Source organism: Mesorhizobium amorphae CCNWGS0123 (assembly GCF_001686985.1).
Classification (GTDB): domain Bacteria; phylum Pseudomonadota; class Alphaproteobacteria; order Rhizobiales; family Rhizobiaceae; genus Mesorhizobium; species Mesorhizobium amorphae.
Map to the genome: position 1 here is coordinate 749,729 of NZ_CP015322.1, position 115,343 is coordinate 865,071.

83 protein-coding genes and 23 pseudogenes (2 of these 106 running past the window's edge) are annotated in these 115,343 nt (G+C 58.7%); 50 read left to right on the plus strand and 56 right to left on the minus strand.

The window, feature by feature from the left end:
* From dndC to A6B35_RS33250, 4 genes and pseudogenes are all read right to left on the minus strand, one after another.
* Nucleotides 1-697: the 5' portion of a DNA phosphorothioation system sulfurtransferase DndC gene (gene dndC / locus A6B35_RS33235; RefSeq protein WP_202799462.1), read on the minus strand. The gene continues 371 nt to the left of window position 1, outside the view; only the first 697 of its 1,068 coding nucleotides appear in the window; the start codon lies at nucleotides 695-697; its stop codon lies off the left edge, out of view.
* Between the two features lie 65 nt (nucleotides 698-762).
* Nucleotides 763-1,911, minus strand: a complete 1,149-nt coding sequence (locus tag A6B35_RS33240) for a cysteine desulfurase family protein (protein WP_006204723.1) — start codon at nucleotides 1,909-1,911, stop codon at nucleotides 763-765.
* A 307-nt stretch (nucleotides 1,912-2,218) separates the two neighbouring features.
* Nucleotides 2,219-2,935: an SMC-Scp complex subunit ScpB gene (gene scpB / locus A6B35_RS33245; RefSeq protein WP_040583543.1), complete on the minus strand. Its 717-nt coding sequence runs from the start codon at nucleotides 2,933-2,935 to the stop codon at nucleotides 2,219-2,221.
* A 5-nt stretch (nucleotides 2,936-2,940) separates the two neighbouring features.
* A pseudogene (locus A6B35_RS33250) lies at nucleotides 2,941-3,961 on the minus strand (DUF1403 family protein).
* Between the two features lie 169 nt (nucleotides 3,962-4,130).
* Here A6B35_RS33250 and A6B35_RS33255 point away from each other — a divergent pair.
* The 7 genes and pseudogenes from A6B35_RS33255 to repC all read left to right on the plus strand — a co-directional run bounded on the left by A6B35_RS33255 (nucleotide 4,131) and on the right by repC (nucleotide 11,713).
* The gene (locus tag A6B35_RS33255) at nucleotides 4,131-4,388 is read left to right on the plus strand and encodes a type II toxin-antitoxin system VapB family antitoxin (protein ID WP_040583545.1); all 258 of its coding nucleotides are present in this window, start codon (nucleotides 4,131-4,133) and stop codon (nucleotides 4,386-4,388) included.
* Complete coding sequence (locus A6B35_RS33260; protein WP_006204729.1) at nucleotides 4,388-4,774, plus strand: type II toxin-antitoxin system VapC family toxin; 387 nt, start codon at nucleotides 4,388-4,390, stop codon at nucleotides 4,772-4,774. The genes A6B35_RS33255 and A6B35_RS33260 overlap by 1 nt, the downstream gene beginning before the upstream one ends.
* Entirely contained in the window at nucleotides 4,771-5,916 is a 1,146-nt protein-coding gene (locus tag A6B35_RS33265; protein WP_050900819.1) for a site-specific integrase, read from the plus strand. Before A6B35_RS33260 ends, A6B35_RS33265 begins: the two co-directional genes overlap by 4 nt.
* Before the next feature lie 141 nt (nucleotides 5,917-6,057).
* Nucleotides 6,058-7,139: pseudogene (locus A6B35_RS33270) on the plus strand (Fic family protein); the annotation flags it as partial.
* Nucleotides 7,140-8,108: 969 nt separating this feature from the next.
* Nucleotides 8,109-9,311 carry a plasmid partitioning protein RepA gene (repA, locus tag A6B35_RS33280; RefSeq protein ID WP_006204733.1) on the plus strand — a complete coding sequence of 401 codons (1,203 nt, stop codon included), beginning with the start codon at nucleotides 8,109-8,111 and terminating at the stop codon, nucleotides 9,309-9,311.
* A 76-nt stretch (nucleotides 9,312-9,387) separates the two neighbouring features.
* Nucleotides 9,388-10,353 (plus strand): plasmid partitioning protein RepB, encoded by a 966-nt coding sequence (gene repB / locus A6B35_RS33285; RefSeq protein WP_006204734.1) that lies wholly within the window; start codon nucleotides 9,388-9,390, stop codon nucleotides 10,351-10,353.
* Nucleotides 10,354-10,507: 154 nt separating this feature from the next.
* Nucleotides 10,508-11,713, plus strand: a complete 1,206-nt coding sequence (repC, locus tag A6B35_RS33290; RefSeq protein ID WP_006204735.1) for a plasmid replication protein RepC — start codon at nucleotides 10,508-10,510, stop codon at nucleotides 11,711-11,713.
* Between the two features lie 345 nt (nucleotides 11,714-12,058).
* Here the strand turns inward: repC and A6B35_RS33295 are convergent, their stop codons facing one another.
* On the minus strand, nucleotides 12,059-13,207 hold the full coding sequence (locus A6B35_RS33295) for a site-specific integrase (protein ID WP_006204736.1): 1,149 nt from the start codon (nucleotides 13,205-13,207) through the stop codon (nucleotides 12,059-12,061).
* 127 nt (nucleotides 13,208-13,334) lie between these two features.
* Here A6B35_RS33295 and A6B35_RS33300 point away from each other — a divergent pair, with 127 nt between their 5' ends.
* Together A6B35_RS33300 and scpB (A6B35_RS33305) are read left to right on the plus strand one after the other, a co-directional pair.
* Nucleotides 13,335-14,339: a DUF1403 family protein gene (locus tag A6B35_RS33300; RefSeq protein ID WP_040583546.1), complete on the plus strand. Its 1,005-nt coding sequence runs from the start codon at nucleotides 13,335-13,337 to the stop codon at nucleotides 14,337-14,339.
* A 5-nt stretch (nucleotides 14,340-14,344) separates the two neighbouring features.
* Nucleotides 14,345-15,058 (plus strand): SMC-Scp complex subunit ScpB, encoded by a 714-nt coding sequence (gene scpB / locus A6B35_RS33305; RefSeq protein ID WP_006204738.1) that lies wholly within the window; start codon nucleotides 14,345-14,347, stop codon nucleotides 15,056-15,058.
* 242 nt (nucleotides 15,059-15,300) lie between these two features.
* Here scpB (A6B35_RS33305) and A6B35_RS33310 read toward each other — a convergent pair.
* Nucleotides 15,301-15,441: pseudogene (locus A6B35_RS33310) on the minus strand (IS110 family transposase); the annotation flags it as partial.
* Nucleotides 15,434-15,595 (minus strand): annotated as a pseudogene (locus A6B35_RS37695) (IS1380 family transposase); the annotation flags it as partial. The pseudogenes A6B35_RS33310 and A6B35_RS37695, both read right to left, overlap by 8 nt.
* 108 nt (nucleotides 15,596-15,703) lie before the next feature.
* On the opposite strand from A6B35_RS37695, the pseudogene A6B35_RS37700 reads away from it, so the two are divergent.
* Together A6B35_RS37700 and A6B35_RS33315 are read left to right on the plus strand one after the other, a co-directional pair.
* Nucleotides 15,704-15,824 (plus strand): annotated as a pseudogene (locus A6B35_RS37700) (IS110 family transposase); the annotation flags it as partial.
* Nucleotides 15,825-16,471: 647 nt separating this feature from the next.
* Nucleotides 16,472-17,083, plus strand: a complete 612-nt coding sequence (locus tag A6B35_RS33315) for a 4'-phosphopantetheinyl transferase family protein (protein ID WP_006204740.1) — start codon at nucleotides 16,472-16,474, stop codon at nucleotides 17,081-17,083.
* Here A6B35_RS33315 and A6B35_RS33320 read toward each other — a convergent pair.
* Nucleotides 17,084-17,581, minus strand: a pseudogene (locus A6B35_RS33320) (IS630 family transposase); the annotation flags it as partial.
* A 150-nt stretch (nucleotides 17,582-17,731) separates the two neighbouring features.
* On the opposite strand from A6B35_RS33320, the pseudogene A6B35_RS35255 reads away from it, so the two are divergent.
* Nucleotides 17,732-18,068 (plus strand): annotated as a pseudogene (locus tag A6B35_RS35255) (IS630 transposase-related protein); the annotation flags it as partial.
* Between the two features lie 20 nt (nucleotides 18,069-18,088).
* Here A6B35_RS35255 and A6B35_RS37705 read toward each other — a convergent pair.
* From A6B35_RS37705 to A6B35_RS36060, 4 genes and pseudogenes are all read right to left on the minus strand, one after another.
* Nucleotides 18,089-18,331, minus strand: a pseudogene (locus A6B35_RS37705) (hypothetical protein); the annotation flags it as partial.
* A gap of 46 nt (nucleotides 18,332-18,377) precedes the next feature.
* Nucleotides 18,378-18,675: pseudogene (locus A6B35_RS37710) on the minus strand (DDE-type integrase/transposase/recombinase); the annotation flags it as partial.
* 167 nt (nucleotides 18,676-18,842) lie between these two features.
* The gene (locus tag A6B35_RS33330; RefSeq protein WP_065518406.1) at nucleotides 18,843-19,193 is read right to left on the minus strand and encodes a transposase; all 351 of its coding nucleotides are present in this window, start codon (nucleotides 19,191-19,193) and stop codon (nucleotides 18,843-18,845) included.
* Between the two features lie 139 nt (nucleotides 19,194-19,332).
* A complete protein-coding gene (locus A6B35_RS36060; RefSeq protein WP_156788647.1) occupies nucleotides 19,333-19,494 on the minus strand; it encodes a hypothetical protein in 162 nt (53 codons plus the stop codon).
* Nucleotides 19,495-20,152: 658 nt separating this feature from the next.
* On the opposite strand from A6B35_RS36060, the gene A6B35_RS33335 reads away from it, so the two are divergent.
* The 3 genes from A6B35_RS33335 to A6B35_RS33350 all read left to right on the plus strand — a co-directional run bounded on the left by A6B35_RS33335 (nucleotide 20,153) and on the right by A6B35_RS33350 (nucleotide 31,699).
* Complete coding sequence (locus A6B35_RS33335) at nucleotides 20,153-27,427, plus strand: type I polyketide synthase (RefSeq protein WP_065518407.1); 7,275 nt, start codon at nucleotides 20,153-20,155, stop codon at nucleotides 27,425-27,427.
* A gap of 317 nt (nucleotides 27,428-27,744) precedes the next feature.
* On the plus strand, nucleotides 27,745-28,521 hold the full coding sequence (locus tag A6B35_RS33340) for an enoyl-CoA hydratase-related protein (protein ID WP_006199827.1): 777 nt from the start codon (nucleotides 27,745-27,747) through the stop codon (nucleotides 28,519-28,521).
* A 979-nt stretch (nucleotides 28,522-29,500) separates the two neighbouring features.
* Complete coding sequence (locus A6B35_RS33350; RefSeq protein WP_083209871.1) at nucleotides 29,501-31,699, plus strand: acetate--CoA ligase family protein; 2,199 nt, start codon at nucleotides 29,501-29,503, stop codon at nucleotides 31,697-31,699.
* 706 nt (nucleotides 31,700-32,405) lie between these two features.
* Here A6B35_RS33350 and A6B35_RS33355 read toward each other — a convergent pair.
* Nucleotides 32,406-32,639: pseudogene (locus A6B35_RS33355) on the minus strand (transposase domain-containing protein); the annotation flags it as partial.
* 306 nt (nucleotides 32,640-32,945) lie between these two features.
* On the opposite strand from A6B35_RS33355, the gene A6B35_RS33360 reads away from it, so the two are divergent.
* The gene (locus A6B35_RS33360) at nucleotides 32,946-33,125 is read left to right on the plus strand and encodes a hypothetical protein (protein WP_040581951.1); all 180 of its coding nucleotides are present in this window, start codon (nucleotides 32,946-32,948) and stop codon (nucleotides 33,123-33,125) included.
* Nucleotides 33,112-35,184 carry a recombinase family protein gene (locus tag A6B35_RS33365; protein ID WP_006199992.1) on the plus strand — a complete coding sequence of 691 codons (2,073 nt, stop codon included), beginning with the start codon at nucleotides 33,112-33,114 and terminating at the stop codon, nucleotides 35,182-35,184. The genes A6B35_RS33360 and A6B35_RS33365 overlap by 14 nt, the downstream gene beginning before the upstream one ends.
* Here the strand turns inward: A6B35_RS33365 and tnpC (A6B35_RS35265) are convergent.
* The 13 genes and pseudogenes from tnpC (A6B35_RS35265) to A6B35_RS33425 form a co-directional block, all read right to left on the minus strand.
* Nucleotides 35,164-36,361: pseudogene (gene tnpC, locus A6B35_RS35265) on the minus strand (IS66 family transposase); the annotation flags it as partial. The gene A6B35_RS33365 and the pseudogene tnpC (A6B35_RS35265) overlap by 21 nt on opposite strands.
* Before the next feature lie 53 nt (nucleotides 36,362-36,414).
* The gene (gene istB / locus A6B35_RS33375) at nucleotides 36,415-37,215 is read right to left on the minus strand and encodes an IS21-like element helper ATPase IstB (RefSeq protein WP_006199991.1); all 801 of its coding nucleotides are present in this window, start codon (nucleotides 37,213-37,215) and stop codon (nucleotides 36,415-36,417) included.
* A pseudogene (istA, locus tag A6B35_RS33380) lies at nucleotides 37,215-38,499 on the minus strand (IS21 family transposase). The gene istB (A6B35_RS33375) and the pseudogene istA (A6B35_RS33380) overlap by 1 nt, the downstream one beginning before the upstream one ends.
* 73 nt (nucleotides 38,500-38,572) lie before the next feature.
* A pseudogene (locus tag A6B35_RS33385) lies at nucleotides 38,573-38,740 on the minus strand (transposase domain-containing protein); the annotation flags it as partial.
* Nucleotides 38,741-38,809: 69 nt separating this feature from the next.
* Nucleotides 38,810-39,007, minus strand: a complete 198-nt coding sequence (gene tnpB / locus A6B35_RS37715) for an IS66 family insertion sequence element accessory protein TnpB (RefSeq protein ID WP_081482050.1) — start codon at nucleotides 39,005-39,007, stop codon at nucleotides 38,810-38,812.
* A gap of 160 nt (nucleotides 39,008-39,167) precedes the next feature.
* Entirely contained in the window at nucleotides 39,168-40,256 is a 1,089-nt protein-coding gene (locus tag A6B35_RS33390; RefSeq protein WP_006199989.1) for a tyrosine-type recombinase/integrase, read from the minus strand.
* Nucleotides 40,253-41,185: a tyrosine-type recombinase/integrase gene (locus A6B35_RS33395; protein WP_006199987.1), complete on the minus strand. Its 933-nt coding sequence runs from the start codon at nucleotides 41,183-41,185 to the stop codon at nucleotides 40,253-40,255. Before A6B35_RS33395 ends, A6B35_RS33390 begins: the two co-directional genes overlap by 4 nt.
* A complete protein-coding gene (locus tag A6B35_RS35275; protein WP_081482049.1) occupies nucleotides 41,182-42,420 on the minus strand; it encodes a site-specific integrase in 1,239 nt (412 codons plus the stop codon). The genes A6B35_RS33395 and A6B35_RS35275 overlap by 4 nt, the downstream gene beginning before the upstream one ends.
* Nucleotides 42,421-42,525: 105 nt before the next feature.
* On the minus strand, nucleotides 42,526-42,681 hold the full coding sequence (tnpB, locus tag A6B35_RS36065) for an IS66 family insertion sequence element accessory protein TnpB (RefSeq protein WP_006199983.1): 156 nt from the start codon (nucleotides 42,679-42,681) through the stop codon (nucleotides 42,526-42,528).
* Nucleotides 42,678-43,124, minus strand: a complete 447-nt coding sequence (tnpA, locus tag A6B35_RS37720) for an IS66-like element accessory protein TnpA (RefSeq protein ID WP_006199982.1) — start codon at nucleotides 43,122-43,124, stop codon at nucleotides 42,678-42,680. Before tnpA (A6B35_RS37720) ends, tnpB (A6B35_RS36065) begins: the two co-directional genes overlap by 4 nt.
* A gap of 87 nt (nucleotides 43,125-43,211) precedes the next feature.
* Entirely contained in the window at nucleotides 43,212-43,412 is a 201-nt protein-coding gene (locus A6B35_RS37025) for a transposase (protein WP_081482041.1), read from the minus strand.
* Between the two features lie 21 nt (nucleotides 43,413-43,433).
* Nucleotides 43,434-44,195 carry an IS5 family transposase gene (locus A6B35_RS36400; protein WP_244897173.1) on the minus strand — a complete coding sequence of 254 codons (762 nt, stop codon included), beginning with the start codon at nucleotides 44,193-44,195 and terminating at the stop codon, nucleotides 43,434-43,436.
* Between the two features lie 226 nt (nucleotides 44,196-44,421).
* On the minus strand, nucleotides 44,422-45,174 hold the full coding sequence (locus tag A6B35_RS33425) for a GntR family transcriptional regulator (protein ID WP_244425856.1): 753 nt from the start codon (nucleotides 45,172-45,174) through the stop codon (nucleotides 44,422-44,424).
* A 1,300-nt stretch (nucleotides 45,175-46,474) separates the two neighbouring features.
* On the opposite strand from A6B35_RS33425, the gene betB reads away from it, so the two are divergent.
* Nucleotides 46,475-47,929 carry a betaine-aldehyde dehydrogenase gene (gene betB, locus A6B35_RS33430; protein WP_006199974.1) on the plus strand — a complete coding sequence of 485 codons (1,455 nt, stop codon included), beginning with the start codon at nucleotides 46,475-46,477 and terminating at the stop codon, nucleotides 47,927-47,929.
* Between the two features lie 180 nt (nucleotides 47,930-48,109).
* On the opposite strand, the pseudogene A6B35_RS33435 reads toward betB, so the two are convergent.
* Nucleotides 48,110-48,571, minus strand: a pseudogene (locus tag A6B35_RS33435) (IS5 family transposase); the annotation flags it as partial.
* A gap of 74 nt (nucleotides 48,572-48,645) precedes the next feature.
* Here A6B35_RS33435 and A6B35_RS33440 point away from each other — a divergent pair.
* Nucleotides 48,646-49,761 (plus strand): annotated as a pseudogene (locus A6B35_RS33440) (IS5 family transposase).
* 36 nt (nucleotides 49,762-49,797) lie between these two features.
* Here A6B35_RS33440 and istB (A6B35_RS33445) read toward each other — a convergent pair.
* The 7 genes and pseudogenes from istB (A6B35_RS33445) to tnpB (A6B35_RS33475) form a co-directional block, all read right to left on the minus strand.
* Nucleotides 49,798-50,538: an IS21-like element helper ATPase IstB gene (gene istB / locus A6B35_RS33445; RefSeq protein WP_065518410.1), complete on the minus strand. Its 741-nt coding sequence runs from the start codon at nucleotides 50,536-50,538 to the stop codon at nucleotides 49,798-49,800.
* Between the two features lie 10 nt (nucleotides 50,539-50,548).
* A pseudogene (gene istA / locus A6B35_RS33450) lies at nucleotides 50,549-52,005 on the minus strand (IS21 family transposase).
* Between the two features lie 539 nt (nucleotides 52,006-52,544).
* Complete coding sequence (locus A6B35_RS33455) at nucleotides 52,545-53,732, minus strand: IS91 family transposase (protein WP_040581808.1); 1,188 nt, start codon at nucleotides 53,730-53,732, stop codon at nucleotides 52,545-52,547.
* A gap of 4 nt (nucleotides 53,733-53,736) precedes the next feature.
* Nucleotides 53,737-54,600: a tyrosine-type recombinase/integrase gene (locus tag A6B35_RS33460; RefSeq protein WP_006199609.1), complete on the minus strand. Its 864-nt coding sequence runs from the start codon at nucleotides 54,598-54,600 to the stop codon at nucleotides 53,737-53,739.
* A 265-nt stretch (nucleotides 54,601-54,865) separates the two neighbouring features.
* A pseudogene (locus A6B35_RS33465) lies at nucleotides 54,866-55,284 on the minus strand (transposase); the annotation flags it as partial.
* A gap of 53 nt (nucleotides 55,285-55,337) precedes the next feature.
* Nucleotides 55,338-56,932: pseudogene (gene tnpC, locus A6B35_RS33470) on the minus strand (IS66 family transposase).
* 54 nt (nucleotides 56,933-56,986) lie between these two features.
* Complete coding sequence (gene tnpB, locus A6B35_RS33475; protein ID WP_006199997.1) at nucleotides 56,987-57,340, minus strand: IS66 family insertion sequence element accessory protein TnpB; 354 nt, start codon at nucleotides 57,338-57,340, stop codon at nucleotides 56,987-56,989.
* A 165-nt stretch (nucleotides 57,341-57,505) separates the two neighbouring features.
* On the opposite strand from tnpB (A6B35_RS33475), the gene A6B35_RS33480 reads away from it, so the two are divergent.
* Nucleotides 57,506-59,020, plus strand: coding sequence for an ISNCY family transposase (locus tag A6B35_RS33480; protein ID WP_040581944.1), 1,515 nt, complete (start codon nucleotides 57,506-57,508; stop codon nucleotides 59,018-59,020).
* 99 nt (nucleotides 59,021-59,119) lie between these two features.
* Here the strand turns inward: A6B35_RS33480 and tnpA (A6B35_RS35285) are convergent, their stop codons facing one another.
* Nucleotides 59,120-59,485: an IS66-like element accessory protein TnpA gene (gene tnpA, locus A6B35_RS35285; protein ID WP_244897175.1), complete on the minus strand. Its 366-nt coding sequence runs from the start codon at nucleotides 59,483-59,485 to the stop codon at nucleotides 59,120-59,122.
* 80 nt (nucleotides 59,486-59,565) lie between these two features.
* On the opposite strand from tnpA (A6B35_RS35285), the gene A6B35_RS36405 reads away from it, so the two are divergent.
* Together A6B35_RS36405 and A6B35_RS37030 are read left to right on the plus strand one after the other, a co-directional pair.
* Nucleotides 59,566-60,327 carry an IS5 family transposase gene (locus tag A6B35_RS36405; RefSeq protein WP_244897173.1) on the plus strand — a complete coding sequence of 254 codons (762 nt, stop codon included), beginning with the start codon at nucleotides 59,566-59,568 and terminating at the stop codon, nucleotides 60,325-60,327.
* Between the two features lie 81 nt (nucleotides 60,328-60,408).
* Nucleotides 60,409-60,549: a transposase gene (locus A6B35_RS37030; protein WP_244425847.1), complete on the plus strand. Its 141-nt coding sequence runs from the start codon at nucleotides 60,409-60,411 to the stop codon at nucleotides 60,547-60,549.
* A 520-nt stretch (nucleotides 60,550-61,069) separates the two neighbouring features.
* Here A6B35_RS37030 and scpA read toward each other — a convergent pair.
* From scpA to A6B35_RS33500, 3 genes are read right to left on the minus strand one after another with little or no spacing between them, the layout of a single operon-like run.
* Entirely contained in the window at nucleotides 61,070-63,205 is a 2,136-nt protein-coding gene (scpA, locus tag A6B35_RS33490) for a methylmalonyl-CoA mutase (RefSeq protein ID WP_006205393.1), read from the minus strand.
* A complete protein-coding gene (locus A6B35_RS33495) occupies nucleotides 63,202-65,205 on the minus strand; it encodes an acetyl-CoA carboxylase biotin carboxylase subunit (protein WP_065518411.1) in 2,004 nt (667 codons plus the stop codon). Before A6B35_RS33495 ends, scpA begins: the two co-directional genes overlap by 4 nt.
* Nucleotides 65,206-65,216: 11 nt before the next feature.
* Entirely contained in the window at nucleotides 65,217-66,749 is a 1,533-nt protein-coding gene (locus tag A6B35_RS33500) for an acyl-CoA carboxylase subunit beta (RefSeq protein WP_040584148.1), read from the minus strand.
* 218 nt (nucleotides 66,750-66,967) lie between these two features.
* Between A6B35_RS33500 and A6B35_RS33505 the strand changes: the two genes are divergently transcribed.
* Nucleotides 66,968-68,380: a helix-turn-helix domain-containing protein gene (locus A6B35_RS33505; RefSeq protein WP_006206207.1), complete on the plus strand. Its 1,413-nt coding sequence runs from the start codon at nucleotides 66,968-66,970 to the stop codon at nucleotides 68,378-68,380.
* Nucleotides 68,381-68,454: 74 nt separating this feature from the next.
* On the opposite strand, the pseudogene A6B35_RS36070 reads toward A6B35_RS33505, so the two are convergent.
* A pseudogene (locus A6B35_RS36070) lies at nucleotides 68,455-68,605 on the minus strand (IS1595 family transposase); the annotation flags it as partial.
* A 581-nt stretch (nucleotides 68,606-69,186) separates the two neighbouring features.
* Here A6B35_RS36070 and A6B35_RS33515 point away from each other — a divergent pair.
* From A6B35_RS33515 to A6B35_RS33525, 3 genes are all read left to right on the plus strand, one after another.
* Nucleotides 69,187-70,338: a M24 family metallopeptidase gene (locus A6B35_RS33515; protein ID WP_006206206.1), complete on the plus strand. Its 1,152-nt coding sequence runs from the start codon at nucleotides 69,187-69,189 to the stop codon at nucleotides 70,336-70,338.
* Between the two features lie 122 nt (nucleotides 70,339-70,460).
* Nucleotides 70,461-71,243, plus strand: coding sequence for an NAD(P)-binding domain-containing protein (locus A6B35_RS33520; protein WP_006206205.1), 783 nt, complete (start codon nucleotides 70,461-70,463; stop codon nucleotides 71,241-71,243).
* A 37-nt stretch (nucleotides 71,244-71,280) separates the two neighbouring features.
* Nucleotides 71,281-72,000: a GntR family transcriptional regulator gene (locus A6B35_RS33525; protein ID WP_157999234.1), complete on the plus strand. Its 720-nt coding sequence runs from the start codon at nucleotides 71,281-71,283 to the stop codon at nucleotides 71,998-72,000.
* Between the two features lie 108 nt (nucleotides 72,001-72,108).
* On the opposite strand, the gene A6B35_RS33530 is transcribed toward A6B35_RS33525, so the two are convergent.
* From A6B35_RS33530 to ehuB, 6 genes are all read right to left on the minus strand, one after another.
* Nucleotides 72,109-72,867, minus strand: coding sequence for a GntR family transcriptional regulator (locus A6B35_RS33530; RefSeq protein WP_006206203.1), 759 nt, complete (start codon nucleotides 72,865-72,867; stop codon nucleotides 72,109-72,111).
* Between the two features lie 35 nt (nucleotides 72,868-72,902).
* Nucleotides 72,903-73,724 (minus strand): aspartate dehydrogenase, encoded by an 822-nt coding sequence (locus A6B35_RS33535; RefSeq protein ID WP_081482307.1) that lies wholly within the window; start codon nucleotides 73,722-73,724, stop codon nucleotides 72,903-72,905.
* Nucleotides 73,721-74,536, minus strand: coding sequence for an ectoine/hydroxyectoine ABC transporter ATP-binding protein EhuA (ehuA, locus tag A6B35_RS33540; RefSeq protein WP_006206201.1), 816 nt, complete (start codon nucleotides 74,534-74,536; stop codon nucleotides 73,721-73,723). Before ehuA ends, A6B35_RS33535 begins: the two co-directional genes overlap by 4 nt.
* Nucleotides 74,536-75,201, minus strand: coding sequence for an ectoine/hydroxyectoine ABC transporter permease subunit EhuD (gene ehuD / locus A6B35_RS33545; protein ID WP_006206200.1), 666 nt, complete (start codon nucleotides 75,199-75,201; stop codon nucleotides 74,536-74,538). The genes ehuA and ehuD overlap by 1 nt, the downstream gene beginning before the upstream one ends.
* Before the next feature lie 3 nt (nucleotides 75,202-75,204).
* Nucleotides 75,205-75,870, minus strand: coding sequence for an ectoine/hydroxyectoine ABC transporter permease subunit EhuC (gene ehuC, locus A6B35_RS33550; protein WP_006206199.1), 666 nt, complete (start codon nucleotides 75,868-75,870; stop codon nucleotides 75,205-75,207).
* Nucleotides 75,871-75,932: 62 nt separating this feature from the next.
* Entirely contained in the window at nucleotides 75,933-76,844 is a 912-nt protein-coding gene (gene ehuB, locus A6B35_RS33555; RefSeq protein ID WP_244426122.1) for an ectoine/hydroxyectoine ABC transporter substrate-binding protein EhuB, read from the minus strand.
* A gap of 152 nt (nucleotides 76,845-76,996) precedes the next feature.
* On the opposite strand from ehuB, the gene A6B35_RS33560 reads away from it, so the two are divergent.
* The 10 genes from A6B35_RS33560 to purU all read left to right on the plus strand — a co-directional run bounded on the left by A6B35_RS33560 (nucleotide 76,997) and on the right by purU (nucleotide 88,190).
* Nucleotides 76,997-78,154: a M24 family metallopeptidase gene (locus tag A6B35_RS33560; RefSeq protein ID WP_006206197.1), complete on the plus strand. Its 1,158-nt coding sequence runs from the start codon at nucleotides 76,997-76,999 to the stop codon at nucleotides 78,152-78,154.
* 69 nt (nucleotides 78,155-78,223) lie between these two features.
* On the plus strand, nucleotides 78,224-78,439 hold the full coding sequence (locus tag A6B35_RS33565; protein WP_006206196.1) for a hypothetical protein: 216 nt from the start codon (nucleotides 78,224-78,226) through the stop codon (nucleotides 78,437-78,439).
* Entirely contained in the window at nucleotides 78,432-79,838 is a 1,407-nt protein-coding gene (locus A6B35_RS33570) for an amidase (protein ID WP_006206195.1), read from the plus strand. Before A6B35_RS33565 ends, A6B35_RS33570 begins: the two co-directional genes overlap by 8 nt.
* A 184-nt stretch (nucleotides 79,839-80,022) precedes the next feature.
* Nucleotides 80,023-81,261 (plus strand): FAD-dependent oxidoreductase, encoded by a 1,239-nt coding sequence (locus tag A6B35_RS33575; RefSeq protein WP_006206194.1) that lies wholly within the window; start codon nucleotides 80,023-80,025, stop codon nucleotides 81,259-81,261.
* Between the two features lie 10 nt (nucleotides 81,262-81,271).
* Nucleotides 81,272-81,547, plus strand: a complete 276-nt coding sequence (locus A6B35_RS35295) for a sarcosine oxidase subunit delta (RefSeq protein ID WP_006206193.1) — start codon at nucleotides 81,272-81,274, stop codon at nucleotides 81,545-81,547.
* Nucleotides 81,544-84,429, plus strand: a complete 2,886-nt coding sequence (locus A6B35_RS37300) for a 2Fe-2S iron-sulfur cluster-binding protein (protein WP_006206192.1) — start codon at nucleotides 81,544-81,546, stop codon at nucleotides 84,427-84,429. Before A6B35_RS35295 ends, A6B35_RS37300 begins: the two co-directional genes overlap by 4 nt.
* Before the next feature lies 1 nt (nucleotide 84,430).
* Entirely contained in the window at nucleotides 84,431-85,060 is a 630-nt protein-coding gene (locus tag A6B35_RS33585) for an aminomethyltransferase family protein (protein WP_006206191.1), read from the plus strand.
* Nucleotides 85,061-85,110: 50 nt separating this feature from the next.
* On the plus strand, nucleotides 85,111-86,112 hold the full coding sequence (locus A6B35_RS33590; RefSeq protein WP_006206190.1) for a threonine aldolase family protein: 1,002 nt from the start codon (nucleotides 85,111-85,113) through the stop codon (nucleotides 86,110-86,112).
* Between the two features lie 33 nt (nucleotides 86,113-86,145).
* Nucleotides 86,146-87,165 carry a threonine/serine dehydratase family protein gene (locus tag A6B35_RS33595; RefSeq protein WP_244426123.1) on the plus strand — a complete coding sequence of 340 codons (1,020 nt, stop codon included), beginning with the start codon at nucleotides 86,146-86,148 and terminating at the stop codon, nucleotides 87,163-87,165.
* Nucleotides 87,166-87,305: 140 nt separating this feature from the next.
* Entirely contained in the window at nucleotides 87,306-88,190 is an 885-nt protein-coding gene (gene purU / locus A6B35_RS33600) for a formyltetrahydrofolate deformylase (protein WP_006206188.1), read from the plus strand.
* Between the two features lie 177 nt (nucleotides 88,191-88,367).
* On the opposite strand, the gene A6B35_RS33605 is transcribed toward purU, so the two are convergent.
* On the minus strand, nucleotides 88,368-89,279 hold the full coding sequence (locus A6B35_RS33605; protein WP_006206187.1) for a LysR substrate-binding domain-containing protein: 912 nt from the start codon (nucleotides 89,277-89,279) through the stop codon (nucleotides 88,368-88,370).
* Between the two features lie 612 nt (nucleotides 89,280-89,891).
* On the opposite strand from A6B35_RS33605, the gene A6B35_RS33610 reads away from it, so the two are divergent.
* A complete protein-coding gene (locus tag A6B35_RS33610; RefSeq protein WP_156788648.1) occupies nucleotides 89,892-92,012 on the plus strand; it encodes an acetate--CoA ligase family protein in 2,121 nt (706 codons plus the stop codon).
* A gap of 69 nt (nucleotides 92,013-92,081) precedes the next feature.
* Here the strand turns inward: A6B35_RS33610 and A6B35_RS33615 are convergent.
* The 5 genes and pseudogenes from A6B35_RS33615 to A6B35_RS33645 form a co-directional block, all read right to left on the minus strand.
* Nucleotides 92,082-93,273 (minus strand): annotated as a pseudogene (locus tag A6B35_RS33615) (IS3 family transposase).
* Nucleotides 93,274-93,773: 500 nt separating this feature from the next.
* Nucleotides 93,774-94,168: pseudogene (locus tag A6B35_RS33630) on the minus strand (transposase); the annotation flags it as partial.
* A 945-nt stretch (nucleotides 94,169-95,113) separates the two neighbouring features.
* Nucleotides 95,114-95,914, minus strand: coding sequence for an IS21-like element ISSme2 family helper ATPase IstB (gene istB / locus A6B35_RS33635; RefSeq protein WP_006200186.1), 801 nt, complete (start codon nucleotides 95,912-95,914; stop codon nucleotides 95,114-95,116).
* Complete coding sequence (istA, locus tag A6B35_RS33640; RefSeq protein WP_040582019.1) at nucleotides 95,914-97,200, minus strand: IS21 family transposase; 1,287 nt, start codon at nucleotides 97,198-97,200, stop codon at nucleotides 95,914-95,916. Before istA (A6B35_RS33640) ends, istB (A6B35_RS33635) begins: the two co-directional genes overlap by 1 nt.
* A 197-nt stretch (nucleotides 97,201-97,397) precedes the next feature.
* Nucleotides 97,398-98,072 carry a GntR family transcriptional regulator gene (locus A6B35_RS33645; RefSeq protein ID WP_006200184.1) on the minus strand — a complete coding sequence of 225 codons (675 nt, stop codon included), beginning with the start codon at nucleotides 98,070-98,072 and terminating at the stop codon, nucleotides 97,398-97,400.
* Nucleotides 98,073-98,482: 410 nt separating this feature from the next.
* On the opposite strand from A6B35_RS33645, the gene A6B35_RS33650 reads away from it, so the two are divergent.
* From A6B35_RS33650 to tnpC (A6B35_RS33685), 8 genes and pseudogenes are all read left to right on the plus strand, one after another.
* Nucleotides 98,483-99,268, plus strand: a complete 786-nt coding sequence (locus tag A6B35_RS33650; RefSeq protein WP_006200183.1) for an amino acid ABC transporter ATP-binding protein — start codon at nucleotides 98,483-98,485, stop codon at nucleotides 99,266-99,268.
* Between the two features lie 78 nt (nucleotides 99,269-99,346).
* Nucleotides 99,347-100,132 carry a transporter substrate-binding domain-containing protein gene (locus A6B35_RS33655; RefSeq protein WP_006200182.1) on the plus strand — a complete coding sequence of 262 codons (786 nt, stop codon included), beginning with the start codon at nucleotides 99,347-99,349 and terminating at the stop codon, nucleotides 100,130-100,132.
* Between the two features lie 78 nt (nucleotides 100,133-100,210).
* Nucleotides 100,211-100,894 (plus strand): amino acid ABC transporter permease, encoded by a 684-nt coding sequence (locus A6B35_RS33660; protein ID WP_006200181.1) that lies wholly within the window; start codon nucleotides 100,211-100,213, stop codon nucleotides 100,892-100,894.
* A 5-nt stretch (nucleotides 100,895-100,899) separates the two neighbouring features.
* Nucleotides 100,900-101,634 carry an amino acid ABC transporter permease gene (locus A6B35_RS33665; RefSeq protein WP_065518416.1) on the plus strand — a complete coding sequence of 245 codons (735 nt, stop codon included), beginning with the start codon at nucleotides 100,900-100,902 and terminating at the stop codon, nucleotides 101,632-101,634.
* Nucleotides 101,635-101,935: 301 nt separating this feature from the next.
* Entirely contained in the window at nucleotides 101,936-103,987 is a 2,052-nt protein-coding gene (locus A6B35_RS33670) for an acetate--CoA ligase family protein (protein WP_157999227.1), read from the plus strand.
* A 453-nt stretch (nucleotides 103,988-104,440) separates the two neighbouring features.
* On the plus strand, nucleotides 104,441-104,827 hold the full coding sequence (gene tnpA / locus A6B35_RS37725; protein WP_006204820.1) for an IS66-like element accessory protein TnpA: 387 nt from the start codon (nucleotides 104,441-104,443) through the stop codon (nucleotides 104,825-104,827).
* Nucleotides 104,824-105,171, plus strand: coding sequence for an IS66 family insertion sequence element accessory protein TnpB (gene tnpB / locus A6B35_RS33680; protein ID WP_006204819.1), 348 nt, complete (start codon nucleotides 104,824-104,826; stop codon nucleotides 105,169-105,171). Before tnpA (A6B35_RS37725) ends, tnpB (A6B35_RS33680) begins: the two co-directional genes overlap by 4 nt.
* A gap of 72 nt (nucleotides 105,172-105,243) precedes the next feature.
* A pseudogene (gene tnpC / locus A6B35_RS33685) lies at nucleotides 105,244-106,195 on the plus strand (IS66 family transposase); the annotation flags it as partial.
* Nucleotides 106,196-106,281: 86 nt separating this feature from the next.
* On the opposite strand, the gene A6B35_RS33690 reads toward tnpC (A6B35_RS33685), so the two are convergent.
* Genes A6B35_RS33690 through A6B35_RS33700 form a run of 3 tightly spaced genes read right to left on the minus strand, consistent with a single transcriptional unit; the run spans nucleotide 106,282 to nucleotide 109,239 of the window.
* A complete protein-coding gene (locus tag A6B35_RS33690) occupies nucleotides 106,282-107,277 on the minus strand; it encodes a tyrosine-type recombinase/integrase (RefSeq protein ID WP_006205292.1) in 996 nt (331 codons plus the stop codon).
* Nucleotides 107,267-108,211: a tyrosine-type recombinase/integrase gene (locus tag A6B35_RS33695; protein WP_006205291.1), complete on the minus strand. Its 945-nt coding sequence runs from the start codon at nucleotides 108,209-108,211 to the stop codon at nucleotides 107,267-107,269. The genes A6B35_RS33690 and A6B35_RS33695 overlap by 11 nt, the downstream gene beginning before the upstream one ends.
* The gene (locus A6B35_RS33700) at nucleotides 108,208-109,239 is read right to left on the minus strand and encodes a tyrosine-type recombinase/integrase (protein ID WP_244426054.1); all 1,032 of its coding nucleotides are present in this window, start codon (nucleotides 109,237-109,239) and stop codon (nucleotides 108,208-108,210) included. The genes A6B35_RS33695 and A6B35_RS33700 overlap by 4 nt, the downstream gene beginning before the upstream one ends.
* A 351-nt stretch (nucleotides 109,240-109,590) precedes the next feature.
* On the opposite strand from A6B35_RS33700, the pseudogene tnpC (A6B35_RS33705) reads away from it, so the two are divergent.
* The 5 genes and pseudogenes from tnpC (A6B35_RS33705) to A6B35_RS33725 all read left to right on the plus strand — a co-directional run.
* Nucleotides 109,591-110,199: pseudogene (gene tnpC / locus A6B35_RS33705) on the plus strand (IS66 family transposase); the annotation flags it as partial.
* Nucleotides 110,199-110,504, plus strand: coding sequence for a hypothetical protein (locus A6B35_RS37050; protein ID WP_065518417.1), 306 nt, complete (start codon nucleotides 110,199-110,201; stop codon nucleotides 110,502-110,504). The pseudogene tnpC (A6B35_RS33705) and the gene A6B35_RS37050, both read left to right, overlap by 1 nt.
* Before the next feature lie 191 nt (nucleotides 110,505-110,695).
* Entirely contained in the window at nucleotides 110,696-111,670 is a 975-nt protein-coding gene (locus A6B35_RS33715; protein WP_040581921.1) for an enoyl-CoA hydratase/isomerase family protein, read from the plus strand.
* Nucleotides 111,671-111,905: 235 nt separating this feature from the next.
* Nucleotides 111,906-113,021, plus strand: a complete 1,116-nt coding sequence (locus A6B35_RS33720; protein ID WP_006199861.1) for a CaiB/BaiF CoA transferase family protein — start codon at nucleotides 111,906-111,908, stop codon at nucleotides 113,019-113,021.
* A 100-nt stretch (nucleotides 113,022-113,121) separates the two neighbouring features.
* Nucleotides 113,122-113,892 (plus strand): crotonase/enoyl-CoA hydratase family protein, encoded by a 771-nt coding sequence (locus A6B35_RS33725; RefSeq protein WP_006199859.1) that lies wholly within the window; start codon nucleotides 113,122-113,124, stop codon nucleotides 113,890-113,892.
* 673 nt (nucleotides 113,893-114,565) lie between these two features.
* Here the strand turns inward: A6B35_RS33725 and A6B35_RS36075 are convergent.
* Together A6B35_RS36075 and A6B35_RS33730 are read right to left on the minus strand one after the other, a co-directional pair.
* Nucleotides 114,566-114,982, minus strand: coding sequence for a hypothetical protein (locus A6B35_RS36075; protein WP_139032171.1), 417 nt, complete (start codon nucleotides 114,980-114,982; stop codon nucleotides 114,566-114,568).
* 194 nt (nucleotides 114,983-115,176) lie between these two features.
* A protein-coding gene (locus tag A6B35_RS33730; protein WP_040581920.1) for an MFS transporter crosses the window boundary here: on the minus strand, nucleotides 115,177-115,343 show its 3' end. Its footprint extends 1,477 nt past the window's final position; the window shows 167 of its 1,644 coding nt (coding positions 1,478-1,644); its start codon lies beyond the right edge, outside the window — the gene reads right to left on this strand; its stop codon occupies nucleotides 115,177-115,179.

The following is a 115,343-nucleotide window of genomic DNA, read 5'->3' on the forward strand; positions in this document are numbered from 1 at the left end:
CGCAGGACGGTGCCTCAGATTTGTCGGTCACCAAGGGGCATTCTCCACCCCCGGCATTGCGATACATCGTAACGAGCTCACGATGCGTCCCGCCCCAAGGAGGACTGGACTGCAGGAGAGTTTGCCAGACCTCGTCGGTAGTCAACTCAACGATGGGTTTGAAGACGAAGCAGTTCTGCAGGCTGTTGTGCGGATTGAGGCGTTCGCCATTGTCGTAGCGTTCCACGCTGCGGGCGCGCTGGGTCGATTCCGTACGTCGAACGCCGAGGAGGAGAATGGCCTCACCGGACTCTGCGACCTGCGATTTGATGTAGGTGGTGGTCGGGGCGATCTTCATTCGGTCCGTGCACCACCTGAAAACGCGACTGGGGGACGGATATCCACGTCCTATCAGATTTACCCAGAACGTCTGATCCACTTCGGGGACGGTCTTGGCGACCACGACCGGCAGCCGAAGAGGCATAATTGCTTTGCGGATTCTCTCCAAGACTTGGTCGAGATGCCTAGCGATTACGGGACTCTCGACCAAAGTGTCGTTGGCAACGACATGGACTGTTCGGTTACGACGACGCGGGGGCAGGCTCAACAGCATCTCCAGCACCAACTGGGCAAGGAGTGTGCTGTCCTTGCCGCCGGAGAAGCCGATGATCCAGGGGGTGCTGTGCTCATGCAGGTACTCGTCTTTGAGCTGGGACATGATCCCGCCGAGCTTCGCCCCGAGGGACATGTCTACGTTGGAAGCTATTGGACCTGAGGAAGCAATCATGAGCGGTTCCTTGCGGATCTGAGGCTAGCGACGGCAGAAGCAATGAAAGCAGCAGCCTCGTCGACCTGCTGTAGCGTAGTGAAGCGGCCCAAGCCAATGCGAATTGCCGTTTCTGCCCGGGCTTTGTCGAGACCGATCGCGAGCAGGACGGGCGACGGCTCGAGCGAATGCGCGGAGCATGCAGAACCGGTCGAAATGGAAAGATGCTCCCGCAGCGACATAACCAGCGCTTCGCCATCGACACCATCGATGCACAGATTCAGATTGCCGGGCAGACGACGATCCAGCCGGCCATTTACGCCGATGCTGGGGATGCTGGAAAGTTGGGCCAAGAGACGGTCCCGCAGGGCGGCCACGCGTACGGCCTCATTTGCGAGTTCGTCAGAAGCGAGTTCGCAGGCCGTGCCGAAGGCAACCGCCATCGGCGCGGAAACTGTGCCGGACCGCAACCCACTCTCCTGGCCGCCTCCGACCAGATGGGGTTTCATCTTGGCTCGCAGGCGACGCGCCACAAACAGCGCGCCTGCGCCAATCGGGCCATGCATCTTGTGGGCGGATATGCTAGCGAGATCCAAGGCGCCTACGTCAACGGGTACCTTGCCCGCGGCTTGGGCCAGATCCGAATGCATCAGCGCGCCATGTGCCCTTGCCAACGCAGAGATCCCCGATATGTCCTGGATGGTTCCAATCTCGTGGTTGGCCCAACCTACGGACACCAAACCAGTTTGCGCGGTGATCCTAGCGGCGATGGCTTCCATCCCTATGGCCCCATCTGATGCTGGGGCAACGACGACGACCTCAAACCCGCGCTTGGTCAAGGCGCCCGCGGCCTCCAGAACGGACGGGTGCTCAAGGCCCGAAACTATCAGATGCATCCGACCCAATTCCTCCAAGCGATCGGCGACCCCGATAAGCGCAAGGTTGTTGGCCTCGGTTGCCCCAGATGTGAGCACGATCTCCGAAGGTCTGGCCCCCAATAGTCGAGCGATCTGCGCCCGCGCCATCTCGACACTAGCGTGGGCTCGCGTACCATGGACATGCGTAGAATGAGGATTGGCGTCGACCTCATCGAACGCACGAATCATGGCGTCCCTAACCCGTGGATCGATTGGTGCATGGGCGTGGTAGTCGAAGTAGTGCGGCATCTCTGGGGTTCATTCCTATTTGGCCGGGCTATCCGGGACTCCAACAACATCGGATCAATCGTCTTCGAACAATGATGCGCGATTCAGTGCCCGGCGGACAAGTGCTGCTTCGGCAGTGAGTGCCGATGATCATCGCGCAGAATTTGTTCCCCGAAGCCGGCATCGGGAGCGTCGAGAACCTCTCTTAACTGCGTCGCCCGCGCAGGATGTCATGATGACCGGCATCCATCACTGCTGTACACGTAATCGGGATTTCGGTTTTCGCTAATGATGAGATTCCGGAGACAGCCACTCAAGGCATTTCATCTCAACGATCTGCCTTTTGCTCCTCCTCCTCATTAGCCAGGCCGATCGTAATTGCATCCGCCAACAGCTTCTCTTTGCTCAGCAGCCCGGCATCCTCGAGTGCCTCGAAATTCGGCAGGTCGCGCAGCGTGTCGAGGCCGAACTCCAGCAGGAATTCCTTGGTCGTGACATAGGTGTAGGGCGCGCCCGGAGTCGGGCTGCGGGGACAGGACCCAATCAGCTTCGCGCCGCGCAGATGACCGATGAGATCGCGGCTGATTTCCTTGCCGAAAAAGGAAGAAAGCTCGGCCCGGGTGATCGGCTGGAAGTAGCTGATGCACATCAGCACGAGCACCTCTGACTGCGTGAGGTCTGCCGCGCGTTCGTTACCGCCGACTGCGGCGCGGATGGCGTCGGCATAGGCCGGCCGGGTCAGGTGCCGAAAACCGCCGGCGACGGCGACCAGGTCGTAGGGTCGGCCGCGCAGCTCGTCGCGAATGTCGTCGATGAGGAGATCGATGCTGCAGCTCTTGCCGACAACGCGCGCCAGCGTCTCGCGGCTGACCGGCTCGCTGGCCGCGAAAATGGTAGCCTCGACGCGGTGCATCCATTCGCGCCAGCGCGCTTCCGGCGGCAGGTGGTCCAGCTCGCGATCAAACAGCTGGTCAACTGATCGTCGTTCGCCCGATCGACGGTCATCTGACCGGCTCCCCCCTCGCCTGCGCGCTGCGTCCGCCATGATCGTCACAGCCCGTAGATGCGGAAGGTTGGGCGGCCGGACAGCTCGCGCACGGCGCCGAGCTCGACCAGACGGTCGAACAAGCGGCGTAGGCCGCGGTCGCTCATGCCGGCGATTTTTTCGGATGCAACGATCGCATCGTCGGACAGTAGCCCTTTCGACGACGGTTTCCGCTGCCTTGGCCCTGAGTTTCGGCGCAACGGCAAGCAGCCGGTCGGCGCGGCGCTCGAGCTCGGCGGACAGATCGATGGCGCGCAACGCAGCCCGCGACTGGGCGGCGAGCAGACCCTTCGCACGGTCGGCTTCATCCTCGGTGCTCGCCACCGCAATGGCAGTTGATGAACGACGGGAGCGGCCGGGACTTGAGCCCAAAGCCACCTCCGCTCCCAGCAACGGCATCGCATATGCCCAGCCCAACCGCGGCGCCAGCAGAGCGTCGGCGAGCCAGGCTCCGCCCATGCGCCCGTAGCCATGGCGCTTAGCGGCCATGAATGCGCCGGTTACCAGGCCGACCATTCCGATGCTAGCGGAAAACTGTCGAAGCTCGTCCGCCAAGTCGCTGACCGCCTCGTCGTCGCGGGCGTGACCGAGATCTTCCAGCACTGCGGCGAGGTTTCTCTCCGTCAGAAGATCCTCGGCGGGCCGGGCTGCCAGCCGACGCCAGGCCAACAGCATTCGGCCGGCGGGGCCGACCTCGTCTCCCGACCGCGTGAGCAGAAGGACATCGCGAAGTGCCGCTTCATCCTCCACGCGGCCAGCCTGCTTTGCCGTTACCGCGGCCGCTGAAAGCGCCAGCCGCTGCCGCCAGGCGCCGGCCCACCGCTCCTGCCGGCGGACCACCGCATCGAGCGCGCCGATGGTGGCGCCTGCGGCGAGTGCGACGTCCTCAACATCTTTTCCCGTAAGGCTTTGCGCTTCCGGGATGGCCCGGCGCAGCCAGGCCGGCACCGCTGCCATCGGCGCGGTCAAAGGGGCGCCGGCAAGGGTGGCGTGGTGGCGCGGATAGGGTGTGGGTCGCAGAATCATCGCAAGCACGATGAATCATGACGGCGCTTTTAGCAATCTATTTGCGCAGAAAGCGCTGCGCCTGTCGGCAACATCAAACGAATGATAATGTTGTATTATCGTTCGTTTATTGACAAATCTCAGAACGATGGGTAGAAAATGCCAGAAAGGTAGATTTTTGGAGCCTGTGGTGTCCCTCAACATCAAAAATCCGGCAACCGTCGCCCTCGCCGAGGAGCTCGCACGCCGCCAGGGTATCAGCAAGACTGCGGCCATTCATCAGGCCCTGAGCGAGCGCCTGCATCGAATGGGTTTCGGTGACGCTGCGCAGGAGCGTCTGCTCGCGGAACTGCGCGCGATCCGGGAGAGACTGGCGCGGTTGCCTGACCGGGATAATCGCACCGACGAGGAGATCATCGGGTACGACGAACACGGAATTCCGAACTGATGGTGATCGACACCTCAGCCATTGTGGCGATCCTGCGTAGTGAACCCGAGGCGGCAAGGCTTGAAAGAGCACTTATCTCCGATCCAATCCGTCTGGTTCCGGCGACCTGTGTACTCGAAGCACGTATGGTGATGGTCAGCAGGCGCGGCGAACACGCATTGGCCGAGATCGATCTTTGGCTTCATAAGATCGCTGTCAACATCATTCCCGTTGACTCCGAATTGGTTGATCTGGCCACCCAAGCTTGGCTCTCCTACGGCAAGGGCCATCATCCGGCCGCCCTGAACTTTGCCGATTGCTTCTCCTACGCATTGGCAAAACGTTCGGACGAGCCGCTGCTGTTCATCGGTAATGACTTTTCCAAGACAGATGTGGTGGCAGCATGACGATGGCTGATGACGCTCAGGACTCATCAGCGGGTTCCGGAAAGGACGATCTCCCCGACATCATCGACCTAGTGATGGAAATGGGACGTCCTGCAGAGCAGAAGAAGGCCCCCTCCCCTCCCCTGGCGGGCACGGCAAACGGGATGGAACGGCTTCCCGTTCATCTCGACGCGCTCGCTGACCGCGCCCGTGACTATGTCGAAGCGGCGAACTCAGCCAATACCCGCCGCGCCTACGCATCTGACTGGAAGCATTTTGCCGCGTGGTGCAGGCGCCAGCATCTTAATGCTCTGCCCCCGGAACCGCAGGTGGTCGGCCTCTACATCACCGCCTGCGCGTCGGGGGCCGTAACGGGGGACAAAAAGCCGAACTCTGTATCGACGATCGAGCGCCGCCTCTCGTCGCTCGCCTGGAACTTTGCCCAGCGTGGCCAGCCGCTCGACCGCAAAGACCGCCACATCGCCACCGTGCTTGCCGGCATTCGCAACACCCACGCAAAACCGCCGGTGCAGAAGGAGGCCATCCTGCCCGAGGATCTTCTGATCATGCTGGAAACGCTCGATCGCGGTAGCTTACGGGGCCTACGCGACCGGGCCATGTTGCTGCTTGGCTTCGCTGGCGGCCTGCGCCGCTCCGAAATCGTTGGTCTCGATGTTGGCCGCGATCAGACCAACGATTCTTCGGGCTGGATCGAGATTTTTGACAAAGGCATGCTGGTGACATTGCGGGGAAAAACTGGCTGGCGCGAGGTCGAGATCGGTCGCGGCGCTTCCGATGCCACCTGCCCGGTCGTCTCCATGCAGACGTGGCTGAAACTGGCACGGATTGGGCACGGCCCGCTATTTCGACGCGTCACCGGCCAAGGCAAGGCTGTCGGCGCCGAGCGATTGAAGGACCAGGAGGTGGCGCGCCTGGTCAAGCGCGCGGTGCTCGCTGCTGGGGTGCGCGGTGACCTGTCGGAAGGCGAACGCGGCCAAAAGTTTTCCGGCCATTCGCTTCGCGCTGGCCTCGCCTCCTCAGCCGAGGTCGATGAGCGCTACGTGCAGAAGCAGCTCGGCCACGCCTCAGCAGAGATGACGCGGAGATATCAGCGCCGCCGCGATCGTTTTCTCGTCAATCTCACCAAGGCAAGCGGGCTGTAAGCGCGCTGACAAGGGAGCCCAGCCTTGCCAAGGGCCAATAGCTTCCGTTTGCGATCGCCTTGCTGCAATCACAATATGTCGACAGATTACGATTTTATCGACACGATTTGGCGATATGTCGATGCCAACGACATATCAACCCTGACATGTCGATCGAACCAGGAACCATCGACATGGACGTTTCAGGCTGACAGGCCTTACAATGACATCCCTCTCCTGCCCCCAAAGGAGGATGTTGAAACGAAGGTGGTGCCCAAGGCCTGCATAGCGGCGCGCGCGGCCTTGGCAGAGCTTAGAGTATCGGGTCAGCTTATCCCGAACCAAGCAGTCCTCTACTCGAAGCCCAGGCAAGTTCCGAAATAACGACGGACCGATTGTTTCGCTTCGCCAATGAAGCCGGAAATCTCGCTGATGCTGCCACGAAGGAGGCGCTGCGCTACCGCACTGCGCTTAATCAGGGCTTAGGAACTATGCAAAAGCGCCTGTGACGACGTCAACGGCGGTCGCGGTGTGCCGCACGATCAAGGGCGTCGAACTCGACATTCGATCGACGCCCGGCACGGCCCTGGTCAACCAGGCGATGGGTGCGGTCGTTTACACCCCACCCGAGGGGGAGAACCTCCTGCGCGACAAGCTGGCGAACTGGGAGCGCTGCATCCATGAGGCCGAGGACATCGATCCGTTGATCCGTGTCGCCGTGATGCACTACCAATTCGAGGCCATCCATCCAATCGTCGACCGCAATGGCAGGACCGGCCGCGTGCTGAACCTGCTCTATCTGGTCGACAAGGGCCTCCTGGACATCCCGGTGCTCTATCTAAGCCGCTATCATCCGAAACAAAGGAGCCTACTACGATCGCCTTCTCGCCGTAACGACGGAGGGCGCGTGGGAAAGTTGGATCCTCTACATGCTCGCCGCGGTAAAGGAGACTGCTGGCTGGTCAACTGACCGTATACACGCGATCCGCGACCTGCTCGACCAGACCGCCGAGTGCTTGCGCCGAGACCTCCCGAAAATCTACTCCGAGAGCTTTCCGAGATGATCTTCGTTAATCCGTCGGATCGGCGACTTGGTTTCATCCGACATAGCGAAACGACAGGCGGCATCGGTCTATCAAAAGACCCTCGTCGACAATGGCCTGTTACATGAAGTCAAGGCTGGTCGGGAGAACCTCTATATCAATCCGGCCTTGATGGCGCTTCTCACCGAGCGCGAGCGCAAATCGGCCGGTGAAGCCCTCTTCTTCCTACCGGGCACTAAACCGACCGTCCGTGCATCTCGCCTCACCCGAGAAGGACCGTTTGATTGCCTGGTTTCCGGCATATCTTTTCGGCCAGCAACTGAGTTTCTTGAAGGACCGCGATCGGCGGCGGATGATGCCCGTTGTCTCCAACTTATCGTCTCACCGGGAGCGGCACGACATTCTCGTGGTTTGGCAGATCGAAAACCATTGCCAATTGGCGTGTCGTGGCCATTTCGATGACCAACTCTTCATGGTCTGATCGGGTAGACCGGTCTTGACCCTGGCGAACCAGCCCGGCGAACTTATGCACTGGAGCCGGAACCATGTAAGGATGCTCATCGAGCAACTTACTGATCTCGATCACAACGTCAGCATCGATGTTCTCGGGCAATTCGCGCATAGGCGGGCCCTCAATAACATGAAGATGCGAGCATCTGAAAATGATCTTGCGCCCGCCCCGACCGTGCCTGCCGCAACCGCGCCGCCATCGCCCTACACCAAGAATGCGTCAGTCAGGCCGGCGAGTCCAGAAATGGTGTCAGCTCGAGCCGGCATCCACCCGATACCAGTGTTCTCGCGAGCCAGCGCCCCACCTCCACGGTGACCTCAACTCCGCGCGGCCGGCCTCTACTGAGACCTAGGCGGCCGTGTTCCGCGTGCAGCCGCTTGCATCCCTCCCCGGCAAGCATCATATTTACTGCCGTAAAAAAGGGCCTTTGTGACAGAGAAAACATGGGTTTAGCTCAGAGCGCGGGGCAATTTATATGGGCTTCCACACATGAGCATTGGCTTCATGACCTCAGCTGCAGCCGGCAGTAAAAAGCCTCTCGGCCCCCGGTAACGTTCTGTTAACCTAAAACTTCTTGCCGCGGTTGGCCGAATCGGAGCTTAATGGCACTTGTTAAGTGGATTGCTTACAAAAAGCGCCAATTCAGGTTTCGACAAGAAATGAACATTGCCATGCGGCTTCCACGCTTCGAGTTCGATAACACGATCATCGAGCAGGGCGAAGAGATATCGCGGCGACTGAACCAGCTTCGTATGGACAAGTTCCCGCCCAATGCGACCAAGACCCTTCGGTCTTTTTCGATGGCGGAGGTAGCCCACTATCTGGGAGTATCGCAAAACAATCTGAAGCGCCTCCATCTGGAACGCAAGGGCCCCCTGCCCGAGCAGATACCGTCGGGACGCCGATCCTATACCGCGGAGCAGATGCTTGAGCTGCGCCATTTCCTGGACCGACACGGCAGGACCGAGGTCAAGAAATACGTCCCGCACCGCAAGCCTGGCGACAAGCTCCAGGTTGTTGCTGTCGTCAACTTCAAGGGCGGCAGCGGCAAGACAACCACCGCCGCCCACCTCGCCCAGCATCTAGCTCTGACGGGCCATCGCGTCCTTACCATCGATCTCGACCCGCAAGCCTCACTGTCCGCCTTGCATGGCTTCCAGCCGGAACTTGATCGGAACCTCTCTTTGTATGAGGCGATCCGTTATGACGACGAGCGCAAACCGATCTCTGACGTGATCGTCCCGACGAATTTTCCCGGTCTGGATATCATTCCAGCCAGTCTTGAACTGCAGGAGTATGAGTACGACACGCCGCTCGCCATGCAGGACAGAACGTCCAACGTAGGTCGCCAGTTCTTCACCAGGCTTGCAAAGGCGTTGTCGGAGGTGGACGACCGCTATGACGTAGTGATTGTCGATTGCCCTCCGCAACTAGGCTATCTGACTTTGACGGCGATGTCGGCGGCGACATCTGTCCTCATCACGGTTCATCCTCAAATGCTCGACCTGATGTCGATGAGCCAGTTCCTGCTGATGCTCGGCGGCATCTTGAAGACCATCAAGGCAGCCGGTGCAGCAATCGAGTTGGATTGGTTTCGCTACCTGATCACGCGCTACGAACCGACAGACATCCCGCAAGCGCAGATGGTTGGCTTCATGCAGTCGATGCTGGCCGGCCAGATACTCGAAAATCCGATGCTCAAGTCGACGGCCATTTCGGATGCGGGGTTGACGAAACAGACACTCTACGAGGTCGAGAAGTCGTCCTTTACCCGCTCTACCTACGACCGCGCACTGGAATCACTGGATGCGGTGAACTCCGAGATCGCGACGCTCATCCATCGCGCATGGGGGCGGTCATGACGGCGGGTTTTACGGCAGTAAATAATGGGAATTTTGACCGTGAAATCAGTCGACTAACCGAGAATCGGGGCGATTGATGGCACGCAAGGACATATTTGGCAGCGTCATGGGCCCCGCGGCCTCGGTTGCGAACGTCAAGGACATCTCAGCCTATGCCGTTCGCGGCGCTTCCCGCTCGATTATGCAGTCATTCGAGGAACTCTCGAAGAGTTCGGTCGTCGATCTCGATCCGGCATTAGTCGACACGTCATTCGTTTCAGACCGCATGGACGATGACGATGAGGCTTTCCAGGAATTGCTGGCAGCTATTCGTGAGAGAGGGCAGGATTCGCCGGTTCTTGTCAGGCCTCACCCCGAGGTTTCGGGCCGCTTCCAAACCGTCTTTGGCCACAGGCGTGTCAGGGTCGCGCGCCAGTTGGACCGACCGGTCCGCGCCGTCGTCAAGAAGATGGACGATGAGGACCATGTTATCGCCCAAGGGCAGGAAAATGCTGCCAGAGCCAATTTGTCCTTCATCGAAAGGACCCTGTTTGCCGACCGAATTCTCAAGCGGGGCCATTCCCCGGATACGGTGAAGTCGGCGCTTGCGCTCGATGACACGACGTTCTCGAAGATGCGTTCGGTTACCAGCAACATTCCCGAGCGGGTCATTTTGGCGATAGGCGCCGCCAAGAGCGTTGGTCGGGACCGCTGGTGGCAGCTTGCCAAACTCATGGAGCCGCCCGGGGCAGGGGTGAGGGCGGCAGAGTATGTGGCAGGCGCCGATTTCGCCCAACCAGGCAGCGAGGCCCGGTTTACCCGCCTCTTCGACTTCATGAGTGTGCCAGCGAAACGCCCGCATGCGTCTACGAAGTCCAAGGAAACGGCTTGGACACCCGATGATAGATCGGTTCGAGCCAAAATCACCGACACCGGAAAGGTGTTTACGCTCGCCTTGAAGTCCAAGGAAGCATCGCCCTTCGGCGCATTCATCGCCGGCAAGCTCGACGAGCTTTTCGAGGCTTTTCGGGAGTCGGAAATGGCGAAGAAAACAGGAGACTAAAACCGCAAAAGAAAAAGGCCCCCGAACGTCGCCGTCGCGGAAGCCCTTCTCGGTCTGTAGCAAGCTGAGAATCGCACTTCCCCGAATCACTGTCAAGAGTCGTGGCGCCGTTTCGGCGAGCCAATTTCTTTTGCCTGATTGAAAGGTGAGGGAAATGGAGAGGGGATACGCGACGACGCCCTTTGGGCGGCGGCCGATGTCGCTCGCCTTGGTGCAAGCGAATGCGGCATCACGAGAGATTCCGGACGGGGCTCTTGTCGAGAAATGGCAGGTCTATCGTTGGTTGTGCGAAGGCAAGACTGTCGTAGGTGTGGGAGATCGCGCTCTGGCCGTGCTGAGCGGGCTCTTGTCTTTCTATCCGGACGATCAGATCAGCGAGGAAAACGGCCTGATGGTCTTTCCTTCGAATGCGCAGCTGTCGCTTCGCACGCACGGCATGCCCAGTTCCACATTGCGGCGACACTTGGCCGAGCTGGTGAGTTGCGGCCTGGTCATCCGTCGGGACAGCCCAAACGGCAAAAGGTTTGCCCGGAAGGGAAAGGGTGGCGCTATTGCGGAAGCGTTCGGATTTTCGCTAGCGCCGCTGCTGACGCGGGCTGCTGAGTTTCAGCATGCTGCCGAACAGGTGCGCGCCGACGCCCTGGCTCTCAGGTTGATGAGGGAGCGGATTACGCTCCATCGTCGCGACATCCACAAACTTGTCGAGGCTGCGATCGAGGAGGACGTTCCTGGCGACTGGGGAGGCGTCTGGAGACGGTTTAGAGCCATTGTGGATGCAATCCCGCGGCGGGCAGGGCTGTCAGAACTGGAGGCAATTGTAGCCGATCTGACCATACTTCATGACGAAGTGGATATGATGCTGGAAAGCTTCATGAATTCCACGAATCCTGGCGCCAATGAGTCCCAAAATGAGCGGCAGCAATCTGATTCAAAAACAGACTCCAATTTTGTATTTGAACCAGCTTTCGAGAAAAGCAGGGCGGCGGTCGAGCCAAGGCAGGGAACGGATGAGAAGCTGAAAAGCTATCCAATAGGGCTGGTGCTGAAAGCGTGCCCCGAAATCTCAGACTACGCCGTGCACGGGATCGGAAACTGGCGCGATTTGATGATCACCGCGGCCCAGGTGCGAGGCTACCTTGGTATTTCGCCCTCAGCATACGAGGAGGCTTGCCATGAGATGGGCCAGGAGGTCGCCGCCATCGTAATTGCCTGCATCTTGCAGCGGGCCCAGCACATCAACTCGGCCGGCGGTTATCTGCGGGTTTTGACCGAAAAGGCGAGGGCAGGGCAGTTTTCCGTCGGACCTATGCTGATGGCCGCCCTGAAGGCGAATGGCGTGACGGCGAGGATGGCCGGATGAGAATTGCGAGCGCCGCTGGACGACCGGGCTAGGTAGCATTTTGCGATGCTGACGGTGATAGGTTCGCACAGGGCGTGCCGCACAGCGACCGACAACTCTGACGCTCCGGCTGTGGGCTTTTCTGTCGGAAGAGAGGAGGGGATTGGCACGATGGCATCCTCTCATAGGTCGCTGATCCACGGATTCGCCTCCACCGCTATCGATAAGAGGTGATTATCGATAGCGAGAAAGCCGCCGAAGATACTGTGTCGCTTTCACGTCCCGAGTTCAATTGAAGCGATAAGGCGGAAAATCCTGCCCTCCCGCAGCACCGTGAGGCGGGCCCGGCCGGGGGAGGGGCCCTTTTCAAAGCCCGGACGCCTTGGTGAGGTTGGTGCGGAACCGATCGCGACGGCGCTGATATTTGCGGGTCATCTCGGGCGAGGCGTGGCCAAGTTGCTTCTGCACGTAACGTTCCCCGATGTCGGCCGACGAGGCGAGGCCGGCGCGCAGCGAGTGCCCTGAGAACAGCAGCGCACGTTCCCCTTCCGGAAGATCGGAGCGGATGCCGGCGGCGAGCGCGGTCTGTTTGACCAGGCGGGCGACGTGCTTGTCGCTGAGCCGCTCGACGTCGACGGTCTTGTTGTCCTTGAAGATGCGGCGGAAGAGGGGCCCCTTCGCGATGCGGCCGAAGCGGATCCAACTCTCAAGGGCGGCGACGGGGCAGGTCTGATCGGAAGCGCCGCGGCCGACCTCAACCTCGCGCCAGCCCGTCTTGCCGCGCAGCGTCACCAGGACGCCCTGGTCAGGAAAAATCTCGATCCAGCCGGCGCCGTCGCTGTGATCATCGCGGACGACGTCGAGGCCGACGATTTCGGAACGGCGTAGGCCGCCGGCGAAGCCCAGGAGCAAAATAGCGCGGTCGCGCAGGCCGCGCAGATCATGGCTGAGCGTGGCGACCATCGCCTTGATATCGTCGCCGAGCACAGCCTCCTTTTGCCGCGGCGGTTTTGCGTGCTTACGGCGAATGCCGGCAAGCACGGTGGCAATATGGCGATCGGCGCGATCCATGGGCACGCCGCGCTGGGTAAAGTTCCAGGCAAGGCCGGAGAGGCGCCGCTCGATCGTCGCGACCGAGAGGGCAGGGGCGCCGCGTTTCGGATCACCGGCAGCGGTGTCAATGACACTGCCTGAGGCGCAGGCGCCAATATAGAGGCCGATGACCTGGCTGGAGGGCGGCAGCGGATTGAACCCTTCCCGACGGCACCAGGAGGTGAAATGCCGCCAGTCCTTGGCGTAGGCATTTTGCGTGTTATCGGAACTGGCGGCCTTCGCGTAGCTTGTCGCGGTCGCGACGAGGGCTTCCAGGCGCGCCGGGACACGGGGTGTCGGTCCCGAGGCGGGGGGTAAGGCGCCCATCTCCATGACTAGATCGACGATGTCGGGCAGATCGCCCTCTGGATGGTCGGAGGCGCTATCGTCGATTTTGGGGGTGTTCTCCGGAGACTCTGCCATGATTTGGCAGGCTAGCCGCATACGTCCGATAAGGCAAGCTTACCGGACATGATTGTGTGGCGACAAGTGCGGCGGATTGCTGCCATTTGTGTTGTAATAAGCGCCGCAATGAATCATCATGTCGACGATGATTCTGCGCCCGAAATCGCCCCTGCGCCGTCACGTCACGCAGCCCGGCGCCGCTCCGACTGTCGCCGTGCCGAGCTGGCTGCGCAAGGCGGTCGGGGCGGCGCAAACCGTTGAGGATGCTGCCCTGGCCACCGGCGCGGCCATCGCCATGCTGGATACGGTTGTGCGCCGCGACGAAAAATGGGCCGGCGCCTGGCGGCAGCGCCTGGCGCTCGCGGCGGCTGCGGCGACGGCGCGGCAGATGGGGCGCGTCGAGGATGAAGCGGCACTGCGCGATTCTTTTCTCCTCACCCGCCCCGGCGACGACGTTGGGCCGGGCGGCCTTTTGCTCCTCGGCTGGCGCCGGCTGGCAGCGCGGCCCGCAGGGGAGCTTCTGACGAAGAAAAATCTCGCCGCGGTGTTGGAGGAATTCGGTTTTTTCGCCCGCGACGGCGCGGCGGTCAGCGATCTGGCGGACGCGCTGCGGCGGCTCGCCACGACCGAAGGCGCGGTCGGGATGCTGACCGGCGCCTACGCGGCCGTCGAGGGCCACGGCCTGCCACGCGCCATGGGACCTTGGCTTGCCGACGCCTTGCTGGCGCAGCGGCTCGGCTGGAGCCATGCAATCCCTTTGCTGGGCGGCGAGGCGGCCTTAGCTTTGGGCACGGCCCGGCCGCGTCGACCAGCGACTGGCGCTCTGGCTGCGGGTGCCGGAACGGAAGCCGATCGAGCCAAAAGCCTGCTTGCCGCGGAGGCGCACGCGGCGCTGCGCGCCATCGATCTCTCGGCGGGGCTCGAACGCCGCGCCGATCGGTTGCTCGCCGTCGCCCCAAAACTCAGGGCCAAGGGGGCGAACACCGTCGTCGACCGATTGCTGAACGACGACGCGCTCGGTGCATCGCGCGGCGACAAACGCACCGGGATGAGCGACCGCGGCCTGCGCCGCCTGTTCGACCGCCTGGTCGAGCTCGGCGCTGTCCGCGAACTCTCTGGTCGAGCGACCTTCCGCATCTACGGGCTGTGAGAGCGATGGCCGAGGCGACGCACGCGAGACGAGCGAAAGGCCGGCCAGACGACGGTCGGTCAGGCGACCGTCTGTTTGATCGCGAGCTGGATCACCTGCCGGCGGAGGTTCGCTGGCGCGAATGGATGCACCGCGTCGAAGCAACGATCTTTGCCGCCAGCGAACCGGTCAGCCGCGAGACGCTGGCTCGCATCGTCGGCAAAAGTTGCAGCATCGATCTCCTCATCGACGACATCCGCGAGGAACTGCGCGGCCGACCCTACGACCTGATCGCCGTCGCCGGCGGCTGGAAGCATCTGACCCGGCCGGCCTATGCCGACGCCATCCGTGCCGCCGTTGGCGGCAATGAACGCGCGGGTGATCTTACGCAGTCGGAGGTGCTGGTGCTGATGTGCATCGCCTACTTCCAGCCGATCACGCGTGGAGAACTGTCCTCCTTCTTTGGCAAGGAGATCAGCCGCGACCTGATCGGTCATTTGCGCGGCTTCGGTCTGATCGCCTCAGGCCCACGCAGCCCGACCCCAGGTGCGCCATACACGTATGTCACGACCAAGGCGTTCCTGCTGCAGTTCGGCTTCGACACACTGCGCGACTTGCCCGATTTCGAAGCGCTCGAGGATGCAGGCCTGCTGTCGAAGGAGAAGCTGCTCGCGGGTGACATCATGCCGGACTTTTCCGGCGGAGAGGGAGAGGATGCGGCAATCGCTGGTGATGAATAGCATGCTGCTCCCAATCTCGTCACGAGTTCGCCATCCGGTCGGTGACCGGCCGGGGCGTCGCGGTCGTTGACCGCTGGCCACGATGAGATCCGCGATGCCGATTGCCTAATCACTTTCATGCGCTCGGATGGCGCATTGCGTCAGACGGTGTAATCGGTCTCGAGGTGGCGTCCCTCGGGGTCATCACACTTTGGCACCCTGCCGCTCTATCCCGGCATCAGCATGCCGGAATCCCTTTTGTTCTATGCTCGCGTCATGATCGACGGCGCCTGATAGGTACCGCCTTTGGCGAGAAGCGCCCATATCGTCCGTGCCATCTTGTTGGCCAGCGCCACGGCCGCGACCTTGTAGGGCCGACGTGCCATCAAAGAAACGATCCAGGCGGGCAGCTTCACGCCACGACGTGCCGGCTTCAAGCACCTCGGCCAGAGCCAGAACACCACTGTTCGAGGACAGCATGCCGCCGTCGAAACGGGCGACGACGGACTTGCCGCCGACTGATGACAAACCGCTCAGCGGCAGCGTGAGATCGTTCATGGCGGGTGTGGTCTCCGGGAAATGGTTAGGATCGGCTTAAGCAACCAAATCCTACGTCATTTCAATGGCTTGCGCCACATCCGCCAACCCCATGAATTTTTCAGGATCGGCGCCACCTCACTTCTTAGACGGGTGCGGGAGGGGCGCGGCAAGAATACTTCACCTTGGCTCCTTGAGTTGCTCAAAGCGCAAGCCGCCGAAACTGGCCGCAGAAATACTGTGTCGGCGGCGTTGGCTTGTGCAGCATAAGGAATCAGTCAGTCAAGGTGAGCCGTTCATGAAGCTACCGCGCTGATCTGATGCGTGAACTTGTAAGAAAAGAGCAGATGGCGTGATCGATCGATCCAGGACGCGTAATACTCCGTTCCCGGCAGTGGCCTTCGTAGGTCGCGTCCCTGTTTGGAACACGCGCCGCGGAGCCCATCTTGGCCAGCGTTCATATGGGAGCGCGACAACAGGCCGGACATATGCACGCAAGCGATACGATCAAAATAACGCTCGACATCTTGCAAGGAGGGAGCCGTCCACATATGCCGGGACGACGGCGTCGGTGACCTCGTAGATGGGGCGGCAGCCCTGTTAAGGTACCGCAATACATTGAGGCACCCACGTCCTGAACGCTGGCATGCGGCGACCTTGTGTTAACCGCGAAGAGAACCACAGAGCCGGCAGGAACACCAATACGTCGACAAGGAGCTTGCAATTAGCCCCGCGATCGGAGAACCCCATCTAAACACTTAGGTCGTGTGGACTCTTGCGATTGAACGAAGCCGGTGACGCGGCACTTGGCGGGAGGTTTGCGGTGACCCTTCTGTCAATTGAAGCAGCGCTGGCTGTTGATTTACGTCAAAAGCTCAAAGCTCAAAGGATCAATACGTGGAGATTATCCCCTCTGATCACCCGAACATCCTCATCGGCATTCGTCGGATAGAATACGGCGACCAAACCGCCTTGTTCTCTTCAGAAGTTGCCACGCTAGGACGCGCCGTCGCCAAAGTCCGTCGCCAAAGCGGTGCTGCTAGAATAATTGCGCGAACACTCCTTGGCCAAATGGGATTTCCACCGACGCCTATCGTCAAGACACGATCTGGTGTTCCGACCTGGCCAGCTGGCATTGTTGGCTCAATGGCACACCACGATACAGCAGCAGCAGCAGCCATTGTAGAGAAGAAAAGCATTGTAACGCTTGGTATTGACATTGAACCTAACGAACCGTTGCCGAAGGAATTAGTCGAATTGATTGCTACCCCACGCGAGCGACAAGTTTACGAATCGAGTCTTCTTAGTATGCGGATTCTATTTGTTTTGAAGGAGGCGGTATATAAAGCTTATTTTCCGATATATCAAAATTTTCTTGACTTTCAGGATGTTGAAATTGATATGGACGCTCGCTTAGGCCGCGTGGCGAAGTCAAATTGTACGTTTCCCCTGGAGATACATACTTCTAAGAATGTGATCGGCTTGGCATACTTATACCGCCCTCATTGATCAGAACTCATTCGCCCATTTTCTGCGACCGATGGACATGATCTTCCAGGGTCGGTCTTGCAGAGTTCGCCATGCGTGGCAGCAGTGGTCGACGATGTCTTCGTAGGATTTGAAGACGCGGTTCGAAAGCCGGTTTTCACGCATGAATTGCCAGATGTTTTCGACGGGATTGAGTTCGGGCGATTTCGGCGGCTGGGGCAGGATGGTGATATTTTCGGGGACTAGCAGGTTGTTGGACATGTGCCATCCTGCCTGGTCCATGATAAGAATGGCGTGCGCATCGTTGGCGACGTTTCGGGAGATCTCGATCAGATGCTGGTTCATGGCATGGGTGTCGCACCATGGCATGACGAGAGCTGCGGCCTTGCCGTGCTTGGGGCAGATCGCGCCGAAGATATAGGCGGAGCGTGTGCGCTGGTCGTGCGGTGCAGATGGCCTTGATCCACGCCTGGCCCGGCGGCGGGTGATTTTGTTCTTCTGGCCTATCCGCGCCTCGTCTTGGGGGATGGTTCGCCTCCTCCCCGGCGGATACGATTGCCGCGCCGGCCCATGGAACCGACTAGAGCACGTCCTTAGATCGATGAATCGATTGTGATGTGACGAGGGCGTTGGCAGTGTGATTCAACATCCATTTTCATGAGGTGGATGATGGGAAGAGCACTGAGCGAAGATCTTCGGTCCCGGGTCTTGAAGGCTTCGGACGCCGGCATGTCGGCGCGGCAGCTGCGGCGCGGTTCGGGGTCGGCATATCGAGCGCGATCCGTTGGATCGCTCGGGCAAGGATCGGCGAACTGACGCCACGCCGCAAGGCCGCCGATGCGCGTCCAGCCTCAATGCGCATGAAGCGTTCATCGTCGGGCTAATCGATGAACGCAAGGACATCACGCTGAACGAGATGGTGGAACGACTGGCGGTCGAGCGATCAGCCCGGATCAGTCGCAGCGCCTTAAGCGCCTGGCTTGGCCGGCACGGCTGGACGTTCAAAACGTATGGCCCGCCTGTCGGACGCACGTATTCCGGCGACATCAGTCGGACCTCATGTCCCTGGTCGCTCAGAAGCCGACTCAGATGATGCGCCCCGCAGCAGGCCTCCATTGCAACCGTGCAGGGCGGAAGCTTCGAGGCGAAGCCCACAATCGTTTTCGGTTGCATGCGGAAGCGATTCTCACGCTGCCAGGCAGGCGGACGTCCGGGCGAATCTAGCTTCTTTCGAGTGCACCGATCTGAAGCGCGTTGGTGAACCGTCATTGCAACCTCCAATCTCGTGGTGTTGCCACGACCGCTTGAATCCGCCTTGGGATCCACGATCGGAATGATGCACGTAGCCCGGTGGCGGTTTGCGTCCTTCGACTGCGGCGGTCAAAGCCGTTAGCGTCAGCCGCGCGTCGATCGAGCGGCTGATGGCGTATCCGACAACCCGCCCGCGACCAGGCATCCAGGACGACGGTAACATAGGCAAAACCGCCGACGACGGTGACGTATGTGATATCGGCCACCCAGAGTTGGTTGGGCCCGTCGGGGATGATGTCCTGGGCGAGGTTCGGGAAGATCGGCTGATTGTGATCGCTGTCCGTGGTCACCGTGAATCGGCGGATCTTCATGTGCTTGACGATCATGCTCTTGTGCCGAAGAGCGGCACGGACACGGCGCCAGCCATTGTGCTCGAACTCGTCGCAGATGGCTGCGATCGCTTCGACGATCGCGGTGTCGTCGGACGTCTTCTCCAGGCGGTCGTAGTAGGTCGAACGCGCGATCCCCATCAGCCGGCATCCTTCGGCGACGGAGAGACCTCGGGACCGGTGATCGCGGATGTAGGCCTGTTTCTCTGCCGCGGTCCTGCATGCAGAGCCCCCTTTAGAAACTCCGGTTCCAGAGCCTGCTTGCCGACTAACCGTTCGAGCGCGGCAATGCCCGCCTCATAAGCCTGGAGAAGATCGGCCGCTGCCGCATCCTCATCGAGAGCGCCTGCCTGAAACTTCTCGACCCATATCCGGATCAGATTGCGTGAGATGTCGTGGCGCTTCGAGAGAGCATGTAGGGTCTCGCCGCCGAAATACTCCTGCGAAATCTGCCGCTTGAATTCGACGCTGTGGGTTCGGTGCTTTGCCATGGGCCTTCATCCTCTGAAAGCCCGGCTGCCCGGTCAGTTACCGAAAACCATCCTGTCCGGCCCGATGGGCCCACTCCAATCCGGGCAGTTTTGGTAGCCGTTTGACACGATAGCGGGCGATCAGCCGGTAGAGCGTCGGCTAGCTCAAACCAAGATCATGAGCCAAACCGATTATGTCCGCGGCGCGCAGCCTGTCATTCCCTTGCGCCAGCTTCAGCTGGATGGCCGTCAGACGGCGGAAGCCCTCATTCCATCGCGCCTGATCTTCCAGGCTTTCGAAAGCAGGATCGTCAAGAGACATCCGGCATGAGTCTCACCGAAAAGCATGAAGTCTCAGATTCGCAGGTTAACTGCTCTTCGCCAACCAGATTATCGAATTAACCGTCGAGTCTCAAATGACGCTCCTGGCGCTAACTCGTTGAAATGCCTCTTAACCGATTCTCATCGCTAAATGGCTCCAGACAAAAACTATGAAGTTGGTCATATGAACAGTTACAGAAAAGTTTGTGCTATTGAAAAAGTATTAAAAAAATGTGTAATAATTTTCACAAATCTCTTCTTCACATGACCGCCGATAATTGCTAAAAACAGGATCGGAAAAAGTTGGCTTAGCCGTTGAAGACATAACATTGCGGAGAGTAACTGGCTTATTTCGGAGTAAATAATGTGGGGCCGACGCCTTCTACACGAAGAATGCCGCGCTAATCCTGTCGGACGGATCAGATCGAGAGCTGGACATATGTTTCTGCTCGATACTCCCCCGCTAAGCGACTTCCACTGGAGCCTTTGTCGAGCGCTCCCACCCCAGCCAGATCTTCGACGATCCATATGAATTCGACGCGTCATGCTTCGTCAATGATGCGGCGTACAAGCGTGCCGACTCAATCATGAAACTCACGGGGAACGTCCAAATGGGAGACGTCTATTTCAGGCTGAATGGAAGTGGAGTGGTTTGAGAAATGGAACAAGTTCGGGAGCAAGCCACAGCATTGCTGAGCGTCGTAAAGAGTTCACTTGACCCATCGTATCGGATAATTTGTTTCCCGCATGGGGGTGGTAGCGTCCAGGCGTTCCGTACCTGGTCTGACTATCTCCCCGCTGACGTTGAGCTTATTTGCCTGGATCTTCCCGGGCGCGGCAAACGGTCAGCTGATGCCGTCATCCGCAGGATGGATGTACTGGTATCCGCGGTTACTGAGGCGCTCCGCGCGTACAGCGACCGTCCTTTTGTTTTCTTCGGTCATAGCGTAGGTGCCCTTGTGGCTTACGAGATCGCCCGCTTCCTGGAAAAGGCCGGTCGGCCATCTCCCTTCCATATTGTCGTGTCTGCTCACAAGTCGGCGGATGTTCCGACGGATGGGCCGCCAATGTATAGATACGTGGATGATAGGTTAACCGATTTGGTCCGGGTCCTTGGCTTGGTCCCCAAGGAGGCGCTGGCAAATGAGGAACTCCTACATAAGTTCATCTTGCCGCCGCTGCGGGCCGACTTCGAACTTGCGGAGACTTACGACCGGACCTTACCAACGCCACTCAACGCGGCAATCACCGCAATGGGGGGGCTTCAGGATGAACTACTCAATGCGAACGATCTCGACGAATGGCGTCGACTTACAACGTCGCGCTTCGCTCGGATTATGTTTGATGGTGATCACTTTTACACCCATTCCATGACGGCGGAAGTGGTGTCTACCCTCCTGCGTGAAGTTGGGGAGGTGAAGACACAACTCCCAGCTTCCATTCGAATTGCCGAGCCCCTACCTTATCCCGAATTACCACTGCATGACCAATTTAGCAAACAAGCAGCCCTCAATCCCGAGGCTCCTGCCGTCGTCTCAGAGATTGGGATCATGACCTATCGTGAACTCGACGACCGGAGCGAGATTCTATCCAGTCAGCTGCTCGGACATGGTCAGAGCCGAGGTTCGCGCGTGGGTATCCTGATGGATACTTGTCCTGAATACGCCGTCGCGTTGTTCGGTATTCTTAAAACAGGCGCGGCTTACGTCGTGCTTGACAAGGCTCAGCCCGTTGCAGCGGTAGAGCGTATACTTGAAATGGCATCTGTTGAAATCGTTGTCACCAACAACCGATTCGCCGCTAACCTTCCTCCCAACTGGTCAGGTATTGCGCTGTCGCTTGACGAGGGTCGGGACGCACAACCCGGCAAGGCCAGTCCGGCCAATCCCGAAACGGTCGATCTTGATGCGCCGGCCCAGATTGTATTTTCGTCCGGGACGACTGGTGAACCGAAGGGAATCGTCTGCCCCCACCGAAGCACTGTTTGCTCTTACCAGTGGCGTTATCACGCGCTGCCATACGCGCCCGATGAGCGCGAGGCGGTTAACATCTTCTTGGTCTGGGAGATAATGCGGCCGATCCTCGCCGGGATGCCTGCCTATCTGATACCCGACGACGTTATCTACGATCCGCACCAGCTGGTCGAGTATTTGGAACGCAATCGAATTTCCAGAACATTATTAACCCCTTCACTGCTGGATGTGGTTCTCAGCAGCGGCTTCCTCGACCCCTCCCGTCTTCCGGATCTCCAATTAATTTACTTATCAGGCGAGGTGGTGACAGCGGCGCTGCTTGCGCGTGTGAGAGGTGCGCTGCCGCATGTCAAAATTATCAATTACTACGGAGCTGCCGAGGCAAACGATGTCACGTATATCGACTTAAGCGAGATCGATCCTGCGACAACACAAAAAGTCGTCCCGGTCGGTCCGCCTCAGCACAATGCCAGTGTCTATATCCTCGGGGAGCAACGCGACCCCGTACCGCTGGGCTTCTTCGGCGAGGTCTTCGTCGGCGGCGATGTCTTGGCTCATGGATATCTCAATAGCCCGCAGATGACACGGGAAAGGTTCTTTCTCGACCCGTTCAGCGCTGGTGGCAAGATGTTCCGCACTGGTGATCTTGGCCGCATGCTGCCCGGCGGCCAATTAGAGATCATCGGGCGCTGCGCTTTCATGGTGAAGATCCGAGGATATAGCGTCGTTCTCGGGTCTGTAGAAGCTGCTTTGCTTCGGTACTCCGGCATCTCCTCGGCCGCCGTATTGCCGGAACTCGATCCGACGACCGGTCAGCCTGATCGACTGATCGCCTATGTAGTGTTGCGGAATCCGTGCAAGGGGTGGCAGGCTTCTTTGCGGGCGCATTTGAAGTCTGAGGTGCCGCACTACGCGATCCCGTCAGAGTTCGTTGCTGTGACGGAATTGCCTATTGCGGCCAATGGGAAACTTGATCGGTCGCGCCTCCGCGGGCTCGCGCAAGAGGTGTGCGCTCCAGTGACAGGTGCCGACGAGGTCGAATCGGCACTTCGCGCAGCCTGGCGCGACCTTCTCCAAGCTGAAGTTGCCGATCCGGGCGACAACTTTTTCGACTGCGGCGGACATTCCCTTCTGGCTGCCCGTCTCTGTGCGCAGCTTCGTAGGAGTCTGAAGGTGGAGCTCCGCGTCGTGGAGGTCTTCCTCAATCCGACTTTTAAAGAACTGGTGGCTCTTCTCCGCGAGCGCGGCGGCGAGCAGAGAGGTCCTCAAAACCGGCAACTTCCCAAAACACCGCGCGTCTCGGCGAGCAGGGCGCATAATAAGGCGTTCGACGGGCGACGCGGGCCCGGTATGGACATAGCGGTGATTGGTATGGTCGCGCGTTTCCCCGGCGCGGAGACAGTCGATGAGCTCTGGGAGAACCTGTGCCAAGGGGTTTGCTCGATCATCCCGCTGCCCGAGCAGGAACTCAAGGCGCGGGGGATACCCGAGGCTGTCCTGCAGCGCCCCGATTATATCCGCGTAGGCGCCCATCTCAACGACGTGGACCGTTTCGATCCGGATTTCTGGCACCTCTCGCGGCGTGAGGCAACGTTAATGGACCCGCAGCATCGTCTCTTCCTCGAATGCTGTTGGAACGCCCTCGAGTCGGCCGGTTATGCGCCAACTCAGCATGAGGGCCGGACCGGAGTTTTCGCGGGTTCGTCTCTTCCCCTTTATCTACTACACCACTTGAAGGGAGGCGGCCTCATCGATCCTACCAACGCGCCGCTCGCTTTCCTGACGGAGCTTGGCAACGACAAGGACTATCTTGCCTCGCGCGTGTCCTACATGCTGAACCTCAACGGACCCAGTATTACGGTCCAGACCGCGTGCTCAACTGGACTTGTGTCAATTGCGGTCGCCGCTCAGTCACTCGCGGCCGGCTATTGCGACATGGCGTTGGCAGGCGCGGCGAGTATCACCTTTCCTCAAGCAGGGTATCAGTATGTTGAGGGTTTCATCAATTCCTCGGACGGCGTATGCCACGCCTTTGATGCCGATGGCAGCGGCACGGTGCTTGGAGACGGGGCAGGGGTCGTCGTTCTCAAGCGCCTCGAAGATGCCCTTGCGGCGGCCGACCCTATCCATGCGGTAATAAAGGGATGTGCCATTAACAACGATGGCCGCACCAAACCCTCCTACTCAGCGCCAAGCGCGCGAGGCCAGACGGCTGTGGTGCGGCAAGCACTTGCCTCCGCGGCACTTGGCGCTGAAGATGTGGAATACATCGAAACCCACGGGACTGGCACCAAGATTGGTGATCCGATTGAAGTCTGCGCTCTGGCAGAGGCTTTCGCGGGGCAAGCGGAAAGTCGCAAAACCTGTGCGCTGGGGTCAATCAAACCGAATATTGGCCATGCCAACGCCGCCGCCGGGGTCGCGAGCTTTATAAAGACAGTGCTCACCGTTGAGCGAGGTTTAATTCCCCCGACCATCAACATCAACCGGCTAAATGAGGAGTTAAATCTGGAAGGAACATCCTTCTTCGTCAATGAGCAGCTTAGACCCTGGCCTCGTAAGCAGGGTCGCGCCCGAACTGCCGGAGTCACTGGCCTTGGTATTGGCGGGACCAATTGCCATGTTGTGCTGCAGGAATGGATGGACGAGAACGTACGGAAGTGGCCTGGATCGATCGTGCGGGGATCCCACGCTCTGTGTCTATCCGCAAAGACCCCGTCGGCGCTAAGCCGGGCCTGCCAGAATCTAGCCACGTTCCTGCGGCGCAACCGCCATATCGATCTTGGTGACGTCGCCTACACGCTACACGTGGCGAGATGCCATTTCGATCATCGGACCGTCGTTGTGGCGTGCAACTTAGATATGGCCATTAAGAGACTAGAGGCAGAGGCGAATCGAGCGGCCGACCGAATTCTCTCCTCACCGTCGATTGCATTCATGCTGCCGGGCGGTGGGGTGCAGCACCCGGGAATGTTCAAGGACCTGTTTGATCACGTGCTGGACTTTCGCGAGGCGTTCCTGACTTGCGCCGCCGCTGGTCGCCCGGTCCTGGATCGTGATCTGGAGTCCCTCGTGTTTGGGGAAAACGACGGCCACGCGGCCGCGTCCTTCGAAGAAATCAACGTCATGATCTTCTCCGTGCAGTACGCTATGGCACAATTGCTGGAAGCGTGTGGCTTACGTCCCGACTACCTTGTCGGTCACAGCATGAGCGAATATGTCGTGGCCACCTTGGCGGGCATTCTGAAAGTGGAAGACGCCATAGGGCTAATGGTCGCTCGTGGTCGCGCGATGGCGAATCTTGGCGTCGACGGTGCTATGCTTGCGGTTAAATGCAGCCCGGACGATGCTGAACGCATCCTCGAGGAGGAGGCTTGGCGTGATCGAGCTGAAGCCGGCGAGGTCAGCGTTGGTGTCGTGAACTCGAAAACCAGTGTTGTATTCACCGGGAAACGGGAACTGATTGAAAGGTTGCAGCAGAGGCTCGAAAAGGCAGAAATCCCCAACCAGATCCTCAATACAGCTGGCGTCCCGAGCCACTCTCCGCTGATGAAACCGGCAGCTGATCTTATCGACGCACATGTTCGCACGCTCGAACAGCGAATACCCGATTTGGCCATCGCTCTGAATTCAGGAGGATATCTGCACCAGGCGAAAGTGCCTCTGCCAGAGACCTACTGGAGTAGGCAAGCGAGCGGAACGATCCGATTCGATCGCTCTCTCGCCGCTATCGTCGCGGCCGGTGCAACTGCGCTCATTGACCTTGGCCCGTCGTGCAATCTGGCGCGTTTCGCACATGAAGCAATGAATCCAGAGGATGGTAAGACCAGAATTCCAGCGATTGCCTCAGCCGCGCGCGGGAAGGACGATCTGAAGTTCACCGACCGTCATGTTCTTCTGGAATGTCTGGGGGACCTCTGGTCCTTGGGTGTTGCGGTGGATTGGAAACGAGCCCGTGATCAATTAGAACCGTTCGGTTCTCACCGACGAATATCCCTTCCGACGTACTCGTTTGATCGCTACCGTTGCTGGCCGGATGGTCCTGCTGGCTTGACGGCTCTGCCGCAGACCGAGGAGCGAGAGCGGCGCAGGGGAGAGGCGTTCATCTATGCGCAGAGTTGGACAGAAAAAATACTTCCCCGCCTGGCTTCCGGTGACGGAAGCACAAAGGCGCTTCGTTGGTTGGTGCTGGCCGATCGGCCGTTTGGTGAGACGCAACGCGGGGGAGACGCGTTGGCAAACCGCATCACGCGGCAGTTGGAGGATGCGGGTCATGAGGTTGTTCGAGTTTGCCGACGAACCAAGCCCTCGAATCCATCCATCAAGGTCAAAGGGTCCATCATCATGATCGACCCCACCCCAGAAGGCTTGAAGGCTCTCTTCGACGCCGAGATCGCTTCGGGCCGTCCCGCTGACCGCATTCTCTGCCTCTGGCACCTGCACGGCCGCGCCGACGCATCCGGGGGCCCCAATATGCAGCAGACCGATCTTTTGCGGAGCTACGAGGCGATACTCGATGTGGCGCGAGTTCTCTCTCCACTGACGTTCCAGACTCCGGTCGATGTCTGGATCGTTGGGGACCGGATGGTCCAGGTCGGTGAGGAACCTGTAGATCCCGAAAAGGCGTGCGTCTTCGGTCCCGCCATCGTACTGCCACAGGAGAACCCGAGCGTCGATTGTCGGGTTGTGGACTTGAACATTGACGACCCGGGTGTCGCCGATCGGCTCGTTGCTGAAATTGGGCGGGACGTGCCAAGTCCCGATGGGGTGGTCGCCCTCCGCGGGAACCGGCGGTGGGTGCCTCATTTTCCCGAGCTAGCCCTCGCCGCACGAGTTCCCGGTGATGAGATCCTGCGACCCGATGGCGTCTATCTGATCACAGGAGCTCTCGGGCGAATCGGTCTTTCCTTGACCGAACACCTCGTAAAGCTTGGGGCGACGGTCATCGCCATAACCCGCCGCGCAGTACCCGCCGCTTTGAGTTCAGGGCGCGTGTATCTCCATGAGGATGGCTGGATACGCCGACTGGCCGCGCTTGAGGATGCGAAGGGCCGGGTGATCCTTCGCCAGGCGGACGTATCAGATTTCGACAGCTTATCGAGCGTTCTCGACGTGACTATTCGGGAGTGCGGCCGGATCAACGGCATCTTCCACGCGGCTGCACTGGGCGATTCGAAGTTCCTTTCAGAGATGGAGGATACGACCTCTGCCAATGAATTCGCCTCCAAAGTGATCGGGACGCGCAATCTCTATGATGCGCTGAAACGAATTCACTCTACCCACACCCCGGTACCGGAATTCGTTTTCCTTTTCTCCTCGCTTGCTTCAATTCTGGGCGGACCGGCAATGGCCGCTTATGCGGCGGCGAATAGGTTCATGGACGCCTTTGCACGCCAAGTGCCAGGCAAACTCGACATCCGGTGGATCAATTCCAACTGGGATGACTGGGATTACTCATACGAGTGGCAGGTCACTGCAGCGTACGCCACATCTCACGCGAAGGAGGTGGCACTCGGTCCCGACGAGGGGATCGACATTATTGAGCGCATACTGGCAACCATCGACAATGGTCAAGCCATAGTAGCGACGCGCCCCTTGCCTCCGCGCATAAGGCAATGGGTCGACCAGGTCCGAACAATCACGCCCGACGAGCTGCCGGATGAAAAGAAGACATCTTCGTGCGAAGAAGGCAGAAAAAGCAAGGACAACATGCTAGGAGAGCGCGATCCGCGGAGCCTCTTCCTTGATGAAGTCAAGTCGCTTTTGGGCGCCAAAGAAATAGGTTTGGATGACAACTTCTTCGACGTTGGCGGAGATAGCCTTCTCGCCACAGCACTTCAAGTCCGTTTGATGAAAAGCGATCGCTGGAGGTCGCCGCAACTGAATGAGATATTCAAGGCGGAGACGTTCGGCGACCTCTATGACCGAATTTCCAGACGTAACGGCCATCAGTCGCAATAACCGCGAAAGCGGAAGCATCATACCTTCCGGCTCAATTGGACGATAGCGGTGAGATGGCCATATGCGGCATCCTATGAAACACTCAGCCGGGCGTCGGCTCGGTGCTTGAACCGGCTCAGAATACCTTCGTGATTGACTACGGCCATGAACTGAAACCAGCGTTTGATCGCTGGATGGTGAAATCACGACGTTCCGACGATCCGGCGTTCCGCAGTCTCCAGAATAAATGCGATTGTGCAGGATGAACCTGAGGTGGAAGCCGATGCGGGATGGATCCACCAGACGGCCCGCCACGGTCCGCGTTAGAAAGGACAATAATGTACAAGGAAATTCTGTACACGGTCGACAACTTCATCGCTACCATCACGCTGAACCGTCCAGATCGACTTAACGCTCTTACCCCTCAGATGGAGTCGGAGATACGCGCTGCAACAGATCTTGCAACCGCTGATGACAACGTCCGCGCTATTGTAGTGACAGGGGCCGGCCGGGGATTTTGCGCGGGGGCCGACGTGTCCCTCCTGACCCCAGGGGTTAGTGAAGACCTAGCTGGGAATCCCTATGACTCTGATCAGACGTACTCGTATCTGCTCACCGTGCCAAAGCCGATCTTCATGGCGATTAATGGGGTTATGGCAGGCGCCGGCGTGATCTTCGCCGCGTTCGGTGATTTCCGATATATGGCCGACGGGGCAAAGCTCACAACGTCTTTCGCCAGGCGAGGCCTCGTCGCCGAATTCGGTATATCTTGGCTACTCCCTCGCCTGATTGGCACGATGAACGCACTCGACCTCCTTTGCTCGGCGCGAGTGGTCGAGGCGCGTGAGGCGGACCGCCTCGGGCTGGTGCGTACACTGCAGGCAGAGAACTTTCTTGCGACGGTGCAGGGAATCGCGCGCGAGATGGTAACAATGGCCTCGCCACGATCCATCGGTGTGATAAAGCGGCAGATTTACGACTCATACTTTCAGTCGCTCGACGAAGCCTCTGCCTTTGCCGACGAGGAAATGCGGGCCGCTTTCGCGTCAGAAGACTACATAGAAGGCGTGGCGCATTTTGTAGAAAAGCGAGCGCCAAATTTCACCGGGCGTTAGGAGGATGGTGATCGCTTGAAAGATGCTGGTGGGCTCGGGCGGAGATGGTGCAAACCATTGAGGTGCGGTCTCCGAGCAGTTTGTACCTGCCGGCGGCAAGCTCATCGTCGCCGGCTTCTGCAGTGGCACACCTGGATCCACAAGCGTCATCCTTAATCGAGCGGAGATGAAACGCGGCTGGTCAACCATCGGCTTTAGGCCGCTATGCTCCGCGCTGTCCGAGATGCGCTTCCTTCGAGGCGAGACCTGGCGTCACAGTCGACGGTCTCTTGGTTGGAGAACCTCTCCGCTGTGCGGGAATACCAAAGCGCAGCGTACGGCACGTTGGACGCCGTGCAAGCCGCCAGCACGTTCGTCTATTCGGCGCCCGCTAAGCGAAGGCGGCCCAGCGGGATTGTCGTGTCTCAACAGTGCCGCCGGATCGCCTGTGCGATCCTTCGACCGGCTAACATCGGATTCTAATCGAGGCCAACAGCCACTACTGCAATCCGCTGATGCCGCGCCGCACTCTCATCAGCCCTTCTCTCTGTGTTCCCTATTCAGCCGCTGCAACAAGACCTCTTTTGCTCAGTGCTGAAAAGGATCTCCAGACGGAATCTTTGATAACCTAGTTATGGCACTAATATTATAAATATGAACCGTATGAAAAGTTTGTGTTAAATAAAGGTGAATTTATGCTTACTCACCATAGATGGCGCATTAAATTTGCATGAGATACGGTTAAATCATTGTCAGTTATGTTGATTTTCTCATCGTCAGTGATGTTTCCTAAGCGTTATCTCTTGCTATTACACACGGAGATGACCTCTCTTTTTCGCCGAGGAAATCGAACCGCAATGGAGGTTTGTCGGCATGACGGCTAAAGCGGCGTCGAGAAAGTGAGTAGAAGCCGCTCTCCGAGTAGGTGGGAGAGCCGAAGATGTTGTTGACGCCCCCTTAGCCGATCAGAGCCTTCGTTAGCACGGAGCTGCCCTGGAGCTTGGAGGCGCGTACCTCGGAGCTTGAGCTTGAGCTGGCACTGGCATGCTATGCCGTCGCCACCATAATGGGAGTCAAGGTTTTGAATTACTATAGCAAACGGGAGAACAGGCGAGCACGTCTGAAACGTATGTTGGCACCGAAAACTGCGGTTTTTGTCGGCGGGGCCGCTATGGTCTCCGGCATCGCTTATTGTCGGGCCCGTGGTTTTCGAGGAAATATCTATGTCGTGAACCCACGCCGGAGTAACCTGGCGGATATCCCCTGTTTTCCAACGTTGGCAAGTCTGCCTGAAATACCTGATCTCGCCTACGTGGCTGTACCTCGAGATAACCTTGTGAGCGTGGTGAGGGACGCTTCGGAGATCGGAGTTGGGGGGGCAATTTGCAACAGCTCCGGCTTTTCCGAAATGCACGGCGGAGAAAGATCCCAACGTGACCTGGTGGAAGCGGCAGGGGGAATGCCCATCATCGGACCAAACTGCCCTGGGGTGGGGAACTTCGTTGACCGATCCGTCTTCATGATGGACCACTTCGGTGGTTTTGGTGACGATGGTTGCGTTGCTATCATAAGTAACGGAGGAGCCTATCTTTCCGATGTTGGGTGCGCTGACAGATCGTTGCCAGTGGCATACTCGATCGGGCTCGGCAACCAGGCGATGATCAGTGCAGCCGACATGTTGGATGTCGTGCTGGATGATGACCGTGTTCGGGCCGTGAATCTCTATTTAGAAGGCATAGTGGATCCAGCGCTTCTTTCGGCGGCAGGCTTGAAAGCCGCGCGCAAAGGTATTCCGGTGGTCGTCATAAAAGGCGGTAGAACAACAGCGGGCCGTCGTGCAAGTCAGTCACACACTGCTTCGCTAGCAGGTGACGATATTGTGGCGTCAGCGCTTTTCAAGCGACTTGGTTTTGTCGAAGTCCGTACGCCCATGGAGGCGGTTGAGACATTGAAAATGCTCGTATACGCGCCAAAAGTGAGAGGACGGCGTACTGCTTTTGTGACGAGTTCGGGTTCCTATGCGGTCCTCGGGAGCGATATTGCGGAAGCAGCCGGCCTTGACTTGCAACCACCGTCCCCTGCGGCGGCGACACGGCTTGAGAAGCATCTTCCACCATTTGTTCACCCGGCCAATCCTCTCGACATATCCTCTGCCCACGGGAACGACACGGATTTTGATGTAAATCTGAGTATTTATCGCGCGTTTCTGTCCGACGACCACGACTTGGCTGTGGAGGTGATGTGCTACCCGGCTGAGGGCGAATGGGATTCCGCCGGATGGGACATCACTACGCGAGCGTTTGCACAGGCCGCGAGCGAGAGAGGCTTGCCCGCTGCGTTCGTCAACACTGTGCCGGACATGCTGCCGAAAAGCGTTCGAGAAAGAATGATAGCTGACGGATTAGTCCCGCTAATGGGCATAGACAATGGCTTGCGTGCCGTGGCGAATGCGGTGCGATTTTCGGAGCTGGCAGACACGCTTGCCAGACAGACCGATGGAGAAATTCTTCTGCCTAAACACTCTAGCATCGCAAGCGCCGGAGTGGCTCTCGACGAGGCAGATGCCAAAGCCGAACTCCGGGCATCTGGTATAACTGTGCCTCGTGGCATAGTCGTCACGGTTGAGCGAACTGATCAATTAGCGGAGATCAATTTCCCAGTAGCAGTTAAGGCGTTGAGCGCCGGGCTCGCGCACAAGAGTGAGGTGGGAGCTGTTGCACTGCAAGTCGAAACAGCAGACGCAGCTTGGCAAAGCGTCAATGCAATGGCCAAAAAATTGAAGGATAGCTCTCCGGAACTCTGCCTTCGTGGTTTCCTGGTGGAGGAGATGGTCAAAGATGCGGTCGGTGAGCTCTTGGTCGGAGTACGTCGTGTAGATAGGTTGGGCCTCGCGCTCACGATCGGCATCGGTGGCACAGAAGCCGAGTTGCTGCGCGACACGGCCACGGTTCTCTTGCCGGCTTCGCGCGACGCCATCGCCGATGCGTTGCGAAGCCTTCGGCTGTTCCCTGTGTTTTGCGGTTGGCGTGGCCGACCAAAGGGTGATGTCGAGGCGGCGATCGATGCCATCCAGAAGTTTGCCCAATTCGCGTCTATAAATGAAAAGCGCTTTATCGAAGCTGAGATAAATCCGCTGATCGTGCGCCAGGGGCAGCGGGCGGTCGCCGTGGATGCGGTCATGCGGCTTACCCAGACATAAGTTCGGCTTAGCGCCAAACGCAGGCTCGCCAAGGATCCCAGGATGATCTTTCGATGATAGCTGGCTCCGGACTCTGTCTGATGAGACCTGTGCGCGGGAAGCGCTTTGCATTGATTTTGTTTGATTGTTCGGCTCCCAGGGTAAAGGGCGGAAAGATATTGGCGCCAACGTCGTGGGGTGTGGCTTGTGACGCTCTTGTGTGAGCGTCAGTAGTGTTCTTGCGTAAGCGCTGTCTGGATCCCACCTTGCGGTGGTGACGATCTCGCTGCAGCACAGCGTCAGCCGTGCTGCGGGTCTCTCGATTCGGAGTTGATCAAATCAGCCCCTCTTCGATTTGGTCGTCGTCAACAGCCCACCGATGACTGCGGTGACTATCCAACCGGTCTGGAGAAGGAACAGAAGGGTGGCTTGCCCATTAGTCAGGTAAACAATGGTTCCATGATAGTTCATTGGAACCGTCGCTCCTTGTCCAGCTTGAGCGGAACGCGGCAGCGCATTTGCATAATAGTCCGTTAGAGCAAGATAAGTCATGGCGCCTATGAGCGCTAGTCCCACTAATATCCAACCAATAAGTCGCTTCATCATATCGCTCACTTCGCCGTCGCTGATGCTATCCTTGAGTAGGGATTATCACGCCAAAGTTTTTAGGCCGAATGTTCAGCATATGTCCGGGGCAAGAGATTGTCGACTTGGGGTAGTAATGCTCTCAGGCCACGGCTCTGAGTTCAGAGACGTGAATGTAGGCCCAGGGCAGGAGGTCGTCGATTTGGTTGTTGGGGTGGCCGTTGACGATTCTCGTGAGTACGTCGGCAAGGTAACCGAGCGGCTCGACGTTGTTCAGCTTGCAGGTTTCGATCAGCGAAGCGATCACCGCCCAATGCTCGGCACCGCCGTCAGAGCCGGCAAAGAGGGCGTTCTTGCGGTTGAGGGCCATCACCCGTTCATTGTGCCCATGTCGGGGACGAAGTGGAAGTTCATTATCGCTGGCATCCATATTTTGGCCGAAAGGTCAGCGTGCGGCGTGTGGAGCAGCGGGTAACTGGTCAGTTTCTCAAGGTGCAATGCCCATCGGGCATTGTCGTATCGATTCCAGGCTGGATGGCGGATTCGGCCGCTTGCGCGGGCATGACATTTGGCCCGCCAAAGGTTGATCTCACGGCCTTGTCTGATCTGAAGAGGCTGGTCATGCCGGTCGCTGTTTCCACAAACTTCCCAAGCGAGAATGGAATCGCACGGGAGAAAGTCGATGAAACAGCACAACGTGCCTGCACCGACCTCGAGCAGGCAGATGAGCCTGATATTCGAACCCCACAGGCTGGGGGGGATGAACGAAGTGGAGCGGGCGAAGGCCTTGCTGACGCTCGCTCAAATCCTCATGCAGGCCGCCGGTCTGATCGTCGAGGAGCTCGATGATGACCAGCACTGATCTGATCCCAACTGCGCTCTTGAAGCGCAAGGCCGTCGTCTATGTACGCCAGTCGACGCAGTCCCAGGTCATGACCAACCTGGAGAGCCAGCGACGGCAATATGATCTGGTCGACATTGCGCGACAGCGCGGCTTCGCCGATATCGAAGTCATCGACGACGATCTCGGCCGATCAGCAAGCGGAACAGTGGCGCGCCCCGGCTTCGATCGGCTGGTTGCATGGTTGTGCGCGGGCAAGATCGGCGCCGTATTGTGCCTGGACGCATCGAGGCTCGCACGCAATGGTCGGGACTGGCATCATCTGCTCGAGTTGTGTGGACTTGTCGAAGCCCGCGTCATCGACCACGATGGCGTCTACAATCCCTGCCTGCCTAATGATCGTCTGCTCTTGGGCATGAAGGGAAGCATCAGCGAGTTCGAACTGGGCGTGCTGAAGGCACGGATGCTCGAGGCCGCCAGGTCGAAGGCGCGCCGGGGGGAGCTGCGCCTGTCGGTACCGTTCGGGTACATCTGGCATCGCGAAGCTGGGCTTGGGCTCGACCCAGATATACGGCTGCAGGAGGTAATCCGGCTCATCTTCGCGCGCTTTCGTGAACTCGGCAGCGCGCGCCAGGTGTTGTTGTCGATAACGGCAGATCAAATCCACTTCCCTCGGCCTTCTGATGAGGGCCGCATGACCAGCTTCGTCTGGCTGCCGATCCGGTATCGCAATGTCATCGCCGTTCTCAAAAACCCATTTTACGCAGGTGTTTACGTCTACGGCAAAAGCGAAAAGCGAACCTCCATTGTCGACGGCCGAGCGCGGCGAAGCTACGGGCATGGCAAGCCTGTCGGAACCTGGGAAGTGATGATCAAGGGGCATCACGAGGGTTATATCAGCTGGGATGAGTACGAGCGAAACCAGAAGCAGCTGGCACTCAACAACTACGGTCGCGCCGGCGGCGTAAAATCGGGCCGCGGCGGGAAAGCGCTGCTGTCGGGCATCATGACGTGTGCAAGGTGCGGGCGGCGACTGAGCGTTGCCTATACCGGAAATCCGCAAAGTCGACCTGTCTATCGCTGCGACAAGCCAAACCTGATGATGGGCTTGCCCAGGTGCATGACCTTCGGCGGCCCACGGGTTGACGCGGCTGTTGCGCGTGAGCTGTTGCGAGCGGTAGAACCCTTGGCGATCGAGGCCGCGTTCGAGGCGGAGCGGATGCACCGGGAACGACAAGATGATCAACGCCAGATCCTCGATCTGGAACTTCAGCAAGCCCGTTACGAGGCCAATCTTGCTGAGCGCCGCTACGCTGCCTGTGATCCCGACAATCGCCTGATAGCTGCGCAGCTGGAGAAATGCTGGGAGACGACGCTGCGCCGCTTGCGGGATCTTGAAACCCGCCAGCCTACTGGCAGGCCACCGGCCATTGAGGTCGATCCCAGTGCCTTCGCCAATATGGCAGAAAACCTGTCAGCAGCTTGGAATGGACCTGACGTGACGATGCGTGCGCGCCAGCAGCTGCTACGAACCTTGATCGCCGACATCATCGTCGATGTCGACGACGCGGTACGGGACGTCGTGCTCATGATCCATTGGCGCGGCGGCCAGCACTCAGAACTGCGGGTTCGCAAGCCTCGAGCTGGCGAGCACGGTTGCGCGACGACCGAAGACGCTTTGGCGGTGATGCGCAGCATGGCCGGTCGCTGGTCTGACGAGCATATCGCCGCCTCGCTCAATCGAATGGGATTACCCACCGGACAGGGAAAAACATGGACGGCGCACCGCGTCTCTTCTGTTCGGCGCGTGCGTGGAATCCATGCCTATCGATCCGCTGAAAAAGACGGTGAATGGCTCACGATGACCGAAGCAGCAAAGGCTTTAGGCGTCACAAATCACGCGATACGGCGCCTTATCAAAACCGGCGTTCTTCCTGCTGCACAGGTTGTTCCTGGCGCACCCTATCAAATCCGCGCCGACGACTTGGCATCGGGGTCGATCAAAACGGCGGTGGCCCGAAAAGGTCGCCCGTGTCGCGTTGCCGACGTGGACACGCTTCCAATGTTTACAGATACTTGACGAGGGAGTGCATAATGACTCACGCATCGCGATTGGGCGGATTGACCGCTCGACGGTATTGGAGTCGAGCTCGATGCGGCCGTTTTCGAGGAAGCGCGAGAGTCCTTCCCATCGGGAGAGCGTGTAGCGGATCGCCTCGGCGAGCTTGGTCTTCTGGCTGATCAGGCCGAGCTTTTCGCGCAGCCAAGGCTCGAGCTCAGCTAGGATCGGCCGGCTCCTTTCCTGGCGCACGGCAAGACGTGCGTCTGCCGGCTGGCCGCGGATGTCAGCCTCGACTTGATAGAGATCTGCAATGCGACGGAGCGCCTCGCTCGCGATCGGCGCTGGGCCGGCCGCGGCAAGTTCGTAGAAGCGCCGGCGCACGTGTGCCCAGCAGAAGGCGAGCATTGCGCCGCTCTTGTCGGCGAGCACCCGATAGCCGCCATAGCCATCGACCTGCAGGATTCCGCCAAAGCCCGCCAGATGGGCGATCGGTCGCTCGGCCTTGCGGTCGGGCGCATAGACATAGGCAACGCCCCGGCGGGTCGCTCCCGTTCCAGGGCCGGTCATCGCGGGCGTAAGCCCAGAGCTGTCCGGTCTTGGTCTTGCCGCGGCCGGGATCCAGCACCGGCGCCGTGGTCTCGTCGGCAAAGAGCTTCGGCGAGGCTTTCAGCTTCTCAAGTAGCCGTACCTGAACCGGACGCAGATGCCAGGCCGCGCGGCCGACCCAGTCGGCGAGCGTGGAGCGGTCCAGATTGATGCCCTGCCGGGCGTAGATCTGCGCCTGGCGATAGAGCGGCAGGTGATCGGCATACTTGGAGACCAGAACCTGGGCGACCGTCGCCTCGGTTGGCAGACCGCCTTCGATCAGCCGGGCGGGCGCCGGAGTCTGCACGACAACATCCTCGCAGGCACGACACGCATATTTAGGCCGGCGCACGACGATCACGCGCAGTTGCGCCGGCACGATATCGAGCCGCTCGCTGACCTCTTCGCCGATCCGATGAAGTCGGTTGCGGCAGCACGGACAGGCATGGTCCTCGATGTCGACGACTATCTCGATGCGCGGCAGATGCGGCGGCAGCGCCCCCCGGTTCGCCCGCCGCTTTGCGGTGCGCTCCCTGCGCGTAACAGGATCGCCACGTTCGGCCTCTTCCTCGCCGGTCGCCTCGATCTGTTCGGCCTCCTCGAGGCCAATGTCAAGCGAAGTGAGGATTTGACCCCTTTGGCGAAGTGAGGAACTGACCCCCTTCACTGGTTTGCTGTTTCGTTGGGTTCAAGCGTCGGTCCGGTCTTCTGCAGAAGGCCGGACCGACGCTTTTCGCGGAGACGGTAGCTGTCGCCGCGGATGGTGATCACCGTGGAGTGGTGAAGCAGGCGGTCCAGGATCGCCGTGGCCACAATGGGGTCGCCAAAAACACTTCCCCATTCGCCCACGGAGCGGTTGGAGGTGATCAGGATCGATCCCTTCTCGTAGCGCCGTGACACGAGTTGGAAGAACAGGTGGGCGGCATTGGCCTCGAAGGGCAGATAGCCCAGTTCGTCGATGATGAGCAGTTTCGGCCGCGACAGGATCGCCAACTGCTTGTCGAGCGAGCCGTCGCTGTGGGCCTTGGCCAGCGTCGCCACCAACGTAGCAGCCGTGATGAACTGCACGTTGTAATTCTGGCGGATCGCCTCGCGGCCGAGGGCCACGGCCAGATGGGTCTTGCCCGTGCCGGGTGGGCCGAGGAACAAAAGCGTGTCGCCGTGCGCAATCCAGCGGCAGGTGGCGAGTTCCCTGATCTGCCCCTGATCGAGCGATGGCTGGGCGTTGAAGTCGAAGCCGTCCAGCTCGCGCACGAAGGGGAACTGGGCGATCTTGCTCGACATGGAGATGCGCCGCTCGTCGCGCCGGGCGATCTCGCGCGACACCAGGAAGCCCAGGGCCTCTCGTAACGTCATCTTCGAGCGGGCAGCTTCGTCCAGCAACGTGTCGAGCTGGTCGCGGATCGCCGTCAGCTTCAGCCGATCGAGCGTTGCGATGAGCATGTCGTGATCCACGGTCGTCATCACCAGCCCCCTCCGACAGCCGCCTCGTATTCCGCAAGCGGCCGCAGCAAGGCGGCTGGAGCGATCTCGATGGGATCCGCGCGCACCGGCCCTTCAAAGCCGGCGACGCCGACAAAATGCGCCCGGTCCACTATCCGTTGTCGTCGCCCCCTGCACAGGGCATGATCGCCTACCACCTGGCCCGCATGACGGATGATCACACGGCCAGCCAACACCACGACCTGGACGCTCTCGCCGATCAGGCGCCAAGGCACCGAGTAGCTGTTCGTATCCAGATCGATCGCACAGTCGGCCTGAACCTTGCGGATCAGGTCCCGCAGTTGCCCGAACGGCGCCCTGCCGGAAAGCGGGCGGAGCGCTCGAGCTTCAGCGGCAAAACGTTCCACGGGCGCAACGCCGGTGGTGCCGTGTTCACGCCGGTCGGCAACCTCGCGCGTCCACCGATCCAGATGCGCCTCGAACGCTGCCCAGCTTTCGAACCGGCGGCCGGCGATCGCGTTCTTCTTGACGTAGCCGACTCCGCGTTCGTCTTTCCCCTTCGTCCTGGCCCGATAAGGGGCACAGGCCCGCGGTGTGAAGCCCCAATATCGGGCAAAAGCGTGCAGCCGGGCGTTGAACCTCCTCGCGCGTCACCGCGTCGTGATGCTCAACCAGCGCCTTTGCATTATCGATCAGAACTTCCGCCGGCACGCCCCCAAACCGCAGGAAAGCGCCTTCCATCCCTTCGAACCAGTCGGTCTGGCGCTGCCTCGGCGAGGCCCGGATGTGCATCCGGCGCGAATAGCCAAGCGTCCCGACAAACACATGGATCCGCACCCGCTCGCCGCCGATCCATACCCGCGTGTCGCCGAAGTCGATCTGCATCTGATGACCAGGCGCCGTCTCGAAGCGCACCGTCGCCCGCTTCTGCGCTTTCAACTCGCGCCGCCATTTTCGAACCCGAAGTTCTACCGAGCGCAGCCCGATGACGATGCCATGCTCGCTCTCCAACTCCTGGCGAATGACGTCCGCGTTCCCGTCGTGGCGAAAGAAACGTTCTCGAAGCCAATCGTCCAGACCATCAAATGCTGTCCGACGCACGGGCTGGCGATACGCAACAACGCCACCTTCACGAAGATATCGGCGAACCGTGTTGCGCGCGCATCCAAACTCCTGCGCAATTCGTTTCGCTCCCCAGCCTCGTTCGTGAAGGCCCACCATGGCCAAAACTTCTTCCCCCGATCGCATTTCCTCAACCCGCATCGTTCCAGACAATGCAAGTTGCGATGAAAACTCTCTCGTCATCGATTCTTCCTCTCAAAAGAGAGGGGTCAGTTCTTCCTTTCGTTCGGGGGTTAATTTCTCATTTCGCCCGACAGCCAAGGAGCAGTTGATCTTCGGGCAGGCTCTCGGCGCGGCGGCCGAAGCGGTGGCGCTGCAATTCCTTGATGATCTGGGTCAGGCGGGCATTCTCGACATCGCGCGCCAGGACCATCGCCTTCAGCACATCCGGATCGTCGGGAAGCTGGTCCGCCGTCATCGCCATGGCCGGATGAGACCATATTCGTCGGTGCCAAGCGACAGCGGAATCCAGGCTGATTCACTTGGTCGCGGATCAACCCGCCTGCGCCGGAGCGCGTGTCCGGCGGGCTTCATGAACCCGCCGCCAATCAAGCCCTTCAAGCAGCCCCGACAACTGCGCGGCCGTCAAACGCATCACACCATCCTGCACTTTTGGCCAGCGGAACTCACCATCCTCCAGACGCTTCGCGTAGAGGCAGACCCCGGTGCCGTCCCAGAAGATCAGCTTGATCCGATCTGTCCGTTTCGCGCGGAAGACATAGACTGCGCCGCTGAACGGTTATGTGGCGCGCCACATAACCGTTCTTATGCGTCGGGCGAGATTATGTGGCGGAGCCGCCCTGACGCCTGGCAGGTCCGGCCAAACCCAGCTTGCCTCCGCCACATAATATTTAGATGCTGTTCAGCAGTTGCAGAACGGTGTCGTTCGGTCGGAAACGCACGCCGTGGTCGCCGGCGACGCCCGCCTTCTCAAGTCCATTGCGCATCATCTCGACATCCGCGGCGGCATAGCGGTGGGTTGTGGCGACCTGTGCGTGCCCGAGCCAGGCTTGGATCGTCAAAAGGTCCACGCCGGACTGGAGAAGCTTCATGGCGAGGGAGTGCCGGAAGATGTGCGGCGATATGGGCTTGTCGGCCAAGGCCGGCCTGATAGCCACGGCTTCGGCGGCCGCACGTCGCACGATATGGGTCGCTCCGAAACGAGTTAGGCGCTCGTTGCGGACGCCGACGAATATCGGTCGCGGTTCGTGATGGGCGATCCCGCGCTCGCTCAACAAGGATGTCAGCGCTCGCGCGAGGTCCTTAGCAATGGGGACGACGCGGTCTCTGCGCCCTTTGCCGCGCAGCAGCACTTGCGGGTGCGGTCGCTCCAACTGAAGGTCGTTTGCGTTGACGCCGGTGGCTTCGGAGACCCGGGCGCCGGTCCGTGCCAAGAAGAGCAGAAAGGCTCGGTCGCGCCGACCACGGGACGTCTTTGGATCGGGTGCCGCGATGAGGGTGTCCACTTCGGCCTTGGTGAGGTGGTACGTCACCTCAATGTGCGTCCGTCTAATGGGAATCGTCAGCACGCGTTGGGCGACGCCGAAGGACGCCGGGTCGGCGGCAGCGACGTGGTGGAAGAAAGATCGGATCGCGGCCAAGCGGGCGTTGCGCGTGGCGACGCAATTGTTCCGCTTCTCCTCGAGCTCCTCGAGCTCCTCGAGCTCCTCGAGCTCCTCGAGCTCCTCGAGCTCCTCGAGCTCCTCGAGCTCCTCGAGCTCGTCGAGCTCGTCGAGAAAAGCGAGAACGAGGTCTCGGTCGAGATCTTCGAGCGTCAACGCCGCCGGCTTCTTCTGCAACCGGGCGGCGGCAAAGAGGATCAGCATGCGCAAGGCGTCGCGATAGCTGGCCACGGTCGCGGGAGTCGCGTTGCGCTGCTTGGTCAAGCGCCGGCGAAAGTATGACTCCAGGAGCGGCGCCAGGAACAAATGTTCGCTCATGCTGCACCTCCATCGAGGAAGGCGCGCTCCGCCGCAATGGCGAGAAGATCCGCCGAGCCAGTGAGGTAGTAGGCTGTATCGCTATAGCTGGCGTGACCGAGATATGTGGCGAGCAACGGGAGCAGCGCCTGAACGTCTGCGCGCTGTTGGTGCCAGAGGCTGAGGCGGGTCACGGCGAAACGGTGCCTGAGATCGTGTGGCCTTAACGGCTTGCCGCCATCAAGATGGGCGAGCTTGCGGGCCTCAGCAAAACCGTTTTGCAGGCCGGTCGCCGAGAGGCGGTTGCCTCGGGAGCTAAGGAAGAAGGCCTGGTCTTTGAGCGTGGGAAAAGCAGCATCCCGCTCACGCGCATATTGACGAAGGGCTGTTTGGGTCGTCGTGTGAACTGGAACGAGACGGTCCTTGCGGAACTTCGTCTTCCGAACGAGGAGCACCCCGTTGGCCAGATCGACGTCGGAACGATCAAGCCTGACTACTTCGCCCGATCGCAGCCCCGAGCTCGCCAACAATCCGATCAGCGTCGCCATCGTCCGCCCTCTGAGAGGGGTGCTTGGCGAAATGCGGGCGCATGCGTCGATGAGCGACGCCAACTCAGCGTCGGTGAGAATACGCGGAGGCGTAATCGCTCTAGATCTGGGGAAAGCTCTGCGCTCCAAGGCCTCGGTTCGGACGTCATAGACGGCGAGATACTCGTAAAACTGGCGGAGCACGCCGTGGCGAGTGACGCGGCTGTTGGCGGCGCCGCCGAACGACAAGGCGAAATCCAGCGCCATCGTTCGAGTGGCGGGGGCATCGAGCTGAGCGCGCTCAACGTAGCGGACGAAAGCCCGCAACGTGCCGGCTTGCTTGCTGAAGGCGTAGCCGAGGGAGTGGCGCAACTCGATGTACCGCTCGGCCTTCTCGCCGAGGAATCGGGCGAAGGCGGTCATGCGACGCCTCCCGGAAAGGGGAGTGCGACCTCGGCGAGCTGCGAGGTCGCGACCTTTACGTACAGCGCCGTTGTATTGATGCTCTGGTGCCCGAGAAGATCGGCGACCTCGTTGATCGGCCTTCGCTGCCTGACAAGCTGGGTGGCAAGGCTGTGGCGCAGAAGATGCGCACCTCCGAGCCGCCCGAGTTCGATCCCGCCATGCCGCAACCGCTTCCGTACGATCCTCGAAACAGGCGACGCGCACTTGAACGCTCCCAAGGGCGGCGTGAAGGACAGGAACAGATACGGACTATCCACCTTCGGTCGCGCGCGCAGGATGTAGTCGGCGAGCGCGGCGCCGGTCTCCTCGAGGAGCGGCGCCACGCGATCACGCTTGCCCTTGGTGCGCCGGACAAAAACCTCGCCAGCTCGCCAGTCGATATCCTGCAGCTGAATGGCGCGGAGCTCGCCGTTGCGAATGCCCGTGGTGGCGAGTAGCAGCAGGACGGCTCGATCGCGGATGTCGACCGGCGTCGTTGCGCCGATCGCATCGATTGCGCGCCGAACGTCATCCCATGCAAGGCGCGGTGGCAAATGCGCCAAACGCCAATGAGGCGTCCTTGGGACGACGCCGGCGAGGTCCTGGTCATGGTGGCCAGCCCAACGCAAAAACCGAAGAAATGTTCGGATATGAGAAGTCGCTGCCGTGCGGGTGCCAGAGGTCGCCGATAGGGACAGCCGATGCTCGACAGCAGCGAGGACGTGCTCAGCCGCCAACGCCTCGAGGTCTTGGCCGGGATGGTGATGGCGGAACCAATCCAGAAAGCGGCGGCCGCCCAGAAGAACGCCTTCGCGGGTCTTCGGCTCCAGGCCCCGCACCCTGCGCAGATAGTCCGAAAAGGAAGCCAGAAGCGGAGCATCCGGGTCAGCATCTACACTGGGAACGGAAGCAATGAATCGCTCCGGAGCCACTCGCAGTGCGTGTCCCAGCGCCGACACTGCTCCAATGCGTGGAGAGTCCGTCGTAAACGTGCACAAATAGCTATCGACGACATCCTGATGGATCTGCATCGGACCACAGCGCGTCGCGGCAAACTGGCTAAAGCGCGCAATCCGGCTCAGGTAAATCTTGGCGGACGCTCGCTTATAACCAAGCGTGAAAAAATGCTCCGCGAGGCGATCCATCTCGCCACCGAGTGCGCCGCTGCGCAGGCGCTTGAGCACCCCACAATACGAAAAATAGAACTCGAGCATTCTGCCCCTCCGGCATTGTGGCGCAGGGGAATCCCGCGCCCCATGAGAGAGGCATGAAATATTATGTGGCGGAGGCAAGCTGGGTTTGGCCGGACCTGCCGGGCGTCAGGGCGGCTCCGCCACATAATCTCGCCCGACGCATAAGAACGGATCGGCGCCCATCGTCTCGCGCACCAGGGCGGCCAAGCCCTCCGCGCCCTTGCGGAAGTCCACCGGCTTCGTCCCGACCATGACCTTGACGGCGCCCGTCGGCCCGATCACGACGTTGCCTTCAGCGCACGGATCACCGCCGCAACCGTCTTGGCGTCGGCTCCCCGGCCGACCCGCATGGCGATGCCGTCAATCTCAAGCTCGATGACACCGGTCGCGCCGGTTGCTTCGCGCTTGCGCGGCCGTGCTGGACGAGGCGGCGCGGGTTCCGGAAGCGCCGCCGTCACCACCGCCGGAACAAAGAGCGGTTCGGGTGCCGGCGATGCCACCAACGGCCGACGAGCAGCCCGACGCCACGCGAACAGCTGCTGCGGGGACAAGGCATATCGCCGGGCCACCGCGCTCACGGTCTCGCCGAACTCGTAGCTTTCCGCCACGATCCGCGCCTTCTCTTCCGGCAGCCATTCCCGCCGCCGACCGGAGCCGGTGAAGATCTCCAGCCGACGAACCGGCTCTTCATCGTTGGACTTAAGCGTAAGCTCTGAAATCGTCATGTGTCGAAGCCCTCAAAGGCTCCGAACATCGTTCCTCACGGTCACGCGCGAAAGGTGCTGTCAGAACAGCGCTTACGTTCTTGCTCGCTATCGGGCCAATGCGATGATCTTCAAACTGCGTTTCATATTGTAGGCGATGGCGGTGAGGCGGATTTGAACGCCTGCCTTTGCAAGCCCTCTCCATCGCATCCGCCGAAGGCCGTAACTTCGTTTCCATGTGCCGAAGATCTTCTCGATCCGGCCACGAATACGGTGGATCGGTTGGTTAAAGGCCTCAAGGCGTGCCAGCGTTTCGGCTTCATCGCGTCCTCACATACCGGTGGCAACGATGCGTGGCGTCCCACCCTTGGCGCGCACCGCGTCGCCGAAATGGTTGCCTCGATAAGCGCTATCGGCAAACACCTCGCCGGGATCGTCCGGCAGAGCATCAGGACCGGCCTTGCCATCGTTGCTGTTGGCAGGCGTGACGGCGATCTCCTCGACCAGAGCCGTGTCCGCGTCGGCGCCGACATGGGCCTTGAAGCCATGAACCGCTGGCCGGCCCTTATGCTTGACCCAATGGCCCTCTGCATCATCCTCACTGGCCGAGGCGATGATCGTCGCATCGACAAGCGTGCCGGTCTTCACACGGATCGCTTTGGCCTTGAGCTGGCGGGTGATCTCGTCGAACAGGGTCTTGTCCAGACCATGTGCCACAAGGGCTTTACGAAACCGCACGAAAGCCGTTCGCTCAGGTGTCGGCTCTTGAGCCGAGAACCCGCAGAACCGCCGGAACGATCCTCTGTCGTCCAGCGCCTCGGCAAGCTTGACGTCGGACAGGTCGTACCAGATCGACAGCAGCATCGCTTTGAACAAGGCCATTGGCGGCCAGGAAGGCTCGCCCTTCGCAGAGCAGGAAATCACACAAAGGGCCTGATCGATCGGCAGCCAGTCAATCAGTTTGGCAAGCTCATCCAAAGACGAATGCTGGCCGCGATCAACGGCGAAACCGAACTTTTCCTGACCGATGCGCCGACGTGACATCGCATCCCTCAATCCTTTGTACTGATTGAGAGAATCACAGATCAGCACGCCCGTCCAGACACCCGCGCACAGGTCTCATTAGGCATTTGAAAGTGGCGCGACCGAGATCATACCGTTCGAACTTCGGCAAGTCGTAGAAGATCGCGGCGCGCACCCGCAAATGCGTGGCGCTTCGCAGTCCCTTCGTCTCCGTCGAAGGCAGATTCACAGACGCACATTCCTCACGCTGCGCCGGCCATCGCCAGAGACGCTAGTCTGTCGAAGCTGGCGCCATTCAAGAAATTGAAATCGACAAATCCCCACTTGCAACGCTTTGCCAAACAACAGACACGGCGGTCTGCAGTGCGTCGTGGACAGTGGTTGCGACACGCCCGGGCTCGCCCGACCCAAAGCTCTCGATCAGCCCTGTGATTTCCTCTGCTTGCAGGGAAATGAAATGATTCTTGTGGGCTGGCAGGCATAGAAACCATATACGGCTGGCGAGATAATAGGTTTCGATCCAGCTCTGCGCCAGAAATGGGTTGGTGATCTTGTTGCAGATGACCCAGCGCAAATCATGGGAAATCTGAGCATATGCTTGTGGGCTAAATTCGCCCTCCAGGGCAGCATTCATCGCGTAGCACCTGGTGAGCTTTTCGATTGTTCGCTCACTGTCGACCGTTGAAAGGAAATTCTCAAGCATGAGCGCGAGGTGCAGCCGATATTGCAGTAGATGTCGCATCGATTGCAAATCGATGCTCATCACGATGGTTCCATGCCCGATCACGGGTTGCACGAGACCCGCCACCTCAAGTCTTTGAAGGGCTTGGCGGATTGGTGTACGGCTCACGCCAAACTCTTCTGATAGCGCAATCTCCTTCAGAGCCGTCCCGGGCGGGTACTCCAGAATGGAAATTCGATAGCGAAGCGTCTCGAAGATTGCGCCCGTGTCAATACGCTTGGGACGCAGGCCTCCGGGGAGCAACACCGCCGCTGGGGAAATTGCCTCTCTCTCGCCAGCGCTATGTCGACTTACTTTCCTGTCCACTTGATGGCGCTCCCATGGCGAGTCCATGTCTTTCGAATTCGCAATTCGCCTCTGTCCGATCGTGGTTTCATGTTTTGTATACAGAAAAAGTGCAGCAGCAGCAGCCCTATTTGGGGCTTGTCCCCGAAGATTGCAACACCCGCAAGCGCGACGCGGATAAAGCGCTCCCAATTCACATCAAAGCAGACGTGCCGTTGTGTAAGGTTCTGGTCGCGGATTATCGGCCCGTAGCATGGCCGAACTGGTTGGAATTACTTGCGTTGTTCGGTCCATCTTCTGCGCGATCCTCATCGCTATCGAAGTCGCCGGTCCGCGGCAAGGTGGTTGGCATCCGCAAAGGGAAGCCTCGCGTCGGACAGCCGGCAAACTTTCCGGCGATTGGGATCCTCAAGCGCGGTGACTGCGTCCAACCAGTCCATACCAAGAGGGTCGCCGACGCTTCCCAAGAAACGATCCTTCCCATTTTAAAAGCCAAGGTGGAACTGGATTCCATCCTCCTTTACGACGCGTCGGCCCTTATGTGCCCAAAATTCTCACGGTTTCGTCACCACCGGATCAGTCATCGCCAAGCCTTCGTCATCGGACGGGGTCGAGACTTCCACCGGCATAGAGTTTTATGGACCATAGCCAAACGCCACCTGCGCCGCACAACAGCATGCCAAGACGCCACCTCAATCTCACGTCGCACGAGATCTTTAGACCGAAGGCGGGACCGGCATACTTCGTCCGACTTGTCCCGCCCATCGAAGCCGGAAGGTTTGATGCCGGCGCATAGAGTCGGATGTCGCGCGTGATACGCTGCCCCGTGCACGTGTTTGACGGTGAAAATTGAGGCTGCGAGCCCGTACGACTATCGCTGGCAGCCCAGACCGCTCGCCGGCGTTGGTCGCCTTCAGCACGCGCTATTAGCAATGATAGTGGGGCGTGGTATCCGCCGGCTGTCCCCACCAACGATAAATGCCGCACCTCCCGACGACACCAAGTGGTTGACCACGACGACGAACCCGTTGCCGTTGGTCGACTCGTCCGTTTGGCTTGGTGATGGGCGGATTAATGCTCTTAGATGACATTTGGGTGGTTCCAATCTGCCTCGACGTCGACTTATATTTGAGCTTTTGGCCCGGGATAGCCGAAACAAAGTCACCAACCACATTACTTTTTTTCGCGCTCCCAACTGTGGCAAGGGGTGATACGACGGGATCGAAGCTTTGTAGCAAAAGCCAATATCCGCATTGAAATAGGATTGCTGGCTGAAGCGGACTCAAGCCTACATAGGGATCTCGTCCGAGGTGTAAACAGCATGAAATTTCAGCCAAAGGCCAGCCATTTCATCGACGGAGAATACGTCGAAAGCGCAGCCGGTCAAGCGATCGAAGTTATATATCCAGCCACGGGTGAGACAATCGCACGGCTTCATGCCGCCACGCCAGCTGTAGTGGAGGAGGCGCTGCAATCATCAAAGACCGCCCAACAGAAATGGGCGGCTAAGACAGGGACAGAACGCGGTCGGATTCTGCGCCGTGCAGCCGAGATATTACGCGCGAGAAACTACGAGCTTTCTGAGCTCGAAACGCACAACACCGGTAAACCGATCCAGGAGACACTCGTAGCAGATGCATCTGCCGGGGCCGACGCTTTAGAGTATTTTGGTGGACTGGCGGCGAGTATGACTGGCGAGTATATTCCTCTGGCCAATGGAGACTTCGCCATTACGGTGCCCGAGCCGCTTGGCGTGTGTGTTGGCATAGGTGCTTGGAATTATCCGATTCAAATCGCGTGTTTGAAGGCCGCGCCGGCCTTAGCTTGCGGCAATGCAATGATTTTCAAACCATCCGAAACGACTCCCCTGTCTGCGCTGAAGCTTGCTGAAGCACTTATGGAAGCCGGTGCCCCGAAGGGCGTCTTCAATGTTGTGCAGGGATATGGCGATGTTGGAGCCACCCTCGTGGCCGATCGGCGTGTCGCTAAAGTGTCCCTAACTGGCTCTGTTCCGACGGGGCGCAGGGTATACGCGGCTGCAGCCGAGGGGATGAAACACGTTACGATGGAACTTGGCGGAAAATCGCCACTGATAGTTTTCGACGACGCAGACCTTGAGAATTCCGTCAGTGGCGCCATCATCGGAAACTTCTTCTCTTCGGGCCAAGTCTGCTCCAACGGCACACGCGTCTTCGTGCAGAAACGAATAAAGACTGCCTTCCTTGAAAGGCTGTCCTCGAGACTGGCTTTTGCAAAAATCGGCGACCCTATGGATCCACAGGTCAACTTTGGACCTATCGTAAGTCAACGGCAGTTGGAAATTGTGAAGACCTACATTGCCAGAGGCATCGCAGAGGGCGCGCGACTCGTTCACGGAGGACATCAGTTGGCACGGCCAGGCTTTTATTTGGAGCCTACGGTCTTTGCTGATGTGACAGATGAAATGACGATAGCGCGAGAGGAAATCTTCGGTCCCGTTATGTCCGTGCTAGAGTTCGAAACCGAAGAAGAGGTAATTGCACGAGCCAATGCGACAGAGTTCGGCCTGGCGGCGGGTGTATTCACTGGTGATCTCGCGCGAGCCCATCGGGTGGCCAAAAAATTCGAAGCAGGAACCTGTTACATCAACACCTATAATGCTGCTCCTGTCGAAGCTCCCTTCGGAGGTTCGAAGTTATCGGGGGTCGGTCGGGAAAATTCCAAGCTTGCGTTGCACCACTATACGGAAATGAAGACGATCTATGTGTCGGTGAATAATCTACACGCCGCATACTAGAGAGAAATAGGAAACTGAAATGCTCCCGATTGGCCGTCGATTGCGACAAGTGGAGAACTGACGATGCGTGAAGAGTCACGAGTAAGAACACGCGTTCTGCAGGATCGACGTCGGGACCAAGGCATAACAGTTGTGATTTTCACAGACGAGAGTTCTATCGCTTAGAGTCTGTTTTGAAATTCACGGATGGGCGTTTCGGGGGATGAGATTGCCGCCCATTGCGACAAGGATCATTGCGTGGGAGACGTCGATGCGCTGCTCGTAGTCGGGCACGGGGCGGCGCCATCGGGTCATCCAGCCGAAGGTCCGCTCGATGACCCAGCGGCGGGGCAATATCTGGAAGCCCTTCTGGTCGTCGGACCGACGGATGATCTCGACCACGAAGTCGAGATGGGTGGCTTTGTCCATGAGCTTCAGCCAATCATAGGCGCCATCGGCGAACAGATGCTTCACCCAGGGCCATCGTTTGCGGATACCATCCAGGATCGCCTGAGCGCCGGCACTATCGGAGATATCGGCGGTAGTGAGGTTGACCATCAACAGCCGCCCGTCCGTATCGACGGCAATGTGTCGCTAGCGGCCGACAATCTTCTTGCCGGCGTCATAACCCCTTGTTTCAGCTTGCGGAGCTTTGACCGATTGGACAGTTCGAAATACCTGGCCTTTGGAACCGGATTTTGATTCACTCGGCGCGTTGATTTGCGCGGAGGCAGTGGATGCGGGGACAGGCTGGTTTCTGGGACATCGACGTGCGCCATGTGCGGCTAAACGAGGCCGGCGATCCGCTGGAGAAGCTGAATGGGTGGTTCCGTGGGAGGTTTTCCGCAAGCCGCTCGGCAAGGCGCTGAGGCGCTCCGATGGCGAAGGGTGGCCGGCCGCCTTACGATCCGGTGATGATGTTCAAGATCATGGTTCTGCAGGCACTCTACGGCCTTTCTGACGACCAGGCCGAGTTCCAGATCCAGGACCGACTATCCTTCATGCGCTTCCTGGGGCTGGGTCTCGCAGACAGGGTGCCGGACGCCAAGACGATCTGGCTGTTGCGGGAGCATCTCACACAGGCCGGCGCGGTGGACAACCTGTTTGCCCGTTTCGACAAGCACCTCGGCAAGGCCGGCTACCTGGCGATGGGCGGGCAGATCGTCGATGCCACCATCGTGGCGGCGCCCAAGCAGCGCAACACCGACGCCGAGAAGACTGACATTAAGGCGGGCAAGGCTCCGGGCGAGTGGAAGAACAACCCCGCGAAACTGCGCCAGAAGGACCGGGACGCGCGTTGGACGGTGAGGTTTTCGAAGGCCAAGATGGCCGAGGATGGAAAGGCGCAGCAGCGCGACATCGCCATTCCCGCCTTCGGCTACAAGAACCACGCCGCGATCGATCGTCGGCATGGCTTCATCCGCGGCTGGAACGTCACGAGCGCGGCGGCCTATGACGGCGCGCAGCTTCGCAATGTCCTCAACCGCGCTAACACTGGTTCGACTGTCTGGGCCGACACGGCCTATCGCTCGAAAAAGAACGAGGAGTGGCTGGAGAAAAATGGCTACGTCTCTGACATCCACCAGAAGAAACCGAAGGGTCGGCAGATGAGTGAGGCGACGTCGCGGGCCAATGGGCGGAGATCGAAAACCCGCGCATTCGTCGAACACGTCTTCGCGCCGCAGAAATCCAGGATGGGCCTGTTCGTACGCACCATCGGCATCGCCCGCGCCAGGACGAAGATCGGCATGGCCAACCTTGCCTACAATGCGGGTTCCGACGATCGCGCGCATGTATTCCAATCTGATGCCGCGCAGCGTTCCTATCTGATCGCGCGCAGGTGGAGCACCTGATCGTCGGGTCAAGATGTCATCGTATTTGCAGTCCGGTCAAGCGGCAGCGGAGATGGTCGACCTGCGCATGGATTCGCCGCTGAGTTCGAGCCGGTGAGCGTTGTGAATGAGGCGATCTAGTATGGCATCGGCGTAGGTGGGATCCCCGATCAGATCGAACCAACGGGCCACCGGAAGCTGGCTGGTCACCAGCGTTGAGCGACGCCCGTACCGATCTTCGAGGATTTCGAGCAGGTGATGACGGGCATTGCCGTCGAGGGGTTCAAGTCCCCAGTCGTCGAGGATGAGGAGATCGACCCTGGCGAGGCTTTTCATGCGCGCGGCGATGCGGCCATCGCCTTTGGCCAGGGACAGATCATCGATCAGGCGCGGCAGCCGGGTGTAGAGTACCGAGCGATTGTCACGGCAAGCCTTGTGGCCGATGGCGCAGGCCAGCCAACTCTTCCCCACCCCCGCCGGCCCGATGATGGCCAAGCTCTCATGGGCCGCGATCCAGTCACCCTTGAGCAGCCTGTCGAACAGCCTGCGATCGAGACCGCGCGCGGCACGGTAATCCACGTCCTCGGGTACGGCATGGTGACGTAGCCTGGCATGACGAAGGCGAAGCGCAAGGCGCCGGTCATTGCGATAGGTCGCCTCGTGATCGAGGAGAAGGGCAAGCCATTCGGCATGGCTAAGGTTGGCGGCATCGCTGTTGCTCTCCAGTTCGGTGAACGCATGCGCCATGCCTGCCAGACCGAGTTGCCCCAGCAGTTCGAGTGTCGGGTGTTTGAGCATTGCAGTCCTTTCAGTGGTAATATCCGGGGCCCCGGATGTTGGTGTGGAAGATCGGCGTGTGCTCCGAGGCCTTGCGCACCGGAACCTTGTCGAGCCCCTTCTCGAGGATCGATTTGACTGAAGGATAATTGCGCGCCTGGATCTCCAGCGCGCGCCGCGCGGCCGCTTCCAAGCGTTCGGTGCCGAAGCGCTTCTCCAGTCCGATGATGCCGAGGCATGAACGGTAACCCTGCTCGGGATGCGGCCGATCCTCGATGATCTTCTCAACCAGCAGCGACAGCATCGGGCCGATCCGTGCCGCTTCCTCCCGGATTTTCAACGGCGTCTATTCCCGGTAGCGCCGGTGGCTCGACGGCATATGTTCGGGGATCGTCGTATGCCGCCCGTTGCCGCTGCCACGCATGTGCGCGGCGATGCGTTCGCCTTCGAGGAAGATTTCGACGGTGCGTGCGGTGATGCGGGCCTCGACCTCGCGGCGGGCGAAGCGCCAAGGGACCGAGTAATGGTGATGCTCGATCGCAATGTGATAATCGAGCCCGACCCGGCAACGCTTCCACTCAGCATGGACCCACGGTTCGATCGGCAGCGGCTTGAGGTTCGGCGCGTCAATCTCCTCGAACAGATGGCGCCGCGTTTTGCCGAACTGGCGAAGCACCCGTGTCTCGTTGAGATCGGCGATGCACTCGGCGACCGCAATGTTCACCTCGGCCAGACTGTAGAAGATCCGGTTACGCAAGCGGCCCAGAACCCAGCGTTCGACAATGCCGACGCAGGCCTCGACTTTCGCCTTATCCCGCGGCTTCCTCGGCCGCGCCGGGAGTACCGCCGTGCCGTAATGGCGCGCCATGTCGGTATAGCTGCGGTTGACCATCGGATCGAAGTGACACGCCTTGATCACCGCAACTTTCGCGTTATCGGGGACCAGAAGATGAGCCACGCCGCCAAAGAAGCCGAAAGCGCTGTTGTGCGCTTCGATCCAGTCGGCGAACCGCTCGGTCCACGTCGCGCAGGCAAATGACAAGCTCGATCCGCCGAGCACCGCCACAAACAGATGGGCATCGCGCACCTCACCGGTCCGGCGGTCGACCACAGAGGCAGGCGACCTTCCCAGTGCCGGAACAGGTCACACCAACGACTGTAGCGATAACCATCCGGGTGCGCGCCGATATATTCTTCCCACAGAACCTGCAGCGTCACATGCTTGCGCTTCAGCTCACATGCCACCGCCGACCAGTCCGGTTCCGGCTGCTTGCGCCGGCCAGGCTTCACCCCAGGTAAGCCGTACAGGCACGACTCCAGGTCGGCGTCGCTCATCTCTACAGGGACCGGCCAGTTCAGCCCGGAGCGTGCAAACCGCTTCAACATATCCCGGACCGTCGTTGCCCCGACCCCGGTACGCTCGCCAATCACCCGCGTCGATAGTCCTGCTTCCAGGCTCAAACGCAAAATCTCGCGCACGTGGCGCATCGTAACCCTCCTCGTCGGCATCCATTCCTCCGGTCGCTATCCGACCGGAAAAATGGCCCAACGATCAGGCTCTCCCAACTCCAAACTGCGCGCGATGGCTTCGGAATTCTGCGCGGACAATTCTCGGAATGCTGCGCCCCATCATTTCGGAATGCCGCGCGCGATCAAATCGGAACGCTGCGCGCGATCGCCTCGGAATCTGGAGGGTTATGTGAGGTCGCATCGGTCGTCGCGGCGAGCTCGAGCGACCTCACATAAGCCGGATTGAAGTAAGGCGCGGGTTGTTAGCCGCTGTTATGGAGATAGTAGGGCACGCTGTTTGACGGCGATAGCGAATTCGTCGCGTGCAGCGGTGGCACGACCGAATTTTGGCTTGATCCGGCGACCTTCGCGAGCAGCTTGGCGGGCGATCGGTGGCGATTTTTGCGCTCTCAATGCACACTGTCGGTCTTTCGGTGTGACCAGGGCCAAGCGGTGTCGCGCGCAGGCGGGGCGCTTGGTTTTGCGGGCATATCGGAGGGGGTGCGGATTGTCGGAGTTCATGATGTATCGCACCAGAAAGATGATGGCCGGGGCGGCGAAACAGGCGCAACAGTGATCCCTGTCCTGTGCATGGGACGCCGGCAGTCAGGGCATTCGTAGGACTGCCTGTGCTGTGATTTGCCGGCCTGCTGCTGCCCGCCTGCTGGTGATGGCTGGTCGAGGAGCTGCCTGCAGAGACCGATCCGATCCCGTCGGTGACTATTGGCGAGAAAGCCGAAGTGACGCATGCGGTGGAAGCCGGCGGGAAGCACGTGAAGAAGAAAGCGCCGGATGAACTCGCGCGGGTCAAGGCGCATGATCTTCTCGCGGTCCCGACCATTGCCACGGTAATCCTTCCATCTGAAGGCAACATGGCCGTCATCGACCTCGACGATGCGGCTGTTGGCGATGGCAACACGATGGGTGTAACGGCCGAGATAGGCAAGCACCTGGTCAGGGCCGCCGAACGGTGGCTTCGAATAAACAACCCATTCGACGCGGCGAGCACGCGCGAGATGGCGGGTGAACGCCTCGGCGTCGTTGAGATGGCTGAGTTCGTTGGAGAAGCGGAGTTCACCGTGAGCGAAGACGTCGGCAAGGGCAGTCAGAAAGAGCCGCCGAAACAGGCGCGACAGCACGCGCACGGGCAGAAAGAAGCCCGGCCGGCAAGCGACCCATCTTGACCTGCCGGGCGAGAGACCGCCGCCGGGCACGACGCAATGGACATGGGGATGATGGGTCATGGCCTGGCCCCAGGTGTGAAGCACGGCGACGATGCCGATCTCGGCGCCCAGCCGCTTGGGGTCGGCGGCAACGGCCTGCAGCGTCTGGGCTGCGATCCGCATCAGCAATGCATAGACGACCGCCTTGTTGTGAAAGGCGATCTCGGCGATGCCAGGTGGTAGCGTGAAGACCACATGAAAGTACGGGACCGGCAACAGATCGGCGACGCGTGCATCGACCCACTCCTTGCGGGCCGCGCCTTGACACTTCGGGCAATGGCGATTGCGGCAGGAATTATAGGAGATGCGGGTCCTGCCGCAATCGTCGCAGGCATCGACGTGACCACCGAGCCTGGGTGTCCGGCAAGCTTCGATCGCGCCCATGACGCGTCGCTCGCCGCGGCCCAGATGACCGGCGTTCTCACGCCTGTAGGAACTCCCATGCCGTCGAAAGATGTCGGCGACTTCGAAGGTGGGGCGCAACCGATTACGATTCCGGCGGCGTCACCTCCAGTCGTAATCGATCGAGCGGACTGGCCGTCGACCGGATCGTGTCGGTGGAGACCTGGGCATAGCGCGCTGTCGTCGAGAGGTTGGCGTGTCCGAGCAGGACCTGGATGATGCGAATATCGGTCCCGTTCTCGAGCAGATGAGTGGCAAAGGAATGCCGCAGCGTATGGACGGTGACGTGCTTGGAAAGGCCCGCAGCCGCAACCGCCGAACGACAGGCGGAATGCAGCACCCACGGCTCGATCGGCTTGTCAGAATCGCGCCCGGGAAACAGAATGTCCCTGGGTCGCGCCAAGCGCCAATAGCTGCGTAGGATCCCGAGTAGTTCCGGCGACAGCATGACGTAGCGGGCTTTGCCGCCTTTGCCGCGTGTGATGTGGATCACCATCCTTGAGCTGTCGATATCGTTGGCGCGAAGACCACAGACTTCCGAGACCCTGAGACCGGCGGCATAAGCTGTTGTCAGAGCTACCCGCGCCTTCAAGCTGGAGACAGCCTGCAAAAATTCGACGACCTCGTCGCTGGAAAGAACTACCGGCAACTGGCGAGGCTCGCGCGCATACGGAATATGCTCCGGGATGGTATCCTGACCGAGCGTTACGCCATAGAGGAACCGGAGTGCGCAGACGATCTGGTTCAATCCCGACCAGGAGATGCCCTTCGACACGAGGTGAACCTGGAAGGCATGGATATCGTCAAGGCCCAGCCGATCGGGCGATCGGCCAAAATAGCGGCTAAACTTTGCGACTGCATAAAGGTAGGATTGCTGCGTGGCCGGAGATAGATTGCGGACTGTCATGTCCTCGATCATCCGGCGACGCAGAGGGCTCATCTCAGCCATCTGGATCTCCTGTCTGAAGGATGGGTTTGCAACACCCAAATCCTCTCAGACAGGAGGCGTCTCTCAAAGCGGGCACCAATTGCCGCGACTAGCGGCTTAGTTCAATCCGCACCTACAATGTCACCCGCTTCGTCTGGCACGAGGGGCGAACTGCGTCCGCATAACGGCGAATGCGACGAAAACCGCCGATGCAACGCCTAAATCAATCAGCCATCCGCCCAGACAAGGGGCGAAAACCTTGTCATAGAGTCAGATTCGGCCAACCACGCCCGTTTGTCCGCCTTGCCGTTCTAAAACCACGGTAAATCGATCTGTCCGATTGGCTGTCGATCACGCCAGCCGTGGGACTGGCCTCGCGCCCCGCTCGCTCGCGATCCAGCATCAGCGCCACATCGTGGATGGTCTGGAACAGAAAACGCCGCGCCAACTCGCGAAACCAGCCGTAAACCGTCTGCCAGGGCCCGAAATGGATCGGCAGCATTCGCCAACCGCAACCGGAGCGGACCAGGTAGCGCACGGCGTTGACCACCTCCCGGAAATCAACCTCGCAGGACGTCCGCGACGCCCAGGCTTGGGCATCAGCGGCGCGAACTGATCCCACTCCTCGTCCGTCAGATCAGACGGGTAGCGCTTGGTCTTCTTGGCAATCTGGGCCATCCGCCCACGACTCTGCTCTGTCCACATCCAAAGTTCGAATCATAACCAAGCCTCAGATGGAACCGATACCAAGCCGGTTTTCAAAACGGTCTCTGAGCCCCATCATGCATGCTGGCATGAGCGAGCTCGTCGAGGACCAGCAGGGGCAGCAGATCGGTGATGTTGGCGTCTGTGGCGCGCTGCGGCAATTCGCTGAGGACGTGGCGCAAGTAGGCCAAGGGTTCGATGCCGCAGGCGCGGCAGGTCAGCATCAGGCTGTATATGACGGCGCTGGCTTTGGCTCCATCCACGGTGCCGCTGAACAGCCAACTCTTCCTGCCAGTGGCAAAAATTCTGATGTCGCGCTCCAGAAGGTTGTTGTCGATCGGCATCCTGCCGTCTTCTGTGTATCTCGTCAGGTACTCCCACTGGTTCAGGGTATAGGACACAGCATCGCCGATCTTGCTATCGGGCAAGACTTTCGGCTCGATGTCGTCGAGCCATGCCTTGAGAGCATTGAGGATGGGGACGCTGTGCTGCTGACGAAGGCGGCGAATGCAATCGGCTTGTGTTTCGCCCTTGTCCGATTTTCCGTTCCGCGCTTGGCCTTCAACCCGGTAGAGCTGCTCGAAGAACTTGAGCGCCTGCTCCGACGGACCGCCGCCTCTCTTCCTCGCCTTGAGGGCATCGACAAAGCGCCGTCTGGAATGGGCCATGCAGCCAAGATGGATTGCACCTTCCAGCGTGCGCCAGGCAGTATAGCCATTATGCCGCGGTATTCGCCGAGGAAGGCCTGCGGGTGTATCTGGCCGCGGCCCGTCTGATAATCGAGCAGCACGATCGGCTCGTCACTATCCTCGCCGCTCCGGTAAGCCCACATATATGACGTGCTGATGGCCTCTCGATCCTTTTCCTTCAGCACCTGAACCGTCGTCTCGTCGCCATGGATGAGAGGCTGCGATCTGAGCCGCAGCTTCAAGGCGTCATAGATGCGTGAGAGATGCTTCTCGCTCGATCCGATCACCCAATGCCCCAGAGCGCCGCGGCTGACGGGAACGCCGGCACGCTCGAAGGCTTGGCTCAAGCGGTAGAGCGGCGTGCCGTCGACGTACTTGTGAACAAGAGCAAATGCCAGCGTCGAGGCCGTGGCGATGCTGCCCGGCAAGGGCTGCGCGGGCATCGGCGCGATCACGACCGGCGTATTGATGCCGGTGCGATCGCAATGGCGGCAGGCATACTTGAGCCGCACATTCTGCAGGACCTTCGCCTTCACCTCGATATGAAGCTGCTCGGTAACGGCCTCGCCCATGCGATGCATCTGGTGACGGCAGCAAGGACAGGCCTTCTGATCGTCGGGAAGGTCATACTCGACGCGTTCGCGCGGCAAGTGTTCCGGCAGTGCCTTGCGGCCACGCTTCTTTCCCTCCGGCTTTTCGGTGACGGAAAGCCGGTGTCCGGGAGGTTGACGACATTGCTATCTTCGCTGCCGGCGTCGTCTTCATCGGCAATCTGTTCGGCCTCATTGAAGAGGCGATCAACGTGCTTTTCGCTCTTGAGCGCAAAACGATGTGAGCGCGCTAGCGCCAACTCTTCCTCGAGCTTGGCCACGTGCGCCGGCGAGTTGACGGTTCTGCGCCTGCAGCGTAGCAATACGCGCCATCAACTCTTCAACATTCGGTTTGCCGGGTCGATTCATCGTAGTTTTGAATCTGAACCGCACCGACGCGACAACGGCACAATTCGGGAGCCGTCAGCCCGCAACCTGATATTGCCGCACCGGATGGCGCACCATTGCGTCGACGTCGATGCCGTCGAGAATCCAATGGAGCTGCTCGGTCGTCAGCGTAACCACCGCCGTCTCCCGGCGCGGCCACCGGAACTTGTCCTCGGTCAGCCGCTTTAGAACCAGCACGAAGCCGGACCGGTCAAAGAACAAGAGTTTCATCCGGTCGCGACGGCGATTGCAAAATGCAAAGACAGCAGGTGCAAACGGATCGAGCGCCATCGTCTCCTGAACCAGGACCGCAAGGCTGTTGATGCCGGCCCGAAAGTCGATCGGCTCGCGGTGCAGGTAGACTTTCAGGTCAGCGCCCAGTCTGAACATGACCCAGTGCTCAGATGATCGCCGTCAATGCATCCACATCACCGCATTCCTGCGGCGCGGCAATGAACGTGAGAGCGCGCATTGCATCGCCTGAACTGCTCCCGGATGTTGGGCCGTTGCCTCATCTGATTTGCTCCCCGCAGTTTTGGGGCGGGAGCAAATCAGATGAGGCGGATAAGCATGGCGACGCGGGATGAGCTGGTGAAGGTGGTAGCGGCGCGCTACGCCCGAGGCGATCGGGCAGAGAAGTCGCGCATTCTCGATGAATTCGCGGCGGTAAGCGGCTTTCACCGCAAGCATGCCATGCGGTTGCTGCGGAATGGACCACCGGCGGAGCGTTCGGGCCCGCGACCGGAGCGCCGGCTTTATGACGACGCGGTGCGCGAAGCGCTGATCGTGCTCTGGGAAGCTTCGGACCGCATCTGCGGCAAGCGTCTAAAGATGCTGATACCGATTTTGGTGGAGGCGATGGAGCGTCACGGGCATCTGCATCTAACCGCCGAGATCCGCACACGGTTATTGGCGATGAGCGCGGCGACGATCGACCGCGCCCTTCGCGAGGTTCGAGACATCGCTGGTGGGCCGAGACGCCGTCGCAGTACAGCGTCCACCGCGCTGCGGCGCAGCATTCCGATCCTAACCTTCTCCGATTGGCAGGATCCTCCGCCTGGATTCGTCGAGGCCGACCTGGTGGCGCACAGCGGACCGACGACGCGGGGAAGCTTCATACAGACGCTTTGTCTTACCGACGTCGCGAGCGGATGGACGGAATGCGCGCCCTTGCTGGTGCGTGAACAGAAGCTGTTGAGCGAGGTGCTGACGGTATTGCGGCGGCTCCTGCCATTTCAGCTTCTCGGATTCGACACGGACAATGACAGCGTGTTCCTGAACGAGACGATACGCGACTACTGTCTGGATGCCGGCATCGAGTTCACCCGCTGCCGTCCTTACCGCAAAAATGACCAGGCCTTCGTCGAACAGAAGAACGGCGCCGTGGTGCGACGCATTGTCGGGTATCGCCGGCTCGAGGGGCTCGAAGCCGCTGCTGCCCTTGCACAGCTCTATTCGACGGTTCGGCTGTTCGTGAACTTCTTCCAACCCTCCTTCAAGCTGGCCGGAAAGGAACGGGACGGCGCCCGCGTGCGCAAGCGCTATCACCCTGCGGCAACACCTTGCCAGCGACTGCTGGCAGATCCACGCACGCCTGAACCGGTTCGTGCCAAGCTTGCGCAAACACAGTCGAGGCTGGACCCGGTAAAGCTGCTGCAGGAGATGCGATCGGCGCAGCAGCGCCTGGTCAACATTGCCGATGAATCCTGCACGCCGGCGCTGGTGAGCGATCCGGCGCTGGACCAATTCCTGTCCGGTCTGCGAACGGCTTGGAAGGAGGGGGAAGTCCGCCCAACCGCACGAGCCAAGCCGAGGCAAAAGCGAGGGCGTCGCCGACCGGATCCGCTCGTGAAGGTCACAGGCCAGTTGCGCGCGTGGTTCGACGAAGAGCCTTGGCGGACGAGCCGCGAATTACTGGTGCGTCTGCAGGCGGAGCAGCCGGGACAATATCCTGATCCGCTTCTGCGCACGCTGCAGCGGCGCTTGAAGATCTGGCGGAAGGAAAAGGCACACGCGATGGTGTTCGGCCCAATGCACGTCGAGTCGGCAATCGAGCTAATCGCGCATTGATCGAATCCCAGCCCAGGGGACATTTTGGTGAGGCAACGGAAAGATCGTTCGGGAGCATTCCAGGGTGAGGCAATACGGCTTCTCTCCCAGATTGCCGCGCTATACGCATTCCAGCGTCAACTTCACGCCGTTCGGCAAAGACGCGCTCAACTTGGCTGGGAGGGGCGACGACTTCGACAGCCGATCTTCACCACGCGTGGCAGGCCTCTCTACCGAATTGCCCTGCATAGGCAGGCTGTACTCCGCGGCGCTGACTTGAACTGGAATGAACGCCGACGGCGCAGGTGGCGACAAAGCAACGGCGTCTTTGGTCGTCTTTATCCACTTGCGAAGAAGGTTGGCATTGACCCCATATTCAAGCGCAAGTCGCGATACCGACACGCCAGGCTCAAGGCAGGCCGCAACGAGCCGCTCTTTCGACGCCGCGTCGCACCGCCGGCGGCCGTTACGCAAAATTCGCCTCACCAGCAGTTGTGTTCATCGTCGTCCTCAATCACGTGGTGTCTACCTCCTAATGAGACCTGTGCGCGGGTGTCTGGACGGGCGTGCTGATCTGTGATTCTCTCAATCAGTACAAAGGATTGAGGGATGCGATGTCACGTCGGCGCATCGGTCAGGAAAAGTTCGGTTTCGCCGTTGATCGCGGCCAGCATTCGTCTTTGGATGAGCTTGCCAAACTGATTGACTGGCTGCCGATCGATCAGGCCCTTTGTGTGATTTCCTGCTCTGCGAAGGGCGAGCCTTCCTGGCCGCCAATGGCCTTGTTCAAAGCGATGCTGCTGTCGATCTGGTACGACCTGTCCGACGTCAAGCTTGCCGAGGCGCTGGACGACAGAGGATCGTTCCGGCGGTTCTGCGGGTTCTCGGCTCAAGAGCCGACACCTGAGCGAACGGCTTTCGTGCGGTTTCGTAAAGCCCTTGTGGCACATGGTCTGGACAAGACCCTGTTCGACGAGATCACCCGCCAGCTCAAGGCCAAAGCGATCCGTGTGAAGACCGGCACGCTTGTCGATGCGACGATCATCGCCTCGGCCAGTGAAGATGATGCAGAGGGCCATTGGGTCAAGCATAAGGGCCGGCCAGCGGTTCATGGCTTCAAGGCCCATGTCGGCGCCGACGCGGACACGGCTCTGGTCGAGGAGATCGCCGTCACGCCTGCCAACAGCAACGATGGCAAGGCCGGTCCTGATGCTCTGCCGGACGATCCCGGCGAGGTGTTTGCCGATAGCGCTTATCGAGGCAACCATTTCGGCGACGCGGTGCGCGCCAAGGGTGGGACGCCACGCATCGTTGCCACCGGTATGTGAGGACGCGATGAAGCCGAAACGCTGGCACGCCTTGAGGCCTTTAACCAACCGATCCACCGTATTCGTGGCCGGATCGAGAAGATCTTCGGCACATGGAAACGAAGTTACGGCCTTCGGCGGATGCGATGGAGAGGGCTTGCAAAGGCAGGCGTTCAAATCCGCCTCACCGCCATCGCCTACAATATGAAACGCAGTTTGAAGATCATCGCATTGGCCCGATAGCGAGCAAGAACACTACTGACGCTCACACAAGAGCGTCACAAGCCACACCCCACGACGTTGGCGCCAATATCTTTCCGCCCTTTACCCTGGGAGCCGAACAATCAAACAAAATCAATGCAAAGCGCTTCCCGCGCACAGGTCTCATTAGTGGACACTTCATGCCAAAACACGCTCAATGGAAAAAGGTGCAGAGAAATTAGCGCTTTCGCTCATAGAGCGCGCGAACTTCCGCTTGTGACCATAAGGGCCGGACACTCTCGGAGCCTGCGATCCATTCACTACGGTTCTCTCCTTCCCTTGCGTCAATGACGCCGGTCTTTACGGCATTCCGCTGTGTTTTCCAGTCCTCAACGCGACGTCGCGGGCCTCGTCAGCGATTGCAGCGACGTGCTTACGCTCTTGAGTTCGGCAGCCAGAAGTGGCTGCTGAGGCCATTCAAGAGCCATTTCGGTTCATTACATCGTCGCCGTCCGAGGATGGACATCCCGACGGCTTGCCGAAGGCTTAACGAGGAGCGTCTTCATTGATTGCGGCGCCTACCTTCAAGGAGATCGACCACCGCACGCGCGGCATCCAAGACATGGGTTCCGGGGCCAAACACCGCGGCGACCCCATGGTCCATAAGGAACTGATAATCCTGGCGCGGCACTACGCCACCGCACACGACGATGATGTTTTCGGCACCCTTTGCTTTCAAGGCCTCGACGAGCTGAGGTAGTAGTGTCTTGTGACCGGCCGCAAGCGAGGACGCTCCGATGACATGAACATGAGAAGCCATCGCCATGCTTGCCGCTTCTTCCGGCGTCTGGAAGAGCGGCCCGGCGAGCACGTCGAAACCGAGATCGCCAAACGCCGATGCAATCACTTTGGCACCGCGGTCATGACCATCCTGGCCGAGCTTGGCCACCATCAACTTCGGCCGGCCACCAAGCGAGACCCTAACGTCCCTGATACGGGACGTTAGGGTCTGGTATTCCGGCTCATTCTGGAAGGCGGCGCCGTAAACCTCCGAAGTCACCTCAGGAACGGCCACGTGATCGCCGAAGGCGCGGCGCAGAGCGTCGGAAATCTCCCCCACCGTCGCGCGAGCGCGCACCGCATCGACTGCTGCTTGAAGTATATTGCCCTTGCCGCTGGCCGCGGTCTGACCAAGCGCGGCAAGGGCTGCGTCGACGCGCTTGGGGTCGCGCTGACGCTTTGTTTGTTCGAGACGACGGATCTGCGCCTCCCGGACCGCCGCATTGTCGATCTCAAGACTTTCGATCGCGGCCTCGGTCTCCAGCCGGTACTTGTTGACCCCGACGATCACCTCGTCGCCGAGATCAATCGCCGCCTGGCGGCGGGTCGCCGCCGTCTCGATCAGGCGTTTTGGCAACCCGTCGATAACGGCCTTGGTCATGCCGCCGATGGCCTCGATTTCCTCAATGAGCGCCCACGCCTTGTCGGCAAGTTCGGCGGTCAGGCTTTCGACGTAGTAGGAGCCGGCCAGCGGGTCGACGACCTTGGTCACGCCGGTCTCGTGCTGAAGAATAAGCTGGGTGTTTCGCGCAATGCGCGCCGAAAACTCCGTCGGCAGGGCGATCGCCTCATCGAAGGAGTTGGTGTGGAGTGACTGCGTGCCACCGAGCACCGCGGCGAGCGCCTCATAGGCGGTGCGCACGATATTGTTGTAGGGGTCCTGCTCCTGCAGCGAGACGCCCGATGTCTGGCAGTGCGTGCGCAGCATCAGCGATGAAGGCTTCTTCGGATCGAACTCTTCCATGATACGCGACCACAGAAGTCGAGCTGCCCGCAGCTTGGCGGCCTCCATGAAGAAATTCATGCCGATTGCGAAGAAGAAAGAGAGCCGTCCGGCAAAATCGTCGACGTCGAGGCCCTTTCTCAACGCCGCGCGGACATATTCGCGTCCATCGGCGAGCGTGAAGGCGAGTTCTTGCACCAGCGTCGCGCCGGCCTCCTGCATGTGATAGCCGGAGATGGAGATCGAGTTGAACTTCGGCATCTCCTTTGCGGTGTACTCGATAATGTCGGCGACGATGCGCATCGAAGGTTCGGGCGGGTAGATGTAGGTGTTGCGGACCATGAACTCCTTCAGGATGTCGTTCTGGATGGTCCCGGAGAGCTGGGCCGTCGGGCAGCCCTGTTCCTCGCCGGCGACGATGAAGCAGGCAAGGATCGGAATGACCGCACCGTTCATGGTCATGGAAACGGAAATGTCCTTGAGCGGTATGCCGTCAAAAAGGACCTTCATGTCCTCAACGGAATCGATTGCTACCCCCGCCTTGCCGACATCGCCGACGACACGCTCATGGTCGCTGTCATAGCCGCGATGCGTGGCGAGATCGAAGGCGACCGACACACCCTGCTGGCCGGCGGCGAGCGCCTTGCGGTAGAAGGCATTCGACGCCTCGGCGGTCGAGAAGCCGGCATATTGCCGGATCGTCCACGGCCTGCCGGCATACATCGTGGCACGCGGTCCGCGGACGAAGGGTTTCAGCCCGGGCAGGGTGGCGAGGTGGTTGATCCGATCCAAATCGCCACCCGTGTAGAGCGGCTTGACGTCGATGCCTTCGGGCGTGCGCCAGACCAGGGCGTCTGGGGAGGCCTTCAGTTCCCGCTCGGCAAGAGTGCGCCAGTCGGCGAGTTTGGCCATCATTCGAACTCCAGAATAGGTTCGTCGACGGCAAGGCTCGCCCCCGCTTTGGCGGCGATCCGTTTGACGACGGCCCGCCGTTCGGCGCGAAGCACGTTCTCCATCTTCATGGCCTCGACGGTGGCGAGCACCTGTCCAGCCTCGACCGACTCTCCCTCGGACACGGCAATCGCGGTAACCACACCTGGCATCGGGCAAAGCAGCAGCCTGGAGGTGTCCGGCGGCTGCTTCTTCGGCATCAATCGCGCGAGCTCGGCGATCGCCGGGCTGCGGACATGGGCGACAACATCCATTCCGCGCCAGCGCAGTCGGTAGCCGGTTCCTGACCGCGACGTCTTGATCGAGGTGGTTTCCGCGCCAATCTGAAAGTGCGCGATATGCCGTCCCGGGAGCCAGTCGCTTGCAACGCTCAGAACCGAGCCGTCATCGAATGACACCGCTGTTGCGTCTTCCTGATCGCGCACCGCGATTGCAAATGCATGGTTGCCAAGCGTCACGATCCAATCGCTGGGGACTTTGCGACGATGATTGTCCATCGCCCCGGAAATTAGGACATTGCGGCGCTGGAGTTTCCAGTTGATGTGGGCCGATACTGCCGCGAGCTTGCACTCATCCGCATCGGTGGGGGACACACCCGAAAAGCCGTCCGGAAACTCCTCGGCGATAAAGGCCGTGCTTAGCCGCCCCTCGCGAAACCGGGGATGGTCCATGACAGCGGCGAGAAACGGCAGGTTATTGCCGATACCTTCCACTTCGAAATCATCCAGCGCAGCAGCCATCGCGTCGATTGCGCCCAGCCGATTGGGCGCCCAGGTGCAGAGCTTGGCGATCATGGGATCATAATGCATGGAGATGTCCGAGCCCTCGACGACGCCGGTATCGTTGCGGATGAGCGAGCCGTCCGCACGCGGACCTTCGGCGGGCGGCCGGTAGCGTGTCAGACGACCGATGGAGGGGAGGAAATTGCGATATGGGTCTTCGGCGTAGAGCCGGCTTTCTACCGCCCAGCCGTTCAGCCTCACGTCCTCCTGGGCAAAGCGCAGCTTTTGGCCGGCCGCGATGCGGATCATTTCCTCGACCAGATCGATGCCCGTTACAAGTTCGGTGACCGGATGCTCGACCTGGAGCCGCGTGTTCATCTCGAGGAAGTAGAAGTTGCGGTCGCGGTCGACGATGAACTCAACCGTGCCTGCCGAGTGGTAGCCGACCGCCCTGGCAAGAGCGATGGCCTGCTTGCCCATCGCATGTCGAGTCGCTTCGTCGATGAACGGTGATGGTGCTTCCTCGATGATCTTCTGGTTGCGCCGCTGGATCGAGCATTCGCGCTCGCCGAGATAGACGTTGTTGCCGTACTGATCGCTGAGCACCTGGATTTCGATGTGACGAGGCTCGGTAACGAATTTCTCGATGAAGATGCGGTCGTCGCCAAAGGCATTCTTCGCCTCGTTTCGCGAGGACTGAAATCCTTCGCGCGCCTCGACGTCGTTCCAGGCGATGCGCATGCCCTTGCCGCCGCCCCCGGCGGATGCCTTGATCATGACAGGAAAGCCAATCTCGCCGGCGATACGTACCGCTTCCTCTGCGTCTTCGACCAGGCCCATATGGCCGGGCACGGTGGAAACACCGGCGGATGCCGCGATCTTCTTCGAGGTGATCTTGTCGCCCATCGCTTCGATGGCGACGGGCGAGGGGCCGATGAAGGCGATGCCCTTGGCTTTCAGCGCTTCGGCAAAATTCGAATTTTCGGACAGGAAACCGTAGCCCGGATGAATCGCATCAGCGCCTGTGGCGGCAACGGCATCGAGGATGTTGGCAATGCGAAGATACGATTGCGCCGAGGCGGCTGGACCGATATGCACCGCTTCATCCGCCTGCCGGACGTGCAAGGCATCGCGGTCAGCGTCGGAGTAGACGGCGACCGTTGCAATGCCGAGCCTCTGCGCCGTCTTGATTACCCGGCACGCGATCTCGCCACGATTGGCAATCAGGATCTTCTTGAACATTTTTTGCCTACTCAAAGCGGGATGGTGTCGTGCTTCTTCCAGCGTGTCTCGACGCTTTTTCCCCGCAGCGCGGCAAATGCACGCGCGATCCGCTTGCGTGAGGAATGTGGCATGATCACTTCGTCGATGAAGCCGCGCTCGGCGGCAATGAAGGGGTTTGCGAAGCGCTGCTCGTACTCCCTGGTGCGAGCCGCCAGCCTCTCGGGATCGCCGAGCTCGGACCGATAGAGGATTTCGGCCGCGCCCTTTGCGCCCATCACCGCGATTTCAGCGGTTGGCCAGGCGTAGTTGATGTCGGCGCCGATATGTTTGGAAGCCATCACGTCATAGGCGCCGCCATAAGCCTTGCGTGTGATCAACGTCACCATCGGCACAGTCGCCTGAGAATAGGCAAACAACAGCTTGGCGCCGTGCTTGATGACGCCGCCATATTCCTGGGCGGTGCCCGGCAGGAAACCGGGCACGTCGACGAGCGTCAGGATCGGGATGTCGAAGGCGTCGCAGAAGCGAACGAAACGCGCCGCCTTGCGGGAGGAATCAATGTCGAGGCATCCGGCCAGCACCATGGGCTGGTTGGCCACCACACCCACGGTCCTGCCCTCGATGCGAACAAATCCGATGATGATGTTGCGGGCGAAGGCAGCATGAAGCTCGAAGAAGTCGCCTTCATCGGCGATTGCCGTGATCAGTTCCTTCATGTCGTAGGGCTTGTTGGCGCTCTCCGGCGCCAGCGTGTCGAGGCGCAACTCGATCCGCTCGGGATCGTCATGAAAGGGCCGCGCGGGCGGCTTTTCCCGATTGTTCAATGGCAGGAAATCAAAGAGGCGCCGGACCTCTTCCAAAGCCTCGATGTCGTTGTCAAAAGCGCCGTCAGCAACAGAGGATTTTTGCGTGTGCGTTGCAGCGCCGCCAAGTTCCTCCGCGGTCACGATTTCGTTGGTGACCGTCTTGACCACGTCGGGACCGGTCACGAACATGTAGGAGGAATCTCGCACCATGAAGATCAAGTCGGTCATGGCCGGCGAATAGACCGCGCCGCCGGCGCAGGGTCCCATGATCACCGAAATCTGCGGAATGACGCCGGAAGCATCGACATTGCGCTTGAAGACGTCGGCATAGCCGGCCAGCGAGGCGACACCTTCCTGGATGCGCGCGCCGCCGGAATCGTTGAGGCCAATGACCGGCGCCCCGTTGCGCACCGCCATGTCCATGATCTTGCAGATCTTCTGGGCGTGTGTTTCCGACAGCGATCCGCCAAGCACCGTGAAGTCCTGGGAGAAGACGTAGACCAGCCTGCCGTTGATCGTGCCCCAGCCCGTGACCACGCCGTCGCCAGCGACCTTTTGGTCAGCCATGCCGAAGTCCGTGGCGCGATGCGTGACATACATGTCGTATTCTTCGAAGGAGCCTTCATCGAGCAGCACCACGAGGCGTTCTCGGGCCGTCAGCTTGCCTTTCGCGTGTTGAGCATCGACACGCTTCTGCCCGCCGCCGATGCGAGCTTGAGCACGACGGACCTCGAGTTGTTCGAGAACGGCTCGCATCAACAGCCAGCCCTTGTTTCAACGTCCAAACCCGTCAGCAACCGCGGCGCGGCGAGTCTGCTCTGCCTCGAACTCGGGTTTGCTGTGCTGCACAATGGCATGAGCGCCTCCACTGGAATTCCGCTCCGCATTAGTTCGGCGGCAACACACGGGAAAGGCTTGACCGTGTGCGATTGCGAATTGTATGGAATTGCAAATAGCAACATGCGAATTTGCAAATGGCTAACGGCAAGCTTTTCATTGGGCGGCGCGTGCGGGAACTGCGGGAGGCGAGCAAAGCCACCCAGGCGGTCTTCGCCGAGCGTCTTGGGATTTCGACCAGCTATCTGAATCAGATAGAAAACAACCAACGGCCCGTGTCAGCCGCCGTGCTTCTTGCGCTCGCCGAGAAATTCCAGGTCGATATTGCTTCGATCGGCGGCAGTGAGGCAGACCGGCTGCTCTCGGCGCTGAGCGAGGCTCTTGCCGACCCGGTATTCGTCGGTGTTTCTGCTGGATTTCAGGAACTAAAGCTCGTTGCCCAAAACGCACCGTCTCTCGCTCATGCGTTGATTACCTGCCATCAGGCCTATCGCAGAAACAGCGAGCAGCTTGCCAGCTTCGACGACCAGCTGATCCGAACCAATGCCTTTGCCGAGCCGACACCCTACGAGGAAGTGCGGGACTTCTTTCATTTTGTTGACAACTACATCGATGAGCTCGACCGGGCGGCCGAGCATCTGGCCAAGGCCTTGGGCGTGCCCGACCGTGATCTCGGTACGGCATTGGCAGATCATCTGGAACAGCATCATCACGTTCGGCTTGCGCGCGCTGCCAATGGCGAACGGGTGATCAGGCGGTTCGACGCTTCCGCTCGCGTGCTGTACCTGAACTCTTACTCGCCCGCATCGACGCGTAGCTTTCAAATGGCATTTCAGATAGGAGCCCTGGAGCACCGAGCCGAGATCGATGCGATCATGGAGCGCGCGCGGTTCCGGACCTCCGAAGCGGCGGAGATATGCCGGATCGGCCTGCAGAACTACTTTGCCGGCGCGCTGATGTTGCCCTACCGGCCCTTCTTGGCCGCTGCAAAAGAACTTCGGCACGACCTTCACCTGCTCGCAATGCGCTTCGGCGCGAGCCTCGAGCAGGTGGCGCATCGCCTGTCGACGTTGCAAAGGCCTCGGATGAAGGGCGTTCCGGTCTTCTTCGCGCGCATCGACCGGGCCGGCAACATCACCAAGCGCCACAGCGCCGCGAAGTTGCAGTTTGCCCGCTACGGAGCAGCTTGCCCGTTGTGGAACGCTCATCAAGCGTTCGAAACCCCGGGCCGCATGATTTGCCAGCTGGCCGAGACGCCAGACGGCGTGCGCTATCTCAGTGTCGCCACCGAAATCACCAAGGCTGACGGTGGGTTTGGCGCTCCTCATCGACGCTATGCGATCGCGCTCGGTTGCGAGATCTCCGACGCTGGCGATTTCGTCTACGAAGATCGGCTGGATTTTGCCAACGGAACAGCGTTCGAGCCTATCGGCGTTTCATGCCGCATTTGTGCGCGCATGGATTGCATTCAACGCGCCATTCCGCCGCTCCAGAGCACGATTACGATCGACCATGACCGACGCAGCGAATTGCCGTATACGATTTGCTGATTCGAGTGTGACAGCCGGAAAGTGCCACATTTCCACTCAAGCCGTTTTCCAAGTAGCTGCGGCGCGACAATGAAGCTGTGAGCGCGCATATATGTCGTCACGGTGAACTGGAACCGGCAATCGCCATTGGAGCATTGTCGGCAATGCTTCCTCATCGCGGAATGCCACGATCATTTTTTCAACGGTCCGAATATTGGAAAAGGCCGCAAGCATCGTTTCAGGCATTCTCATCTCCTGGGATCACGCCAAAGAATCGCATTCGAATGCTTCATCCGCAACCGAATCGCTGTCATTGGTTGATAAAGGCCGTCGCAAAAAACGCGGCGTGGAACGGTGGGCCGAGGAGTTTGCGGAGCCGCCCTGGGTCGACCCCGGCATGCCGACCTATACACATCTTCATTGCGCTCTCGCTGCTAGCCGTGTTTTCGACCCGGTTTGACCGACAGGGCGGCAGAATCGATCTTGATCTGACATAAGCGACCGGTTAGATGTATATAGCTTCGCGGGTACGATGGAGACCGGGAATAGCATGTCAGGCTCATTCGGCGGCCATTGCGTAGAATTTTGGAAGACGGCCCGCCTTGCCCCTCCAGCGGGAGAGCGGCATGAAGACTATATGGTCAACCACAATGGCGGACTCGGAGAACTTCGCGCTCAAGTAGAGACAGGCATTGTCACCTGAGATGTTGTAGAAATGAAGATGCAGGACATTGTTCGCGCTTGCGACACCGTGATGCCTTGAGCGAAGTGTCTTGGTCTGACCAAATAACCCACGACAGAGTTCTAATCATCTGGAGACTTATACGATGCTTGATGAAGCACGATTGAGAGCGCTCGCCCTGCAGGATCGTCTGCGCAGCGAGGGAATTGAACTCGCAATCTTTACCGACGAGAGTTCAATTGCTTACCTCGCCGGGTTCTGGGGTTATCTCTCCGTCGAATTCGGCCGCCCTACCTTCCTCCTCGTCCGCCCGGACGAGGAGCCTACCGTTATCACGCCGCTCATGGAGCATGAGATGGTGTCCAAGATGACGTGGGTCCAAGACGTCCGCGGTTGGGAAGATTCAGGCGCGAACCGTTGGGAAAACGTCCTGCGTGTGGCTGTCGGCAAGAGGCCCGAGTCCCTTTGGGTCGAATCCAATTTCATTCCGGCGATCGTCCGGAATTTCCTTGACGAGGAATTTGAGGGTATCCCCCTGAAGAACATCTCCCGCATTCTCGGCGAGATGCGAATGATCAAATCGGCGGCGGAAATCGAGGTGATGAGACAGGCCGGCCAAATCGCAGGTGCGATGATGGCAGCTGCCCACCAGTCACTCGAAGTCGGAGCGCCAGAGTATGAATCCGCTCTTGCTGTTATGGCCGCCGGCACCCGCAAGGCGGCCGGGTTCCTGACGGCTAAAGGTTGGGAGGCGTTCGTCTCGCCCCTCATCCACAACCTGCAAATCATGCAATCGGGTGCCGATACGTCGATGGTGCATCGCCGTTCGAGCACCAAACTGCTGGCGAAAGGCGACCCTGTATACTTCTGCTTCTGTAACATGGCACAGTTCAAGCAGTACAAGCTCGGTTTCGACCGAATGTTCTTCGTTAAGGAGGCGACTGACGAGGCGGTGAAAGTCCAGCAGGCAGCGATCGACGCGCAACAGGCGGCGTTGCGCTCAATCCGCGCCGGTGTCACTGCGGAAAGCGTCGCGCAGGCTGCCAATGATTGCTACGCGGGGGCTGGCTACACGACTGGCTATCGCACTGGCCGTTCGATCGGGGTCGCGTATCTCGAGGCTCCCGAACTGAAGGCGGGCGACAAAACGATCCTCAGGCCCGGCATGACCTTTGCGGTCGATGGCGGTATTAGCCTCGACGGTCGTCTCGGCGGACGCATTGGAGACTCGATCGTCGTTACCGAGACCGGCTTTGAGTATCTGACCGATTATCCGCGGAAAATCCTCTACTCCTGATCCGATATGATAATGCAGCAGAATCTCGGCAGTCTTTCGGAGTTGCGCCAAGGGTATTTTCGCCTGAGATGCGGCTCCGTAATGAGCGCTCAGCAGCAGCGTTTTGAGACGGGAGCAGCCACATGAACATGCCCACAATCGGGGTTGTTGGAACCGGAGACTTCGCCGCCTATCTAATTGCCGCCCTGCGAAAGGGCGGCTATCGCGGTCGAATTCTGCTCTCGCCGTACAGCCGGGCTAAGGCGCAAACGCTTGCCGCCACCTATAGCTGCACCTTAGCCGCGGATAACTCGAGCTTGCTCGCGGAGGCCGACTGGATCCTTCTCGCGGTGCGGCCCGAACAGCTTGCCAACGCGCTGCCGAATTTGACCCTACGCCCAGGGCAGATCTTAATATCGGCCGTTGCCGGCGTCACAATTGCAGAACTGCATGCGGCAAAGGGCCACGACATATCCGTGGTCCGCATCATGCCATCGAGTTACATTGAAGCCACCAATGAAGGTCTTATTCCGATATATCCCGCATCTCACGATGTCGAAGCGGTGCTGGCCGCGGCGGGCAAGGTCGTGACTTTCGATACGGAAGACCAATTCGAACTTGCTATGGCCGGCGCCTGCCTAGCCGGCTGGGCGTATCGCTTTATCGCTTCTCTCGAGGCTTGGTTCGTAGTGCACGGGCTTACGCCAGCTCAAGCTCGACTGCTAGTTGCGGGCAATATTGCGGGCGCTACCGGCTATGCCTTGGCGCGGCGGGATGCCTCTCTTGAGATCGTCTCTGACGGGATCGCAACGCCAGGTACCTACACAAAGGCCGGGCTCGACCATCTTCTCAAATCAAAGGCCGCTTTGCCTTGGTTAGAGGCCCTTGATATTGTCTTTACAAAGTTGAAGTCGGCAAAGTCCTGATCAGTAAGGCCACCGCTTGATGGGGCGGGCGACCGATATGGACGTAGAGCATAGGCTAGGGAACAGAAGGTATGACGATGGGAAATGCGTGACGATGGGCAGCGACGGAGAGGCAAGAAAGGCGACTGCAACTGAAATACACGATCTGCTCAGAGATCGCATCTGCCTTCTAGAATACCGGCCTGGCGCAATGCTCCGTGAGAACGACATCGCTGGCGAATTCAATGTAAGTCGGACGCCGGTTCGCGAGGCATTACAGCGACTCTCAATCGGGGGACTGGTGGAGGTGAGGAATGGTATCGGTACTTTTGTCACCACCTTGGATCTGGAGCAACTGCTAGAGGCCTTCGAGCTCAGGATCGAGATGGCGCGACTATTTGGTCGGCTCGATACACGCAACGCGACGCCAGATGACGTGGCTATTCTGGAGGCTTTGCTTAAGAGGTCCCAAGTCCTGATGGATAATTTCGATGTTCATGAGCACTGGCATATCAACCACCGACTTCATTTCGCCATCAGCGACCTAGTGCTTAACAAGACGTTCCTGGACATGTGGCATAATCTCTATTTTAGGGCCGCGAGGGTCTGGTACGATGTGTCTAAGGACCTGTGGCCAGATGCGGTCGGGATGTTACAAACGGAGATAACTGAGCTCTTGACGGCAGCACGGGAGAACGACATCGAGGCGATAGGCTACATCAAGCGCAACTACATCAATTTCTGTTGGAAGCGGATCGTATCAAAGCAGCAGTCATAACCTTGGTTATACATCGGCAGTACTCTGCCCGTTTAAAAATAAGAGCCTAGAATTTCTTCCTGAGCCCACATAGATCATAGATCCCTGCGCCGTGAAGCTTTGTTTTCGTTAAGTATCGAATTGCCCGCCGGCCGCCTCCATCGCGTCCAGCCGGGCTAGCACTACAGCCAAATGCGATTTGTGCACGGTGGCAACCAAACGAACATCCCGTAGTTCGAGACTTCTTCGTATCATGCGCAGCTCATCGAGCAGGTCTTCCACTTGCTGACGGAAATCCATCTTTTCGAGAAGCAAAAACCAGAACCTTGCGGATTGGAAGAACAACATATCGTTGAAGTTCTTGAGCGGCCCATTGCTGCTCAGACTATGCAGAATTCCATGCATGCGGATGTTTATTTCTGCGAACTGGCGTTTGTCCGTGCTATCTAGAAGTTCCCGGCAAGCTCCCTCCAGCTCTTGAACTTCGCCGAGGATCTCGTCAGTAACGGGAAGTGGTGAAGACTCCGCCATGGCGTCCATCAACCGCATACGAACGATGTATATATCGCGCATGGAGCTCAAATCGATGGACGTGACTTCAGTACCGTTGCCGTGCTGGCTTACGATCAGACCGTCGTACTCCAGGCGTTGCAAGACCGTACGCAGAGGCGTCCGACTGACGCCGAATTCGGACGCAAGGTCCCTTTCATTCAGGCGGCTACCAGGTGGGTAGTCGAGGAGACAAATCCGGCGACGTAACTCGAGGTAGATCTCGTGTTTGGTCATCCTGCCGGCAAGTTGCCTCTCGCCTTCCGAGGTTGCGTCTTGACCTTCTGGAAATGACAAGGCGCTTTCGCTGGTAGATGCAAGTGAGCCGTGGCGTGTCATCGATCGCTTTCTCGGAAGGTTGCAGTCGCGTAGCATCAAGTTCCAATGCGCAAAGCTGCGTACGTTTGACGTAAGAACGCTATAACGCTCTGCGAGGTTATACGGCCAGTAGCCGGATTCTCTTCGCTTGGCCTATTTTGTATCGACATGGAAAAATTGGAACTGTCGGATTCCACATCTACGGTGTGAGTATTGAACTCCAAATCTGGATCTGCCCAAATTTCCATCTGCGTGCGGTCCGGCCCCAGGCCGGCAAGGCTAAGCGCGGCAGCGACATTCACATTGGCCGGAAATTCCTTCGCCACTTCGCTCACCGTTCCTTTTAAAACGCAAACCGCTTCCGCAAGGTTTTCTAGATTCAACCCTTTGCGAATAACATATGGTGCGGTTGCAAGGCTTCTAGGTGGTTTTCGGGTATGGATCTTCACCGCGTAGATCTCACCCACGGCAACAGCTTTTAGGGCATCGAGCCCCAGCATCGCGCCCGACGGGATCACAATCCGCCCTCCAGTGCGGCGTGCGAGGTCCACAAGATCTTCCCTGCCGAGGAGTTGACTGGCAGACATGGCTAACAGGGTCTTCCCGGCGCTAAGGACAGGCAGCGCGACCGCGTCGAACATGTGTGGCGGGAGGCACTCCAAAACTGCATCGCATTTGGTAGCCAACTCCTCAAACGAGACGCAAGGAACACTTCTGTTCAAGGTGGCATCGAACGCCGCCGCGCGCTCCGGGCTACGCGCCGAAAAAGCGACTAATTTCCACCCAAACACTTCTCCCCGGTCGAGCGCATGAGCCACCGAGGAGCCGATGGCGCCGATCCCGGCTATTCCAATCCTCATATGAGCTTCGCTTTTCAATCTGCCGCTTTTACGGCGCTTAAGAACTGCTGTGTTCTTTTGCTTTTGGGGTTAGAAAATAGCTCATCGGGACTGTCTTGTTCCTCGATCTTTCCACCAAAGAAGAAGCACACGCGGTCGGAAATATCACGAGCGAACCCCATTTGATGCGTGACCATAAGCATCGTAAGACTATGCCTTGTTGTTAGATCCCTAATGACGTTTGTAACCTCTCCGATTACCTCGGGATCAAGTGCGGACGTCACTTCGTCGAATAACATCACCTTAGGCCTCATCGCCAAGGCCCTGGCAATCGCTACGCGCTGTTGTTGTCCACCCGAGAGCCGGGAGGGATGTTGGTCCTTCTTATCGATCATGCCAACCATCATGAGAAGCTCTTCAGCGCGCTCTCGTGCCTCGCGGCCCGAGAGACCCAAGACTTGAACCGGACCTTCCATGCAGTTCTGTAGCGCGGTCATGTGCGGAAATAAGTTGAAGTGCTGAAAGCACATCCCAATCGAGGATCGTGCCTTGCGCAGGTATCTTGCATCCGCCGGCACCAGCGCGCCGTTCTTTGGCATGTGAGTGAGCGGTTTGCCATCGACATAGATCACACCGCCGCCGATTGTCTCAAGAGTCATCAGCATGCGTAAAACGGTCGTTTTTCCGGATCCTGACGGTCCAATGATTGTGACCATCTCATTTGGTGAGATGTCCAGGTTCAGATTGTCCAGAACGATCAGCTCACCATAGCTTTTTCGGACGTTCAGGAACCTAACCATCGGAATATCTGGTCCGGTCAGTTCCAAGGGGTATGATGTGAGATCTTCCATTATTCCATTCCTAACTTACGGCGAATCCAGCCTTCGAACCCACGGATGGCGCTTGCGGCGGTCAGTGAAATGATCAGGAAAATGACGCCCACAATTGTATAAGGCTCAAGGTACCGGTAGTTTTGACCACCTACGGCATTGGCCGCCTGCATCAATTCTTCGACACCAATAACCGAGAGCATAGGCGTATCCTTGAAAATGCTGACCAGGTAGTTTCCCATTCCGGCAATTGACGGCGGGATAGCCTGGGGCAGAATAATTCGCCTATAGGATTGCGCCATCGTCAGATTGATCGCGGTGCACGCCTCCCATTGCCCCTTGGGAATCGATTCGATGCCACCCCGGTAGACCTCCGAAAGGTAGGCAGCGTAGTGCAAGCCGATAGCGATCATACCCGCTACCCATGGACTCAGCCAAAGTCCGTATTCTGGTCCAACATAGTAGACGAAGAAAATCTGCAGGATGAGCGGAGTTGAGCGAATGAACTCGACCACCTCCCGGACTATGAATGTCAGAGATCGAAATGGTGTCCGTTGAGCAAGTGCAAACAAGAGACCAATCACAGCTGCAATGACGTATCCGATGCCTGCCGCCATAAGCGTGTTGACAGTAGCCCATAGCATCTTGGGCAGGATTTCGGCGGTGAATTCCCAATCCCACTGCATCGTCTAAGCCCTCCCCATCCGGCGAGCCATGATTTTTTCGAGACGGCGCATACAGGGCGTGATGAGAAAACGGGCGGAGACATAGTAGATGATCAGGGCTGTGCCGAACGTCCATGTGGAGAGGTAGGTTGAATTGTTCAGCTCGCGTGCTTGAAACATGAGATCGGGAACTGCTATCAGCCCGACCAGCGCCGTGCTTTTTAGCAGCTCGATTGCCAGGTTCCCCCAGGCCGGCAGCATGGTTGCGATAGCCTGCGGAATGATAATCCTTCGCATGCGTTTGGCTGGCGACAGCGACAGCGCGTAAGAGGCTTCCCACTGACCACGCGGCACGGACAATATGGCCCCGCGAACGAGCTCAGCGCCGTATGCGCCGAGATTCAGTCCGACGGCAAGAAACCCGGTCAGAAAATTGTTCAAAGTAATGCCAAAGAGCGGTAAAACATAAAAGAGCCAAAAAAGCTGAACAAGAAGCGAGGTGCCGCGAAAAAACTCCACGTAGGCTATAGCAAAACTTTTCACGACTGTATTGGACGACAGCATGACAAGGCCGAAAACGTGTGCAATTACGGCTGCCAACGCCAGGGAACAAAAAAATTGTACGCCGGTTATGAGCGCTCCATCGATAAAACGACTTCCGTGCTCGGATAGAAAAGAGATGTATGACATAGAAACTCACTTCGGCCGTGTTGACGAGCTGCGCCCATGGCAGCTCGTCAACTGTCTGGTTGTTACCGATTTGCGCAGGCCCATTCAGTTTTTGCGTCACCCGGAAGCTGAGCTTTTGTGTATTGAAACTTCCCTACCGCCTCAAGCATTTCCGGCGTACCGAGGTACTTTGCCTGCGCTTCGTTGTAGGCTTTAAGGAAGTCCTTGTCTTCCTTTCTGAAGGCTACCGCTACCCAATTATTAGTCCAATCAGGCAGTGCCGCCGTGTCTGTTGCCTCAATCTCCTGAGGAGCGCTGGCCGCAAGCTGTTTCATTGCGAAATCATCACCAGCGCCGACGTCAGCGCGGCCCGCTCGTACGGCAGCGAGCACTTCTGTAGGGCTGGGCACCTGGATGATCTTGCTTTCCGGAACGCCTTCCTTCAGTGCCGCGTCTACGTTGACGTAGCCGGAGACGGTGACCATCGTCGCGCCTTTCTGCTTGATATCCTGATAGGTCTGGATCCCCTTTGGATTGCCCTTTTTGACGATGAACGAGTCACCAAATTTTCCCATAGGCTCCGCAAAACTTACGTTTTTGCAGCGAGCGCCGGTAATGTACATGCCGCCTGTAATGACGTCGAAGCGGCCAGCTTGCACACCCGGTATCAGACCGCCCCATTCAGTCACTACCGGCTCGATATTGGTATAGCCCATGGACTTGAGTACGCCGACCGCAATTGCGTTCGCGAACCCTAGAGGCTCGTTCTTATCTCCCGGGTAAGCCCAAGGGATTTCGTGAGCAAAGCCAATACGGATTGGTTTTCCCGCTGCGGCACGATCCGTCAACTCGTCAGCATGGGTATGAGCGACGCCCGCGATTAGAGCAGCAGCAGCGGCGATTGCAGCCAAGATGTTTTTCATTTCCTGTGTTCCCTTTGATTTTGGGTTAGCGCCAAATTCGCGCGAATGGTATACCATTTGGTCAGCGGTCATGCAAATTGAATATTCGCAATCGCGCGTTTTCCCCGCATAGTGGGGCTATCGGGCGGGAATTTCAAAAATTCCTCTTGTGATTTTTCGCTCCTGCCGGTACGAAAGGTATACCTCAGCGAGGCGCTGTAACTTTTGCAAAAACCGAGGCAGACATGACGTACCTATCGCCCTTTCCAAAAGCCGAACTTGATCGCCGCATTGCAAGCGCGCGTAAGGCGCTCGAGGCAAACCACCTCGATGGCATCGCGATTTCCGTTCCCGAAAACATCTATTACCTTACCGGGCTCGACCACTGGGGCTTCTTCGCGGCACATGTGCTCGTGCTGAATCAAAGTGGAGAAATGGCTCTTTGCTGCCGCGCGATGGAGCGGATAACGGTTGAGAACCAGGTCAACAACGCGCGCTTCTACGGGCATAAGGATCACGAGGAGCTCTCGGATTATGTTCATCAAGCCATGAAGGATCTGGGCCTGCTCGGTGCCATCGTTGGCATTGAGAAGCGCAGCCTTTTCCTCACGCCTCGACACGCGGAGCGCATTCAAGATGACCGTTCGGGTGTAAAGTGGGTGGACGCTTCCGGAATTCTCGATGACCTGCGTCTCGTGAAGTCGCCCCTTGAAATAGAATATACCCGGAAGGCGGCTCATGCAGTGGATCTTGGGACGTTGGCCGCCGTGGCAGCGATACGGGACGGCGGGTCGGACTACGAAGTCGCGGCGGCCTACCACAACAAGATGATCCTCGAGGGCAGCGAATACCCTGGTTTCGGCCCGTTCATCCGCCCGACTAGCCGCCTGGGTGAAGAGCACACCACTTGGCGTGGTGAGGTATTCCGGAACGGAGATGCCGTCTTTCTTGAAACCTGCGCATCATACCGCAAGTACCAGTCTCCAATGGGCAGGCTTGTTTATGTCGGCAGCGCACCGAAGGGTGTCGAAGAGTCAGCGGAACTCGCTGTTCGCGGCATGAAGGCGATCTGCAAAGCCCTTCGTCCGGGTGCCGATGCGGGTGACGCCTATGAGGCTTGGCATGAAGTGGCGGCAAGCGGGGGCCTTGTCGACTACCATCGCCATCATTGCGGTTACCTCGTAGGTATTGGTTTCCCTCCCAGCTGGACGGGCGGGTCCATGGTGACGAGCCTTTTCCCGAAATCGACCCGCAAGATTGAAGTCGGCATGGTTGTTCATGCCCATTCCTGGTTTACCAACACAAAAGTCGCAGATTATTTCATCTCCAATACCGTGTTGGTGACCGAGAATGGCGGCGAGATATTGACAAATAAGACGCCAGAGACCCCGATCATTCGTTGATGACTCACAAGCGTGCGCTGCTGGTCGAATGTCGGCGCACGCTGTTCTTGATCATTCTCCGAGGGCATCATGCAAAGACTTAAAAAAGCAACGCTGACCGGCATATGCGCCCAGATGGCATCGCATGGTTGGTCGGAAGAGGAAATAAACGAGCTGGTCGATCCCAGGTTGGGGCTCATTACCGGGTTTCAAGATCTGTTGAATGAGCTTGAACAGCTGAGGAAAATCGACCTGGGGACCACGCCACCGGCTATGAGCGTCCAAGGCGCAGACAGGCATGAGTAACAATATCGCATTTCAAAGCGTCAAGAACCTGAGGTCGATGCTTCAGCGCGGGGAGGTAACCCCAGTCGAGCTTGTGGATACATTCGCCGAGAGGATCGAACGACACAATCCACAATCAAAGGCGTTCATCACGACGACGATTGATACTGCGCGAGAACAGGCGTCGCGGCTCTCGCGTGGTGATTTGAACGGCTCCTCGTTCGCCGGAATTCCGTATGCCTCCAAGGACTTGTTCGACGTGCAGGGTGTTCGAACGTCCGCCGGGTCGCGGGCCTTCCACGACAGGATTGCCAAAAAGGATGCGTTCGCAATCGCCAAGCTGCGGGCAGCTCAGGCGGTTAGTCTTGGCAAGACGAACCTGCATGAATTCGCATACGGCGCAACGGGCGAGAACGAGGTTTATGGGACGGCCGTTAACGCTTACGATCCGACGCGTCTTGCGGGTGGCTCGTCGAGCGGCTCAGCGGCCGCGGTGGCTTTTGGTCTCGTGCCGGCGGCACTTGGGACGGACACCGGTGGCTCCGTCCGAGCGCCTGCGGCTTTGAACGGGCTTGTCGGCTTTAAGCCTACGATCGGACGTGTCCCCACTTCGGGAGTGGTGCCGTATTGCTGGACGCTGGATCACGTCGGGTTGATGACGCGCACGATTGCCGATTGCGCCGATCTGCTGACCATCGTGTCAGGCTACGATCCCAGCGATCCCGCGTCAGTCAATCGGACCGTTGAAAATTACCCTGAAGCGCTCGATCAGGACATCTCAGGATTGCGCGTCGGTATTCCGAGCAACTTCTACTACGAGCGTGCGGACGACGAAATCCTCGAGGCTCTTGAACGGGTGAAAGAGTATCTCGTTGCAAACGGCGCAAAGCTTATGCCGGTGACATTTCCGGATATGGAACATAGCCGCACAGTCTCCCTCACCGTGCAGATGCCTGAAGCGCTCAGTGCGCATTCGGCTTATTTGCAGGAGCGCGGCGACCTTTATTCCGCGGATTTCCGTGCTGGTTTGGCGTTGGGGCAGTGCATTCTGGCGGAGCACTATGTCAAAGCGAAGCGGTTCATCGAGATCTACCGACAACAGACGAATAGGCTTTTTGACCAAGTCGATCTGATCCTCACCCCCGCGACGCCCGAAATCGCCCAGAAAGTGGGCACCGTCAAGGTGACACGAAACGGAGTCAACGAAGCGATCGGCAACGCGATCACCCGGTTCACGACATTTTTCAATATGACCGGTCACCCGGCGCTGGCAATGCCATGCGCGATGCATACGCAGGGTCTCCCGATCGCGCTGCAATTGGTGGGCCGGTATTTTGACGAGATGACTGTCTTGCGTGCCGCACACGCAATTGAGCGAAGCGACCAGTTCTCAATTCCGCTGCCGAAAGTAGACGTCTGAGATGGCACATAACGTCCCGAAGATATGGCTGCTCACGACGTTTTGCCGAACCTGGAAAGGCTGCGCGGATGCGCATCGCATCGCATATGATTGGACCGCGCTTTGACCAAACGACGGTTATTGGCATCGCTCCTGCAAGCGAGCAAAGCGTCCATTTCCCGGCCGCGCTCCTAGAGGGAGAAATATGGTGTTTGCGCTTCTAAAGTACGGCTTTTCAAGACGTTATCCCGAACGCGATGAGATACCGCGCACTCCGGATCTACAATCCCACTACGACGTTGTCATCATCGGCGGCGGTGGTCATGGAGCCTCATTGGCTTACCATCTGGCGAAGCACCATGGGATCACCAACGTCGCAATTCTGGAGAAGGGTTATCTTGGAGGCGGCAACACCGCGCGCAACACCACGGTGATCCGCTCGAACTACACGGATCAGCGCTCAATACGGTTCTATGCGAAGGCCCTGAGACTTTACGAATCCCTGGCCAATGAGCTCGATTACAACATGATGTATTCCCGCCGGGGACAGCTCACGTTGTCCCATTCGGACGGCGTTTCGCGATCGCTTCGCCTGCGCGCCGACGCCGGCGTCTTTTGTGGTGAGGCTAACGAGATTGTTGATCGCCAGCAGATCAGAAGCTTAGTGCCTTCGCTCAATCTCGATATCAAGGGTATGCCCATCCTTTGCGGTCTTTGGCACCCAAGCGCGGCCATCGCGCGTCACGACGCAGTCGTGTGGGGATATGCCATCCGCGCGTGTGAGCGTGGGGTCGAGCTTCATCAAAGGACGGAAGTCTTGGGGATGGAACTCTCCGGGAATAGAGTCACACGCCTGCGCACAAATCGCGGGGATGTTTCAGCCGGGACCGTGGTGCAGTGCGTCGCCGGTTACTCCTCGGTCGTAGCAAAGATGGCCGGTTTGAAGCTGCCGATCCGCAGCTATCCACTTCAGGCAATGGTGACGCACCCTGTCAAACCCTTCTTGGATCCGATGGTGTCGTCAACCGCTCTGCATTGCTACGTTTCGCAATCGGCGAGAGGCGAACTCGTCATCGGTGGCGGCTCGGACCCATACGAGCTTTACAACACACGCTCGACCTTGGAGCTCAAGGAAAGTCTTGCTGCTTCGGCGTTGGAGATGTTCCCGTTCATTGGCGAACTCAAGATCTTGCGCCAGTGGGCCGGGATCACAGATATGACGCCGGACTACAGTCCGATCATGGGTCAGGGTCCGCTCTCGAACTATTGGCTGGACGCAGGCTGGGGCACCTGGGGCTTCAAGGCGACCCCGGCCAGCGGGTTCTTCTTGGCGAAGGCCATTTCGGAAAACCGCATCCCTGACGAGATCAGGCCATTTCAGTTGAGCCGATTCCACAGTTTCGATCTGGTCAACGAGATGGGCGCTACCGCTGCAAGCCATTGAGGACCCGATCGTGAAGTTGATGACATGCCCTCTGAACGGGCCACGCAACATAACCGAGTTCCAGTGCCATGGAGAGGTGCATCGGCAACCTGAGCCGTCCGGCGCGAGCGACCACGAGTGGGCCGAGTACGTCTGGATGTCCAACAATACGGCGGGCGTCGTGCGTGAATGGTGGTGTCACACACCAACAAACTTCTGGTTCCTGGCGGAGCGCAACACAGTCACGGATGAGATTCTGGCTACATTTCCTGTACCGGCAGATGGACCTTCAGGAGAAGCGTCATGAATAGCGCGACGCTACGCAAGGGGCTGCTAATTGACGCATCGAGAAAACTCAAGTTCACGTTCGATGGGCGAGAGTATGAAGGCGTAGCCGGGGATACAATCGCGTCGGCGCTTGCGGCTAACGGCGAATGGATATTGTCACGGTCATTCAAGTATCACCGACCACGCGGTATCCTGACCATGGCCGCTCAAGACGCGAACACCCTAGTTCAAATCGGAAACGAGGTAAGCGTCTTTGCCGATCGTCATCCTATATCGGACGGTCTGGCGGTACGGGCCCAAAATGTTGGCAATTCGGCACGCAGGGATAGCGGGTTCGTCATGAACAGGCTTTCGCGCTTCATGCCGGTCGGATTTTACTATCGAACATTCTATAAGCCCAAAGGAATATGGGAGAAGGTGTGGGAGCCCATCATTAGGGCCAAAGCTGGGCTGGGTAAGCTCGACGTCACCAAACCCACCCAAGGGTATTACGACAAGGCCTATGGCTGGTACGACGTGGTCGTCGTCGGTGCAGGGCCCGCCGGTATGGCGGCGGCGATTGCCGCGGCTGATGCGGGCGCATCAGTCTTGCTGGTGGACGAGAACCAACGGATAGGCGGAGCGCTGAATTATGCGCGACTGGCAACCGAAAGGGACCTTGTCAGCGAGGTCAAGGGCCACAGCAAAATCGAGATCTGGACCGACGCGATCTGCAATGCATGGTATGCTGATAACTGGCTGCCGGTAATTCGCGGTAACCGATTATACAAGGTGCGGGCCAAACAGGTCATTTTGGCGACCGGGCTCATAGAGCAGCCGTCACAGTTTCGCAACAATGACTTGCCCGGCATCATGCAGGGCTCGGCGGCTCAACGGCTCATTCGGCTGTTCGGTGTGAAGCCTGGAAATCGTGCAGTGATACTCGCTGCCAACGATGACGCCTATGGCGTGGCGCTTGACCTTCTTGAAGCCGGCGTCGACCTGGCGGCAATTTGCGATCTCCGTAAGGCCGGCCACCACGGACCGTTGCGTTCGGAGATAACGCAACGAAAGGTCTCAATTCTGGATGGATGGTGCCTCCATGAGGCACAACCGGAAAAGGGGCATTCGCATGTCCGTGGGGTAGAGCTTGCCGAAATCGATGCGGAGGGCACTGCAGGCAGGAGGCGCCGAAGGATCAATTGTGACCTGGTCTGCATGTCAGTCGGCTATGTTCCCGCCTATCAGCTACCACTGCAGGCGGGTGGCAAGCTCGCTTACGATGACGTGGCCGCGCAGTTCACCATCGACGGGCAGGGCAAAGGCGTTCTGCTTGCCGGATCGGTCGACGGGTTTTTCGACCTGGACGGTTGCATAGCTCATGGCACGGGTCAGGGCTGGACGGCCGCGATCAATTGCGGCTATCAAAGCAAACGTCGGCCAGCGCTTCCAGTTCGGGATCGAGGTTCCCCAAATCATCCTTGCCCGATCTTCCCGCATCCGAAGGGAATGGACTTTGTCGACTTTGACGAAGACCTTCAGGTCAAGGACATCAAGAACGCGATTGCGGACGGGTACCGCGAGCTTGAACTCGTAAAGCGGTTTTCGACCGTCGGCATGGGGCCAAGTCAAGGCCGGCATGCTGCTCTGGCGGCGGCTATGCTCGTATCGAAATACACAAATCGGACAATAAGTGAGGTGGGCGTCACCACCACCCGGCCGCCGGTTACAACGGAAAAAATCGCGACTTTGGCTGGTCGAAAGTTCACGCCATTTCGTCAAACACCGATGCATGAACAGCATACCGCTCAAGGAGCAGCATGGCTGCTTGCGGGAAACTGGCTGCGCCCCGCCTACTATGGTCATGAACGCGATGCCAAGAGGCTCATCGCCGAAGAGGTTGTGAACGCAAGAAACAACGTAGGCATGATCGATGTCTCGACTTTGGGAGGGTTAGATGTGCGGGGGCCCGATGCGGCCGAATTTCTAAATCGCATGTACACGTTTGCCTATGTGAAGCTGCCCGTTGGCAAGACCCGTTACCTGCTTATGACAAATGAGGCGGGGACGGTCGTTGATGACGGTGTCGCGTGTCGGCGCGGCGAAAACTATTTCTATGTCACGGCGACCACCACGGGCGTGGATCGAATATACCGCAACATGCTGTGGTGGAACACCCAGTGGCGACTCGACGTGGATATCGCGAATGTTACGGCCGCTTATGCGGGGGTTAACCTAGCAGGACCTAATGCCCGCAAGGTACTTGCGCGACTTAACCACGACATTGCCTTATCGCCGCAAGACTTCCCATATCTGGCTTACCGTGAAGGGACCGTAGCGGGTATCCCCGCACGGGTGTTCCGAGTGGGTTTCATCGGCGAGCTTGGTTACGAAATACATGTACCCTCACGGTTCGCATCAGAACTCTGGCGTGCCATTGGCGATGCAGGGAAAGAATTTGGTATTCGCCCGTTTGGCCTTGAAGCTCAGCGGCTCATGCGGCTCGAAAAGGGGCATGTGATTATCGGTCAAGACACTGACGGCATGACCACGCCTGAAGAGCTCGATATGAGCTGGGCAGTCGCTAACTCGAAGCCCTTTTTCATTGGAAAGCGCAGTCTGGAGATCCGCAACAAGACGTTGTCGAGCCGAAAACTGGTCGGGTTTGTGCTCGACAGGATGCCGACGGCTGGGCTCCAGGAGTCTAATCTGGTTGTGAAGAATGGATCCATAGCCGGGTTCATCACCTCAATCGCTTTTTCGCCGACTTTGGGACGAGTCATCGGTCTGGCCTATGCCGACCGCTTGGACGCCGATCTTGGAAGCCGAATTGTGCTGCGTGCAAGTGACGGAAGCGAGCACCATGCGCGAGTTGCTTCCCCTCATTTCTACGATCCCGAAAACCTGCGGCAGGAGATGTAAGGTGGCCGCTATTGCTAGAAGTCCGTTCGCTCATCGCTTGACCGGCGCGGGTCAGACTCCGCAGAACGAGAACGTCGTCATCCGTGACCTGTCGAGGCTGCCTCGGATCGGCTTCAAGGGTAACGGGACGACGAAATGGCTGAGCTCGAAGGTCAGCGCCGTCCCGGACATTCCCAACAAAGCCATCGCCCTGTCCGATGGCGCTCTCATCGCGCGGCTCGGTAAGGAAGAGTACCTCGTCCTGCCTGACCCGGACGCGGTAGGTAATGTGTGCCGCGACCTGGAGGCAAGCTGGAATGCCGACGATGCCAGAGGTGAGCGCCGAATAGGCTACCCGCTTCCCCGTGCCGACAGCCATAGTTGGCTCCATCTAGAGGGCAGGTGTATTGCGCAGATGATGGCGAAGATTTGCGGTGTGGATTTGCGCAGCGAACGGCTTCTCCAAGGTGAGGTCGTACAAACGGTCGTAGCGCGGATCAGCGCCGTTTTGATCCGCGAAATGAAAAACGATCCCTACGGCCTGCACATGCTGACTGATTTCGCCTCAGCCGACTACCTATGGGATGTGCTCCAGGATGCTTCCACTGAATTTGGCGGCGGCTTTTCCTGGGAACGGGAGGATCTAAAATAGCAACCTATCACTTCAATTCAGACAATGGCGCGCCTGTCTGCGAACAGGTGATGAACGCGCTCGTCAACTGCAACCGAGGCGTTGAGGTGGCCTACGGCGCAGATCGATTCACCGCAACCTTGGCACAGGTCTATTCGACCTTTTTTGAGCGTGAAACCTTCATTTTTCCGGTGCCTACCGGCACTGCCGGAAATGGTCTTGCGCTCGGCGCCATCACGCCGTCATATGGCACGATCTTCTGCCACGAGGGTGCGCATATTGTGACGACTGAGGCTGGCGCGCCCGAGTTCTATAGCGGTGGTGGCCGCATGACTTTGCTGGCAGGTGAGCACTATAAGATATCGCCTGCCACATTAGAGGACGGCCTGCAACGTCACGGTATCGGCAACGTACATCATATGGCGGTCAGTGCGCTCAGCCTCACCCAAGCCACAGAAGCCGGAGTCGTTTATGGACTGGACGAATTACGAGCGCTGAGTGCAATAGCGCATGAAGCAGGCATGAAAGTCCATCTTGATGGGGCACGCTTGGCGAACGCCATGGTTCATCTAGGCGCAACGCCGGCCGAAATGACCTGGAAGGCTGGAGTGGACATCCTCACCTTCGGCACGATCAAGAACGGAACCATGAATGCGGAAGCGGTGATCACCTTCGATTCTGAAATCGCAAGGATACTGAGCGTCATGCACAAACGCGCCGGGCACCTGTGCTCAAAGATGCGCTACATGTCAGTGCAGCTCTTGAGCTATCTGGAGGATGAGCTCTGGCGCCGAAATGCTCTGCAGGCGAACCGAAACGCAGCACGAATAGCAGATGCTTTAAGACCGTGTGCGGGTGTTGAGCTGGTTCATCCAGTGCATATTAATGAGGTGTTCGCCATTCTGCCGCCTAGCCTTTTGCAAGCACTCCGGCACAAGGATATCCATCTAAGGCCGTGGAACTTTCAGGGCAATCGTCAAGGCTTCCGGATGGTGATGTCCTACTGCGACAGCACAGAGCAAATTCAGCGGTTTGAACAGGCCTGCTGCGAGCACGGACCTTCCAAGGCCTAGAGCCCACCCTGGGTCACCCGCTGATTGCGCGATGTGATCAACGAGCGGCAACAACATTTTAGTAGCTCCCAGTTGGAATGCAGCGCGATGCTCGAATATGGAATGATCGTTGATGCCGCCCGGGTTCTCGAAGGCGTAACACGGGTTACGCCCTTGCTCGAATCCGAACTTCTCAACCGCCGTCTTGGTTTCCGCTTCCTCGTGAAAGCCGAGTGCTTACAGCGCACCGGATCGTTCAAGATTCGTGGAGCTTACGTCAAGATCGCGTCGTTGAGCAGAAAGGAGCGCGCGGCGGGGGTCGTGGCCTTTTCATCCGGCAATCATGCTCAAGGAGTTGCGGCGGCGGCGGCGGAAATGAATGTTCCATCTACCATAGTCATGCCGCAGGATGCACCAGCCGTGAAACTGCGCAACACCGGGCAGTACGGGGCCAAGGTGATCACATATGATCGGGCAACCGGCGACAGGGCCAAGATCGCACGAGATGTGGCCGAGCAAACTGGAGCGACTTTGATTGCTCCCTATGATGATTATATCTTGATGTCGGGGCAGGGAACCGTTGCACTGGAAATCGTCGATCAGCTGGCGAAACTGAAAACGTCTGCGGACGCTTTGGTGTGCCCCGTTGGTGGCGGCGGGCTGATCGCTGGCATCGCCACCGCCATGGCGGAGTTGTCCCCGGCGACCACTATCTGCGCGGCCGAGCCGGAATATTTCGACGATACTAGGCGATCGTTGATAGCAGGCGAGCGCGTTGGAAATAGACCCGGGTACAACTCGATCTGCGACTCGATCGTAACGCAAATTCCAGGTGAGAAGACCTTTCCGATCAATCAGAAGCTAGTCTCCCAAGGCTACGCTGCGTCGGAAGCCGACGTCATTTTCGCGATGCGATTATTGGCGGATGAGATGAAGATCGTTGCCGAACCCGGCGGAGCAGCTGCCGTGGCCGCGGTCCTGTGGCACCGCGAAATATGGAGCGGCAAGACCGTCGTTGCGGTGGTATCCGGGGGAAACGTGGATCTGAGCGCCTGGCGCGAATTTCTGAGTTAACCTCCTGTCGCCGCCGGATCGCAACGTTTGTCGTGGTCGGGTGCAAAACGCCGGCCCGAAAAGCTTCGAGCAACTTTTGCGGACAACTTCCCGCCTCACGAATTGGCGGGACCTTTCCCGATAACCTGTAAAGGCAGCGAATGACCACCTTTATCCTGACGGCAACGTGTCAATCAACGCGAGGAATAGTAGCCGCCATCTCCGGCTTTCTCTGTGAAATGGGCTGCAACATCGTCGATAGTTCGCAATTCGACGATCTCAGCACTGGCCGCTTCTTCATGCGCGTCTCCTTCATATCAGAGGACGGGAAAGGAGCCGAAGCGCTTGCCGAGGGGCTAAGGCCGATCGCCGAAAAATTTCATATGGAAGCAGAGCTTCACATCCAGACGCAAAGGATGAAAGTGCTGTTGATGGTCTCGGCCTTCGGGCACTGCCTTAACGATCTTCTATACCGTTGGCGGATCGGGGCCCTGCCTATCGATATCGTCGGCGTTGTCTCGAACCACTTCGACTACCAGAAGGTGGTGGTCAACCACGATATTCCCTTCCACTACATCAAGGTGACGAAGGAGAACAAACCCCGGGCGGAGGCGCAGCTCATGGACCTTGTCGAGCAGACAAGTACCGAGCTGATCGTTCTCGCCCGCTATATGCAGGTTCTTTCAGACGCAATGTGCCGCAAGATGTCGGGCAGGATCATTAACATCCATCACTCCTTCCTGCCGAGCTTCAAGGGAGCAAACCCCTACAAACAGGCGTATGAGCGCGGTGTGAAGCTGATCGGTGCCACGGCTCATTATGTGACGCCGGATCTTGATGAGGGGCCAATCATAGAGCAGGATACGGTGCGCATCACTCACGCTCAAAGCGTGGAAGATTATGTCTCGATGGGCCGTGACGTTGAAAGTCAGGTCCTGGCGCGAGCGATCCACGCCCACATCCATCACCGCGTCTTCTTGAACGGCAACCGCACTGTCGTCTTCCCGGCGAGTCCAGGAAGCTATGCTTCGGAACGCATGGGTTGAATATGACGACAACGGCTCTCGTCGGCCCGTTCTATATCCACTCGCCAAGTTTGGTTTCTGCGCAGGACCTCTCACAAAAATAGCGCGTCCTTCGGGCCGGAGGACCGTCGCGGGGAACCTGACGGCCAGCTTTCTGCCTCGCCGATGCAAAGGCGTGCAAGAACCGGCCCGAAACGGCTAACTAGACCGCTCATCGACAGAGGTTTCCAGCAACCATGAGCGCAGCACCTCCGCCGCTGGAGAAAGTGCCTTATTGTCGCTCCACGTCACAAACCAATCTCCCGGTGCACGCATCTCAAGGTCGGTAATCCTGACTAGCTTGCCCTCATCTATCAAAGGCCTCACTAAACTATGCAATCCAATGGCAATACCCTGGTCGGCTAAGGCGGCTTGAATTGTTAAGAAGAACCTGCTGAACCTAGGGCCTCGCAGCGTTCCATGGGGTATTCCGGCGCGTCGGAACAACTCATCCCACCCCGTCCAGTCCTGATCTACCCAGTTGAAGTGCAGAAGGGGAAGATCAGGTAACGACTCGGGTGTAGCATCGCCGTGTTGCAGCAAGTATCCCGGTCCGCAAACAGGATATATTTTATCTGGAAACAGTAGTTCTGCGACTTCTCCATGCCACGAACCCAAGCCGTAACGGATACATAGGTCAACTTCTGCTCGCTTGTAATCACGCATATTACTGGACATGAGGTGGTCTACGGATATCTCGGGATATCTATGCCAGAAGTTCGGCATGCGCGGCATAATCCACATTAATCCGATGCCATCTGTGCAAGCAAGTGTGACATTCATCGGGTGAACACCGCGCTTGATCGTTCTGACAACCTGAGATGCCCTGGAAAAGCCGCTTGCGAGCACCGCGTAGAGCTCTTCGCCAGGGCTGGTAAGCAAAATCAAGGTTCTATCCCTCACAAACAGTGGAACTCCGAGATCTTCCTCAAGGGCCTTAATCTGCCGGCTGACAGCGCTCGGCGTAACGTTAAGCTCGGAAGCTGCAAGCTTGAATGACAAATGTCTTGCAGAGGCCTCAAAAGCCGCGAGAGCCGTCAATGAGGGGAGATCATAATATCGACGAACCATCAAGCATTCCCACCACACCGATTCTCGGCAACGAGGCTGAACTTGAAACTAGCATCTGCGTAAGATTTTTCCATCAGTTCGAATCCCGATGTTGGGGCATTAGTTTTTGAGCGCATCCAGCACGCGGGCGCCTTAGAAATCCGTGATGACAACGTCACATACGCAAAGGCCCTGCTGGGTGGTAAATGGGGCGCTAGCGAAGTGTTCGGAGCGGAAACCTTGAACTGGGGGCTTACGCGGTCAAGAGGGTCTAAAGCGTCTCATATGGGGATATAGTGCGGTCGGCTTTCGTCGGAGAATGCCTCGAGTCCTCCACTTTATGTTGTCAACCTCTCGACCAGGTCGCTGGCAGACCTGCTCGCCTGCTGTTGACCACAGCTTCTTCGCCTAAACATGCAACGCAAGCGCATCTCTAAAAACGCGTCAACACCCTAGAACCTCAGGTGCAAGTGGCCGGCGACGGCTAAAGCATCGCGAGCAAGGCCTTCCTCGCATAAATGTAACCTGCCGAATGATTTTATTTCGGATTCTCAGCCAAACGACTTTGCTTATAACGGTGCCTAAGAGTTTGATCTGGTGGATCATAGTCGCCAGCTCCCTGGAGTATAGGTCTTGAATATCAAAAGCGCGCATGAGAATCGACGTGAACGTCTGAAACGTATGTTGGCACCGAAAACTGCGGTTTTTGTCGGCGGGGCCGCTATGGTCTCCGGCATCGCTTATTGTCGGGCCCGTGGTTTTCGAGGAAATATCTATGTCGTGAACCCACGCCGGAGTAACCTGGCGGATATCCCCTGTTTTCCAACGTTGGCAAGTCTGCCTGAAATACCTGATCTCGCCTACGTGGCTGTACCTCGAGATAACCTTGTGAGCGTGGTGAGGGACGCTTCGGAGATCGGAGTTGGGGGGGCAATTTGCAACAGCTCCGGCTTTTCCGAAATGCACGGCGGAGAAAGATCCCAACGTGACCTGGTGGAAGCGGCAGGGGGAATGCCCATCATCGGACCAAACTGCCCTGGGGTGGGGAACTTCGTTGACCGATCCGTCTTCATGATGGACCACTTCGGTGGTTTTGGTGACGATGGTTGCGTTGCTATCATAAGTAACGGAGGAGCCTATCTTTCCGATGTTGGGTGCGCTGACAGATCGTTGCCAGTGGCATACTCGATCGGGCTCGGCAACCAGGCGATGATCAGTGCAGCCGACATGTTGGATGTCGTGCTGGATGATGACCGTGTTCGGGCCGTGAATCTCTATTTAGAAGGCATAGTGGATCCAGCGCTTCTTTCGGCGGCAGGCTTGAAAGCCGCGCGCAAAGGTATTCCGGTGGTCGTCATAAAAGGCGGTAGAACAACAGCGGGCCGTCGTGCAAGTCAGTCACACACTGCTTCGCTAGCAGGTGACGATATTGTGGCGTCAGCGCTTTTCAAGCGACTTGGTTTTGTCGAAGTCCGTACGCCCATGGAGGCGGTTGAGACATTGAAAATGCTCGTATACGCGCCAAAAGTGAGAGGACGGCGTACTGCTTTTGTGACGAGTTCGGGTTCCTATGCGGTCCTCGGGAGCGATATTGCGGAAGCAGCCGGCCTTGACTTGCAACCACCGTCCCCTGCGGCGGCGACACGGCTTGAGAAGCATCTTCCACCATTTGTTCACCCGGCCAATCCTCTCGACATATCCTCTGCCCACGGGAACGACACGGATTTTGATGTAAATCTGAGTATTTATCGCGCGTTTCTGTCCGACGACCACGACTTGGCTGTGGAGGTGATGTGCTACCCGGCTGAGGGCGAATGGGATTCCGCCGGATGGGACATCACTACGCGAGCGTTTGCACAGGCCGCGAGCGAGAGAGGCTTGCCCGCTGCGTTCGTCAACACTGTGCCGGACATGCTGCCGAAAGGCGTTCGAAACAGAATGTTAGCTGATGGATTGGTCCCGCTAATGGGCATAGACAATGGTCTGCGAGCAGTGGCGAATGCAGTGCAATTTTCGGAGCTGGCAGATACGCTTGCCAGACAGACGGATCAAGAAATCATTCTGCCGCAATGCTTATCCATCGCCAGCGCTGGAGTGGCTCTCGATGAGGCAGATGCCAAAGCCGAACTCCGGGCATCTGGTATTGCTGTGCCTCGTGGCATTGTCGTCACTGTTGAGCGAAGTGATCAATTGGCGGAGATCAATTTTCCAGTAGCAGTTAAGGCGTTGAGCGCCGGGCTCGCGCACAAAAGTGAGTTGGGAGGTGTTGCACTCAATCTCGAAACAGCTGAGGCAGCTTGGCAAAGCGTGAACGCAATGGCCATGAAATTGAGGGATAGAGCCCCGGAGCTCTGCCTTCGTGGTTTCCTGGTGGAGGAGATGGTCAAAGATGCGGTCGGGGAGCTCCTGGTTGGAATTCGTCGTGTAGATAGTTTGGGCCTAGCCCTCACCATCGGCACGGGTGGCACAGAAACCGAGTTGCTGCGCGACACTGCCACCGTTCTCTTGCCGGCTTCGCGCGAAGCCATCGCCGATGCGCTGCGAAGCCTCCGGCTGTTCCCCATGCTTTGTAGTTGGCGGGGCCGACCAAAGGGTGATGTGGAGGCCGCGATCGATGCCATCCAGAAGTTTGCCCAATTCGCGATCATAAATGAAAAGCGCTTTATAGAAGCCGAGATAAATCCGCTAATCGTTCTCCTTGAAGGGCAGGGGGTAGTTGCGGTCGACGCGGTCATGCGGCTCACACAGACATAGACTCGCCAAGGATAGAAGGACGAGCTTACTCAGGAACTTGCCGACTAGCCGTGACCTTGCCCCCAGTTTCTATCCAGTTTTGAGTTCGTTCCCGGCGTGGGTTGTGCCCTGCTGGGCGGGTGAAGCGACGGTCGCTGGTGCGGAGTCTTTGGTGTAGCGCAGCGCGAGCGACCATCGCGGATTGAAGGTGGTGGCGAACTCGGCCGGTGTCTGCCATGCGATTTGGGAGTGCGGCCGCGCGGTGTTGTAGTCGGCGCGCCACAGGGCGATGGCTACGCGCGCCTGAGCCAGCGAGGTAAACAGCGTCTCGTTGAGCAGTTCATCGCGCAGTCGGCCGTTGAAGCTCTCGATGAAGCCATTCTGCATCGGCTTGCCGGGCGCAATGTAATGCCATTCGACGCGGTTCTGACCCGCCCAGGAGAGGATGGCGTTCGAGGTGAACTCGCTGCCATTGTCGCTGACGATCATCCTCGGCCGGCCGCGCTCGGTGATGAGCCGGTCCAATTCGCGGGCAACCCGCATGCCCGAGAGAGACGTATCAACGATGAGTGCCAGGCACTCTCTCGTGCAGTCGTCGACGACGGCCAGGATGCGGAAGCGGCGCCCGTCGGTGAGCTGGTCCGATACGAAGTCAAGCGACCAGCGCTCGTCGGGCCTCAGCGGCACCAGCATTGGCGCCCTGGTCCCGATCGCCCGCTTGCGGCCGCCACGGCGGCGAACGGCGAGCTTCTCCTCCCGATAGAGCCGGAACAGCTTCTTGTGGTTCACGACCAGGCCCTCCCGCCTCAGCATCACGAGAAGACGCCGGTAGCCGAACCGGCGACGCTGCTGCGCGATCGCCTTCATCCGCTCGCGAACCTCGCGGTCGTCCGGCCTGCTGGTCTCGTAGCGAACCGTCATGCGGCAACAGCCGATGGCTTTACACGCCCGCCGTTCGCTCATCCCGAAGCCTTCCTTCAGGCGAGCGACAGCTTTTCGCTTGGCCGCGGGCGTCACCACTTCTTTCCCACGAGATCCTTCAGCGCGGCATTGTCGAGCATGGCGTCGGCCAGAAGCCGCTTCAGCCGCGTGTTCTCGTCCTCCAGCGCGCCTTCAGTCGCCGAGCCTCGGAGACATCCATCCCGCCGAAGCGGGCCTTCCAGTTGTAGATCGAGGCGTCGCTGACCCCGTGCTTGCGGCACAGATCGGCAACCGATACCCCGGCCTCATGTTCCTTCAAAATTCCGATGATCTGCTCTTCGGAGAAGCGGCTACGTTTCATGTCCTGGTCCTCTCGATGGGCCAGAACGAACTTCAAACCGGATTAAGCAAAAGGGGCAACGTCAGCCGTACTTCTCCGTCTTTGCTCGTTGATAGCTGGCTCCGGACTTTGTGCGAGGTATTTTGAAAATGGCGCGACCGAGATCATATCGTTCGAACTCGGCAAGCCGGAGAAGATCGCGGTGAGCACTCGCGAATACACAGCGCTTCGCCAACCCTCCGCCGCCGGTAGGTTCGAAGACGAGGTCATTATGCCAACATTCCTCACGCTGCGCCGCCTCGTCGCCCGCGGCTACGCTTCGCAACAAGCAGCCAGCATGCGGCGTCGGCCGACCGGGGGCAAATCAGTTAGAGTGGCCGCATCGACAAACGGTGCGGGCCATTTTCATGAGTACATGGCTGAACAGGACCGTGGCTAAGCCGATCTGCTCTGCTCGTAGGCTGTTGCTTGTGTATCGGCGTGGAATAAGGGCTCTGACGCACTTTTGGTGATGAATGACGCTAACCGGCGCCGATGACGCGCGCCTGAAGTAGGTCAAGCTTTCCTCGGCCATACATTTGGCGTTTCACGAGCTTGAGTTTGGTGATCTGGCCCTCGGTCTGGCCGTTGGACCAGGGCGAGGTGATTGCCGCGCTGACGGCCGAGCGGTCTCTAAGAACGCCGTTGGCGAACGAAGCGACCAGACTTGATCTGGCCCGCTCCAGCCAAGGTTCGAGATCGGCGAGAGTCTTCTTGCGGATCATGGCCTGGAAGCCTGCAACGATTTCCCGGGCTTCCACCAATAAAGGCACACCGACCTCGATCGTTGCGACCGTGACAGTTTCGGACTTAGTGAGGCTATCGCGACCGATGGTCATAGCCGCGCGATGGTTCGGGCCGAGGGCGCCCGGCGCAAGCCCAAGGTGATGGACGATTTGGTCGAGCCGGGCGGTTCGCCGCGCCCACGGCGCCAGAACATCCCCGTCGAAACGCTCAGCGAAGATCCGCCGGCCCCACAACACGGCCCATTGGAACCGCCGAGCCACAACGACGATCCGAACAGGCTTGCCCGCCATAGTCCGCAAGGCGCCGCTGATACCGACTGTGGATCCACTGCGACCTCGTTCCGCAGGCCGATCGCCGTACTCGCGGGACGGACCCGTGATCAACATTACCTCACCATCAACGGCGGTGTCGTCCACCACAAAGCCGCGAGGGACGAGGGACGAAGGCCGCACAGGGTCCCAATTGCGGGCCGATTGACATGTTGCTGATGTCCGAGGCGACGAACTGCTGGCAGGAAGAGGTCGGCCAACTATGGCTATCGCCCGATCGTTCCATCTTTTAATCGGGAAAGGACAGGCTGCCGGTCAGTCAGCCGTCAACGGCGGGTCCACCGCGACATGGCCAGCCACGTCAAGCTCGCCAACGCACGCAAGGAAGTCTACCGCGCGATCGATGCCAGCGCCGCCGAAAAGGTATTGGCGACGTTCTAGACCGACCCTTTGGGTAGCGTAGGATTGCATAGCTCAACGTCACTGTGTCGAATTGAGGTGGATCATCGGGATTGTCGTTGCATAGCCAAGAATCCTCTCTTCTCAAAACCCCATTCATCATCAAGGCTGCACGCAAGGCGATCCGGTGTCACGCCGGGAGGATTGCGAACACGAGCCATGATACCGGACCCCATATATGCTGATCACGGGGACAGCAGGACTGTGTAAGCCGGGCATCAAGCTCACTTCGACAGTGGCTGAAGGCTGAGCGAGGCAAGCAACTAAAGGCGGATCGTCGAAACAATCGTCGCTGTCAAGCGACACGAGGAATTGACCCCTTTGGCGACATCAGGAACTGACCCCCTTCATTGGGTTACTGTTTCGTTGGTTTCGGGCGCCGGTCCGGCCTTCTGCAGAAGGCCGGACCGGCGTTTTTCACGGAGACGGTAGCTATCGCCGCGGATAGTAATCACCGCGGAATGGTGAAGCAGGCGATCCAGGATCGCGGTTGCGACAACGGGATCTCCAAAAACGCTCCCCCATTCGCCCACCGAACGATTGGAAGTAATCAGGATCGATCCCTTCTCGTATCGGCGCGACACCAGCTGGAAGAACAGGTGAGCGGCATTGGCCTCGAAGGGAAGATAGCCGAGCTCGTCGATGATCAGCAATTTTGGACGCGATAAGATCGTCAACTGCTTGTCGAGCGAGCCGTCGCCATGGGCTTTTGCCAGCATCGCCACCAGCGTCGCCGCCGTGACGAATTGGACATTGTAATTCTGCCGGATCGCCTCGCGACCAAGGCTCACGGCAAGATGGGTCTTGCCCGTTCCCGGAGGCCCCAGCAACAAGAGCGTGTCGCCATGGGCAATCCAGCGGCAGGCCGCCAGCTCCCTGATCTGTCCTTGGTCCACCGATGGCTGCGCGTCGAAGTCGAAGCCGTCGAGTTCGCGCACGAACGGGAACTGCGCGATCTTGCTCGACATGGAGATGCGCCGCTCGTCGCGCCGTGCGATCTCGCGCGATACCAGGAAAGCCAAAGCCTCGCGCAAGGTCATCTTCGAACGGGCCGCTTCGTCCAGCAGCGTGTCGAGCTGGTCGCGTATCGCCGTCAGCTTCAGCCGATCGAGCGTTGCGATGAGCACGTCGTGATCTACGTTCGTCATCACCAACCCCCTCCAGCAACCGCCTCGTATTCCGCAAGCGGCCGCAGCAACGCGGCCGGCGCGATCTCGACCGGGTCGGCGCGTACCGAGCCTTCGAAGCCGGCAACGCCGACAAAATGCGTTCGGTCCACGATTCGTTGCCGTCGTCCTCGGCACAGCGCATGGTCGGCCACCACCTGGCCGGCATGACGGATGATCACCCGGCCTGCCAGCACCACGACCTGGACGCTCTCGCCGATCAGGCGCCAAGGGACCGAGTAGCTGTTGGTGTCGAGATCGATCGCGCAGTCGGCCTGGACCTTGCGGACCAGATCCCGCAGCTGTCCGAACGGCGCGCGTCCGGCCAGCGGGCGAAGCGCGCGAGCTTCAGCGGCAAAGCGTTCCACCGGCGCGACACCGGTCGTGCCGTGTTCGCGCTGGTCGGCGACCTCGCGCGTCCACCGGTCCAGATGCGCCTCGAACGCCGCCCAGCTCTCAAACCGGCGCCCGGCGATCGCGTTCTTCTTGACGTAGCCGACGCCGCGTTCGTCCTTCCCTTTCGTGCGCGCTCGATAGGGAGCACAGGCCCGCGGCTTGAAGCCCCAGTACCGGGCGAAGGCATGCAGCCGCGCGTTAAACCTCACCTCGCGCGTCACCGCGTCATGGTGGTCGACAAGAGCCTTCGCATTATCGATCAGGACTTCCTCCGGAATGCCCCCGAACCGCAGGAATGCGCCCTCCATCCCTTCGAACCAGTCGGCCTGGCGCTGCCTCTGCGACGCCCGGATATGCATCCGGCGCGAATAGCCAAGCGTCCCGACAAACACATGGATCCGCACCCGCTCGCCGCCGATCCAAACACGGGTATCGCCGAAGTCGATCTGCATCTGATGACCGGGCGCCGTCTCGAAGCGGACTGTCGCCCGCTTCTGCGCCTTTAGCTCCCGGCGCCAATGCTGTACCCCACGCTCCACCGAACGCAGGCTGATAACGATCCCGTGTTCGTCCGCCAACTCCTGGCGAATAACGTCCGCGTTGCCGTCGTGACGGAAAAATCGCTCCCGCAACCAATCATCAAGCCCGTCGAGCGCCGACACGCGCGGGCGACCCTGATAAGCGATGACACCGCCTTCACGAAGGTAGCGGCGAGCCGTATTGCGCGCGCAACCGAATTCCTTTGCGATCCGTTTTGCGCCCCAGCCGCATTTATGCAGGCGCACCATCGACATGACTTCCTCTGCCTGCAGCATCCCCTCTCCCTGCATCGCTCTGGACGGTGCAGGAGGCACAGAAATCTCAATCGTCATCTAGCTTCTTCCTCTCAAAAGAGAGGGGTCAGTTCTTCGTGTCGTCAGGGGGTCAATTGTGCATGTCGCCTGACAGTCGCGACAGGCCCGTCTGCCAGACACTCTGGCTTGAAGAGCCAGGGTCAATCCTGACCAGGTCTCAGCGATGTGGCTGCAGTTTCTAGGAGCGACGTCAGCCTGTTCAAAGCTGGTGCTATTCAGGGAATCGAAATAGACAACTGTCCGCTTGCGACGCTCTGCCAAACAATGGCAACGGCGGTCTGCAGGGCGTCGTGCACGGTGGTTGCCACACGCCGCGGCTCGCCTGACCGGAAGCTGTCGATCAGCTTTGTGATCTCCTCTGCTTGCAAGGAGATGAAATGATCCTTCTCGGCCGGCAGGCAAAGAAACCATATACGGCTGGCGAGATAATAGGTCTCGATCCAGTTCTTCGCCAGGAACGGGTTCGTGATCTTGTTGCAGATGATCCACCGCATATCATGGGAAATCTGAGCATATGCTTGTGGGCTGAATTCGTTCTCTAAAGCAGCATTCATGGCGTGGCACCTGTTGAGCTTTTCAATTGGTTCCTCAATATCGGTCATTGAAAGGAAATGCTCAAGCATGAGCGCGAGGTGCAGCCGATATTGTAGTAGGTGCCGCATCGACTGCAGATCAATGCTCCTCACGATGGTTCCATGCCCGATCACGGGTTGCACGAGACCCGCCAGCTCAAGCCTTTGAAGGGCTTGGCGGATTGGTGTACGGCTCACGCCAAATTCATCTGATAGCGCGACCTCTTTCAGAGCTGTGCCGGGAGGATACTCCAGAATGGAAATACGGTAGCGAAGCATTTCGAAGATTGCGCCGGTGTCAATACGCTTGGGGCGCATCCCTCCTGGGACCAAGACCGCCGCCGGCGAGATTGCCTCTCTCTTCCCAGCGCTACCTCGGCTTACTTTCCCGTCCACTTTTTGGCGCTCCCACGGCGAGTCTATGTCGTTTGAATTCACAATTCGGTTCCCATCCCGTCGTGGCTGACGTTTGTATACAGAAAAAGTGCAGTAGCGGCAGTTATTATTTTGGGGCTGTTCCCGGAGATTGCAACTCCTAGGGAGCGCGATGCGGCTAAGGCACTCACAACTCACGTCTAATCAGACCTGCGGGTTTTGTCAGCATCTCGTTGCAGGATCGTCAGCCCGTGGCGTGGCCGACACGGTTCTGCTTGCGGGATTTAGGAATCTCTTGACAGGCAACCCCGCTTACATACAAAAGAAATCCAAGTGGGATATCGAAGGTGTTTATGAAGGATTCAGAGGTAGCACCAGTCATTTTGGAGGCCCGGGGGATCACCAAGTCCTTCGGAGGTCACGAAGCACTTCGGGGCGTTGATCTAGCGGCTCACCGCGGTGACGTTGTTGCCGTGATCGGGCCATCTGGCTCAGGGAAAAGCACGTTCCTACGCTGCCTCAACTTTCTGGAGAAGCCCTCGGGAGGGCAGGTCATCCTCGATGGAGAGATCTTTGCGGCCGCTGATTTTTCTGGACGCTCCCATCAACATCGTGGACGCCTGATCAAGCTGCGCCGACGCGTCGGGATGGTTTTCCAATCCTTCAACCTCTGGCCCCACCGCACGGCCCTTGGCAACGTCATGGAGGGTCTGACGCAGGTTCTCAATATGCCGGCCAGTGAGGCGAAGGAGCGGGCGCAAGAGCTGCTTAACAAAGTCGGGTTGGCCTCACATGCCGGGCATTATCCTGCCCAGTTGTCGGGAGGACAGCAGCAACGAGTTGCCATCGCCCGCACCCTTGCGACAGAGCCCGAGGTACTGCTGTTTGACGAGCCGACGTCGGCGCTCGATCCGGAACTCGTCGGTGAGGTGCTCAGCGTTATCCAGGCGCTCGCCCGGGAGGGTAGGACGATGTTGGTGGTCACCCACGAGATCGGCTTTGCGCGCGACGTGGCGACAAAGGTGGTTTTTATGGCCGATGGCGCGGTGCAGGAGCGCGGGTCGCCCGAAGACGTGCTTCGCCAAAGCCAGTCACCAACTTTACGAGCTTTTCTTTCGCGGTTCCGACAGGAACGCTAAACCGCTCGCGGCGGGTCATCTCAAAAAAAGATCGGCCGTCATCCGCGAATGCGGCAGATAACCCAGAGGAGAACGGACATGACGATCTGGAGAAAGCGCCTGCAGGCGGCCGCAATTCTGCTTGGCTGCATCATCGCAGGGACACCGGTGAGCGCACAGCAGCAGAAATACGTGGTCGGTATGGACGCCGCCTATCCGCCTTTCGTGTCAGTGAATTCTGATGGCCAAATGATCGGATTTGAAATCGATTTCATGAACGCCCTCTGCGCCGAAATAAAGATCCAATGTGAAATTCAGAACGTGCCCTACGACGGTATTTTTGCAGCTCTGGAGGCTGGCAAGATCGATGTAATCGCTGGCGGGAATAACATTACTGACGAACGCAAGCAGAAGTATTTGATGCCTGGCCCATACCTGCGCGGCCCCTTGGCATTCATCGTTCCAGTGAGTTCGACGATCGACGGCTCCAAAGAGTCCCTAAAGGGCAAGACCGTTGGTACGGTTGGCGGCAGCGTTCAGGAAAAGTACATGCGAGAGCAAATCGGTAGGGAGACAACCGTCAAGCTGTACGACAGTATGGATGCAGCCGTGCTCGATCTGGACGCCGGCCGCGTTGATGCCGTCCTGAGCGAGGAGTTGCAGGCGCTTCCTGGTTACATTCAAGCTAAACCCGACACTTACAAGCTTGCCGGCAAGTCGATTTACGACCCGGCTTACATGGGACAAGGTAAAGGCTTGATGGTGCGGAAGACCGACGCAAGCCTGGCTGAAAACCTGCAAAAGGGCATTGATGCCATGATCGCAAATGGAAAGCTTGCTGAATTCAGCAAAAAGTGGTTCGGCAAGGCCGTGCCCGCGCGTTAAGTCGACTCCTACCTTGCTCGTGTGCGCATTTTGCGCGCACGAGCGGGCCCTTTTCACAAACCGATAGAAACGCCTCGAATGCACGCTACGCTACCATTTCTGCCTTATATCGTCGGCGGGCTAGCAGTGACGATCCTTGCGTCACTGGTGACTTTCGCGTGTGCCGTGGCGATTGGGCTGGCCGCGACGCTTTGGATGACAACGGGTCACCCAGCGGCAGGCCCAATTGTTCGCGCCTACGTGGCTATCTTTCGCAGCCTCCCCGAGCTTCTGTGCATTTTTCTCGTCTACTATGGTTGTGAAATCGCCCTGCAAAAGGCCGCAGTAAGCTTTGGTTTTAGGCCGATTCCGATTTCACCGTTTCTGGCCGTTACAGTCGCCATTGGCGTCCAGTTCGGGGCCTACAGCGTTCAGATCTTCAGTGACGCACATCGAAGCATCAATCCGGGACTCTTCGAAGCTGCCCACGCTCTCGGTCTTTCCCCGCGCAAGGTCACGACCCGCGTGGCGATTCCCCTGATTCTGCAGGCGGCGATCCCCGGGCTAAGCAATCTCTTCTCGGTTATGCTGAAAGTCTCCGCGCTGGCGTCAGTCATTGGACTAGAGGAGGTCACGCGGCGGGCCAAGATTGTGGCGGGCAGCACTCGCGAGCCATTCGCTGCTTATGCGGTCGCTGTGGTTTGCTTTCTGGTGATCGCCGCCGCAGCGGCGCTCCTGCAGGCTAGGCTGGAACGCTCCTTCCGTTCGACACGAGAGGCCTGACGACTATGTCTGAGTCACTTTTCTTCTCCACCACCCTTTGGTTCTCAATCTTGAGGGGTCTTCAGATCACGATTCTGTTGACTGTCCTTTCGATGGCATTCGGGCTCATCCTGGGAACCGCACTAGCGCTCGTTCGCGTCTACGGCAGTGCCCTGGCTTCGTCTGTCGCAGCAACCTATATTTTCGTTTTCCGAGGCATCCCGCTTCTGATCCTGCTCTATTTCCTCTACTATGGTGCACCGCAAATCTCGTTTCTGCGCACGGGTCTCCTGTGGGACGTCCTGTTCAGTTCGGCCTTCGGAACCTGTATCCTCGCCTTTTCGCTGAACAACGCTGCATACCTCGCCGAGGCGGTTCGGGGTGGCATCTTGACCGTTAAGAAGGGCCAGATCGAGGCGGGGTTCGCGATCGGCCTTACAACGCGAAAGGTGATTTCGCGTATCACCTTGCCGATTGCTATGCGCAATTGTCTCTCCCAAATCGGCAATGAGACCATCTTCACAATCAAGGCCTCCTCCATTGCAAGCATTGTCACCGTTCGGGACCTGCTCGGCCAAGCGCAATATGTCGGGAATATCTACTACGATAACATTACCCCTCTTCTGGCCGCAGCCATACTCTACTTGGTGCTCGTGCAGATTGTTGAGAGGCTGATCCGCTGGGCGGACAGAGCCCTGAAACCGGCTCCACTAGCAGGCGCGAAAGGAAAGAGACCGAACCAGCTTCAAGTCGTATCTTGACGGTGATTCCCTGAGAAGCATCGGGACGTGACCCAAAGTGCGGTCTTCGTCCCCAAATTCGCCCTCATGACCAGGCCGGGCTCAAGATTGTCTACCCCTTAGACCGAGAGGCATACGCTGCACATCGGGAGTTGGGCTGATCGACCCTCGATCCATGTGCGCCCCTTTTTGAAGCCAACGACCTAAAGCTGGAGAACTAACATGCAACAAAATGTTTCGTTGGTCCCGGGGGCAGCCACTAGCAACGTTCTGGCGACCGCGGCCACAGATGTCGCGTTGCGATGACGGCGCGGAGAGAAAAATGAACGTAACCAATAGAACGTTTTCCGCCGATCTTAGCGGCCTGTTCAATCCTCGGTCGGTTGCTGTAATCGGGGCTTCATCAACGCCCGGCAAATGGGGTTTTGAGTACGCTCGCCAATTGCTGGAAGGTGCGCCATCGCGGGCCGTCTATCTCGTAAACCAGCGCGGAGGAACCGTTCACGCAACTAGAACCTACACCTCGGTTCAATTGCTTCCGGCAGCCCCGGAACTGGTCGTAATTTGCGTACCGGCAGCCCAGGTTCGCAGTGCTGTAGATGACGCGCTCGCAGCTGGAGCTCGCTACATCGTCTGTGTTACAGCGGGTTTCAAGGAGACTGGTGAAGAAGGCCATCGGCTCGAAAACGAGATCCGCGAGCGAGTGCGGGCCGCAGGGGCTCGTCTGGTTGGACCGAATTGCGTTGGATTATTCGACGCGGCGGCAAAACTCGCTTGCACGGCCTTTTGGGATTTGCCGCCGGGCGACATTGGAATTGTCTCGCAGAGCGGCGGAGTGATAGTAGAACTTGGGACGCGCCTGCCACACGAGAAGCTTGGCATATCTCGCGCTGTGTCCGTTGGAAACCAGGCAGATCTGACCGTTGCAGAGTTTATCGAGTCTTTTGCAGTTGATCCCAACACCAGAGTAATCACGGCTTACATCGAAGAGTACCAAGATGGACGCCGCCTCTTCGAGACGATCGAGTACGCGCGCAGTCGTGGAAAGGAGGTCATTCTCCTAGCGCCCCGTGCGGGGGAGGCAGTGGGGCGTAGCGTTGCTTCCCACACTGGGTCTATGATCTCCAACGAGGATGTTCTGGCGAGCATATGCGCTGAGCTCGATGTCGTCCGCGTGCGAGGCATCGGAGATCTTCTGCTGGCTCTTCGTGGCATAGACGCACCAACCCGGGCTGGTGGCCGGCGCGTGGCCGTCGTAGCTGATGGCGGGGGGGCCGCTACGCTCGCAACAGATGCAGCCATTGCGGAAGGACTCGAAGTACCTGCTTTCTCCGCCGAACTCGTCCGTAGGCTGAAGGAAATTGCACCCAATTCCAGCGTTGGCAACCCTGTTGACTTGGTAGGTGCGCTTGATTTGGGCGTATTCCGGCCCATCATTCAAGCAATCGCTTCCTCTGGCGAGGGGGACGCGATCCTTATGAACGGCGCTTTCAACAACGTTGCTGGAGCATCCATCGAAGGTGAATGCGCCGTGGCCGCGAATATTCGAAATATCTGCAGTCAGTCTGGTATCGCTCTGTCCGTCGCCAGCACGCTAACCGGCGAGCCTGCCATGACTGCGCTCGCTCGAGACAGAGTTCCTGTGTTTGACTTTCCAGTTGAGGCCGCCCGATGCTTGGAACTTGGCCGTAAACGCCTTCCCAAGCGGAAACTGATAGCAAACCGCACTACAAGATTATTTGTTGGAGAGGTTGACTATCTCGCTAGCAGAACGGCTCTCGCCGGCGCCGGAGTGATCTTTAGCAAAGCGGTGTACGCAAGAGACGCTGATGAGGCGGCTAGGGCGGCCCACTCCATTGGATATCCAGTGGTTCTGAAGGCTCTAGGTAGCTTGCACAAGAGCGATTCTGGCGCAGTCGTTCTCAACATACGCGACGAGGTGACTCTGCGGAGCAAGCTGGAAAGTCTTAGCAACGAGCTCCGACCGACCGGCTTCAGCGTTGAAGAAATGGTTGTAGAAAAGGATGCGATCGAGCTGTTGATTGGCGGAGTTCGAGATCCAGCCTTCGGACCAACCGTGGTCGTTGCCGCGGGTGGTACGAGAACCGAAATTTGGCGGGACAGGGTTGTGGCGCTTGCGCCGGTCGACGAGGATAACGCTCTGCGAATGCTAAATTCATTGCGCATCGCCCCCTTGTTTGGTGGCTTCAGGGGCAGTTCCCGGATCGACCTGGATGTCGTTGCAAAAGCAGTAACGGCAGTCTCGCGATTTATAGCGGATCATGACAACGTATCGGAAGCTGAGGTCAACCCGCTCATTGTCGGTCCGACACGCTGCCTCGCGGTCGATGCTAGGATCGTTACAGCCTTGTAGGAGGGCGCCGGGCCAATGGTTCTGTCATCCTTGACCTCAAGCAACGGGGGGGCCGCGAAACGGTCGAGGAGTGGTCTGATGATCGGGGGCGTAGCGCGCCGCCCGGAGTGAGCAGCAGCGGCTCGGCTTGGGGTCGGCAGTTGCCTTGTCCGCCGTCCTTCGCTGGCTTGGGGAGCCGGCTAGGGGCAGGGATGGCTTCCTTGGTACGGGTTAGCGCCTTTAACGCAGGGCGCGCGCGCGACAATCTATGCCGACCGGATTAGGACCCTTGGACCGATCATAAAAGCCGGGCTCGATCTCGCCGAGCTGGAAATACCGCTGAGCGTCGAATTCAGGATTCAGGCGCCGATTTGGCAGGTAATGGGTGAGCGTCCGGTGAGTCGGTTTTGGTTAGGTGCGGAATTAGCGCAGGTTACGACACAGATGATTCATTTGTGACGTAACAGGATATGAATGGCCAAGGTTGAGATCCTGACGGGTGCCGAGCGACAACGTCGATGGCCGACAGAACTGAAGCTTTCGATATTGCAAGAAGCGTTCAGCGCGGATGGGAGCGTTTCCGATGTTGCGCGCCGGCACGACGTTCTTCCGCAACAGATATACGCGTGGCGAAAGAAGTTCTCGCCACCCAAATTGAAGCCTCCAGAGACCGTATCGCTCATCCCGGTTTCTCTTATCGGAGCGTCGGAGAGCCCCAGCGATGGTTCCACGAGGAGCAGTGTGCGGTCGAGGCGCAAAGACGTTGAAATCGTCCTGAGGAATGGTCGCTTACTGAGAATTGCAGCGGACATGGATCTCGAGGTGCTATCGTCACTGGTCGCTTGTGTGGAGGCGGCATGATCGGGCCTTCTGGGAATGTGCGGGTCTATCTGGCCTGCGGAGTGACGGACATGCGGCGTGGCATTGATGGGCTGTCGGCGCTCGTTGAGACGGCTATCAAGGAGGCGCCGGGCTCGGGCGCAATCTTCGGCTTCCGCGGAAAACGCGCCGACCGTATCAAACTTCTGTGGTGGGACGGCCAAGGGTTCTGCCTGTTTTACAAGATTTTGGAACGCGGATACTTTCCGTGGCCAACAGCGAAAGAAGGCGTTGCGCATCTGACGCAGGCGCAGCTTTCGATGCTTGTGGAAGGGATCGATTGGCGTCGACCGGCGTGGACTTCTGCTCCCGGCCGAACGGGATAAAAGCTATATTTTGCAAGGGCATCCGGGCTAAAATGCTAGTGCTTTCGCTGCAAATCGGCTATGTTTTTGGGTATGGAAGCACCGCCGCTGGACAGTCAGGACGAGCTATTGGCACTGCGCGCGCTCGTCGGTGAGCAGGCGGCGAAACTCAGCGCGCAAAAAGCCGAAGTCAACAAACGCGACTCCATCATCGGTCTTTTGCGCGCTGCTCCGACATCGGCAGCACGGCGCATCTTCAGAGAAGATCGATCGGAAGATTGAGCAATTTGAACTCATGCTGGAGGAGATCGAAGCCGCCCGCGCCGAGGCTGATGCTTGTTCTGGAAAAGCCCTGCTGCCCGATCTGGATGATGCCCCGGACAAGCCGAAACGCAGACCTCTGCCGGATGGCCTGCCAACTGAAGAGCGTGTGTATGCAGCGCCCTGCAATTGCCCAACCTGTGGCGGCACCTCCTTCTTGAAGGCGGCTGACAAGGTGGTCCAGGTGATGGAGCATGTGCCGGCTTCTGTAAAGATCGTCCGGCATGTCGAGAAGCGTATGGTCTGCAGGGACTGCGATACGACCGTATCGGGTGAGATGCCGACTTTGCCGATCGAGCGAGGCAAACCCGGACCGGGCTTGCTTGCTCATATCATGGTCGCCAAGTTCGACGATCATATCCCGCTCTATCGTCTATCCGAAATGTACGATCGGCTGGGAGTAGATATCTCGCGCTCCGTCATGGCGGACTGGGTGGGTCGCGTGTCCGTTCTTCTTGCCCCGCTCATTTTGCTGATCAGAGCCCATATCGCGGCGGTCGATCGAATACACACGGACGATACCCCGGTCGATGTTCTCGACCCGGGGCGAGGAAAGACAAAAACCGGCAGGGTCTGGGTCTACGTCTTCGATGGAAGCGGTTACCAGGATCCCACTCCCGGCGCGATCGCCTATTACTATAGCCCCGACCGAAAGGGCGCGCATCCGGCCGACCACCTCGCAAACTTCAGCGGTGTGATGCATGCCGATGGCTATGGAGGTTATGTTGCGGCCGTCCATATGTAACGGTGGCCGGAGAAAGGTTCGTTTCCCCGGCCTGAACCGCAACATAAATTCCAACTCTGCGACGGCTACAGAGCTTTCAGGAAAGCCATCAAGGATGGCAGTGAGCGCTGAGGGACAGTGGCTTGTTGGCCAGAGATGTCGACCCGAGCAAGCGCCTTTGCCTTCATTTCCATATCGACTTCAGCATAAATATGCGTCGTGTCGAGAGACACGTGGCCAAGCCAGGCGCGGATAGTGTTGATATCGACGCCAGCGCGAAGCAGGTGGACTGCCGTTGTATGCCGAATGGTGTGGGGACTGACACGCTTCGTTTCGATCGACGGCACTGTTCTGCTCGCCAGTTCGGCGTAGTGGGTCACAAGCCTGTGGATCCCGAACCGCGTCAATGGCAAGTTGACCCGATTCAAAAACACCGGGTCACGTTTGCCACGCCCCTCGACGAGCCTCGACAATGTCGTTGCAGTGGCTGGCCACAATGGACATGATCGGAACTTGTTTCCCTTGCCGTGTAGTCGCACCGACGCTTGCCGGCCCAGCTGTAGATTGTCGACGATCAAGTTCGCCGCTTCATCGGCACGGGCACCGCTGTTGTACAAGAACAGAAGCAAAGCATAATCGCGATTGCCGAGAGGCGTACGACGGTCCGGTTGTGCCAAGAGCGCGTCCATCTCCGGCTTCTCGAGATATCCGATCACGGCCTTGGCGGTCTTCTTGAACGGCATCGCTCGTACTTCGCCGGACCACGCGATGTGGACCGGAGAGTGCATGCCTATGAACCTTGCCAATGAGCGTATGGTCGCCAGCCTCTGGTTTCGGGTGACTCCGCTGCACTTTCGATCGCGTTCCAGGTGATCAAGGAACTGACGGATGATTGACGGTGTCAAATCCTCGACTACCATTCGATCGATGGCGCGCGCCGCGTGATTGCTGGCGAACGGAAGCAAGAGCATCAGGGTGTCGCGGTAGCTGGCCTGAGTGTTTCGGGACAGATTCCGCTCCGCCACCAGATGTTCGAGGAGGAACCGCCGCACCCATGGTCCGAGGAGCATCTCATTCTTCATGGCTGCCCTCCATCGCATATTCGGCGAAGCGTTGGCTGGCCGCCTCCAGGAGTTCCGGCGTCATCTGCAGATAGCGTTGCGTCGATTGGATGTCGATGTGACCAAGGAAGGTTGCGAGTTGGGGGAGCAATCGCTGGACGTCCTGGCCGGATTGATACCATGCGACGACACGGTGGACGGCTGCGGTGTGGCGAAGATCATGGAGACGTGGTGGACGCGGTTCGCCGATCGGGCGTTCGATACCGGCGTCGCGGCGGACATGCTGGAACATCGTGATGACAGTCGGATAAGTCCATCCTCGAATGCCGCGCGACGCGAACAGCGGCGCCGCATTCCCCTGCGGCATTGGTAGCATACCACGACGTTCGAGATGCGCGGCCAGCTCTCCAGACAGCTTCGGTCCAATCGGAACCATGCGAGTCTTGTAGAATTTGGTGCAGTGGATGGTGATGACCTTTTCGACGAGATCGACATCCTGAAAGGTCAAGCGCAGGGCCTCGCCGATCCGCATGCCGGTCCCGTAGAGGAGTAAGATCATCGTACGATACATCGCGGGTACATGCTGGCTGTAGCCCGTTCGCAAAGTCGACGTTGCTTCCAAAAGTCGGCGCAGTTCGTCGGTCGAATATACGTATGGCGTTTGCGCCGGCGGCAGGTTCGGCAGAACTGTCGGCAGAGCCGAGCGATCGGCATATCCACGACTTATTGCAAACCTAAACAGGCCGCTCAGCACGCTGTGCTTGAGTACCCACGTCGCTGTCGGAGCCTTGTCTCCATTGAGGAAATCAATGACCGATTCCGGGGTCACCTCGTCGATCTGTCGATCGCCGACTGCTCGCCCGAAGTGGTGGAGCTTGCGTTCGGCAGACTCGAAGCGCATGCCCAGTGACCGTTGCCGGGCCACGTAGAGATCGATGACGTCGCTCAGCTTCATAGGACGTCTCCCAAATCGAAGGCTCCGACTTCACGAAGAGCTGCCATGTTCACCTTGGCGTAGACACTTGTTGCCGCGGTGCTGCGGTGTCCAAGATGGTCGCCGATCTCCTTGATGGTCAGTCCCTCGGCGAGCAAGCGAACTGCACAGGCATGGCGCAAGGCATGCGCGCCGGGATGCGCAGCTCGAATCCCGAGCGCAACAAATCGCCGATTGGCGATGCTATAAATGCTGGTCACGTTCAAGGGGCGTCGAGGCGCCTGCATCCGGAGGAAAACTTCTCGGCACGACGACTGCGGGCGGACTGTATCCACGTAGCGCGCCAATGCTTCCGCAACGGAAGGCACCAGCGGATAGATCTGGGCTTCTCGTCGCTTTAGGCGGAAAAGCCGAAGTGTTCGCCCCGCCCAGTCGATCTGGTCGAGCCGCAGTGCGGCGACTTCGCCGCGGCGCATGCCATAAACAGCCAGCAGCAGTAGGATCGCGCGGTCTCGGATGTCGCGGGGCCGGTCCGTATCGACGTCGGCCAACATCTTCTGGACGTCGGACCAATCCGGGGCATATGGCAGAGACTCATGCTGATACAGCCGAGGTCGCGATATTGACGCCGCCAAGCGGTCTGAGCACCACGCCTCTTTTGCTGCGTATCGCAGAAAATCCCGCAAGGCTGAAGTGGCGTGTGCAATAGAGAGGCGACCCCATCGTCCGGCTCCTTGGGTCGCGATATAATTGTCAATGTCTTCTGCCTTCAAATCTTCAAGATGGCGGTTCGACCGTTCGCACCACAGCAAGAACCTGCCGGCCATCCTCCCCCATTGCTCCACCGTCGACGGTGTCAAACCGCGTTCGTCGCGCATCCAGACAACGTATTGGTCGAGTTGCCCTTGGTACGACAATATGACGGTGGGCTCGCGCCACCAGCCTAGGAACTTCAGCCAGGGTCGCCCGATATCGATAACTCGACGCGCGGCGGTAGCCGCACCGCGAAGATTCTGCCGAGCTTGCGCGATCGGCAACAACTCCGCCATGCCAACTCCCTCCGCGGCGTCCGGGCGGAGATGTCGCGCGATCCATAGGAGTTCGCTGCGTTTGACCCTCAGAACTTCGGGTCTCGCTCCGAGTGTGGCGCAATGATGCAAATAGCGGTTCCGCTCGTCAGCGAAGGGCACTTCGGGAAATAGGGCATCAGCGGCTTGGTCAGAAAAGCAAGAGCGATCCATGTCGAACCTCCAAATGAGAAAAGGTCCGCCAGCTGAGCTCGCGATTTATGTTGCGTCAAATCGGGCCCAAACACTCAGTTGACAATGGGTAAAGGCCAGCATGGCCACATATGGACGGCCGCAACATAGCCGCTGATATGTCCTCCAGAACATATCAGTGGTTACAAGAAGCTCTACGGCAACCAGATCGTCGAGGCCGCCTGCATGGCGCATGTGCGCCGCAAGTTCCATGACGTGATCAAGCTGAAGCCATCTTCGATCGCTGACGAAGCGCTGTCGCGCATCGGTGCGCTCTACGATATCGAGGATCGTATCCGCGGCATGTCGGCTGACGAGCGGCGTACACTGCGCCAGCAACACGCCAGGCCCATTCTGGCGGACCTCAAGAGCTGGATAGAAGAGACGCTTTCGACGCTACCACAGAAGCAGAAGCTGGCCGAGGCAATGCGATATGCCCTCTCGCGATGGGCAGCATTGAGCGTTTACATCGACGATGGCCGTGTCGAAATCGATAACAATATAGCTGAACGAGCCATGCGTCCGCTTGGAATCGGAAGAAAAAATTGGCTCTTCGCGGGGTCGGACAAGGGCGGTGAGCGCATCGCAAACATCCTGACCATCATCGAGACTGCCAAACTCCATGGCCACAATCCGGAGGTCTATCTCACAGACGTCCTGACCCGGATCCAGGATCACCCCAACGATCGGCTTGAGGAACTGCTGCCGTGGCAGTGGGTGCCGGCGAAAGACCGATACGAGGCTGCGTGATGGCACGCTCGAGGTTCGTCTATACGCTTAAAGAAGTCGCCGGCATGATCAGCGAAAACCTCGAATTAGTCGAGGAGCTGACCGCCAACTCGGACAATATCACCGAGGGCGAATTGGTTTATGTCCGCGATGGCAGCGAAGATGGCACAAAAGCCCTGACCGAAAATGGAATTGACGACCTTCAAAATCTCCTCGCCGACATACGGACGTGGGATGGTGGCATCCGCCAGTTCCTCGTCGATGAACAATGCGATCCCGAGATGATCGAGCGCGTCATGGCAGATGAGCTGAAGCGCCTCCTATAGCTTCGGCCGCTCAACCAAGCGAAAACGCTTTCGCCGGACGCTCACGGTAATGGGCCGAAGCGTTGGGCCGAAATTTGGGGCGCCGGTCAAACAGTTTCCGCCCCAGATCGAACCTTCTTTTGGCTCTTACCTCAGAGTGATCAGCCATCGACCGCAGCGCAATTGAAGTAGGAAAGGAACTCACCAACCAGATGATTTTTTTGTGGGCAGCCCCAAAGAAAAAAGCTGCTATCGATTGGCCCGAGGTGCCGCAGGTTTTGCTTGGCACGCTCGCTCGGCGTGCACCGAATGCCGAGCGATTTCAAACTCAGCGAGGATCCCAGATGGACGCACCGACCGTGAGCAGCCCGAATTACGAACACCTCCTGTACGAAGTAGATTCGGACCATATTTGTTGGCTGACGCTTAATCGGCCGGAGAAGATCAACGCTATGAACAACCGCCTTCTAGCGGAGCTCAGGCAGGGTCTGCTCAGAGCGGACAAGGATGACGATGTGAGGGTCGTCGTTATCCGCGGTAGCGGGAAAGGGTTTTGTGCTGGTCATGACCTTGTTGAAGATGCTAATGAAGTATTTACATCGATTTATCACTATAGGACGCATTTTTTCGAACAATTTGATACTTTCACCACGCCGTGGCAAATTACTAAGCCGGTGATTGCGTCTGTACACAAAGTTGCGATTGGCAAGGGTTTCGAACTTTCGCTGTTCTGCGATATAACTATTGTTACGTCTGACACTAAGATGGGCTACAACGAGTTCCGTTATGGTATTCTAGGGCATTGTATGTTTTTGCCCTGGATAGTTAATATGAAGACCGCTAAGGATATCATGCTTACGGGCGGTGAAGTGACTGCCCACCGCGCAAAAGAGATTGGGCTTATTACAGAGGTTGTTGAACCGGATCAGCTGCATGAGGCGACACTCAAGAAGGCTAGGCTGATGGCGGCGATTCCGCCGGATATCCAGCGCATCCACAAGATGTATTTGAACCGCGTTTACGAAATGCAAGGTTTGAAAAATGCTACCGCCTATTATTTGGAGCTGGTGGCGATTGCAGGCCATCAGACGGTGCCTGAATACACCGAGCTTATGGAAACCATCAAAAAGGACGGCCTGCGAGTCGCGCTCGATAAGGCGCAGAAGCGCTACAAGGATCTCGAATAGAGAAACCGTCTGCTGCGCCCAGCTTCGCGGGCGTGTGTTGTCGTTAAGCGCTCCGCCTTTTGAAAAGTGTGAACAGTCCCAAGGTTGATCTCGGTTGCGAGGCCGTGATGGCAGTCGCAGCCGGGATCAATCTGCTCGAACTATAGGATGTCTCGCGGGCAGTGCTAGACTCCTTCTGTGCCAGTAGGACTGTGCAGCTAAGAGCTAAGATTTCAAGCATTCGGAGAATGGCTGTATGGGTGTTTTAAGCGGAGTAAAGATCATTGAGATTGCCGGCCTTGGGCCGGGGCCGTTCTGCGGAATGTTATTGGCCGACCTTGGCGCTGACGTTATCTCCATTGAACGGCCTGACGCGGATGTGGGAGCCCCAAGGCCGTGGGCCGTGTGCAGCCGCGGTAAGCGCTCTATCGTCCTTGATCTCAAGAAGCCAGCCGCAGTCGAAACGGTTTTGCAGTTGGTCGAGAATGCCGATGCTTTGATCGAGGGTATGCGACCTGGGGTAATGGAACGGCTCGGTTTGGGCCCCGAAGTCTGTCATGCTCGGTGTTCATCGCTGGTTTACGGCCGAATGACGGGGTGGGGACAAAATGGGCCCTTGGTTCAGGCTGCAGGCCATGATGGGAATTATACCGGCATTTCGGGCGCGCTGTGGCTTGCCACGCCGCCGGGGCAAGCTCCCGAGGGTCCACCGACATTACTCGGCGATGTAGCTGGCGGCGCGCTTTACCTTGCCGTGGGTATTCTCGCGGGCATTTTGAGGGCTAGACAGGACGGACGTGGCCAAGTCGTCGATGCGGCAATGATTGACGGATCTGCCCACCTTCTAAATCTTGCGATCTCGTTTATTCACCTCGATCTGGGTGGCGAGTTTGCTCGCGGAAAGCCTACTGCAAGCGGGATGTTCTGGGATCGCGCCTACCAGTGCGCCGACGGAGAGTGGGTCGTAATCCAACCAGTCGAACCCCACTTCTATGCTGAATTGATCAGACGCCTCGGTTTTGACAATGATCAGCGTTTTGTGAATGGCCAACGCACTCCCGAGCTTTGGGCAACGCTCGGAAATGAGCTTGCGGAGCACTTTAAAACCAAGACTCGCGCAGAGTGGACCGCATTGCTCGAAGGTACTGACTCGTGCTTTGCCCCTGTCCTATCGCCCGAGGAGGCTGCTTCACATCCGCAAGTCATTGCTCGAGGAATCTACAAAAGGATCGACAATGTTCTGCAAGCTGCGCCGGCTCCCCGGTTTTCGCTAACGCCGTCGCCTGAATTGGGTTCAGTGCCGCCTCGCGGCGCTCATACCGAGGAGATCTTAGCGGAGCTTGGGCTTGGGCGCAGCTCAGCGAGGGGTTGAAAGCAGCGATTGGGTTGGGACACGCACGCTGACCCAGGCACTGTGTACAAATAAGCGCTGCAATTGCGTAATGGCGCTCCTATTGGATGAGGAGAAATCAATGGGTGAGGAGGCACGACTCGTTCTCACGGAGCGGCGGGGTAATATTCTGGTTATTACCATAAATCGTCCCGAGGTAAGGAACGCGGTAGACGCTAAAACTGCCGATGCCATACAGGATGCAATGGATCTACTCGAAAACGAAGAAGACCTGTTGGTTGGAGTGCTGACAGGTGCTGGGGGAAATTTCTGTTCGGGAATGGACTTGAAGGCAGCTGCCACCGAAGGAATGCAGCCCCAGCTACGTAGGGGTAGCTTTGGTATTATGGCCCGGCCGCCGCATAAGCCACTGATTGCGGCAGTTGAGGGCTACGCGGTAGCGGGTGGATTCGAGACGTGCCTTGCCTGCGACATGATCGTAGCAGCTCGTAACGCCAAGTTCGGCTTGCCGGAGGTTCGACACAACCTAATGGCGACATACGGCCTTGTTAGGCTTCCCGCGCGCATGCCTTATCATCTGGCAATGGAGCTCGCACTCACGGGCGAACTTAAGGAAGCGTCCTACTTCGAACGGTTCGGGGTTGTGAATCGTCTCGCCGAGCCTGGCCAAGCGCTTGAGGAAGCATTGAAGCTTTCGCAGTCGCTACTCCCTAACGGTCCCCTCGCGCTGATGGCAAGCAAGGAAATTATTTTCCAGACGTTTGACGGGCAGGAGACCGAAGACAGGCTTTTAGAGCTTCCGATAGTCCAGAGAGTATTTGGCTCAGAAGATGAGCGCGAGGGATTGGTCGCCTTCGCCGAGAAGCGCAAACCTGTCTGGAAAGGGCGCTAGATCTGGTGCCAACCGTGCTGGCGTGCGGCAATCCTTCTGAATTGGAACGAGGTACCCGCGAACTAAGACGGCAAGAGTCCTCCCCAATCATCAACACGTACACAGAAAGTTATCTAGGTCGAGGATATAAAATTCAAAGTTTGAAAATCGTTCGGATCGATGTGATCGGAGAGAAACATCGCCTCGCGGGCGCGGGCAACTCCAACCAGCCGCGTCAATGGCAAGATGTTTCCGCAACACCGGATAGAGCGATGCGTGCATATGCCGTCGTAAGAACGGCTGATTCTACAGCAATGCGCATGTCGCAGGCCAAGGGCTATCGAAAGGCCGCCGCACGGTGGGGCCTCCGATGGCCGCAACATGGCTTTCGCACCGCCGTCAGGGAACCGATCCGCCTGCGGGGATACGCGCGTTATCTTGCCACCCGCTGTTCGAATGTTGCTCCCGCCAGCCTGAGTCCTGGCCACCCATGCCTTTCACGTCGCCCCCCGCACAGAACCCCCTCTTGCCCCCCGGATGGAGCTCTGGAATCCTCCACCAAACTTGAGATCAACTTTTCCCACAGTCCAAACATTCCATTGGAATCGCGTCCCGCACCTCCGGACGATTTAAAGTGATAACGGCGACTCGGTCACTAATTTCGGCCCGCAATTCACCTGCACCTGAATCGATTTCAACTCTTTCCGACATGCATGATGCTCCAACCTGAGACCGGCGCTGCAGCGCGACGATGATCATGAAAATTGAAGTGTTGCACATCCATGAACCAATTCCCGGATGTGCTCTGTTCCAGGTCCTGGGGCCGCCCGCTGCCGCCACATGCGACCATCTGAGCACCATCATTCCGGAGCTTCGTGACGATCGCGCGGTCGATGTCGCATCCGCCGCGGTGCCTGATGCGAACCTTCGAAGAGTGACCTTCGATCGAACCGCCCAGAATGCTGACCGCCGAGGGACGGGTTCGCAAGACGGCCGATACCCGCAAGCCACCAGAAGCCTCAAGACATTGAGAAGGGCAGCGCGACTTGAGTTTTTCACTGACGAGGCCGTGAGGAAAGCGTGGAAGCGCATCTTCTGGAGCCCGTGCCATGTCTTCGCTTCGCCAGGTAGCCTTAGGACGGCGAGGGGTACGCAGAGGCGCTTGAGGAATGGATGCGGACCGAACGGGCCAAACACAGGGCATTGGCCGGCGGCAGCGATTGTGCCGCCGCAAACGTCAGCGCGGTTCGCGTGGCAAGTGTTCAGACCCGCCGGATTGCAAGGGTGAACAGCTTCATCGTGCACTCATCTCGGAGGACGAAAAGCGATTGTTGAGGCATGGATACGAGCTAGCTCGGTTTTTTGCTCTATCGAAAGTACTGTCCGCGGAGGAAGCTCGCCATCATCGAGCGCGAGAAGATACTTGTCTGCTTCCTTGTCGGCGCCCGTTAGCCGATGATTCAAACGAATAA

Bases quoted from the DNA above. Each gene is read 5' to 3' on its own strand.
- A6B35_RS33240 (WP_006204723.1), bottom strand. From the start codon at position 1,911: ATGCCGCACTACTTCGACTACCACGCCCATGCACCAATCGATCCACGG.
- scpB (WP_040583543.1), bottom strand. From the start codon at position 2,935: ATGGCGGACGCAGCGCGCAGGCGAGGGGGGAGCCGGTCAGATGACCGT.
- A6B35_RS33260 (WP_006204729.1), top strand. From the start codon at position 4,388: ATGGTGATCGACACCTCAGCCATTGTGGCGATCCTGCGTAGTGAACCC.
- A6B35_RS33265 (WP_050900819.1), top strand. From the start codon at position 4,771: ATGACGATGGCTGATGACGCTCAGGACTCATCAGCGGGTTCCGGAAAG.
- repA (WP_006204733.1), top strand. From the start codon at position 8,109: ATGAACATTGCCATGCGGCTTCCACGCTTCGAGTTCGATAACACGATC.
- repB (WP_006204734.1), top strand. From the start codon at position 9,388: ATGGCACGCAAGGACATATTTGGCAGCGTCATGGGCCCCGCGGCCTCG.
- repC (WP_006204735.1), top strand. From the start codon at position 10,508: ATGGAGAGGGGATACGCGACGACGCCCTTTGGGCGGCGGCCGATGTCG.
- A6B35_RS33295 (WP_006204736.1), bottom strand. From the start codon at position 13,207: ATGGCAGAGTCTCCGGAGAACACCCCCAAAATCGACGATAGCGCCTCC.
- A6B35_RS33300 (WP_040583546.1), top strand. From the start codon at position 13,335: ATGATTCTGCGCCCGAAATCGCCCCTGCGCCGTCACGTCACGCAGCCC.
- scpB (WP_006204738.1), top strand. From the start codon at position 14,345: ATGGCCGAGGCGACGCACGCGAGACGAGCGAAAGGCCGGCCAGACGAC.
- A6B35_RS33330 (WP_065518406.1), bottom strand. From the start codon at position 19,193: ATGGCAAAGCACCGAACCCACAGCGTCGAATTCAAGCGGCAGATTTCG.
- A6B35_RS36060 (WP_156788647.1), bottom strand. From the start codon at position 19,494: ATGTCTCTTGACGATCCTGCTTTCGAAAGCCTGGAAGATCAGGCGCGA.
- A6B35_RS33335 (WP_065518407.1), top strand. From the start codon at position 20,153: ATGGAACAAGTTCGGGAGCAAGCCACAGCATTGCTGAGCGTCGTAAAG.
- A6B35_RS33340 (WP_006199827.1), top strand. From the start codon at position 27,745: ATGTACAAGGAAATTCTGTACACGGTCGACAACTTCATCGCTACCATC.
- A6B35_RS33360 (WP_040581951.1), top strand. From the start codon at position 32,946: ATGAAACAGCACAACGTGCCTGCACCGACCTCGAGCAGGCAGATGAGC.
- A6B35_RS33365 (WP_006199992.1), top strand. From the start codon at position 33,112: ATGACCAGCACTGATCTGATCCCAACTGCGCTCTTGAAGCGCAAGGCC.
- istB (WP_006199991.1), bottom strand. From the start codon at position 37,215: ATGACGACCGTGGATCACGACATGCTCATCGCAACGCTCGATCGGCTG.
- A6B35_RS33390 (WP_006199989.1), bottom strand. From the start codon at position 40,256: ATGAGCGAACATTTGTTCCTGGCGCCGCTCCTGGAGTCATACTTTCGC.
- A6B35_RS33395 (WP_006199987.1), bottom strand. From the start codon at position 41,185: ATGACCGCCTTCGCCCGATTCCTCGGCGAGAAGGCCGAGCGGTACATC.
- A6B35_RS35275 (WP_081482049.1), bottom strand. From the start codon at position 42,420: ATGCTCGAGTTCTATTTTTCGTATTGTGGGGTGCTCAAGCGCCTGCGC.
- tnpA (WP_006199982.1), bottom strand. From the start codon at position 43,124: ATGACGATTTCAGAGCTTACGCTTAAGTCCAACGATGAAGAGCCGGTT.
- betB (WP_006199974.1), top strand. From the start codon at position 46,475: ATGAAATTTCAGCCAAAGGCCAGCCATTTCATCGACGGAGAATACGTC.
- istB (WP_065518410.1), bottom strand. From the start codon at position 50,538: ATGCTCAAACACCCGACACTCGAACTGCTGGGGCAACTCGGTCTGGCA.
- A6B35_RS33460 (WP_006199609.1), bottom strand. From the start codon at position 54,600: ATGGCTGAGATGAGCCCTCTGCGTCGCCGGATGATCGAGGACATGACA.
- tnpB (WP_006199997.1), bottom strand. From the start codon at position 57,340: ATGTTCAGACTGGGCGCTGACCTGAAAGTCTACCTGCACCGCGAGCCG.
- A6B35_RS33480 (WP_040581944.1), top strand. From the start codon at position 57,506: ATGAGGCGGATAAGCATGGCGACGCGGGATGAGCTGGTGAAGGTGGTA.
- scpA (WP_006205393.1), bottom strand. From the start codon at position 63,205: ATGATGGCCAAACTCGCCGACTGGCGCACTCTTGCCGAGCGGGAACTG.
- A6B35_RS33495 (WP_065518411.1), bottom strand. From the start codon at position 65,205: ATGTTCAAGAAGATCCTGATTGCCAATCGTGGCGAGATCGCGTGCCGG.
- A6B35_RS33500 (WP_040584148.1), bottom strand. From the start codon at position 66,749: ATGCGAGCCGTTCTCGAACAACTCGAGGTCCGTCGTGCTCAAGCTCGC.
- A6B35_RS33505 (WP_006206207.1), top strand. From the start codon at position 66,968: ATGGCTAACGGCAAGCTTTTCATTGGGCGGCGCGTGCGGGAACTGCGG.
- A6B35_RS33515 (WP_006206206.1), top strand. From the start codon at position 69,187: ATGCTTGATGAAGCACGATTGAGAGCGCTCGCCCTGCAGGATCGTCTG.
- A6B35_RS33520 (WP_006206205.1), top strand. From the start codon at position 70,461: ATGAACATGCCCACAATCGGGGTTGTTGGAACCGGAGACTTCGCCGCC.
- A6B35_RS33525 (WP_157999234.1), top strand. From the start codon at position 71,281: ATGGACGTAGAGCATAGGCTAGGGAACAGAAGGTATGACGATGGGAAA.
- A6B35_RS33530 (WP_006206203.1), bottom strand. From the start codon at position 72,867: ATGACACGCCACGGCTCACTTGCATCTACCAGCGAAAGCGCCTTGTCA.
- ehuA (WP_006206201.1), bottom strand. From the start codon at position 74,536: ATGGAAGATCTCACATCATACCCCTTGGAACTGACCGGACCAGATATT.
- ehuD (WP_006206200.1), bottom strand. From the start codon at position 75,201: ATGCAGTGGGATTGGGAATTCACCGCCGAAATCCTGCCCAAGATGCTA.
- ehuC (WP_006206199.1), bottom strand. From the start codon at position 75,870: ATGTCATACATCTCTTTTCTATCCGAGCACGGAAGTCGTTTTATCGAT.
- ehuB (WP_244426122.1), bottom strand. From the start codon at position 76,844: ATGACCGCTGACCAAATGGTATACCATTCGCGCGAATTTGGCGCTAAC.
- A6B35_RS33560 (WP_006206197.1), top strand. From the start codon at position 76,997: ATGACGTACCTATCGCCCTTTCCAAAAGCCGAACTTGATCGCCGCATT.
- A6B35_RS33565 (WP_006206196.1), top strand. From the start codon at position 78,224: ATGCAAAGACTTAAAAAAGCAACGCTGACCGGCATATGCGCCCAGATG.
- A6B35_RS33570 (WP_006206195.1), top strand. From the start codon at position 78,432: ATGAGTAACAATATCGCATTTCAAAGCGTCAAGAACCTGAGGTCGATG.
- A6B35_RS33575 (WP_006206194.1), top strand. From the start codon at position 80,023: ATGGTGTTTGCGCTTCTAAAGTACGGCTTTTCAAGACGTTATCCCGAA.
- A6B35_RS37300 (WP_006206192.1), top strand. From the start codon at position 81,544: ATGAATAGCGCGACGCTACGCAAGGGGCTGCTAATTGACGCATCGAGA.
- A6B35_RS33590 (WP_006206190.1), top strand. From the start codon at position 85,111: ATGAACGCGCTCGTCAACTGCAACCGAGGCGTTGAGGTGGCCTACGGC.
- purU (WP_006206188.1), top strand. From the start codon at position 87,306: ATGACCACCTTTATCCTGACGGCAACGTGTCAATCAACGCGAGGAATA.
- A6B35_RS33605 (WP_006206187.1), bottom strand. From the start codon at position 89,279: ATGGTTCGTCGATATTATGATCTCCCCTCATTGACGGCTCTCGCGGCT.
- istB (WP_006200186.1), bottom strand. From the start codon at position 95,914: ATGACGAACGTAGATCACGACGTGCTCATCGCAACGCTCGATCGGCTG.
- istA (WP_040582019.1), bottom strand. From the start codon at position 97,200: ATGACGATTGAGATTTCTGTGCCTCCTGCACCGTCCAGAGCGATGCAG.
- A6B35_RS33645 (WP_006200184.1), bottom strand. From the start codon at position 98,072: ATGCGCCCCAAGCGTATTGACACCGGCGCAATCTTCGAAATGCTTCGC.
- A6B35_RS33650 (WP_006200183.1), top strand. From the start codon at position 98,483: ATGAAGGATTCAGAGGTAGCACCAGTCATTTTGGAGGCCCGGGGGATC.
- A6B35_RS33655 (WP_006200182.1), top strand. From the start codon at position 99,347: ATGACGATCTGGAGAAAGCGCCTGCAGGCGGCCGCAATTCTGCTTGGC.
- A6B35_RS33660 (WP_006200181.1), top strand. From the start codon at position 100,211: ATGCACGCTACGCTACCATTTCTGCCTTATATCGTCGGCGGGCTAGCA.
- A6B35_RS33665 (WP_065518416.1), top strand. From the start codon at position 100,900: ATGTCTGAGTCACTTTTCTTCTCCACCACCCTTTGGTTCTCAATCTTG.
- A6B35_RS33670 (WP_157999227.1), top strand. From the start codon at position 101,936: ATGAACGTAACCAATAGAACGTTTTCCGCCGATCTTAGCGGCCTGTTC.
- tnpA (WP_006204820.1), top strand. From the start codon at position 104,441: ATGGCCAAGGTTGAGATCCTGACGGGTGCCGAGCGACAACGTCGATGG.
- tnpB (WP_006204819.1), top strand. From the start codon at position 104,824: ATGATCGGGCCTTCTGGGAATGTGCGGGTCTATCTGGCCTGCGGAGTG.
- A6B35_RS33690 (WP_006205292.1), bottom strand. From the start codon at position 107,277: ATGAAGAATGAGATGCTCCTCGGACCATGGGTGCGGCGGTTCCTCCTC.
- A6B35_RS33695 (WP_006205291.1), bottom strand. From the start codon at position 108,211: ATGAAGCTGAGCGACGTCATCGATCTCTACGTGGCCCGGCAACGGTCA.
- A6B35_RS33700 (WP_244426054.1), bottom strand. From the start codon at position 109,239: ATGGCGGAGTTGTTGCCGATCGCGCAAGCTCGGCAGAATCTTCGCGGT.
- A6B35_RS37050 (WP_065518417.1), top strand. From the start codon at position 110,199: ATGGCACGCTCGAGGTTCGTCTATACGCTTAAAGAAGTCGCCGGCATG.
- A6B35_RS33715 (WP_040581921.1), top strand. From the start codon at position 110,696: ATGATTTTTTTGTGGGCAGCCCCAAAGAAAAAAGCTGCTATCGATTGG.
- A6B35_RS33720 (WP_006199861.1), top strand. From the start codon at position 111,906: ATGGGTGTTTTAAGCGGAGTAAAGATCATTGAGATTGCCGGCCTTGGG.
- A6B35_RS33725 (WP_006199859.1), top strand. From the start codon at position 113,122: ATGGGTGAGGAGGCACGACTCGTTCTCACGGAGCGGCGGGGTAATATT.
- A6B35_RS36075 (WP_139032171.1), bottom strand. From the start codon at position 114,982: ATGGCACGGGCTCCAGAAGATGCGCTTCCACGCTTTCCTCACGGCCTC.